This is a genomic window from Micromonospora sp. C97 (genome assembly GCF_018070385.1).
Taxonomy (GTDB): Bacteria; Actinomycetota; Actinomycetes; order Mycobacteriales; family Micromonosporaceae; genus Micromonospora; species Micromonospora parva.
The window spans coordinates 1-113,563 of the sequence record NZ_JAGPXU010000004.1 but is presented as its reverse complement, the minus strand read 5'-3'; the positions used below and the strand labels follow the sequence as shown (position 1 = coordinate 113,563).

The following is a 113,563-nucleotide window of genomic DNA, read 5'->3' as shown; positions in this document are numbered from 1 at the left end:
CAGCACCAGCCCGAACCCCAGCGCTGGCGAGTCGGCGCTGGCCTGGGTGAACCGGCCGGTGACCGGCAGATCCACCGACGCGACAAGGTACTGGCCGGCCCGGTACTCGTACACGCGGTCACCCAGCGCCATGTGTTTGGCGCCTTGAGCGATGAGCGCCAGCACGGTGCCCGACATCGACGTGGTTGGCCCGGTCTGCTGGTCGACCTTCGAGATCAGCACCCCGTCGATGGGGGTGCGCATGTCCGGGTGGGCGTGGCGGGCCAGCAACGTCCGCAGCTCGTCGAGGTACACGGCCCGATTGAAGCACATGACCGATGCTCGTCACAACGAGAGAATCAGGCAAGAACCCAAGAGCATCTTTCTAACGTTTCCGCTGGTGGCGATGGTCTTATTGAAGTGTCAGTTTTCCGAGATCGCAGCAAGAGCTAGACGATTAGGAGTCACTTCGATGACTGTCCACCACGGGTTCCAGGCCACCATGACCGCTCAGCCGGGAAAGGCGGACGAGCTGATCGAACTGTTGCTCGACGCGCCGTCCCTGCCCCACCCCGACTGCGTCGTCTTCCTCGTGGCCCGCTCGGCCACCGACCGTGACGTCGTCCACGTGATCGAGGGCTGGACCAGCGCCGAGGCGCACAGCGCGTTCTTCGCCGGGGAGCAGGCGCAGGCCCTGGTCGCGAAGCTTCAGCCGCTGCTGGCCGGCGACTCGACGTACACCGACGCCGTGCCGGTCGGCGGCAAGGCGACCTTCTGAGCCGGCGACAGCACCCCCCTCACCCGACCCGCACCAGCGAAAGGATCCACGATGAACCTCCCCCGCCCGGGCATCGACCCCGAGTTGCTCGTACCCCTGACTGAGCTGCCGCCCATGCCGCCCCTCGGCCCCGAGGTGATCGAACAGCTTCGCCACTTCCCCCAACCGTCGATCGATATCCACCTGGAAGGCCGCGCGGTCTCCCGGCGCGAGGTCACAGTTTCCGCCGGCGACGGAACGCCGATCCCGCTGTCCATCCTCAGCCCCACCGATCGTGCCGCCGGCGCGCCCTGCGTCTACTGGATCCACGGCGGCGGGATGATGTGGGGCGACCGCTTCTCGAACATCGACATTCCGCTGGAATGGCTCGACCGGTTCGGTGCCGTCGTGGTCTCGGTGGATTACCGGCTGGCCCCGGAAGCAACCGGCACGACCCTGGTCGACGACTGCTACCGCGGTCTGCTCTGGGTGGCCGAGAACGCCGCGGATCTCGGCATCGACCCGGCCCGCATCGTCGTGGCCGGCGCCAGCGCCGGAGGTGGCCTTGCCGCAGGGGTCACACTGATGGCTCGCGACCGCAACACCCCGACCATCGCCGCCCAACTGCTGTCGTGCCCCATGCTCGACCACCGCAACGACACCACCTCCAGTCACCAGTACAGCGGGCTGGACGGCGTGTGGACCCGGGAGATGAACGAGTTCGGGTGGCGCAGCGTCCTCGGCGAGCACCCCGACCAGAACGTCTCCGCGTACGTCTCACCCGCACTGGCGGACGACCTGTCCGGTCTGCCGACCACGTACATCGACGCCGGGACCGCCGAGGTGTTCCGCGACGAGGACGTCGCCTACGCCACCCGGATCTGGGCCGCCGGCGGCCAGGCCGAACTGCACCTGTGGGCTGGCGGCTTCCACGGATTTTCGGCGCTGTTCCCGCATGTTCGCGTCTCCGACGCGGCACGGCGCACCCAGGCCGACTGGCTCGCCCGGGTCCTGGAACCCGGCCCCGATCTCAAGGACTGAGCTGAGCCAACGGCCCGCCCCGGCCGTGGGTTCAGAGCCGCCAGGGCAGCGGCTCGGCGGGCCGGTAGCGGCAGGTGGTGCCAGTGGAGACGGAGTCGCGCAGGTGGCTCGCCAGTGCCGGGTGCCGGTCGTCGAGCTTGCGTAGCGTGTCGCGGATCCTCGCGGTCACCGTCTTGCGGGCCCGTTCGGCCTCGTCCCCCAGGCGGCGGCTCCGGCCGGCGAGGCCCGCCGCGGCACGCAGCTCGTCGAGCAGTGCACCCCGCTCGGCGTCCAGTTTGGACACCTTGAGGTCGTCATCGCGGGCGGCGGCCCGGTCGATCTCCTCGTCGAGGCGGGCCAGGTGCCGCCGGTAGCGGGCCTTCGCCTCGTCGTCGAGGACCGGGTCGGCTCCCATCCGGCGGGCGGCCACCAGTTCCGGCCCGGCCGCCGGGTCGAGCAGCTCGACCGCCGGCACGTCACTGCCCGGGTGGCTCAGCAGCAGGTGCAGGTCGTGCAACCCCTTGGCGTCAGGCAGGTGCACGACCACACCGGCGTACGCGAGTTGCCAGACCGGCCCGTCGCGCCGAAACTCGTACCCCGCGATGGCCGACGCGACCGGCACGGCCTGGCCGGGCGCGGCGGTGTGGTCCGGGCGGCCGGCGTCGGGGGTCGTCGGGGCGGCGAGCCGGTGCAGCACCTGCGTCATGCCGAGAGCGGTCGCCTCCTGGATGGTGGCGGCCCGCAGCAGGGTCACCGTCGCGGTGTCGTCCGGGCGGCCTCGGCTGGCGAGGGCATGCACGAGGCCGGTGCGGGCGAGCAGCGACCAGGGCCGGGAGCCCAACCGGTCGGCGGAGTGGTGGGCGGCGGTGAAGCCGGCGACGGCGTCGTCCCAGCGGCCCTGGGCGGCGTCGATCAGCGCCAGCCAGTAGTCGACCGGGCCGCTGATGTCGCAGCCGAACAGCCCCACCATCCACTCTCCACGATGCGGGGCGAGCGCGGCCCGTGCGACGTCGCAGCGCTGCGGGTCGGCGGACGCGGCGGCGGCCTGCGCGCGTAGCCGGAGCCAGAGCGGTGACACCGGGCGCGGGTACCGGACGGCGGCGGCCTCGATGCCGGCGGTCAGCCGCACCGCCGTCTCGTCGTCGCCCCGCTCCGCCGCGGTGATCGCTCGCAGCAGCTCCCGGTAGGGGTAGTCGGTCGGGGCCAGCCCGTCCAGCAGGGTGTCGGCCTCGGCGAACCGACCCTCAAGCAGCAGCCGGGACCAGCGCAGGTGATGGCCCATGAACCCGAACTCGGCATGGCTCGGGTCAGCGATGTCGGTGATGTCGGCGAACCGCTCGTCGGCCTCGGCGAAGTCGCCTCGGAAGGCCGCGATGATGGCGCTGTCGACGGAGGCCGCTATCCGGTACCGGGTGGGGTCGCCGTGCCGGTCCGCGTTGACGAAGATGGTGAACTCCCCGATGAAGCCGGGATCGCCCAGCTCCAGCAGCGCCACCCAGCGCAGCGCGGTGGCCCACAGCTCGGTCTCCCGGTCTGGTGTCCGGCGGGCCACGTCCCGGATCTCGGCGGTGAGCGCGGCGCGGGCCGCCGCGGTGCCCAAACCCCAGGTGGTGTCGTGGCGGGCCCAGAGGCTGAAGGTGAGCGCCTCGTCGTCCTGCCCTCGACGGGCGATCGTCTCGGTCGCGGTGATCAGGTCGGCGACCAGCGTGCCGACCGACGCGTCGGCGGCCGGTTCGCCGATCAGCCGCCGGTACGCCTCACGCACCAGCTCCGCCGCCTCGACGGAGAAGGCGACCTCGACCTGGCGGGCGCGGTTCACGATGAGGGCGACGCGGGCCAGCAGCACCGGGTCGTCGAGGGTACGAGCCAGCACCCCGGCCTCGGTGAGCAGCGCGATGGCCTCTTCCCGACCGGCGTGGTGGTATTGCGTCTCACCGAACTCGACCAGGATGCGCACTCGTTGCTCCCGGTCGTCGACGACCTCCAGCGCTCGACGGAAGTGCACGGCCGCCTCGTCGCCGGCCAGCCGGACGAACGCGTCCCGCCCGGCGGCGACCAGCAGGGTGGCCACCCGGGCCGGGTCGAGCGCGGGGCCGGCGAGGTAGGCGTGGCGGGCGAGGTCGGCCGGGATCAGCCGTTCGGTGAGCTCCGGCAGGTCATCGACCGCGCGGACGAGCGCGGCGTGTCGGGCCTGCCGGTCGTCGTCGGTCAGCCCGTCGTAGAGGGTTTCGCGGACCAGGTCGTGGGCGAACGCGAAGCGGCCACCACCCCGGGAGACCACCAGCCGGGCGGTCACCGCCCGGTCGAGTAGCCGGTCGACCTGCGCGGCCGGGGCGGCGACGCAGGCCGCGAGGACCTGGCGGTGGAACTCACGACCCAGCACAGCGGCGACGGTCAGCGCTTCGACCACGGCGGCGGGCAGCTGGGCCAGGCGGCGGCGCACCGCCTCCCGTACGCCTGGCGCGATCGCGCCGACCGCGTCGTCGGCGTGCCACAGCCGCGCGGTCTGCTCGACGAAGAACGGGTTGCCGCCGGTACGCCGGTGCACCTCGTCGACCAGGCCGGCCTCGGGCTCGCGTCCGGCGGTCCGGGTCATCAGCGCGGCCACCTCGTCGCGGGTGAAACCGGTGAGGGTGATCGTGGTGGCCTTCGCGACGAGCGGCATCAGCAGCGGGCGCAGCGGATGCTCACCCGACTCGACCTCGGCGTCGCGGTAGGTGCCGATCAGCAGGAGCCGCTCGAACCAGGTGTGCTGGGCGGCGAAGCTCAGCAACCGCAGCGAGGCCGGGTCGGCCCAGTGCAGGTCGTCGAGGACGACGACCACCGGCCGGTGCTGGGAGACGGCGACCAGTGCGGCGGTCACCGCGTCGTACAGCGCGAACGCCTCCTGGTCGACGCTGTCGGTGTCGACGCCGGCCCAGCTGGCGAGCCGCTCGGCCTGCTGCTTGCTGGCGTCGGTCTCACCGAGCAGTGCCGCGAGGGCCGGCTCGGCGTCCGGTCGCGCCACCGCCCAGTCGTCGGCGGATCGGCGCAGGCCGCGCAGCACCTGCACCCACGGCCAGTAGCCGGGGGCGCTGTCGGAATCCCAGCACGCGGCGCCGAGCACCAGCGCGCCGCGGCGCCGGGCCTCCCGGGCTGCCGACGTGACGAGGGTCGTCTTGCCGATGCCCGGCTCGCCGGTCACCAGGACGAGGCCGCCGTGACTGGTGGTGGCGCGGTCCAACTCGGCGCGCAACAGGCCCGCAGGATGATCCCGCCCGATGATGGCGTCGCCGCGCCGCGCGTCCATGGTTTCCAGACGGTACGGCAACCGTCCGACAGCGCGAGCGAGTTAGCCGGCCGATCCCCTCTCCTGATCCCAGGGGAGCGCACGTGTCGATAGGGCGCTGTCGAGCTGATGTCGCCAATGAATCGACCCTACCTGTCACTAAACTTCCCTATCGGCATAGGATAGGGAACGATGACGGAAGACATGTACTCAGTTGAGCAGGTCGCCGACCGGCTGGGGCTGCACGTGCGGACGGTGCGCAGCTACATCCGCTCGGGCCGGCTGCGCGCGGTGCGGATCGGCAAGCAGTACCGGATCGCCGCCGGTGATCTCGACGCGCTCACCGGTCGGGCCCCGACCGCGCCCAGCCTCGCCAGGCAGGCGGAGGTGTCGAGCATCGTCCAGATCGACGGTGCCGACAGGGCCGCCGCCGACCGGCTCGGCACGCTCGTGCTCACCAGCGCCAACACCGCCCACGACCAGGCCAATCCGCTGCGGGTGCAGACCGTCTACGACGCGCAACGCCACCGCATGAAGATCATCATCCTGGGTGACCCGGCCGCCACCGCCGAGTTGCTGCACCTGCTCGACGCTGTACTCAACGCCGACAACGGCCTGCTCGACCGGGAGGTCCACGATGCCTGACGAGATCCAGGAACGCGCCGGAGTGCCGGTGCTGGTCTGCGACCCCGACGGCCCGCCACTGGCCACCGAGCAGGATGCGCTGGACCTGATCGGGGCGGCGTTCCTCGGCGCCCAGGTGGTCGCCGTGCCGGCCAACCGACTCGACGAACGGTTCTTCTCGCTGGGCACCCGCTTCGCCGGCGACGTGATGCAGAAGTTCGTCAACTACCGGCTGCGACTGGCAGTCGTCGGCGACATCTCGGCGCAGCTCGCGGAGAGTTCTGCGTTGCGCGCGCTGGTGCACGAGTCGAACCGGGGTGGGCACATCTGGTTCCTCCCCGACCTCGACGCGTTGGACACCCGCCTACGCGCCGGCAGATAGCCACCTCACTGGTCAGGCACGACCCGCCATCTCCACCGTGTCCGGCTCCACTCCCCCGACCCGAGCCTGCTCGGCCGCCCAGCGGAGATAGGCCAGCCACTCCTCCGACGACCACCCGTTGCGGCGACCGACGCCCGCCTCGGCCGGGAGCTGGCTGGCCACGACACGGTCGAGGATCAGGGGCTGCACCCCGCCCACCCCGCGGCGGTAGCCGACGAAGTAGAGGACCTTCGTGAACAGGCCCGGCCCCAACCAGGGCAGACGAGCGTGGTCGGGGTCACTGAAGCGGCGGTACGCCGTACACAACGCCTCCTGGTCGGGCGCTGGTGTGGAAACCTCCTCCAGCGCGTACGCCAGGCGTTTGCCGCCCGGATCGGCGTCGAGCGACCTGGCGGCGCGCCACGGGCCGTACCCGAGGGGTCCGTAAGCCCAGGCCAGCACGGCGGTCAGTAGTTGCCGTGGGCTCACGGAGCCGGCCCGGTACGTGTCGGCAGTCGCGAAGACGTCCCTCCGCCAGATCTCCCCGCTCACCGGGAGGGTGTCGGGCCACGCGTCCGGTGGCAGCCCCGCCCGCCATCTGTCCATGTTGGGCCGGACCGGAGCCCGCTCCCCCGGTAACACCGCACCTTCGGTCGTCTGCATGGCCGCCTCCTCAGAACCGCGCTCGCGGAACTCCGTGGTTCGGACGCTATTGCCGGGCGCTTCCAGACGCCGCCCGCCGACGGCAAATCGCGGTATCGACTGCATGGACGCCTGCCTTTTGGGCAGCCAGCATCTGACGGGATCGAGAACGTCGCATGGTTGACCCAAGGACTAGCCGCACAGGGACCGGGTACGCGCGGTCCATGGGTAGCCACAAGCAGAACAAACACGACAACGGCGGCGAGTCGGCGCGAGGCCGGCGGCATTCGGGCAGCGGCGCTCCGGGCCGCCAGGGCTCGCCCGTGGAGCACTCGCCCGACCAACGGCACCGCCGTACCGCGACCGGCCCGGCCGGCACCGAACGCGACCTGGGCCGGGCCAAGGTCTCGGGCGACGGGCGGATCCAGCGCCAGGGCGGCTCCTGAGCCGACCACCCAGCCGGTGCAGCCGCTCGCGTGTTCGCAGGGCGCCTGCATCGGCTGGTCGGTCTCTACGGCGTGGCGCGGGCATCATCTTCGAGCCGACCCGTCGCGTAATGGACTGGGCCCGTCGTCGGCGCGCACTGAACTGACGGACGATGGATGGCCATCGATGCGCATGCATACCATTCGGCTATGCCTGCTCGCCGCGTCACCGCCACCATCGCCCTAGCCACGCTGGCGAGCCTGCTCGCCGTCAACGCCGCCCGGGCCGACGGCCCGGCGATCAGCACCCCCGGCGCACCCACGGTGGTGGCCAACGAACCGCATCAGCTCACGCTCAGCTGGACGCCCTCCGCCTGGGTCGAGCCTGGCAACGAGCAGCCGATCAACTACGAGGTGCAGGTGCCGCTCGGGCCGAACACGTACCGCTTCCTCGGCTCCACCACCGACACCACGATCACGCTGACCGACCTCGCGCCCGGCACGACGTACCGGATCGGGATTGCCGCCCGCGCACTCGGCGGCTACTCCGACACCTCGCCCACCACCACAGTGCGCACCGCGGCGGGCCGCGCGACGGTCAGCTACTTCAACCTGGACTGGTCCCCGACGAACAACCAGATCCAGCACCTGCTGAAGGTGACCAACACCGGCACCGGGCCACTCGACCTGAGCACCGTGCAGGTGCGCTACCACCTGCGCTTCGAGGGCGCCAACACCTCGCTGGTGCCGAACTGCGACTGGGCCGCGCTGGGCTGCGACCGGATCCGGCAGACCGTGCAGTTCTTCATCCCGCCAGGCGGGCCGCCCAGCGCGATGACGACCCCAGCGCCGCCGAGTTACCCGGTCCCCGGAACGCCAGTCCCCGGCTGGGTGGAGCTGACCTTCACCGACGGCACGCTCGCGCCCGGCCAGTCGACCGGGCCGATCCAGCTACGGCACCACCGGCACAGCTGGAGCACCATCGACGAACGCGACGACCCGAGCTGGGCCGCCGCCACCGGCCAATGGACCGAGAACGACCGGATCACCCTGGACGTCGACGGCGTCCGCGAGTTCGGCGACACCTACTCCTGACCACTCCCGATAACGCGCCGTGCGACCGCCGTGCCGCCTGGTCCGGGTGGCCTTGTCCTAACGGACGTGATGTCTGTGAGTCATCGTGATGACTCACAGACATCACGCTCTTCGGGGAACTAATCCCCGGCCGTCCTGCGCCCCGGGCCGGGCTCGCCGCCTTCCACGACGTCATAGAACCCGCGCCAGGCGCGTCGGTGCCGAAGCAGCGCTTCAGGGTCTGGCAGGTCCTCCACCCTTTCCGGTAGGCGGATCTGCTGGCCGTGGTAGCTGGAGTAGTGCGCAGTCCCCGCCACCACATGCAAGACGTACGCCTCATCAACCCAGATCAGCCCGCGGTCCAGGAGGTTGTGCAGGTCGGCGCGGAGCAGAAGGCCGTTGTTGACCTGGTTGGTGGCTGGCCCGTCGTACGGGTCAATGTGTGCAGCCTGGAGGGCGGCCTCGACATCACAGCCCGTGATCGCGCAGCGTTTGCCGTACGCCTTCATGAGTCGGCGGCGAAAGTCTGCCTGCCCCTGCCGCGCGGTGACCTCGGCTAGCCTCCTGCGCCGCCCCTCGGCCGCATCCTCCGACTCGACACTCCCGCTGTCGTCCGGGGATTTCGCCAGGTCGTCGGCTTCCTCCGGCCGCACCTTGTTCAACACCTGCTCGGCGAGCAAACCGTTGTGTCCTGGGGCCTGCAGCGTTCGGACTTTCAGCAACGGCTCGGTGAGGTCACGTATGGCAGCGGCGAAGCGGTCGTCACGGAATGCGGCCATCAGGTCGTGGTGCCAGCCATCAACCCGGACCTGGTCCGGCCCCGGATCCGCATAGTCGGAGTAGCCGATGGTCAGATTGGGAAAGGCGTCCGTGAACGCCTGAAACGTCGGCCAGTGCTGACGCAGGACAGACCACCTGACAATGACAAAGCCGGTGATCAGCGAGTGTTCAGCCGGCTCGGCGGCCTCGGCCAGAACAAACGTCTCCATCCGCTTCATGCTGACCGCGGCGAGCCTTCCGGCAACCGTCGTCGGAAGGCAGGACAGCGACCAGTATTCCCGCTCCTTGTCAGCGGCATCGGGCACAGCGACGTGCAGGTACGCGCGGACCGCGTCGAGCACGCCACCGTAGTATCGGCCGGACTTCAGGCGATCGAACTGGCGTTGCTTCGCGGCACCCTCGGGCGAACCCGACTCCTTCGGCACATGCCTGTTGAATCGAGGTCCAAGGGTCGCGACCAGCGCCTCCTTCACTCCCTGCGTATCGTCGGTCCGAAGCCATCGGAGGTCGCAGTGAGCCAACCAGTTGGCGATGTCAGCAGCCGCCGCCGGAGCACCGCGCTGGTCGAGCAACAGACCGACCTGTTCATGCAGGACCGATGAGCCGCGATTGCCGGTCAGGTGCTGACGAAGACGTCGACGTAGATCTCCAGTCGACCCGACGTAAACGACCACGCCGTTCTCGACAACCACGTGCACACCGGGTGTTCGGGGAGCATCATCAGCAGCGTCCATTATGTAGGGCCGGGCAGGGCTGAAGCCGGACAGCGGATCGCTGAGGGTGTCGGGCACGCCCAGACGCTACTGACCTGAATCATTTTTTGCGGTCCCGTGAAGCTGCTGAGGACATCGCGGGTCACCCTGCAACTCCGCGCCGCGCCGCGCCGCGCCGCGCCGCGCCGCGCCCAGGATCCTGCCACCCCAGCCGTGCCGGCTGAAGATCACCGCGCTCTTACGACTGGAAGGTCTTCGACGTGGCCCCACTTGAGTTCAGTGCCTCCGACCAGAGCCGCCTCGCCCCAGGAGACCCGGAGCAGACCCTCGTCGGAGTTGCAAGCGAAGCCGACCAGCAGCACCCTCGGCTCGTCGGTCAACTGCTCTACTGCCGCCCGAAGAGGTGAGCGGTCGCGGGCCTCCTCCGGCGTGAGGGGCATCAGCGGCAGAGTGACCTCCTCATGGCTCGGCTCAGGCCCGAAGAGAATCAACAGGTCCCGGATCAGCCGGTTGAGGTCCCGGCCGGGCCGGGCGTCGCGCATGTCCAGGTCGCTCCGCGTGGCGTACCGCCAGGGGAGCAGAAGGTGGCCCCGGCAGATGGTGACCCGCACCTGCGCACCGGGTGGGTGCACGCCCACCACGTCGGGGAGGTCGTGCAGATACTCGTGCAACACCTCGTACTGCTGCTTCCACCGGACCGGGCCGAACGCATGATCGGTGTCCAACTCCGATGCATCACGGGCGTCCTGAGCAAGCTCGACCGCGCGGCGCAACGCCGCCGGGACTGCGCTGCGCAAGGTGGTTGCCAGTGGCAGTCCGAACCTCTCGATCGACCACCGGGACGGACCGTCAGCATCCTCCACGTCGCTCACCCCCCGCACTGAGACGAACACGCTCAGGCGTGAAGCGTCTCACGTCGGTCGATGGATGAGAAGGCGCAGTGATCAGCAGGCGAAGCCTTTGGGCAGGTGGAGACGGACGGCCGGAATGTCGAGTGCGCGCAGCCGTGGGCCCGCGGCTGCCAGCATCGCGGGTGGGCCGCAGAGGTAGATGTCCTGGCCCGGCTGATGATGGTCGAGGGCGATGGTCAGGGCGTCACCCCGCTCGGCCGGCTCGGCCCAGTGGTCGTCGGACAACGCCGGCACGATGGTCAGCCAGTCGTGGGCGCACTGCAGCCTGTCGAGGGCGATCGCGTCGTACAGGTCGGTGAAGGTGCGCGCGCCGACGACGAGCGTCACCCGCCGACCGTCAGGTACGGCGGCGACCTGCTCGACCAGGGCGCGCAGCGGCGCCAGGCCGGTGCCGCCGGCGACGAGGAGCAGATCGCCCGTGCTCGCCGGGTCGAGGCTCAGCCCGGTGTCGGCGGGTGGGCCGAGCCAGAGCAGCTCGCCGGGGCGTACCTGATGAACCAGGCGGTGGGAGACGGTGCCGGCGGGTACGGCGCGGACGTGCAGCTCGACGGTGCCGTCCGCGCGTGGGGCGTTGGCCGGGGAGAGCCAGCGCCAGCGCCCGGGCAGGCGCGGGGTGCAGACCGGGACCGCCTGACCTGGCTGGAAGGGCAGTCGTCGCCAGGGACGTACCGTCAGGATGGCGATATCGGGCGACGGCCGGTCGTGGTCGATCACCTGGACGTGCCACCAGGCCGGGCCGTCGCCGGCCCGCGCGGCGGCGCGGCGGACGGCGTGCGTGGCGTGGCACAGGGCGCGCCCGGCGGCGATGGCGAGCTGCGGCGTCCACAGCGGGCGCGCGTGGCGGGCAACGGTGGCGACCAGCGCGTCGCCGATGGTGGTGGCGTGCGGGAGCAGGTCGAAGTGATGGTACGCGCGACCGAGCACCCGGAGCAGCGCCGCCCGGTTCGCCGGGTCGTCGCCGCCGACCAGGAGGCGGCCCAGCGCGGTGAAGAACAGCGGCGCGTCGCGGTGTGGGAGCAGCCCGGATCGACGGTCTTCGAGTGTGCACCAGAAGTCGCCGGCAGCTCGCGCGTCGACCGACTCCCAGGCGGCGGCCAGGCTCACCCGTGCCGGGTAGTCGTCGTCGATCACTCTGGGCATGCCGTCTCCAAGACGTTGCTCGTGGCATGGCACCGGGGCGGGCGGGTGGAGTTGCGCCGTTGAGGGCCGGCGCAGCTCCGGGACAAGGCACCCGCCCCGGGCCATACGACAACTGTCGCGGCTGACCAGGTACGACGGCATGTCACGGTGATCATCGACGACATGCGAGATACGTATGCGGTCGACGTCGCGACGATCGAATCGGGCAGACTGCGGGCATGACGGAACGCCCGGTGCTGTATCTGGTCGTCTGCGCCGCAGGCCCGGCGGAACACATCGACGAACTGGTCGATGTCCTGATCGCCGACGGGTGGCAGGTCTGCATGATCGTCAGCCCCACTGCCGCGCGGTGGCTCGACCGTCAGGCGTTACAAGACAAGACCGGCTATCTGGTACGCGTGGAGTGGCGCATGCCGGGCGACCCGGAGCCGCACCCGCCGGCCGATGCGGTGGTGGCCGCGCCCGTCACGTTCAACACGGTGACGAAATGGGCGCTGGGCATCAACGACACGCTGGCGCTCGGAGTCCTCAACGAGTCGCTGGGCGCGGGGTTGCCCATCATCGCCTTTCCGCACACCAAGGCGGAGCTGGCGGCGCATCCGGCCTATTCCGGTCACCTGGAGGTTCTGCGTGCTGCGGGCGTGGTCGTGGCCGACGGAAAGCCGCTGGACTCGATGAACGGCCCGGAGCGGTGGGGCGTTGTCATCGACGCGTTGCGGGCGGCACGCACGTCCTGAACGGTTGCCGCCTATTGGCGGTCCTTTGACGATATGCGTCGCGCGTATACCAGCGCTCCACGCAGCGTGTTCAATGGATAGGCTCGACGAGGCGATACGGACGGAGCCGCCGGTGACCCACGCGAACTGCCCTCGGTGCGGCGGACGACTGGCCCGGGACAACGACAGCGGACGGTGTACGCCGTGCCAGGCCGCCGAACGGGACCGGTTGAGCACGCCACCGGTGTTGCCGGCGAGCTTCTGGGAACACGAGCCGGTGCGGCGGGCCCTCGCGGAGCGGCATCTGGGGCGGGTGATCAGGGCGTACCGCTGCCATCCGTACCACGGGCGGGTCGCGTTGCCGCAGACCGTGGTGGCGGGGTGGTTGGGAATCACGCAGGCGCAGCTCAGTCGGGTGGAGAACGGACCACCGCTCGTGCACCTGGACCGGCTGGTGCACTGGGCGCGGCTCCTTGGGATGCCGGCAAGGAGCCTCTGGTTCCGTCTTCCTGGTCAGGATGGCTGGCCCGATGCAAGCCCCATGGGTGGCGAAGCAATCAGCGCACCGCCCGATGATCAGGTGGTCGAGCGAGGCGACCCAGCAGCCGTGGCAGTTAACGTGGAACAGGCACCAAGCCAAGGGGGTGACGTTACGAACCGCCGACGCTTCAACGTCATGGCCGCACTCACGGGGCTCGCCGCAGGCGGTCACACATACCTGCTTCCCGGGCCTTCTGCTGAGGTGCCGGTAAGCATTGGAATGGAGCAGGTACGGCTCGCCAGTTCCCTGGTTGACGATCTCAGGCGGGTCGATGCGGCCGTCGGGGCCGACCTGCTCTGCGACGTCGCCATGCAAGCGCACACCAGGCTGTCAGCCTGGGCAGCACGGGCGAGCTACAGCCGGGAGGTCGGTGACGCGCTCCAAAGCGCCCTGGCTGATTTATCCATCGAGACTGCCTGGCTCGCCATCGATGCTGATCGCCGGTCTGAGGCACGGCCGTACCTACATGAGGCCATCACTCGTGCGCGAATCGCGGACGACCCACAGGTGGAGGTGCGTGCCCTCACGCACCTGTCGCTGTTGATCCGCGAGAGTCAGCCCGGCGAGTCACTGCACTGCGCCGAAGCAGCCCTACGAATCTCCGCCGGATGGGCCACACCTCGACTCACCACGTTGCTGCACCTGCGACGGGCACCGGCGTACGCGGTTCTCGGGGATGCCAGCGGATTCAGTCGCGAGATGACCAAGGCCCGCCGAGAGTTAGATCGTGGCCCTCACGAGGATGACCAGGGTTTCGTGCACTTCGTGAACACCCAAGAGTTGAACGGGATCGAAGGGCTCTCCTACCTTGCCCTCGGCAGACCCGAACGCGCTGTCCAGTCGTTGCGCGCGATCACTGCCAACCCCTCACCTAGTCATCGACGGAACCAGGTCTACTACACGGTGCGGCTCTCGGAGGCGACGTACCAGCAGGGTGACGTCAATGAGGCAGCACGTATCGCCCTGGACGTCCTGCCTGCTGTGCGCCAGATCAACTCGAAGCGGGTAAGTCAGCATCTCGCGCAGGTGCGCGGGAGCTTGGCGGCGCCACTGCAAGCGACCACGACGACCCGTCAGTTCGTCGACGCCTACGACCAGGCGGTCAGCGCGTGACCGAGGGTCTGCAACTTCGCCATCACAGCGCTGACGAGGCTCAGGAGATGCTCGATCAGCTGGTGGACCTCTACCTGGAGGTCTATGCAGGCTGCGGCGAGTTCTACAGCGAGGAGCGTTACCGGCGTCAACTCGACCTCCACATGCAGAGAGCTGGGTGGGAGTTGGTCGCCGCAAGTGTCGGCGGGGGCTTGGTGGGCTACATCTACGGCTTTCCGCTACCTCCGCAGACACGGTGGTGGGAGGGCATACACGAGCCTGTGCCGCCCGGGTTCATCGACGAAGACGGTACGCGCACCTTCGCACTGAGCGAACTGCTGGTGCACGCCTCCTGGCGACGTCAGGGCATCGCAAGGGCGCTGCATGATGACCTCATTGGCAACCGGGCCGAGCAGCGAGCGACGCTGTTGGCCCGTCCCGGCAACATCGCGGCCCAAGCCGCGTATCACTCCTGGGGCTGGCACAAAATCACCACCTTGCAGCCCAACTGGGAAGAGGCACCAAGCTTCGATGTCTTGGGACGCGCCCTTCAAGGCCATATGGATTGACGGGCTCGAGAGGGCGTTCCAACAGCGCAGGCGAAGCTGGACAGTTCTGCCCCTCCGGCACCGCCCAGCATGCAGACTAGGACCAACACGGCAATACGCCAGGCTATCTACTTGACGTAGAGCATCGGAGGCGGGTGCTGCGTTGCCACGTTCGGCCGGCACCCTTAGCGATTCAAGCTCCGACAGCTACTAGTCGCGGGCACCCGATGGACCTACTTGCTGGGCAGCTGCCTACTGACCTGGCTGGCTCAGAGGCGTAACCGACACGGCCGATAGCTCGTCTGACGGTGGTGGAGGCCGCCCCTGCCGGGCCACTGGCACCGAGCGGCTGGCCCAAACTGTGGGAAGGCACTAATACTGGGGGTACGTCGTCCGTGGAGGAAGAGCGACTAAAGTCGTCAAACCGACCCAGTCAGGGGAGCCGCGCGTGGACAAGAACCCCTACGATCCAGGGCATGCCATCGGATCGACTAGCCCTAGCACTTGACCGTCTCACCCCAGGAGACTGGCAAGTCTTTGAGCAATTTGCCGCAGAATTTCTAGCCGTCGAATATCCGAGCCTGCGCACCACCGCAGCGCCCGCCGGAGATCGCGGCAGAGATGGGCAGCTGTACAACGTGGCCGAGGAGCCCCGAGTAGCCATTCAATATTCGGTGACCTCCGACTGGAGAAGCAAGATTAATCAAACCGTTTCTCGCTTGAGGGAAACGATGCCTAGCGTGCAGGAACTGATATACGCCACAAATCAAGCCATTGGACCATCTGCAGATGACCTCGTCCGCGCGCTGAGGAAGCGCGACGTCTACATAGACATAAGGGATAGGTCATGGTTCGTGGAGCGGGAACTGACGGCCCCTCAGCGTGAGGTTGCATCGCGCGAGTTGACTCAGAGAATGGTCGACCCGCTTCTTGTGGAGCGTCGCATCCGCGAACACTCGCCAGTACTTAGCAACGAAGAGGCACGAATTGCGCTTCTACACCTGACGTTGGACGCACAGGATGAGGCATCGGACAAAGGGCTTACAAAAACCTGCTTTGAATCATTGGTTCTCTCCGCGTTGTATGACACAACACCTGAGACGCGAAGGACCCTTGAGGCAATAACTACCCGCGTAGCTCGGATGCTGCCTGCGGGATTCGAGACTCAAATCGCCCAACGAGTTAAGGGCGCGATTCAGAGACTCAGCGCAAGAAACGGACCAGTGAAGCAGCACGGAAAATCGAACGAATACTTCCTCTCCCAGATACAACGAGAGGCGGTCCAGCAAAAAGCAGCCGAGTACCTTCTATTCCAAGATCGTCTACAAGAAAGGCTCGTTGCTGCAATCAAGACCGCTTTGCCCGGCCTGCAGCTGAACGACGAAGCCCTGCGACAGGTAGGTAAGGACCTTCGAGTCGCCCTCGAAACCGTCCTCCTTAAGCGAGGCGAGGCCTTTGCCGGAGCGGCGAAAACCGGAGAAATCCAGCAAGTTGACGCGGGAGAGGTTCTAGCCACTGTGGCGCGGATCAATCGCGAAAGCGGGCGGCTCCTTACCAACGAACAAGTCGCCACAGCAACAATCGAAGTGCTAGAGCGACCCTACCCGGAAGTGCGCCAGTATCTACACCGCCTTGCGGACGCTTACACGATGTTCGCGTTCTTACGCCAAGCGCCCGACGTTCAAAAGGTTGTCGTTTCAATGTTTTCTGGAGGTGACCTTTGGCTTGACACCTCCATGATCCTGCCATTGTTAGCCGAAACACTGCTCGAGGACCCGCTCGATCGGTATTACACGGCGCTTATTAAGGCTGCCAAGGATGCCGGGCTTCGGCTATACGTCACGGATGGCGTCGTCGAAGAAGTCGAGCGACACATCAACCGTTGTGTGGTATTTTCCAGGTCGGGAACTCGAGAGTGGCGATCGGGAGTTCCTTTCTTATCGACCGTTTATGCGCTCTCGGGGCGCGCACGTAGCGGTTTCGACGATTGGGCCGAACGCTTCAGAGGCAGGGTCAGCCCCCAGGAGGACGTTCGGCAGTACCTCTTCGAAGTTTACGGGGTCGACCGACGAAACCTGCTCGCTGAGGCAGACGCAGCACCTACCGAATTGCGAGCTGCGGTCCAAGAGGTGTGGCACGAAACCCACGAACGACGACGCGTGGCACCTGGTGAGGAAGAGTTGGACCCTGCCACTCGTCATCGCCTAGTTGCACACGACGTGGAGAACTCCGTGGGGATAATTCAACTGCGAAAGCAGACGTCGATAAACCCCCTGGGATATCGCTCGTGGTGGCTCACGCTCGACAAGATCGCACTTTCCCTGCATCGCGAACTGAAACAGCGGCTCGGAAATAGTGCTCCCGCATCGCCAGCAATCTCCCCCGACTTTATGTCACAGTATTTGCGCATAGGTCCGCTGCGAACAGCAGTTGAACGTGAACTTTGGGCAGGCCTACCACTTATTACGGATATTTCCAGGTATGCATTTCTCCCCAAAGAGCTGATAGATCGGGCAGACGAATTGAGAGTCTCCCATGCAGGACTCGACGAGCACGTCATTAGACGTCGAGTGAGGGATGACCTGAATGAGACCAAGCTACGGCGCGGGCCGGCGTCGCTCGGTGGGATCCAAAAAATGGAAGAGGTCATACAAAACAACTTGCGTAACCAAGCACGTGCTGCTGAGCCTAGAGTGCCCCGATGACGGATCTTGAGCGGGGTGTGTACGAGCACCTCATCACCCGCGAGCTGGCCAACCAACTCCAGCACGTCGATCCCGCCCTGATCCAGCACCACAAACTCGACCCCGCCGACGCGCACCACACCCTCGCCCGGCACATCGCCACCCTGGCCGCCCGCGCCCTCCAATCCCTCCCCAACGGCGACGACAAGCTCCACCACCAGGTCGAGATGGCGAACCAGATCGCCGACGCCATCGCCGCCCTGAGCCCGAAGGCAGCGACGGAGCAGGACCAGGTCACCGACGCCAAGCACCTGCTCCACGCCATCGCCGCCCCACCAACCTCACCCGCGGAACCCACCTTCCCGCAGCGCCCGACCACTCCCCTCTCCACCGGCGCGCTGCTGGTCAACGGCCGTCACCAGCCCCGCATCGGCCACGAGGTCAACCACGAGATGGCCTCCGCCGAGCAGGTGGATCTGCTCTGCGCGTTCATCAAGTGGTACGGCCTCCGCGTCGTCGAGCACGCCATCCGCGACCTGATCGCCCGGGGCGGCAAGGTTCGCGTCATCACCACCACCTACCTCGGCGCAACCGATCAGCGAGCACTGGACCGACTCAAAGAGCTCGGCGCTGAGGTCAAGGTGTCCTACGAGACGAGGACTACCCGGCTGCACGCCAAGGCGTGGCTGTTCCGCCGCAGCAACGGCACCACCACCGCGTACGTCGGCTCGTCGAACCTGTCGAAGACCGCGCTGGTGGACGGCGTGGAGTGGAACGTCCGCATCTCGAACATCGAGCAGCCACACGTCATCGACACGTTCACGGCGACGTTCGAGGACTACTGGAACGATCCGGCGTTCGAGGCGTACGACGCGGACAGGGACGCCGAACGCCTGCGGCAGGCACTCACCGGAGAACGCCGCGACGAAGCACCAACCGAGATCTCGAACCTGGACGTGCGCCCGTACCCGTACCAGGCGGAAATCCTTGCCGACCTGGACGCGGAGCGGTTGGTGCATGGACGGTGGCGCAACTTGGTGGTGATGGCGACCGGCACGGGCAAGACCGTGGTCGCTGCCCTCGACTACCGCCGGCTACATAAGGCGGGCCGCGCAGACTCGCTGCTCTTCGTCGCTCACCAGGAACAGATCCTGCGGCAGAGCCTGTCCACGTTCCGGCAGGTCATGGGGGACGGCAGCTTCGGCGAAACTTTGGTCGCGGGCGAGAAGCCGAACGGCTGGAAGCACGTCTTCGCCTCCATCCAGTCGCTGCACCGCCGGGAGGTCGACCCCGAGGCGTACGACATGGTGATCGTCGACGAGTTCCACCACGCCGAGGCCCCGACGTACACGCGACTGTTGCAGCGGCTGCGTCCCCGCGTACTCCTGGGCCTCACCGCGACCCCCGACCGGACCGATGGCGGCGACGTGCGCCGGTGGTTCGACGGCCGCGCGGCTGTTGAGCTGCACCTGTGGGACGCGTTGGAGAGGCAGTTGTTGGCGCCGTTCCAGTATTTCGGCCTGCACGACGACGTGGACCTGTCGCAGGTCACCTGGAAACGTGGCCAGGGCTACGACCTGGCAGAACTCAACGGCCTCTACACCGGCAACCACGCGCGGGCGCGGTCGGTGCTGCGCGCGGTCAGCGACAAGGTGGACGTCGGTCGGATGCGGGCGCTCGGGTTCTGCGTCAGCATCGGGCACGCGGAGTTCATGGCCGACTGGTTCAGGCAGCACGGCGTCGAGGCGGCGGCGGTGACCTCGGGAGTCGACCGCTCGACGCAGAAGGGAATGCTGCGGGACTTCAAGGCCGGCAAGTTGCGGGTGCTCTTCACTGTGGACCTGTTCAACGAGGGCGTCGACCTGCCGATGATCGACACGATCCTGATGCTGCGGCCCACCGAGAGCGCCACGATCTTCCTGCAACAGCTCGGTCGTGGCCTGCGCCTCGACGACGACAAGCCCTGCCTCACGGTGCTCGACTTCATCGGCGGGCAGCACGCCAACTTCCGCTTTGACCTACGGTGGCGTGCCCTGACCGGGGTGAGTCGACGAGCGATCACCGAGGCGGTCCGCGACGACTTCCCGAGCCTGCCCAGCGGCTGCCACGTCGAACTGGACCGGGTGGCCAAGGAAGTCGTGCTGGCCAACCTGAAGAGCGCGCTGCCCACCTCGAAGACCGGCCTGGTGACCGAGCTGCGACAGCTCGGCGACGTCAGCCTGGCGACGTTCCTGCGCGAGACCGGCCTGGAGGTCGAGGACGTGTACCGGTCGGCCAGCATCGGCGGCTGGGCCGGGCTACGGCGGCTCGCCGGCATCGAGACGTCCGCCGCCGGCCCCGATGACCGGGACCTGGGCCGGGCCATCGGGCGGATGCTGCACACCGACGACATCGACCGGCTGGAGCTGCTGACCCGAGTCGCGGCCGGACCGCCCGCGCCAGGTCAGCAGGTGTACGCGGGCAACAGTCGACTGTTGGACATGCTGCACTTCAGCCTCTGGGGGCCGAACGCCCCGCTGTCGACGCGCGATGAGCGGCTGGCACGGCTGTGGAAGGAAACGGCCCGCTGCACGGAGTTGCGGCAGCTCGCCGAGGTGCTGCGGGACCGCATCCACCGGGTGATGCCGACCGTCGCTTCGGGCGCGGTGCCGTTGCGGGTGCACGCCCGGTACAGCCGCAACGAGGCTTGTGCCGCCTTCGGGATGACCAACCCGGGGTCACTGCGTGAGGGGGTGAAGTGGCTGCCCGACGCCCAGGCCGACCTGTTCTTCGTCACCCTGGTCAAGTCGGAGGCGCACTACTCCCCCACCACCATGTACGCCGACCGGGCCATCACCGACACGTTGTTCCAGTGGGAGTCGCAGAGCACCACGTCGGCGGCGTCGGCGACCGGGCAGCGCTACACGTCGGGCGGCTCGACAGTGCACCTCTTCGTCCGGGAAACCCGCATCGCCGACCGTGACCTGGGCGCACCGCCGTACCTCTACGCCGGCACCATGACCTACGACTCGCATACCGGCGACCGACCTATGCGCGTCCTGTGGCACCTCGACCACGCCCTACCCGCTGACGTCTACGCCACCGCCCGGACGATCGCCGCCTAGCCCTGCACAGTCACTGCTATGGGATCAGGCCGCGAGCGTGCTGCTGGCGATAGGTTGAAGACCATGGAGCAGCGGATCAGCCTGATCACCCTGGGCGTCGCGGACGTGGCCCGCGCGAAGGCGTTCTACGAGCAGCTCGGCTGGCGGGGCCAGGAGGTCGAGGAGACCGTCTTCTTCCAGGCCGGCGGCTTGGCCGTCGTCCTGTGGGGCCGCGACAAGTTGGCCGAGGACGCGGGCATCGAAGGGCCGGGCACCGGCGCGATGACCCTCGCCCAGAACGTCCGTTCCCGGGCCGAGGTCGACGAGGTGATCGCCACCGCGACCAAGGCCGGCGCCACGATCACCAAGCCGGCCCGGGAGACCTTCTACGGCGGCTACGCCGGTTATTTCGCCGACCTGGACGGCCACCTGTGGGAGATCGCCTGGAACCCGGGCTTCGCCCTCGCGGAGGACGGCTCCCTGACCGTTCCCGACTTCAGCGCCATGAACTGAGCCGCGCCGACACGGACGCTGATCAGGGTGCCGGAGACGGGCAGAGCAGCGGGTCCAGCAACGGCAGTTGAAGTGGGTCCAGGCAGATCGCCAGCAGCCCCGGATCCGATGAGGGCGTCGCCGTAACAGTCGCGGTCGGCGTCGGCGTGAGCGACGCGACGGGCGGTGTCGGCGGGGCTGACGCGGGTGGGTCGGTGGTGGGGGCCGGGTCAGGTGTGGGCACCGGACTGGCCGGCGGGGCCGGGGCGACGGTCGGCGCAGCGGTCGACGGCAGGGCCACCGCCACGACAGGGGGATCCACTGTAGAGACGGCCGGCGGAGTCGACCGTCGGACAGCCGGACTCCATACGGCGCTCTCTGCTGAGCCAATCCGCGACCGGGGTGCCACGGGCGCGGCGGGGCCGATCGGAACGAGGAGCGCCCCGACCCTCGGAACTTCCATGGTCACGATGTCCGCCGAGGCCACCGGCCCGTGTGAACCCCACGCGCCAGGTCCCAGAGCACCGGGGCCCAGCGCACCCGGGCCGAGGGTCACGAACACCACTGCCGCGACGGCGGCAGCGCCGAGTGCCCGTCGGTCGGGGCGTACCGCGGTCAGGGGTGCGTCCTCCGGTTCCGCCAGGACAACGGGCGCGGGGCGGGCGGCCCGATGCGCGGCCAGCAGCGCGTCGACCTGCGCGATGACGGCGGCGCGATCGTCGGCGGCGGCGAGGGTGAGGTAGAAGCGGAAGTTCACCACGGCGCCCACCGGGACCAGGAGGCCGGACAGTCGACCGCGATCAGGCAGCAGGGTGACCGGGACGTCCGGGTGGTGGGCGGGGCCGATCAGGTCGGCGTACCGCCACTCGCGCCGGTGTTCAGCGCCGCCGAAGGCGACCCGTCGACTGGTCACCACGGCCATGCCCCTGTCGACGGTCCGCAGCCCCGCCGGCAGTGCGTCAGAAGACGGCTCAGCGAAGGAACACCAGCCCGGGGTGGGCAGGCCGGGGACGTGCCGCCCCTCGGCCTCGACGAGCGTGGCGACGGGGAGGACGCGGAAGACGAGTTCGTCGTCGTCGAGGTCCACCGGCAGGCCGGTGCGCGGCTGCGTACACCCGAGGAAGCTGGCGGCTTCGATGCGGAGCCGACCCAGGTGGTCGTCGCGGCGCCGCCAGGCGTCGGTGGCGTCGCGGTACGCGCGCTGCCGCCGCTCGTTCTCGCGCTCGGCCCAGGCGATCCGCCAGGGGGCACAGGCCACAGAGGTCACGGTCACACGCGGTACAACCGCTCACGTACGTGACAGGCAACGCGCACCGGATCGATGCATCCCGTTGCGTCCGAAAGGAGAGAATTTCCGGCAGCGGCGGAGCCGGCCACGCTGGGCTCGGCTCCGCCGCCGCGCATCGCCCCTACAGCGAGGTGAAGAACTGCCTCATCTCAGTGGCCAGCAGGTCCGGCTCCTCCAGCGGCATGAAGTGCCCGCCCCGGCCCGGCTCACTCCAGTGCCGGATGTCGGTACAGGCCCGTTCCGCGATCGAGCGAGGGAAGTTGGCCATCGCGGGTTCGGTGCTCACCGTGAACGCGGCCGGCACGGTGATGTCGGGTCGAGGCGTGTTGTGGCCGAAGTCCGCGTACTGCCGGAACGACGAGCCGATCGTGCCAGTCACCCAGTAGAGCGTGATGATGGTGAGCAGGGTGTCCCGGTCGATGCTGTTCGCCAGGTCCCCGTGGTTGTCGCTCCAGTCGCGGTACTTGTCGACGATCCAGGCGGCCAGCCCAGCGGGTGAGTCGGCGAGCGCCGCCGCGAGAGTGTCCGGGCGGGTGCCCATGATGGCGCTGTAGCCGCCGTCGGTCTCGTCGTACGCGGTTTCGGCGTCCAGGTACGCCTGCTCGGCCGCCGACAGCGGACGGGCGTCGAAGCTGGCCGGGAACGGTGGATGGATCATGTGGATGCCGGCCACCTGCTCCGGATAGAGGGCGCCCAGCCAGCCCGTGACCACTCCCCCGACGTCGCCGCCGAAGGCGCCGTACCGCTCGTAGCCGAGCACGTCGGTCATCAGTTCGTGCAGCGTCCGAGCCAGCAACGCCCGGGTGACCGGCTCGTCTGGGACCTCCGAGAAGCCGAAGCCGGGCAGTGACGGCACCACCACGTCGAAGCCGCCGCCGGCAGGGCTGGTCAGCCGGTCGACCAGGGGCAGCATCTCGACGAAGCTGCTGGGCCAGCCATGGCTGAGGATCAACGGCAACGGCGCGGGCGTACCCGCCGGGCGCGCGGCCCGGACGTGCAGGAAGTGCAGCTTCCGGCCGCCGACGACGGCCAGGTGCTGGGGGTACGCGTTGAGCTCGGCTTCGTGAGCGCGCCAGTCGTACCCGTCGTGCCAGTAGGACACCAGGTCCCGCAGGTAGTCGGGGTCGACGCCGCCCTGCCACGGCTGGTTGCCGCCGCGGTCGGTGAAACGGGTACGGGCCAGTCGGGCCCGTAGGTCATTGAGGACCGCATCGGGCACGTCGATGCGGAAGGAAGAGAAAGACATTGGTCCTCCGACAAGGAGGGCGCTCCCCGACGCGGAAGGTCAGCTGAGGGGGACGGCGGAGAGGAGCGCCCAGGAATGACGATGGGTGGTCACCGGGCTCACCTCCTCTCGTGGCTGACGAAGATCACTCTAGCCGAGTGGGTCGGGGAGTCGGCCCCGGGTCGGAAACCTCGACCGGGTACGCGGCGGGTACGCCTCGCAGTGCTCGGCCCAGTGCTGGGCGGCGGTGGCCAGGGCGTCCGCGGAGACGGTGAGGATCAGCGGGTAGATCGCGCTGGACGGGCGGCGCATCCACGGTGGCAACGACTCGGCGGAGAACTCCACGATCAACTCCAGCCGGCGGCGGCGCAGCACCCGGCTGCGCAGGGCCAGGTTGGGTTCGGTGAACCGGACCATCGCCGGTGGCGCGCTCAACGCGAGGGCGGCGGTGGCCTGCCCGTGCAGCCAACCGCCGAGCGCGCGGGCCTCCTCGACCATCAGGCTGGGGTAGTGGTGTGACCAGGTCTGACCGTCGGCGGTGCGGGCGTCCACCTCGATGAGCAGCCAGTCGTGCCAGCCGGGCGCGGCCCCGTCGGGGTCGTCGGGCGGGTCGATGCCGGGCTGGTAGCCGACGGGGCGTATCCGCACCCGGGCGCCGTCGTCGGACCGGATCTCCACTCGATCATTCTGGCCGAGCGAAGCGGACTTCAGGCCCCGAATCGGTCACTTCGTGATGATCCGCCGCACACCCCGGTGCTCGGCGCAGGCGTGGGACCGACCCCCGGCCAGGCTGATCGAGCCGTCGCGGCACTGCACCAGGTAGCCGCGACCCGCCCAGAACTGCGGTACGCAGTCGAACCAGTCGCACACCTCGGCGGCCGGTTTGCGGATCCGCGTGCCGCCGCAGAAGCCGTACCCCAGGGGGTTTTCCGGTGCCCCGCAGCGCGGGTCGGTGGTCGCGCTGGGCGAGGGGCGCGGTGACTTCTTCTGCTTCGGTGGTGGGGTCTTCAGCGCGAGCGCCGGGTCGACCGGGTGGATCAGCGCCGGTGCCCCGCTGGGGGTGGGCGCCGGGGTGGCGGCGGCGGCGACCTCCGCGCCGCCGGTCGGGTCGGACGGGTCCGACTCGATCAGCGCCGCCGGCACCAGCAGCGCGATGGCCGCCGCCACCGCGATGCTCCTGCGACCACCGGGTACGAACGACGACAGTCGGGCCTGCCCGGGGGTGGCCACCGCCGGCCGGAACGGCTTGAGCTGGGCGTGCTCGGCGATCAGTTCGTCGAGCTGGGCGAGCACCGCGGAGCGCTGTTCGATCGCGTCGGCGAAGGCCAGGGTGAGCTTGAACCGGAAATCCGGCGCGGCGTCGGTGGGCAGCAGCAACCCGGAGGTACGCCGCCGGTCCAGCACCTGGATCAGGGTGACCGGTGCGGTCGGGTCGTGGGCCAGGCCGGTCATCCGGCCGTACGCCCAGTCGCGTCGGCCGCGTCCGCCGAGCAGCACGAGCCGACGACTGGTGATCACGGCCATGCCGGCGTCGGTGACGCGGACGCCGTCGGGGCGGCGTGGACGCAGCGGCCCGGTTCGCGGGTCGACATGCAGGTCCGGCGCGGGCAGCACTGCGGTGTGTCGCACCTCGACCAGTTGCGCTGCGGGCAGTGCCCAGAGCACCACCTCGTCGCCGGCCAACTCCAACGGCAGGCCGGCGCCGGCAGCCGCCGAACCCTGGAAGTCGGCGGCCAGGGCGCGCAGCCGCCGTAACTCGTCGTCGCGTCGCCGCCACGCCGTCTCAGCGCCACGGAACGTGCTGACCCGCCGCACGTTCTGCCGGTGCGCCCACCGGTACCGCCATGTGGAACCCGTCGAATCAGTCTTTGCCACGCCGACTCCTTCGCCGCGCAGGCCACCAATCTGGGTGTCGTCGGGTTCAACAGGTGCGGCACGGCACCCGGACACGTCGAAACGGGCGAAGTATCCGATCGGCGGAGCAATCAGCACGATAGGGGGATACTGATGCCGACGTTCATGTTCTCCGAGGGGGTGACGGTCGTGCCGGCAGTCACGCTGCCCGGGGTCGTGATCGGGGTCGACATCGGCACCACCAGCACCAAGGCCGTCGCGTACGACACCGACGGGCGGCAGCTCGGCAGCCACCTGGCCGGCTATCCGATGAACAACCCGCAACCGGGCTACGCCGAGCAGGACCCTCAACTGATCCTCGATGCGGTGCTCAGATCGATCAGCATCGTCGTGGCCGAGCTGGTGCAGCCGGTGGTCGGGTTGTCGTTCAGCTCCGCGATGCACAGCCTGATCGGGTTGGACCCTGACGGCAACCCCCTCACCCCTTCACTGACCTGGGCCGACTCGCGCTCCACCCGGCAGGCCGAGCGGCTGCGGGCGGCACCGTCGGGGCTGGCCCTGCACCGGCGTACCGGCACGCCGATGCATCCGATGTCGCCGCTGCCCAAGCTGCTCTGGTTCGCCGAGCAGGAGCCGAAAATCTTCCAGCGGGTGGCGCACTGGGTGGGCATCAAGGACTGGGTGCTGCTGCGGCTCTGCGGCACGCTGGTCACCGACCACTCGATCGCCTCGGCCACCGGCCTGCTCGACATCCACACACTGGAGTGGGACGACGAGGCGCTACGCATCGCCGGCATCACCGCGGAACAGCTTCCGCAGCTCGTCGCCACCACCGCCGTGCTGCCCAACCTCACCCCGCAGAGCGCGGCCCAGACCGGCCTGCCGGAGCGCACCCCGGTGGTGGTCGGCGCGGGCGACGGGCCGCTGGCGAACCTGGGCCTGGGCGCTGTGCATCCCGGCATGGTGGCCTGCTCGATCGGCACCAGCGGCGCGATGCGGGTGATGGTCGAGCGGCCCGGCGTGGACCCGCTCGGCGGGGTGTTCTGCTACGCGCTGACCGAGCAGCGTTGGGCGGTCGGCGGCGCGATCAACAACGGCGGCATCGTGCTCAAGTGGGCCGGCGCGGCGCTCGCCCCGGACCTGGGCGAGCACGCCGAGGAGGAGCTGGTTGCGCTGGCGGCCCGCGCGCCGGTCGGCTCGGGCGGGCTCATCATGCTGCCGTACCTGCACAGCGAACGGGCACCACACTGGAGCGCCCTGCCGCGCGGCGCGTACGTGGGGTTGACCCACGCACACCGCCGTGAGCACCTGGTGCGGGCCGCGCTGGAGGGTGTCTGTCAGCAACTCGCGCTGGTGCTCAGCTCGGTGCGCGCTGCCGGTAACGAGGTTCGCGAGGTCCGGGCCGGTGGCGGCTTCGCCCGCAGCGGCCTGTGGCGGCAGATGCTCGCCGACGTGCTCGGCCTGCCGGTGAGCTTCCCGGCCGCGCACGAGGGGTCGAGCTTCGGCGCGGCGCTGCTCGGCATGGAGGCGCTCGGGCTGATCCCCAGCATCGACGTCGCCGCCGACCTGGTGCAGATCGAGGAGACGATCCGCCCCGACCCGGCCGCCGCCGCCACCTACGCGGCGCTGCTGCCGCTCTTCGCCGAGCTGTACGACGCCCTCACGCCCACCTTCGCGTCGATCCGTCGGATGGCACCCGGCCTGCCCACCGGCCCCTTGCCACCCACCTGAGCGGCGGGGTCAGGGTGCCTCGACGCCGGAGATCAGGTAACGCCGCACGTCGGCGTCGAGGATGGCCACTTCCGGCCCGTCGTCCGGCCCGGAGCCACGGAACGCCTCCAACTGCTCCGCAGACTCCCAGCGCTCGTAGACGTGGATCCGGCCGGGCTCCAACGGGTCGGCCGCCAGCAGGAAGTCGAGGCAGCCGGCGGTGGCACGGGCCTGCGCGATGACCTGCGCGCAGCCGGACAGGTAGGCCTCGCGTGCGGCCGGTTCGACCCGCAGACTGCCAGCGATGATCAACATTGGGCCTCCAGGATCCGGTACCGCCGATGACGGTGATACCTGTGAGTCACGTTTATACCGCTGGGGCCTGACACGCACCGGGACCTGCCGCCCGGACGGGTGACACCAGTCCCGCCGGTCTCGACCGCCCCGCCCGCTTCATATCGTGCAAACGTGAGAAAAAGCGACAAGAGGTGCTCATCTTCCCTGCTGGGGAACTCTGCCCGCGTACCAGTGAAGGTGCTGTCGGCGGCGGTCGCGCTCGCGGTGCTCGCGACGACCGGGCCGGCCACCGCCGACGACCCGGGCCGCGGGCCCGCCACGGACCAGGCACAGCCGACCGAGCCGGGGTACGGCGGTGACGGCCGGAGCCACGAACCGGGACTGGACCCGACACCGGAGCGCCCACCGACCAGCGAGGTGTCCTGGCTGTCGTTTCCCGGCGGGGTGTTCGCAGTGGATTCGCTCGGTCACACGGTGCGCTACCGCGCCTGCGACGGGGACACCGGCCGGGTCGCCGACCCGACCATGCGGGTCGCCGCCGGGGTGGCCAGCGGCGCTCTCGTCGTCGGCGGCACTGCCTACCGCTACCGGGTGCCGCTGATCGGGCGCAGCGAGGGCACGTTGGAGGTGATCCCACAGCACCGCCCACCGACGACGCTGACCGGCGTGGTGGTCACCAGCCCCGAGCCGCCCACCGACCCGGTCGCCGGGGCCCGGCTGTTCCCGCTCAGCGGGCAGCTCGCCCGGGTGGTCGCCGACGCGAGCCTCAACCCGGCCGGGGCCACCGTCCGTGACCTGTCCGGCCGCTACGGCGACCAGCAGATCGCCGTCAACGGGTCGCTGCGCCCCAAGGCGGCCAGCGTGATCAAACTCTGGATCCTGGTCGAGCTGCTGCGCCGGGTCGACTGCGGACAGATCTTCCTCGACGACGGGGTGCTGGTCACTCCCGAGGATGTGGTCGGCGGCACCGGTCAACTCCAGTTCGAGACGTTCCCGCAGGTGGTGACGGTGCACCGGCTCGCCCAGTACCTGATCAAGTACAGCGACAACGTGGCCGCGAACGTGCTGATCACCTACCTGGGTGGGTTCGCCCCGGTCAACGCGCTGATCGACTCGATGAACCAGCGGTCCACCATCCTGGCCCGCCGGATGCTCGACAGCGCCGCCGCACAACGCGGCGAGGAGAACTACACCAGCCCGGACGACGTGGTGTCGCTGCTCGGCGCGGTCTGGGACGGCGAGATCCTCACCCCCGCCTCCCGTGACCTGATGATCGGGTTCATGCGGGAACAGACCCTGAACACGAAGATCCCGGCGGCGTTGCCGCCCGGCGTGCCGGTGGCGCACAAGACCGGTGACCTGCCGGACGCCTCACACGACGTCGGCTACTACCTGATCCCCGGCACCGAAACCGCCGTCGCCTTCCTCACCGCCGGGCCGATGGCCACCGGCGACGAGACGGTCCGACGGATGGCCCGCACCGTCTACGACTTCCTGGTCGACCCGGCCGACGGGGCGGTCGAGGAGTGAGCTGGCGTCAGGCGCCGGGGATGTTCGCCGGCGGGTCCTCGCCGACCAGGTCGGCGGCCGGCGGGTCGGCCGACACCGACAGCCCGAAATCCGAGTACGTCAGGTCGAGCTGGGCGACCTCCGACTGCTCGCTCGCCAGCTCGATGCGGTAACGGACCAGCCGCCCCTGCTCGTCGACGGCAGCGGTGAACGGGACCGCCCCGGCCCGGTCACCGAGCACGCCTCCGACCCCCTCGCCCAGCACCGCGCTGCTCTGGCGCAGGTCCAGCGTGCCCGCGTACTCCCGGGTGGCGGTCTGGCGGACGGCGGTCGCCGTGCCGAGCGTGTCGGCCAGCCGGGTGTTGTCCAGGCCCTGCTTGGCGGGGGGTGAACCCGGAGCGCCGACATGCCACCAGGTCTTGCCGTCCCAGACCGGAACGCGCCGGTCCGGGGCGCTGACCCGGACGTAGACGTCCGGCCCGGTGGTGAGCCGTTCGATCTTCACCTCACCGGTGGGCACCTTCAGGGAGGTGGTCTCCAGACCCCGCTTCGCCTTCGGGTCCCACAGCACCACGGTGCCGTCCCCGCTTGTCGTCCCGCCGCTGCTCAACGTCAGCTTGTAGGTCTGCTGGTCGACCTTCCCGGCGGCGGCCCTGAGCACACCGACCCCGTCGGTCGGGTCCGCCGACGCCGCCGGACGACCCGCGTCGGGCTCATCCCCGGTGGCCACCAGTGCCCACACCCCCGCGGCGACCGCCACGACCAGGATGACACCAGCGGCGATCAGCTTCGGTTTCTGCACTGTCATCTCCCCCGGGGTGGTGCGGTCCGGCCAGAGTAGCCGGACCGCACCTGCCGTTGTTCCCGGTCGGCCCGCCGGCCCGCTGTTGGTCCCGGTCGGCCTGCCGGCCCGCTGTTGGTCCCGGTCGGCCCGCCGGCCCGCTGTTGTTCCCGGTCGGCCGGCCGGCCGCTGTCGGTCCCGGTCGGCCTGCCGGCCGATCAAGCCCGGCTGATCGCGTTCGCGTGGATCGCCTCGTGCAGATACGCCGCCAGCCCCTCGGCGATGTTCTCGTAGTGCGCGGTGAACCGCTCGTCGGCCAGGTACATGTCGGCCAGCCCGGTCTGCATCTCGTACGAGCACTCGTAGAACCAACGGCTAATAAGCTGCCGGTGCTCCTCGGCCAACTCCATCGCCTCCGCGCTGTCCGCGGGTGCGCCAGCGGCCATCAACGCGACGATCCGCCGACCCCAGTCCTCGTTCTCCGCCTTGATCCGCAGCCAGTCCTCCTTGCCGTAGCGGGAGGCCCGGCGGTTCGACTCCCGGTACGCGTCGGTGTCACCCCACCGCTGCTCCGCCTCGGCCTCGTGCTCCTCCGGGCTGAAGTCGCCGAAGACCTCGAACCGCTCCTCCGGCGTGAGTTGGATGTTCATCTTGGTCGCCTCCATCGCGAACTCGATCGCCGTGACCATCTCCTGCAACCGTTTGAGCCGTACCGTCAGCAGCTCGTGCTGTCGGCGCAGGTGTGCGGCCGGATCGGCCGCCGGGTCGTCGATGATCGCGGTGATCTCCTCAAGCGGGAAACCCAGTTCCCGGTAGTACAGGACGAGTTGCAGCCGTTGCAGGTCCGCGTCGTCGTAGCGGCGGTAACCGGCCGAGGTCCGCCCGCTGGGCGAGAGCAACCCGATCTCGTCGTAGTGGTGCAGCGTCCGCACCGTCACGCCGGCGACCTTCGCCACCTGACCCACCGTGTACGCCATGGTCCCCCTCCCTTCCGGGAACCAGGCTCCTGCCTGCCGTTACGTGAGAGTCAACTCCGATTCTGGCCCACCATGGCGGGGCCGTCCGGCCGCCCGTACAGATAGCCCTGACCGCGCGGGCAGCCGATCGCGGTGACCGCCTCATGCTGACGTTCGGTCTCCACCCCCTCGGCGACCACCGCCAGGTCGAACGCGCCGGCCAGCCGGGTGACCATCTCCACCGTGGCGTACGCCCGGTCGTCGGTGCCCAGCCGCGCCACGAACGACCTGTCGATCTTCAACTCGGTGGCCGGGATGCGGTGCAGGTAGCTCAGCGACGAGTAGCCGGTGCCGAAGTCGTCGATGGCGATCCTGATGCCCAGCTCCCGCAGCTGGTGCAGCCGCTCCAGCACCGCATCGGTGCCCTCGATCAGCGCCGACTCGGTCAGCTCCAGGGTCAACGCCCGGGGCGCCAGCCCGGCGGCGCTGGTGGCCGCGGTGACAGTGGCGATCAGGTCCGGCCGACGCAGGTGCGCGGCGGCGATGTTCACCGCGACGGTCGCGTCCGGCACCCGCCCCCGCCAGGTGGCGGCGGCCCGGCACGCCTCGTGGATCACCCAGCGGTCGATCGGCAGGATCAGCCCGGTCTCCTCGGCCAGCGGCAGGAACTTCGCCGGCGCCAACATCCCCAGCCGGGGGTGCCGCCAGCGCACCAGCGCCTCGGCGCTGCGTACCGCACCGGTGCTCAGGTCGACGATGGGTTGGAACTCCAGGCGCAGTTGATCCTCGTCGACAGCGCGGCGCAGGTCGGCGATCAGCTCGGCGCGGGAGACGGCCGACTCGCGCAGCGCCGGTGTGCACGTCCGATACGCGGACTTCCCGGCCGCCTTGGCCGCGTACATGGCGATGTCGGCGTCGCGCAGCAGGTCGGTGTGGGAGGCGTGCTGCGGGCCGAACTCGGCGATTCCGATGCTCGCCGACGGGTGCACCCCGACGTCCTCCTCGTCGTCGGACGGCCGCAGCGCGTCGAGCAGCCGCTCGGCGAGCCGTTCGGGTGACACCGGCCGGTCGCCGTCGACAAGCACGGCGAACTCGTCACCGCCGAGCCGGGCGATGGTGCCGTCGCCGTTGACGGCAGTGCGCATCCGGGCCGCGAGCCCGGTCAGCAGGGTGTCACCGGTGGCATGCCCGAACCGGTCGTTGACCTGCTTGAACCCGTCCAGGTCGAGCAGCAGCACGGCCACCGGCCGCCCGTCGCGCAGGGCCAGCCGCAGTCGCCGGTTGAACAACAGCCGGTTGGGCAGCCCGGTGAGCTGGTCGCCGTACGCGAGCCGACGCAACCGGACCACCAGCCGGAGGTTCTCGTTGGCGGCCAACCCCTGCCGGACGGCGAGAGTCGCCAGCAACACCATCATGGTCACGAACACCAGCTGCGGGGTCTGCCCGGTGGGCCGACGGGCCAGCACCACCGCGACGATCGCCCCACCCACCGGCAGGTACGGCAGCGCCACCCGCCACCAGGGCGGCAGTGGCGACTCGGCGGTGTCGTCGGTGCCGTCGCAGTCCGGTGGTGGCGGGTTCCGGGTGGCCAGGCCGATCAGCAGGTAACTCAACGGCCAGCACAGGTCGATCGGGTGACCGGCGGCGTAGTCGGCGCGGGCGACCAGCGACACGTAGACGACGTCGGCGACGACCCGCAGGCTGAGGCTCGCCGCGAGGATGCTCATCGGCCGCCACATCGGCCGGGCCGGCCCGGAGGCCGCGACCAGGATGGTGAGCTGCATCAGGTCGAACATCGGGAAGAGCAGCCCGAGCGTGCGCGCCGGGTCGGCCAGCTCGGCCGCGGCGACCCCGCGGAAGACCAGCACCCAACCGATCGGCACCAGGGCCAGGGCGACGATCACCCCGTCCAGCAGCGTACGGGCCCGACCGACCGCGGTCCGTGGTGCGGACGGCGAGCTGAGCAACGCGGCCGTGCCGGTGAGGATGCCGGCGGTGAAGACCACCCCGACCACCGGCGTGTGCGGCAGGTCGCCGCCGACGAGCCGCTGCACCGTCCAGATCGCCCGGCCGATCGCGGCGAGCGCCATGGTGACGGCGAGCAGGGTCCAGAAGCGACGCAGCGGCGTCGGATGCCGACGGGCCACCCCGACGCACGCGAGTGTCGCCCAGCCGGCGACCAGCATCGCGCCGACATCACTGACCAGCGCGGCGCCGGGCAACGCGGCGACCAGCCAACCCGCCTCCAGCAGGATGACCGCAGCCGCGACGAACGCACCGGCGGGGTTGAGCGCCCCCGCAGCCTGCGTTCCGTCCTGTCGGGACACGGTCGCTCCGGCCCTTTCGTCGTGCGTGCACCCTCGGCAGGACCGGTCCACGGCAAACCCCGAAAGCCTAACCAGCGCTCAGAAACCCCGCCAGAGCCGAACATGCACGCCGTCGCGGACGCCCGGACCTGCGGTCAGCGGCCGCCGGAGCGGTTCCAGGGTGAGCGGGGCAGCGTCGTGCCGGCCGACGGACGGCGTGCGCGGCGGCGTCTGCGCCGACCGGGGGTGCAGGGCGGGCGGGCAACGGTGTGCACCGCCACGTCGACCGGGGGCGTTGGTCGACCGATCAGCCAGCAGAGGAAGCGTTCCATCGTCGGGTCAGCCGACCGGGAGGCGTTCGGCGTCGGACCGGGAGATCTCGTACTCCGCCCCGCAGAACGTGCACTGCTGCGCGTACCGGGTACGGATCGGAATGAGGGGGATGAAGAAGAGGGTGAATTTCGTCGAGCGGCGGGTGATCACCTGTGCGGCCTGGTTGCCGCAGTGGCGGCAGACCTGCTGCACGACACCGGACCGGTCGACCTTGGTACGCAGACCAAAGATGAAGAACATCGCCCGCCAGTACCCACTCGACAGCGAAAAGTCACCACATCCCGCCACCTGATCAGAACAACCACCGCGCCGGTACGCACAAGATCGTGCTCGACCCAGGATGTGGGGGCCTCCGGGGGTGAACGAGGCCACTACATCCCTGATCGAGCACGATCAAGGCGAGACGATCACACGTCAGCTGGTCGGGGCGGGCTCCAGGCCGGGGATCTCCTCGGAGATCCAGATCGGCTGCCAGTTCGGCACCTCGTGGAAGCGGCGCAGCTCGTACAGCCCGGCAACCGACCCGCTCCACGCCCCGTACGGCGGGTTGGCCTCGTCGAAGCCGCTCTGCACGAAGGTCAGCGTGGTCTTGCCACCGGATTCGGCCAGCTCCCAGTTCGTCACGCCGGTCGGTCCCCAGTCCACGGACATCCGCCGGCCGGGCTCCAGGTCGACGACCTTGGCCGCGTAGCCGGTCTCGAAGCCGCCCATGGCGTACCGGCCGCCGACCCAGGGCTCGATGCCGATCGGGTAGCCGAACCAGGCACTGGCCTGCTCGGAGTCGGTCAGCGACTCCCACACCTTGTCGGCGGGGGCGGCGATGACCAGTTCACCCCGCAGGTCGGCGGAGGTGAAGTCGGTGCGGGGCAGCAGTGGCTTGCCCTCCACGTGGGCGGCCAGGTTGGCGATGGCAAGCGCCCAGAACGTCTGGAGCACGCCCCGGATGCTGGAGCCGCTCATCGCCTCGGCGAAGTCGAAGTGGCTCTGGGTCAGCGTCAGCACGGTGCTGTCGGCGCCCTCGGCGGCCAGCTGGAACTCGGTGGTGGTCTCCACCCCGTCGAGCAGCCAACTGAAGCGCAGCGTGTCGTCGTCCACGTGCAGCAACCGCTGGTGCGGGGCGTCGCCCTCGGGCGTGAAGCGGCCCCAGAACTCGTACCGCCGGGGCAGCTCGACCTCGGCGTGCTCGGCCAGCCAGAGACGCAGCTCGGCCGGGTCGGTGAGGGCCTTGCGGACCCGGCCGACGGGCGCGGAGAGGCGAGCCTGAACCTTCATCGGTTCACTCATTGTCGTTTCCTTTCGGGTAGCAGGCGACGGCCAGCTTGAAGGCGTCGCCTTCGCTGCCGCCGTAGCGGGTGAACAGGTCCTGAAGTGCGGTTTGCAGGTCGTGCAGGAACTGCTGGCGCTGCTCGGGGGGCACCCGGATCTCGCCGGAGACCCCGATCGAGGGCAGCTCGGGCGCCGCCCGGTCCAGGCCGGCGATGTCGGCCTGGACCTCCTCCATCAGGTCGAGCAGGTAGCCGAGGCTCAGCTCGTCGCGGGCCCGGCGCAGGCCGATCCGGCCGACGAGCCGTGGGGAGAGCCAGTAGGACCGGGCGGCGGCCTGGTAGATGCCTTCGGTGATGCCACGGACCTTGCGTTCGTTGACCAGCTCGACGAGGCCGGCCGCGACGAGCTGCTTGACGTGGTAGTAGACGCGCTGTGGCGTCTGGTCGAGTCGGGCCGCGACCTCCGTGCAGGTGCGCGGCTCGGCCAGTTGCCGCAGCACCTCGACGCGATGCGGCTTGAGCAGGACTTCGGCCTGCTCGATCTGCTCCAGGTACAGGACGTCTCTCATGGCAAAATCAGTTTGTACGTACAAAACTTCTTTGTCAATCGCTTCGCGAGAAGCCGCGCCGACTTTTTCCGGCGCGGCTTCAGGCGACACTCAGCAGATGGTCAGGGCAACCAGTCCGGTCGCAACGGATAGCCACTCACACCGTTCGGGCCGTTGTGGGTGGCCAGCACCTGGTGCAGCTGGATGCCGTTGCGCTCGAACGCCATCCGCGACCCGGCCATGTACAACCCCCACACCCGGGCGGTGCCCGCGCCCACCTCCGAGACGCAGAAGTCCCAGTGCTCGACCAGGTTGCGGCACCAGGCAGCCAGCGTCAGCGCGTAGTGCTGGCGCAGGTTCTCCTCGTGGTGCACCTCGAACCCGGCGTCGTGCACCTCGCTGATCAACCGACCCGGACCGGCCAGCTCACCGTCCGGGAAGACGTACCGGTCGATGAACGCGCCCGACCGGTGCGGAGCCCGGTTGTCCGCGCGGGTGATGCAGTGGTTGAGCAGCCGCCCGCCCTGCCGCAGCCGGCTGCGCAGCGCCCCGAAGTAGGCCGGATAGTTGCGCACCCCGATGTGCTCGGTCAGCCCGATCGAGGAGATGGCGTCGAACTGCTCGGCCGGTGCGTCCCGGTAGTCCAGGTGCCGCACCTCCGCCAACTCGGTCAACCCCTCCCGCTCGATCGCCGCCTGCGCCCACTGCGCCTGCGCCTTCGACAGGGTCACCCCGAGGGCCTTGACGCCGTACTCACGCGCGGCGTGGCGCACCATGCCACCCCAGCCGCACCCGACATCCAGCAGCCGCATCCCCTTCTTCAGCGCCAGCTTGCCGGCGACCAGGTCGTACTTCGCCGCCTGGGCCTGCTCCAACGTGTCGTCCGGAGACCGGAAAACCGCGCAGGTGTACGTCATCGACGGGCCGAGCACCTTCTCGTAGAAGGCGTTGGAGACGTCGTAGTGGTGCGAGATGGCGGTGCTGTCCCGCACCCGCGAGTGCCGCAGCCCGTTCACCACCCGCTTCCAGCGGGGCTGCGCCTCCTGCGGCGGCGCCGGCGGCGGCATCAGCCGCTCCCAGCCCAGCCCACGGACCAACGCCAGCCCCTCGGCCAGCGCCGGTGGGCGCAACCGCAGCTCGTCCTTGAGCACCCGCAACGCCTCGTACGGGTCACCCGGGTGCACCCCCTGCAACGCCAGGTCACCACTGACGTACGCCCGGGCCATGCCCAGGTCGCCGGGTGCGGTGAGCAGGTACGACAGCCCACGCTCGGAACGGATCGCCAGGGTGATGCCGGCGTCGGACGGGCCGACGGCGCTGCCGTCGTACCCGGTGATCCGCACCGGAAGCGGCCCGGCGGTGACCGCGCGGACGACGTCAGCGACGGTCGGACCCGTGCGCCGGCCCCCCGCCGGCGGGGTGGCGGGGACGCTCGCCGCCCCCTGATCTCGGTCGGTCAGGCTCATGCTCGTGCTACCGCCTTTTCGTACAGTCCCGTCAGCCGGTGGTCCGGGTCGTAGCGGTCTTTCACCGCCCGCCACGTGTCGCCGCCGTACAGGCGATCGAAGGCGTCCCGGTCGTAGTACGCGTCGGAGTAGAGCGACTTGTGCCCGCCCGACTCCGACACCCTGCGTTCGATCGTGCGGTTGACGTCGCCGTCGGCGGCGCCCGGCGCGATCGGCACGCTCCCCCAGAACCCAATGTTGACGTAGTCCTGGCCCGGCTGGAGTGGATACAGCGGCCAGGACCGCGCCGAACCGGGACCCGCCGGCTCCCGCAGCCGCAACGGGCACAGCCACACCGGGTTCATCCCCACCGCGCCGGCGAACCAGCGCAGGAAGTCAGCAGTACGGTCCAGCGGGATCTCCACGTCCTGCACGACCCGCTCCCGGGCCGGTTGCCCGCGCAGCCGGTCGATCCGGGCCGCCACCTGGTGACGGTGCTCCAACCGGACCAGTCGGTGGTAGAAGTCGCTGCGCCGGTAACGCGCCGGCCAGAGCCTGCGCACGACCGGGTGCTGCGCGCCGAACGCCGCGGAACACCAGAACCAGTCGGTGTCCCAGCGCCACAGATAGTCGTACGCGGTGAGCACGTCGCGGGTGCGCTGGCGCAGCGACCGGTAGTAGATCGCCTGACCGGTGTAGTCGCTGGGCGGGTCGGCCGCGTCGGTGAAGGTGCCCAGGATCAGGTACGCCTCACCGGGGCTGAACATCACGCCGTCCATCACGTCGACCGGCTCGCCGGCCCAGGAGCGGGTGGCGGTCACCTCGGCGATCGCGTCGGTGAGCGCCTCCAGCTGGGTGAACCGGATGTTGCGCAACGCCACGTACCGGCCGACCGGTTGCAGCTCGATGCGCAGCCGGGTGGCGTACCCGAGGCTGCCCAGCGAGTTGGGGAACGCGGTGAACAGGTCGGCGTGCTCCCCGTCCGGCCGGGCGGTGACGATCTCGCCGGAGCCGGTGAGGATGTCCATCTCGCGTACCGACTCGTGCGGCAGGCCGTTGCGGAACGAGGTCGACTCGATCCCGAGGCCGGTCACCGCGCCGCCCAGCGTGATGGTGCGCAACTGTGGCACCACCAACGGCATCAGCCCGTGCGGGAGGGTCGCGTCGACCAGGTCCTCGTAGGTGCACATGCCCTGCACATCGGCGGTGCGGGCGGCCCTGTCGACCGACAGCACACCGTTCAGGCCACTCACGTCGAGCCCCGGAGTCCGGGGAGCGGACCGGGGGCGGAACAGGTTGGAGGTGCGTTTGGCCAGCCGGACAGGCTCGCCCGTGGGCACCGCGGCGTACGACCGCCGCAGCGTGTCCACCGCTTGATCATGGTCAATCGGATGATCCACACGCTCAGCGCGCATGTGATCACCTTACGCTCGCCGTTCGGAAACCGTGGGATGTCGGCAGGGGCAGTTTCCCGTCCGGTAGCAGGCGCGACGGCTACCGTGGCGGGCATGCCATCGCCAGCGATCACCGCCCTGGACGCCGCCCAACTGCCGTATCGGCTGGTCAGGCATGGTGCGGTCGGCAGTCTCGCGGAGGCCGCCGCCGTCCGGGGCGTGGCCGTCCCGGACGTGGTCAAAACGATCGTGGTGCGTCGTGGTGAAGCTGATCACCTGTTCGTGCTCACCCCCGGCGACCGGGTCATCTCCTGGCCCAAGCTGCGCGCCCTGCTCGGGGTGCACCGGCTCTCCATGCCGGACGCGGCCGGCGCCCTCGCCGCCACCGGCTACGAACGCGGCACCATCACCCCGTTCGGCGCGAGCACGGCCTGGCCGGTGGTCGCCGACGAGCGACTGCGCGGCCGGGAGATCACCCTGGGCGCCGGCGAGCGTGGCCTGGCCGTCGCGATCGCCGCCGACGTCGCGATCGCCGCCCTCGACGCCACAGTGGCCGACGTCACCGACCCCCAGCCCACCCGCTGAGCACAGCCCCGGTGGGCGGCGCGGAATAGTGTTGGGGCATGCCAAAAGCCATGTGGAAAGACCTGGTCGTCGCCGAGAGCGACGACACCGTGCTGGTGGAGGGCAACCACTACTTCCCTCGCTCCGCCCTGCGTGACGACCTGATCCGCGAGTCCACGACGCACACCGTCTGCCCCTGGAAGGGCACCGCCTCCTACTACTCCCTTGAGCACGAGGGCAGCACCAGCAAGGACGCGGTCTGGTATTACCCGGAGCCCAAACCGGACGCCGAGATGGTGCGTGACCGGGTGGCGTTCTGGAAGGACGTCCGGGTCGTCGACTGACGGCACCGACTGGCCGTGGCCGACGGCGGTGGGTGAGGATGGCCCGTATGCCCGCGCCCGAGGAACGCCCCGACCCCGCCGGCACCGTCTACGGCGGCCGCCGACGGGCCGCGCGTTCCGGCCCGCTCACGGACCCGCTGCTGCGCGTGGCGCTCGGCGTCGGCCTGGTGGGCGTACTCCTCGGGGTGGTCTTCGCGACCGGGCTTCTCGGCGGCGACGACGAACCGGCGGTGCCGGCCCCGGTGGGTGCGACGTCCAGCGCGGCGGAGGCCACCACCGGGGCGGCCGGGCCGAGCCCGACCCCGTCGGTCGAGCCGTCGCCGACGCCCTCGACGGCACCGACCACCGGCCCCCGGGTGCTGCGGGTCGCGTCCGGGCTCTGCCTGGGGCTCGACGGCGACGACAAGGAAGCGGGGGCCGAGCTGGCCGTCTGCACCGGCGGTCCGGAACAGAAGTGGGTCGTCAACCCGGCCGGCGCGGGCGTGGTGACGCTGACCAACGCCGCCCACGGGCAGTGCCTGGACGTCGAGGGCGGCAGTACCGACGACGGCGCGCGGTTGCTCCAGTTCCCCTGCCACGGTGGGGCCAACCAGCAGTGGCGGCTGTCCGCCACCGGAACCGGCCCGGTGCTGCTGGTGGCCGCGCACAGCGGCAGGTGCGCGCAGGCCGACGACGACGGCGACGAGCCCGACGACGAGATCCGCCAGCGCGCCTGCGACGGCCGACCCGCCCAGCAGTGGACGATCGGCTGACCAGCCAACCCGCTCAGCCCCGGTAGCTCCAGGCCCGGGGCGCGGTCGCGGCGAGCAGCACGGCCTCCGGCACCGCTCGGCCCGGTCGTCGACGCAGCAGCAACGACAGCCCGGCGGCGCCGATCGACAAAGCGCCCGCCACGTACCAGGCCATCGCGTAGTCGCCCAGCCGGTCCCGGACCAGCCCCGCGCCGGTGGCGGCGACCGCCGCGCCGAGTTGGTGCGCGGCGAACACCCAGCCGAACACCACCGCCCCGGCCCCGCCGAAGTACTCCCGGCACAGCGCCACGGTCGGCGGCACGGTGGCCACCCAGTCCAGGCCGTAGAAGACGATGAACACCAGCATGCTCGGCTCAGCGCTGCCGGAGAACAGGCTCGGCAGCACCAGCAGGGACAACCCCCGCAGCGCGTAGTACATGCCGAGCAGCAGCCGGCTGTCCACCCGGTCGGTGAGCCAGCCGGAGGCGACAGTGCCGACGATGTCGAAGAGCCCCACCAGGGCGAGCAACCCGGCCGCTGTGGTCTGGGCCATGCCGTGGTCGTGCGCGGCCGGCACGAAGTGCGTACCGACCAGGCCGTTGGTGGTCGCGCCGCAGATCGCGAACCCTCCGGCCAGCAGCCAGAACGGTCGGGTCCGGGCCGCCGTCGCCAGCGCGCCGAGCGCCCGGGTCGCGGCGCCACCGGTGGCCGGTGGTGCCGCGACGACCTCGGTCGCCCCGTAGGCGGGCAGGCCGAGATCCGCCGGGTGCTCGCGCAGAAGCCACACCACCAGGGGTACGACCGCCAGCGCCGCTGCGGCGACGACGAGCGCCGCCGTCCGCCAGCCGTGGTCGCGTACCAGGATGGCGATCAGTGGCAGGAACACCAGTTGCCCGGCCGCCCCGCCGGCGGTCAGCACTCCGGTCACCAGACCCCGTCTGCGGACGAACCAGCGGCCGGTGACGGTGGCCACGAACGCCAACGCCATCGAGCCGGTGCCCAGCCCGACCAGCACACCCCAGCAGAGCAGGAGCTGCCAGCTGGCGGTCATGAAGACCGTCAATCCGCTGCCCGCGGCGACCAGCAGCAGCGCCACCGAGACCACCCGGCGGATGCCGAACCGGTCCATCAGGGCTGCCGCGAACGGCGCGGTGAGCCCGTAGAGCAACAGGTTGACGGAGACGGCCGCGGAGATGGTGGCCAGCGGCCAGCCGAACTCCTCGTGCAGCGGGTGCAGCAGCACCGACGGGGTGGCGCGGAAGCCCGCCGCGCCGACCAGCGCCACGAAGGCGACGGCGGCGACCAGCCAGGCGGGATGCAGACGACGGTTCTTGGTCACGGAGCAAGTCTGGGCCGGGCCGGGCACCGCGACGAGTGGCCGGAAAGCCATCATGCGCAATAATCGGGCCATGACCGCTGGCCCGCATCGAATCGCCGTCCTCGCTCTGCACCAGGTGGTTGGCCTGGACCTCGGCACCCCGTCCCAGGTGTTCAGCACCGCCCGGGCCGCCGACGGGACACCCTTCTACGACGTGCGGGTGTGCACCCCGGGCGGGCAGCCGGTGCGCAGCACCGCCGGCTTCCAGGTGGTCCCCGACCACGGCCTGGAACTGCTCGAGACCGCCGACACGGTGATCGTCCCCGGCATCCACGACGGCACCGTGCTGACGTCGGGCACCACCGCGCCGGAGGTGACCGGGGCGCTGCGCGCGGCGTACGAGCGGGGCGCACGGATCATGTCGATCTGCACCGGGGCGTTCGTGCTCGCCGCCGCCGGGCTCCTCGACGGGCGGCGGGCGACCACCCACTGGGCGTACGCCGAGCGCTTCCGCCACCTGCACGGCCGGGTGGACCTCGACCCGGGCGTGCTCTTCATCGCCGACGACCGGGTGCTCACCTCGGCCGGGGTCGCCGCCGGCATCGACCTCTGCCTGCACGTCATCCGCCTCGACCACGGCAGCGAGGTGGCCAACCGGGCGGCCCGCCGCTGCGTGATGCCACCGTGGCGCGACGGCGGCCAGGCGCAGTACATCGAACAGCCGGTGCCGAAGGCGACCGACTCCAGCACGGCGGGCGCCCGGGAGTGGGCGCGGCAGCGGCTGCACGAGCCGATCGCGCTGCGCGACCTGGCCGAGCAGGCCCGGATGAGCGTGCGCACCTTCACCCGGCGCTTCCGGTCGGAGACCGGTCTGAGCCCGGCCCAGTGGCTGCTGCAACAGCGCACCGACCACGCGCGGCTGCTGCTGGAGACAACCGACCTCACCGTCGACCAGATCGCCCACCGCTCGGGTTTCGGCACCACCGCCGCCCTACGCCAGCAACTGCACCAGCGCATCGGGGTGGCCCCCTCCACCTACCGCCGCACCTTCCACCCCCGCCCCGAGTTGGTCGACACCTGAGTTGGTCGACACCTGAGTCGGTCGGCAGCACCTCCCGGCCCAGCGCGGAACCGATCGTCGCGCTGCCCCAACGCCAGCAGGCACCTTCAGCCGGCCACGCCGCCCGGCGCCGGCACGAGCGCCGGTGAAACGCGCCCGCCCGGGCCGGTAACTCGGGAGAGCGTGATGTCTGTGAGACATCACGATGTCTCACAGACATCACGCTAAGCAGAACGGCCTGCCCCTGCCCGCGCCACACCCGGACGCTGCCGCCCCTGCCCACGCCTCGCCCGGGTACCCGGCGCCCCGGCGCCGGTGACGCGTCTCAGGCGCGGAGGAGTCGGAGTTGGGCCTGGTGTTTGGGGAGGTGGACCCGGGTGTGCAGGTCCAGGGTCCGGGACCAGGGCAGCGGCTCGTCGACGATGAGGTCGAAGCCCTCGCGAAGGTGCGTCTCGACCGGAGTCTCCGCAGCCAGCCCGAGCTGGTCGACCAGCCCGCACAGCCGATCACTGGTGCCGTGCAGCAGCGCCGTCAGTCCACGCAGACCACCCTGCTCGGCGGCGAGCGCGTCGAGCTGCGGACGGTGCATGTCCTCTTCCAACTCGTAGTACGCGAACGGCGACCCGGCCAGCAGCGCCTCGGTGGCCTGGATCATCAGCTCGTCGTTGGCGACCAGATGCGCGACGATCTGCTCGGCGCTGAGCTGTCCCTGCGGAGCCGGACCGAACCCGCCGGCGTCGACCTCCGCGAACACCGCACCGTAGGCCTGTCGCAACCCCCCGCTCTCCATCCCCCCAGTCAACCCGCCCCGGCGGGACTTAGCGGCGGGATTGGCGGGAGCGAAGGTAGTCGCTGACCACGTACTCGCCCAGGTCGTCGGTGTCCGGGGTGAACATGCGTCCCCGGCTACGGCGGGCCACCGCGTCGACGAAACGCCGCAGACCCGGGTCGTCGCCGAGCATGAACAGGTTGAGCGTGGCGCCGTAGCGGCTCAGCCGGTCCACCTCACGGACCGTCGCCTCGATCGTCTCCGGCAGCGGCGGCCAGTGGAACAGCGCCTCCCCGTCGTCCGGGTCCAGGTGGGCGGTCGGCTCGCCGTCGGTGACCACCAGCACGACCGGCTCGGCGTCCGGGTGCCGGCGCAGGTGCCGGCCCGCCAACCGCAGCGCGTGCTGCAGGTTGGTGCCCTGCTCCATGTCCGGCTCCACGGCCGCCAACTCATGCTGGGTGAGCGTCATCGCCTCCCGCCCGAAGCCGACGATCTGCAGGGCGTCCTGCGGAAAGCGCGTCTCCATCAGGTGAGCCAGCGCCAGCGCCGTCTGCTTCATCGGCCCCCAACGACCCTGCGAGATCATCGAGTACGACAGGTCGACGCAGAGCACCACAGCGGCCGAGGCCCGCTTCTCGGTCTCCACCACCTCGAAGTCGTCCACCGCGAGCTGCACCGGGACCGTCGGCCCGGCCCGGCTGACCGCCCGGGTCAACGTCCGGACTACGTCCAACGGCTGCTCATCGCCGTACTCCCAAGGCCTGGACGCGCCGCTGACCTCGCCCGCCGCACCGGCCGAGCGCAGGTCGTGCTGGCCGCGCGGCCCGGCGGTCAGGTCGGCGAAGACCCGCCGCAGCGCGGTTCCGCCCAGCCGGCGCAGCGCCTTCGGGCTCAGCGTGAGCCCTTCCGCGTCCCGGCTCACCCACCCCTGGCGGCGCAGCTCCCGCTCCAGATCGCGCAGCCGCCGAACGTCGTCGGCCGCGTCCCGGCCCAGCGTGCGGGCCACCGCGTCGACGTCCACGTCATCGAGCGTCGCCCCCGGGTGTTCCTGGTCGAGCTGGTCCAGCAGGTCGTCCAGCTCGCCGATCTCACCCAGCGCGCCGGCCGCGTCGGCGTAGTCCAACGGCTGGTCGCCGCGGACCCGCTCGCCCCGCCCCCAGCGCAGATCGGGTCGCAGCGCCCGGAGGTTCGCGTCGAGAGCTGACATCTCCCCCGCGAGGCGATCGCCGAGCGACTGCTGCATCAGCCCGGACAGCTCGGCGCGCTGCCGCTCCGACAGCGAGTTCATCAGCCGCTCACCCGCCGCCGCCCGGCGGGCCAGCACGTCGATCAACTCGTCGACGGTCTCCGGCTGCTCCGGGAAGAAGTCGCCGTGCCGGCGCATGAACTCGGCGAACGCGTCGGTGGTGTCCTCCGCGCGACCGTGCCGGGCGAGCAGGTCGTTCAGGTCGCCCATCATCTCGGCGAGCCGCTGCTGGGCGGCCGGGTCGGCGGAGGCGCGCACCGCCTCGCGCAGCCCGGCGAAGCGCTGGCCGAGCACGTCATCGCGAAGCTGGTCGAGGATCTGCTGGTACGAACGGCGGGCGTCGTCGCTGGCCCACTGGTAGCCGGACAGTTCCTGCACCGCCCGCGCGGTCGAGCGGGGAAGATTGTCCAGCACCGCCTCGGCGAACCGCGCGGCGTCGTCGTCACGACCTCGCAGCTCGTCCCGTTCGGCGGCGAGGGCCTGGTCGAGCAGGGCCTGCGCCCTGGTCACCGCGCCGTCCAGGTCACCCCGGCGCATCGCCTCGCGGCGCAGTCGTCGCGCCCGGGCGGCCAGGTCGTCCAGGCCACCCCGCCCCTGCGGGCCACGGCGCAGCAGGTCGCGCAGCGCCTCCCGCAGGCTGCCACCGGCCAGCACCTCCGCACCGACCGCGTCCACCGCCTCGCGCACGTCGTACGGGGGTGCGAGCGGGTCGGGCCCGCCGTTCCACTGCCCGTAACGGAACCGGTTACCGGCCACCGTCAGCCCCGACCGCCGTAGACGGTGCGCCCCGAGTCGGTGACGTCCTTGCCGAGCCGGCGGGTCAGGTGCAGCCCTTCCAGTACGAACTCGACGGCGGCGGCAGCCTCCTCCGAGGTGGGCGCGTCACCCAGGCCGAGCCGGTCCAGGACCTTCGCCAAACCGGGCACGGTGCCGACCTGGCGCAACAGCTCAGCGGCGCTGACCAACTCGCCGGTCTCGATCTCGGCGCCGTCCTCGACCAGGGCGGTGAACCCGGACAGGTCCAACCCGGCGAGGTGGGCCCGGAACGTGTCGGCGGTCGCGGTACGCAGCAGGTGCGCGAGGACCTCGATCTCCCGGCCCTCCTCACCGCTCTCGAACTCGACCTTGCCGCGCAGCGTGCTGGTCACCGACACCGCGTCACCGACGCGGGCAACGGCGGCCTCGGGACGCCCGTCCGGGGTGCCGGAGGCGGCGAGCAGACCGGCGCGCCGCAGCGCGGCACCGGCGACCGTCTCGGCGGCGGCGATGGCGAACCGGGCGGAGACACCGGAGCGCGGGTCCACCGACGGCGACTCGCGCACGGCGCGGGCGAAGCGGGCCAGCACCTCCAGCACGTGCTCCGGCACCTCGGCGACCAGGTCCGCCTCCTGACGGATCAGGGCCAGCTCCAACTCCAGGTCGACCGGGTAGTGGGTGCGGATCTCCGCGCCGAACCGGTCCTTGAGGGGGGTGATGATCCGGCCCCGGTTGGTGTAGTCCTCCGGGTTGGCGCTGGCCACCAGGAGCAGGTCCAGTGGCAGCCGCAGCTGGTAGCCGCGAACCTGGATGTCCCGCTCCTCCAGCACGTTGAGCAGCGCCACCTGGATGCGCTCGGCCAGGTCGGGCAGCTCGTTGACGGCGAAGATGCCCCGGTTGGTGCGCGGCACCAACCCGAAGTGGATGGTTTCCGGGTCGCCGAGGGTACGACCCTGGGCGATGCGGATCGGGTCGACGTCACCGATCAGGTCGCCGACGCTGGTGTCCGGGGTGGCCAGCTTCTCGCCGTACCGCATCGAACGGTGCAGCCAGCCGATCGGCAGCTCGTCGCCGGCCTCGGCGACCTGGGCGCGGGACGCCGGGGTGAGCGGGTGCATCGGGTGCTCGTTGAGCACCGAGCCGGGCAGCACCGGGGTCCACTCGTCGAGCAAAGCGCCCAGCGAGCGGATCAGCCGGGTCTTGCCCTGGCCGCGCTCGCCGAGCAGCACCATGTCGTGCCCGGCGAGCAACGCCCGCTCGACCTCGGGCAGCACTGTGTCGTCATAGCCGACGATGCCGGGGAAACGGGTCTCGCCGGAGCGCATCCGGGCGAGGAGGTTGTCACGGAGTTCCTGCTTGACGGTGCGGTAGTGGTGACCGGCCGCCCGCAGCGCGCCGAGCGTGCCGGGCAGGTCGGCCGGTGGAACCGGGATTACCGGGGTAGGCGCAGTCACCCGACCCACGCTAGCTCACATTTTCCGCGGCAACGCTCGGCTAGGCAGGGCCGGACGGGGTGACGAAGCCGGACTCGTAGGCGGCGATGACCGCCTGCGTGCGGTCGCGGACGCCCAGCTTGGCCAGCACGTTGCCGACGTGCGTCTTGATCGTCTCCACCCCGACCACCAGGTGCGCGGCGATCTCCGGGTTGGACCGGCCGGTGGTCATCAACCGCAGCACCTCGGCCTCCCGGTCGGTGAGCCGGGCCCCGCGCAACCGGTCGCCGCCGGCCGGCCCGTACGCCCCGACCAGCTGGCGGATCGCGGCCGGGAAGAGCAGCGACTCACCGGCGGCGACCACCCGGACCGCCTCCACCACCTCGGCGGGCCGGGCCCGTTTGAGCAGGAACCCCGAGGCCCCGGCGCGCAGCGCCTCGTAGACGTACTCGTCGTTGGCGAACGTGGTGACCACCAGCACCCGTGGCGGGTCGGCGGAGGTGGCCAGCAGGTGCCGGGTGGCCTGGATGCCGTCGATGCCGGGCATCCGCACGTCCATCAGCACCACGTCGGGCCGGTGCCGGGCGACCAGCGGCGGCACCTCGGCCCCGTCGGCGGCTTCGGCGACCACCCGCAGGTCGGGTTGGGCGTCGATGATGGCCCGCAGCCCGATCCGGATCAGCTCGTCGTCGTCGACGACGAGGACGCCAGTGCTCATCGCGTCTCCTCGTAGGGCAGGCGGGCCCGGATCAGCCACCGGTCGCCGTCCGGGCCCACGGTGAGCCGGCCGCCGAGCAGCAGCACCCGCTCCCGCATGCCGTCCAGACCTCGACCGCCCCGCCCCAGCTGCGCCCGGACGGTGTGGCGCAGCGCGTTGACCAGCTCCAGCTCCAGCGCGTCCGAGTGCAGGTCCAGGCGGACAGTCACCGGCCCGTGGCCGTGCCGCGCGGCGTTCGTCAGTCCCTCCTGGACGATCCGGTAGCCCTCCCGGGAGACCACCGCGGGCACCCGGGTCGGGTCGCCGGCGCGATGCGCGTGCACGGCCAGGCCGGCTGCGCGGGCGTCGGTGACCAACCGGTCCAGGTCGGCGAGGGTACGCTGCGGCGCCACCACGGGCCGGTCGCGTCCGCCCTCCCGGAGCAGGCCGAGCACGTGGTCGAGGTCGTCCATCGCGTTGCGCCCGACGTCCTCGATGGCGGTGAGCGCCCGCCGGACGAACTCCGGGTCGGTGTCGAGGACCTCGCGGGCGGCCCCGGCCTGGAGGGTGGCCACCGTCAGCGCGTGACCGACCGAGTCGTGCAGCTCCCGGGCCAGCCGGTTGCGTTCGGCGAGCCGGCTGGCCTGCGCTTCGAGGGCGGCGATCCGCTCGGCCTGGGCCGGGCCGAGCAGCACCGGCGCCATGGATCCGGCGAGCGCGCCGAGCCCGGCGACGGCGTAGCCGAGGCCGACCAGCAGCAGCACCCCGGTCACTGTCAGCCAGCCGCTGTCCTGCCCGTCCAGCGGCCCGAACCGTTCCCGGCTGGTCAACTCTTCGCCGATGCCGAACTGCTGGGCGATGAACGCCAGCGCCATCGGCAGGGCGCTGAACAGCGCGATCCCCACCAGCGCGCCGACGATGAGGTGGGTGGCGATCCAGAGTGCGCTCCGCAGCCGGGTCTCCCGGTCACCGTGGTGCCCGGGCGCGGGTTCGGGCAGGTCGACGCCGAGCAGCGCCCGGACGGCGGCGATCTCCAACGCCCGGCTGCCGTCCAGCAGCAACGGCACCACGGCGATCAACACCGCGATGACCAGCAGGACGTACACCAGCGGGCGCGGGATCGTCGAATCGGCGAGCAGTTGGGCGAAGGTCACCGCGAGCAGCCCGTACGGCAGTGCCAGCACCCCGCCGAGCAGCAGGAACACGCCGCGTCGCCAGGTGGTGCCGGCGACCAGCGGGGCCAGCGCGGCTCGGATCGTCACCTCGCCATTCTGCGGCCGGGGCCGGTCCCGGCGACTCCCCCGCGTCGGGGAGATGTCAGCGGTGGTCGGCGACGTACTGCTGCGGGTCCTTGTCGCGGAACGGGAGGTTGCGACCGTTCTTGTGCTCGCCGTAGAAGGTCAGCCAGCGTTGGCCCAGCTCGGCGCGGAGTTCGGTGCTGGCGTGCCGGCGGAAGTCGGGCAGCGCCTCGTCCTCCTCCTCGGCCAGGTGCTCGCTGTTCTCCCGGCGGGCCGTGCCGACCGCCTCCCACCACTGATCCGAGCCGACCGGGTGCAGCTTCGCGTCGGCGATGGCGTCGCGGATCTTGTTGTGGTCGCCGATCGCGTCGGCCGTCTCGTCCTCGCCGTCGTCGCCGTGCTTGACCAGGTGCGGGTAGAGGATCGCCTCCTCCGCTTCGGCGTGGATGTCCAGGTGCAGGGCGAGGGCGTCCCAGATGGCGAGCATCTCCTGCTCGTCGCGGGCGTCGTCGAGGCGGGCGAAGCCGCGCCGGAACGCGGCGTGGTCGTCCAGGATCAGTGCGGTGATGTCGTCCACTGTGCTCACTTCTCGGTTGGTTTGGCGAACCGGGCGCGCAGCATCGCCGGCATCGCGGCGAGGCCGGTGATCGGCCGGAAGCGTTTCGCCGCCTCGGCCAGCGCCGTGTACTCGTCGTCGGCAAGGTCGATGTCGGCCGCGGCGGCGTTGCGTTCCATCTGCTCGACGCCGGACGCGCCGGGGATGGCGAGCACGTTCGGGTGGCGCAGCAGGTAGGCCAGCGCGATCTGGCTGGGAGTGGCGTCATGGGCGTCGGCGACCTGACGCACCGTGTCGATCAGCGCCGCGCCGCGTTCCAGGTTTTCCGGGAGGAAGTACGGGTTCGCCCGCCGGACCGCCCCGGTCGGTGGGTTCTTCGCGTCGTACCGGCCGGAGAGGAAGCCCTGTGCCAGCGGGCTGTACGCGATGACCACCCGGCCGGCCTGCCGCGCGTACGGCAGCAGGTCCTGTTCGGGCGCGCGGTCCAGCATGCTGTAGCGGACCTGGTTGGTGAGCACCCGACGGCCGAGCGCCGCTTCGGCGACCTGCCAGCGGCGCAGCCCGTAGTTGCTGACGCCGACCTCGCCGACCAGTCCGACGTCCTGCAGGACGCGCATGCCACGCATGGTGGTGTGGTCGCCGACGACCGGGTTGGGCTGGTGCACCTGGTAGAGGTCGATGCTGGTGACGCCGAGGCGGGCCGCCGAGGCGACCGCCCGCTGCTGCACCACCGCGGCCACCGGCAGCACGGGCAGGATCTTGCTGGCCACCACCACCCTCGGCCGGTCGTCGCCGAGGGCCGCGCCGAGGATGCGCTCGCTGCGCCCGAACCCGTAGATCTCGGCGCTGTCGAAGACCGTCACGCCCAACTCGACGGCCCGCCGGACGATCTGCGCCGCCTGCCGCTCGAAGTCCGGGCCGTACCCCCACTCCCGGGAGCCGAACTGCCAGGTGCCCAACCCGATCTTGGACAACGGTTTGGGGGTGTCGAGCGCAATGAAACGCATGGCGTCGAAACTACCCCGATGTCCCGGTTCACACGCCCGATCCCCGGCACCGTGCTCCGGAGTTAGGCTCATGATCGTGACCTATCTCGCCGCGGAAGACCGCTACGACACCATGACCTACCGACGCAGCGGACGCAGTGGGCTGCGGCTGCCCGCCGTCTCGCTCGGCCTGTGGCACAACTTCGGCCCGGACCGCCCGTTCGAACGGCAGCGCGACATCGTTCGCCGCGCCTTCGACCTCGGCGTCACCCACTTCGACCTAGCCAACAACTACGGCCCGCCGCCCGGCTCGGCGGAGGAGAACTTCGGCCGGATGCTCGCCACGGACCTGAAGTCGTACCGGGACGAGCTGGTCATCTCCAGCAAGGCCGGGTACCTGATGTGGCCCGGCCCGTACGGCGAGTGGGGCTCGCGCAAGAACCTCATCTCGTCGCTGGACCAGTCGCTGGGCCGGATGGGGCTGGACTACGTCGACATCTTCTACTCGCACCGGTTCGACCCGGACACTCCGCTCGAGGAGACGATGGGGGCGCTCGACGCGATCGTCCGCTCCGGCAAGGCGCTCTACGTCGGCATCTCGAACTACAACTCGGAGCAGACCGCGCGGGCCGCCGCGATCCTGGACGAACTGGGTACGCCGCTGCTGATCAACCAGCCGTCGTACTCGATGCTCAACCGCTGGACCGAGTCCGACGGCCTGCTCGACACGCTGGAGCGGGTCGGCGCTGGCTGCATCGCGTACAGTCCGTTGGCGCAGGGCCTGCTGACCGACCGTTACCTGGGTGGCATCCCGGCCGACTCGCGGGTGCGCACCAGCGTCTTCCTCAACGAGAGCGACCTCAGCGAGGAGAAGATGGCCACCATCCGTGCCCTCGGCGCGATCGCCGAGCGGCGCGGCCAGTCCCTCGCGCAGCTCGCGTTGGCCTGGGCGCTGCGTGACCCGCGGATGACCAGCCTGATCATCGGGGCGAGCAGCGTCGAGCAGTTGGAGACGAACATCGCCGCGCTGGACAACCTCGATTTCACCGCCGACGAGTTGGCCGAGATCGAACAGCACCTGGGCTGAGCACCGCCGGGCTTCGGGCGGGTCGGGTCACCAGATCCGACGCCGCCCGGCCCGGTGGTTGCGTACCTCGCACTGGCGTCCCACCGGTGCGGGGGCACCGCGACGCCGCCGGCTCGCGCCGATCAGCAGCAGCAGAACCACCACGACGGCGGCACCGGCCAGCACCGGCCACCGGCCGCCGAGGTCGGTCACCGCCGCCACCGGCACGCCCGGGTCGGCCGCCGCCGCCACCGCCGACCCGGTGGCGGCTGGCGCGCTCGCAGCGGTACGCGGCGCGCTCTTCGGTGCGGCGGCCTTCGGCGGCGAGCCGGTGGCCTTGGCACCCCGGAACACCACGTCCGAGCAGGAATAGTAGGTGTCCGGGGTGTTGGAGTTCTGCCAGATCGTGTAGATCAGGTGTCGGCCGCTGCGACCCGCCGGCAGCCGACCCGCCAACTGGTACGCCCCGGCCCGCACCGGCGGGTCGGTCCGGGTGAGGAACGGGCGCGACTCCAGGTCCGCCCAGGTCAGCTTCTTGCGGGGGTCGTAGTCGGGCTTGGTGACGTAGAGCCGGAAGGTGCCCCGGTGCTCGATGGTGGTCCGGTACCGGAAGGTGAACGTGGCACCGGTGGTCAGTTCGGTGCTCGGCCAGTCGGTGCGGGGCAGGTCCAGTCCCCGGTACGCGGACAGCCCACCACTGCACAGCTCACCGTCCGGGATCCGTTCCCGGTCTCGCCCGTTGATGGCGGCAACGCGTACGTTGTCCCACTCGCGCACGGCCGCGCCGGCTTCGATCGCCGCCCGGCAGGCGCTGGTGGCCGCGTACCGGCCCTCGGGGCCGCAGGCCGCCGCGCGACTGACCGGGTCGGTCGGGGCTCCGTGGGCGGCGGCGGGCGTGGCAGCCAGCGGCACTGTCGCGGCAGCGACCAGCACAGTGGCGAGGAGCCGGCGTACGGGCATGAGGACGACCTCCACCCACTGGTACGGCCGGTGGGCGGCAAAGGTTCGACGCCGACCGGTCGGGAATCCCGCAGGTGGGTGTGGCGTTTCGATACTCGGAACCGCTTGCACCGAGGAGGCAGAGATGAAGGTACGTAGCTCGTTGCGTGCGCTCAAGCAGAAGCCGGGTTCGGTTGTGGTCCGCCGCCGTGGCCGCACGGTCGTGGTGAACCGCGCCAACCCGCAGTGGAAGAGCCGCCAGGGCTGACAGCGCCCCAGCCGGACATACAGTCGACAACCGCCCCTGACCGGATCATTCGGTCAGGGGCGGTCTGCGTGTCCGCACAGATGGCCGGGGCGACCTCCACCGCCCTCGTTACGGGCGGCGATGGCACAGCACGTCGACTAGGGTCCTCCGGGAGGCCGCCCCCCCCCAGGAGGAGGAACCCGTGTTCATCTTGGAGCTGTCCTTCGGCGAAGAACCCGACCGGCTCGCCGCCCGGCCGGCGCACCGGGAGCGTCTCCAGGCCCTGCACCGTGACGGCAAAGTGGTGCTGGCCGGGCCGTTCCCCGACGACTCCGGAGCACTGCTGATCTTCGACGTCCCGGACGCCGCGGCGCTCGCCGCGATCGTCGCCGAGGACCCCTATTACCGCACTCCCGGCGTGACGATCACCAGCCAGCGGGAGTGGTCACCGATCATCCGCTAGGCGTACGAGAGAGCAGACCGCAGAAAAAGATCAGCGGCCTAGCGGATGATCTCCGACTAAGCCGCTGACCTGCGGTCCAACAAGGTGGAGCCGAGGGGACTCGAACCCCTGACCCCCACACTGCCAGTGTGGTGCGCTACCAGCTGCGCCACGGCCCCTTGCTGTTGTCCCGGTCGCCCGGGCACTGGGAAACTATACACAGACCCGCTCGCATGGTCATCTCGCGGGGTCCCCCGCCACAGCCGGGTCAGTTGAGCGCCACGTCCGGCGGGAAGTGCGCGACGGCGGCCATCATCCCGCCCTGCCGGCGCAGCACCATCGGCCACAGGTCGTCGGGCCGGTCGACGAAGGCGTCCCCGGGCAGCCCGTCCAGCACGAACCAGGACCCGTCGGCGATCTCCTGCTCCAACTGGCCGCTGCCCCAGCCGGAGTAGCCGGCGAAGACCCGGATGCCACCGATGCTCTCCCGCAACCGCTCCGGGTCGACCGAGAGGTCGATCGTGCCGACCGCCCCGGACACCTGGTGGAAGCCCTTCAGCCGACGCATCGGGTGGCGCATCCGGGCGAGGCAGATCGCCGAGTCGGGCTGCACCGGGCCACCCTCGAAGAGCACCGCCGGGTGGCGGGCCAGGTCACTCCAGTCACCGAGCACGTCGGCTACCGGCACCTCGGTGGCCCGGTTCAGCACCACGCCGAGCGCGCCGCCCGGCTCGTGGGCGACGAGCAGCACCACCGTACGGTCGAAGTTGGGGTCCTTGAGCGCCGGAGTCGCGACCAGCAGCCGCCCGGTCATCGACTCCATCGCTCGTCCGCCGATCGCCTGGCCCTCTCCCTGCATGCCACACACCCGTCAACCGTGAGCCCGGCCCGGGGGCCGGTCCTCGACCGGATCCGCCCGGCGCATCGGGTTCCGCCGCGCTGTCAACGCCATGCCTGGCACCATAGCTTGCGTGCTGGGCGCTGGCTAAGGTCTGACCGGCGGGTGATCAGACAGTTGAGACGAAGGGCCGATGCACCGGTTGGCAGACCTCCCGGTGATCGACCGTTCCGGAGCACCGACCGCTGAGAAAAGCCCGAAAGGTCCGTCACATCCCGATAGATTCGGCTGATCGGGAGGGCGATCACGGTTGTCCCTGCCCGCGACACGGAGGCGGGTGGCGATGGCAACTGTCCGGGACGCGACGTACGACGTGCTCCGCACCCTCGGCCTGACCACCGTCTTCGGCAACCCGGGCTCCACCGAGGAGCCGTTCCTCCAGGACTTCCCGGCCGACTTCCACTACGTCCACGCGCTGCACGAGGCGACGGCCGTGGCGATGGCCGACGGCTACGCCCAGGCCGCCGGAGTGCCCGCCCACGTCAACCTGCACACCGCCCCCGGCACCGGCAACGGCATGGGCAACCTGGTCACCGCCTGGCACAACAAGACCCCACTCATCGTCACCGCCGGCCAACAGACCCGGGAGATGCTGCTCCTCGAACCCCGGCTGGCCAACCGCCGGCCCACCGAACTCCCGCAGCCGTACGTGAAGTGGGCCTACGAGCCGGCGCGGGCGCAGGACATCCCGGCGGCCATGCTGCGGGCGTACGCGACCGCGGTGCAGCCACCGGCCGGGCCGGTCTTCCTCTCCCTACCGATGGACGACTGGGCCCAGCCAGCCGACCCGCCGCCCGCGCCGCGAACGGTGGCCACCCGGTTCGCACCGGACCCGCAGCGGTTGGCGGAGTTCGTCACGGTGCTGGCCGGCAGCCGCAACCCGGCGCTCGTGTACGGGCCGGGGGTGGACCGCTCGGCGAGTTGGTCGGCCGCTGTGGCGCTGGCGGAACGGCTCGCCGCGCCGGTCTGGTCGGCCCCCGCGACCGAGCGGGCCGTCTTCCCCGAGGACCACCCGCACTTCCGTGGCGTGCTGCCGTACGCGATCGGTCCCCTCGCCGAGGCGCTGCGCGGACACGACACGGTGCTGGTCGTCGGCGCCCCGGTCTTCCGCTACTACCCGTACGTGCCGGGCGGGCACCTGCCCGACGGCGCCCGCCTGCTGCACGTCACCGACGACCCGGACGAGGCCGCCCGAGCCCCGGTCGGTGACAGTCTGCTCAGTGACCCGGGGCTGGCCCTGGACGCGCTGGTCGAACGGGTGCCGCCGAGTGACCGGCCGGCGCCCGCACGACGGGACACACCACCACCGCCCGAGGTCGGCACCCCACTGAGCGCCGACGCCCTGTTCGCCGCGCTGGCCGCGCACTGGCCGACCGACGCCGTGCTGGTGCAGGAGTCACCGTCCAACCTGTCCGCACTGCGCCGTCAGCTGCGGATCACCCGCCCGGCGTCGTACTTCACCATGGCCAGCGGCGGCCTCGGCTACGGGCTGCCGGCGGCAATCGGCGTCGCCCTGGCCGAGCGGGACACCGGGCGCGGTCGCCCGGTGGTGGCGGTGGTCGGCGACGGCTCGTTCCACTACTCGGTGCAGGCGCTGTGGACGGCCGCGCGCCTGGCACTGCCCGTGGTGGTCGTCGTCCCGGTCAACCAGCAGTACGCCATCCTCAAGGCGTTCGCCGAGCTGAAGCACACTCCCGGGGTGCCCGGCCTGGACCTGCCGGGTCTGGACATCGTCGCGATCGCGGCCGGCTACGGCTGCGCCACGGAGGTGGTGGAGACCCCCGATCAGCTCGGCGCGGCGCTCACCGCCGGGCTGGGCGCCGACCGTCCCACGGTTGTGCCGGTGCCGATCAGCACGGACGTGCCCAGCATCCTCTGAACCAGGTCTCGTTCAGCGCGATGCGATCGACAGTGGGGCGCCGGTGGAGACGTCCAGCACCGGCCGGGCGCCCAGCGGCGTCGCGAGGGTGACGGTGACAGGCTCCAGTTTCAGCAGTGCGATGCATTCGCCGGTGGGCCGGGTGACGCGGCCACCGACCACCACGACGTCCGGCCGTTCCCACACCAACGGAGTGATCCCGGTATCGCACGCGCCGACGCCGAGCCGCACTGTCAACCGGGTGTCCTCGACGGCCGCCAGGTCCTGGGCCGCCACCAACCCGTCCGGCAGAGGGCTGGCCGGAGCGGTGGGCTCGGGAACCTTGGTGACAGCGGTGGGCGCGACGGCGAGCCGGGCCACCCGGGCGGTCAGCTCCTCGATGGTGAACAGCCAGGCCGGGACCTGCGCCACACCGCGGCTCGTGCGGACCGGCACGGTGTCGAACGTGACAGCGGTGACGGTGAGCGGGAGACAGGCGGTCTGCGTGCTGCTCGTCACCCACCCGTCCGGCCCTGGTTCGACGGTGGGGCCGCCGGGGGTGGGCCGACCGGGCTGCTTCGGCCGTCCCGGGCAGGGCAGCGGGTCACCCGTGTCGAGCTGCCGGTACGCCTCGGCGGCGCTGATCAACGGCAGCGTCAGCCGTCCGTCCGGGAACCGGATCTCGCCACCGACCCGGGTAGGCGGTATCGCCACCTGCGCGCGGTACCACCCGGCCCGGAAGGCCGCCTCGGTGTCGGGGGTGAAGCCCGGGTCGCCGGTGAGCAGTGTCGGCCCCTCCAATGGCACGTAGGCGGTGCGCCAGTCGGGGCCCGGCCGCCACGCCTCGGCGACCTGAGCGGCCCGCTGGTCGAACGCCTCGGCGTCGCGCGCCGGGCTGGGTGGGGCGTCGGCCGGACCGGTGTCGGTCGCGGCGCAGCCCGCCGTGAGCAGCAATGGGAGTACGAGCAGCACTGCGAGTCGACGCATGTGCGGTTCGACGCGCCCGCCGACCGGCCGGTTCCCTCAGGTCTCGCCGCCCAGGTCCGTCTGGTACGCCTCCCAGAGCAGGTCGGCGCCGCGCCGCCGATGCCGGGCCAATTTCCGCAGCAGGTGCCCGACCCGGTGCCGCAGCTCGTCGGGGTGCGCCTCGGGCCGCTCGGCGATCTGCTGCGCCGCCAGGATCGCGGCGACGATCGCCGCGTGCTCCCGGGTCAGCAGCCGCACGCCGTGGTCCAGTCGCGGCGACTGGGTGAGCAACTCCCGGTAGAGGCCGCTGGGGCCCTCGGTGGCCCGGACGTGCTCGGCGAAACCCTGGCGCACCGGACGCAGTCGAAGAAGAACAGCTTCGCGCCAGCGCGGCGCGGTGCTGGCGACCGCGACGGCCCGGCCGAGGGCGTGCACGTCACCGGCGAGGCCGGCGGGGCGCGGCTCGCCGGGTAGACCGAGGGGAGGTGGATCGGCGGGACGCCCCACCTGATGCGCGACGCGCGGTCGGGCGACGAGTGACGGCTGCTGGATCGGACCGGTGACCATGGCACCTCCCGCGCGGCGCTGCTACCCCATACCGCGATGGTGAGCCTGCCCGACCCGCCCTGTCCAGGGCCCCGGATCGCCTCATCTGCCGCGTTGAACCCACTGACCCCACCAGCCGCAGCAGTACCGCGTCCCCACGAGCCTCCTGGACGTATCAGCCTCAGTCGGTCCAGCGGCGCTCCGCCAGGCGGCGCAGGTGGTCGGCCACCGCACGGGTGTCGTCGTCCCGCCCGTCGCCCCCTCGGCCCGCCGTCATCGCCTCGGCCAGCGCCCGCAGCTCTGTCGGCGGCAGGCTCGGCAGCCCCATGCCGCGCAGTGGGATGGTGACCCCTCGCGTACCGGCCGGGTCGGTGGCGAGAATGGCCCGCATCTGCGGCCCGCCGGCCGGGTCGACGTCGCCCGCCTTGCGGTACGACGTCCCGCCCGCCTCGATCCGGGCGGTGGCGAGGTCGACGGTGCGGGTGCGCAGCGCCCCGCGTACCCGCGCCCGGCTGCCGTCCAGCCAGGCGGCCGTTCGGAGCACCCGTAACACGAGGTAGAGGCCGAGCAGCACGAAGGGCAGACCACACAGGCCGATGAACGGGCTGGGACCGGACTGGTTCGGGTCAGCGGAGTCCCGTAGCCCCGGCGGCAGCAGCCCCGGCGGCAGGTCGCGAGCCTCCTCATAGGAGGCGAACGCGTCACCCGGTCCGGTCAGCCGGCGCAGCAGCCCGTCGGCGACGAGGGGCAGCACCACGAACGCCGCGCCGATGGCGGCGACGAGGACGCCGGCGACCACCGCCACGACCCGCTGGCCGGGTGACGCGCCGACCGACAGGCGCAGCTCTCGGTTGGTCACAGGGGGCAGCGTAAGACCCCGTCGACACAACGAAGCGCCCCGGCCGGTGGCCGGGGCGCTTCGTTCGAGGTGGTGGAGGTGCCGGGAATCGAACCCGGGTCCTTCGCCGGTTTGTCAGGGCTTCTCCGAGCGCAGCTCGCTGTGCCTCTACTCGGCCCCACCGCTCACGCGAGCAAGTTGGTGTGACGGGCCCAGTCGCTGATTAATCTCGCCGCACGGACCCCGCGACCGGGTCCGATTGGCCAGCCTCCTAGCTGATGCCGGCTACTGGGACGAAGGCGTTCCCAGGCCGACAGACTTAGCTACTCGCCTCAGGCGGCGAGAGCGAAGTCAGCGCGATTTTGCTTGGCGCTTATAAGTTTCCGACGACCGATTCTCGAGACGACGTCGGCTTCCTCGGCTCGCTTCCCCTGTCGCTGCGTACGAAGTCGAAACCAGTCACCCCCTCGACAGGCCGCCGATGTGGCGGCACTGACAAGACTAACGCCTGGCGCAACAGCTTTCATCCCGAGCCCCGGGCCGACGCAGCGACCCGGACAAACAGGATGAACTAGTCGTCCATTCCCTTGCCTCGTCGACCCGACACCCGGGCGATCTCCCGGTCCGCGTCGCGCTTGGCGAGGTCCTGACGCTTGTCGTACGACTTCTTACCCTTGGCCAGCGCGATCTCGACCTTGGCCCAGCCGTCCGAGAAGTAGACCTGCAACGGGACGATGGTGAAACCACCCTCGCGGGTCTTGCCGACGAGCTTGTCGATCTCGCCCCGGTTGAGCAACAGTTTGCGGGTACGCCGGGGCTCATGGTTGGTCCAGGTGCCCTGGGTGTACTCCGGAATGTGCATCGCGTGCAGGTACAACTCGCCGTCACGTTCCTGCGCGAACGCGTCGACGAGCGACGCCCGCCCGGCCCGCAGCGACTTGACCTCGGTGCCGGTCAGCGCCATGCCCGCCTCGTACGTGTCGAGGATCGCGTAGTCGTGGCGCGCCTTCTTGTTGGAGGCGACCACCTTGCGCCCCTTTTCCCGTGGCATCGGTGCCACCTCCTCTCCCTCGTCCGCGGCCGGTTCACCCGGCCGGACAACCGATCATGCTACCCGAGTGGAAGGACCCTCCCGCGCCGTTTATTTCCGGCTGCGGGAGGGTCCTCGGAAGACCACGGGACGACCCGTACGGTGCCTAGACCCGCAGGTAGAAGCGCAGGGTGATCCAGGCGGTGGCGGCGCTGACCAGACCACCGACGCCAGCCATCAGCGGGAAGATGAACAGGATGTCGCCCCAGGTGATCGGCGAGAGCAGACCCTGCAACGCGCTCAACGACCCGTCGAAGAGCAGATACTTCGCCGCGACCAGGGCCACCAGACCGAGCAGTGAACCGATCAGGCCGGCCACCACGGCCTCCAGCACGAACGGCGCCTGGATGAACCAGTTGGACGCGCCGACCAGCTTCATGACCGCCACCTCACGCCGCTTGCTGTACGCGGCCACCTGAATGGTGTTCGCGACGAGCAGCAGGGCGGCGATCGCCATCACGATGGCGGCGGCCAGGGCGATGTTCTGGATCGAGGTGAGGATATTGAAGATCTTGTCGAGCAGTCGACTCTGGTCGACGATCTCCTCGACACCCTCAGTGTCCTTGTACTGGTCGTAGACGCTCTTGTACTGCTCCGGGTTGTTCAGTGTGAGCCGGAACGACTCGGGCAGCTGGTCCGGCTTGACCGCGTTCACCAGGTCCGGCGCGTCCTGGTACATCGACTTGAAGCGCTCGTACGCCTGGGCCTTGTCGACGTAGATGACCTCCTTGACCAGGGGGTCGCCGTCGAGCTTAATCTGCAGGTCGGTGCGCTGCTGCTCGGTGACCTCCTGCTCCATGAAGATCGAGACCTGGATGTTCTTGTAGTAGAGGTCCTTCATGTCGTCGACCTGGCGGTACATGAGACCGCTGGCGCCGAGCATGGTCAGCGAGACCGCCATCGTGATGATCATCGCGATGGACATGGTCACGTTGCGCCACAGTCCGACCAGTACCTCGGACAGGACGTATTTCACGCGCATCGGGATTTCCTCCGGGTCTCCGGCATGAGGTGTTCGTCGTCAGGCTGCGCAGGGGTGGAGCGCCGGCTCACCCGTAGACGCCGCGGGCCTGGTCACGCACGATGCGACCGCTCTCAATCTCAACGACGCGGCGGCGCATCTGGTTCACGATGTTGGAGTCGTGGGTGACCATCACGACGGTCGTGCCGGTGCGATTGATCCGGTCCAGCAGACGCATGATCTCGATCGAGGTGTCCGGGTCCAGGTTTCCGGTGGGCTCGTCCGCGAGAAGGATCAGCGGACGGTTCACGAACGCCCGGGCGACGGCGACCCGCTGCTGCTCACCACCGGAGAGCTCGTGCGGGTAGCGGTGCTCCTTGCCACCGAGCCCGACCAGCTCCAGCACCTCCGGCACGACGCGGCGGGCAACCGCCTTCGTCTTGCCGATCACCTCGAGAGCGAACGCCACGTTCTCGTAGGCGGTGCGGTTCGGCAGCAGCCGGAAGTCCTGGAAGACACAGCCGATCGAGCGCCGGAAGTGGGGTCGCTTCCAGGACCGCATCGACGTGACGTCCTTGCCGTTCACGACGACGCGCCCCTTGTTGGGGGCCACCTCGTGCAGCAGCATCTTGATGATCGTGGACTTGCCGGAGCCGGATGGACCGATGAAGAAGACGAACTCGCCCTTCTCGATCGAGACGGACACGTTGTCGAGCGAAGGCCGGGACGCCTTCGGGTACGTCTTCGTCACTTGCTCAAGCTGAATCACGGGTGGTGAGTCTACGCGGTGTAACAACTGAGCCAAGCCCCACGCCCCGCCGATCCGGCACGAGTCGTCGAATCAGGCTCCTACCTGGAGATCGACGACGCGCTCCGCCCGCGCGCCGTTACGCACCGTCGTTAGCGAGCTGTCGCTGCTTACGCCAACGGATGCCCGCCTCGATGAAACCGTCCAACTCGCCGTCGAAGACCGCGCTCGGATTGCCGGTCTCCTGCTCAGTTCGGAGATCCTTCACCATCTGATAGGGGTGCAGGACGTACGAGCGCATCTGGTCACCCCACGAGCCCGCCGCGTTCTCCTTGAGCCCTTCGAGCTTGGCCTGCTCCTCCTGGCGCTTGCGCTCCAGCAGCCGAGCCTGGAGCACCCGCAGCGCGGAGGCCTTGTTCTGCAGCTGGGACTTCTCGTTCTGGCAGGTCACCACGATGCCGGTCGGGATGTGCGTCAGCCGCACCGCCGAGTCGGTGGTGTTGACGCTCTGCCCACCCGGGCCGGAGGAGCGGTAGACGTCGACGCGTACCTCGTTCTCCGGGATGTCGATGTGGTCGGTCTGCTCGGTGACCGGCAGGACCTCGACCCCCGCGAAGCTGGTCTGCCGACGCCCCTGGTTGTCGAACGGGCTGATCCGGACCAGCCGGTGCGTGCCCGACTCGACACTGAGCGTGCCGTACGCGTACGGCACCTTGACCGCGAAGGTGGCCGACTTCAGACCCGCCTCCTCGGCGTACGAGGTCTCGTAGACCTCGGTCGGGTAGCCGTGCCGCTCCGCCCAGCGCAGGTACATCCGCAGCAGCATCTCGGCGAAGTCCGCGGCGTCCACACCACCGGCGCCGGCCCGGATGGCGACGAGTGCCTCCCGGGAGTCGTACTCGCCGGAGAGCAGGGTGCGGACCTCCATCTCCTGGATGGCCTTGGTCAACCCGGTGATCTCCGACTCGACCTCGGTCAACACGCCCGGGTCGGACTCGGCCTCGGCCAGCTCCAGCAGCACCTGGGCGTCGTCGAGCTGGGAGCGCAGGCTGCCCAGCTTGCTGATCTCGCCGTTGACGTACGACAGCTGCGAGGTCACCTGCTGGGCCTTGGCCTGGTCGTCCCACAGGTCGGGGGCGGACGCCTCCTGCTCAAGGCGGGCCTTGTCCTCGTGGAGCCGGTCGAGGTTGAGGACGGCCTCGATGTTTCGCAGGGTCGCGTCGAGTTCCTTGAGCTGTTCGGCGTAATCGGCAGCGGTCACGACAGACAAGCGTACTGCGCGGGCGAGGGGTGAGCTTGCGAGCCCCGCGGAGCAGCGTCAAATCGGGGGTACGCCCCCGGGCTCACGGCAGCCCGTTGCCGGTGCGCGAACCAGCCGATCGTCACCCGACGGGGGCGGACTTCAGCCACGAGAGGGCAGCCCGGTGGTAGGCGACCGCGAACTCCAGCGCGCTGGCGTCGTAGGTCTCGCCGTCCCGTTTGGCGTTCTTCACCTGCTCCCGCACCTGGGCGAGGGCCTCGGTGTGGTATTCGTTGGCCGAGGCGTACAGGCTCTTCAGCTGGCTGGCGGAGTGCAGGTTGCCGAAGGCCATCCGCAGCGCTATCGGGTTGCGGATGGTGTCCCGCCCCGGGTTCTCCGCGAGCCAGCGGGAAAACGTCCGTTTTCCGCTGGCGGTCAGCGCGTACGGCTGGCTCATCCGCGGCCCCGGCTTGCCGAGCCGCACAAAACCCCGCTCAGCCAGCACCGGCAACTCGCGGTACACCTGACTGCGGGTCATCGACCAGTACGGCGCCAGACGGCGCTCAGCGGCGGCCATCAACTGACCGCCTGTCATCGGGCCCTCGTGGAGGAGGCCGAGCAGGGCCGCCGCCGTAGGGTTGACTCCGGAATCCGCCATGCCCACTACGCTGCCACTTTGCGCACGCGGCGTCCAGGATTTGCCGGTTTGCCACCCAACAGGACTTCCTAAGTGCACTGTCGGCGGCAGACTGTCCGTTGAGGACTATCGATGGATTGGCCATTCCGGGCGTCCGCCGGCGGCGCTCACGCACGCCGCCGGCGGGTCGTCGCCGGTCAGCCCATGTGGGGGTACGTGTGGTCGGTCGGCGGCACGAAGGTCTCCTTGATCGTCCGCGGGGAGACCCAGCGAACCAGGTTCAGCCAGGAGCCGGCCTTGTCGTTGGTGCCGCTGGCGCGGGCGCCACCGAAGGGCTGCTGCCCGACCACCGCGCCGGTCGGCTTGTCGTTGATGTAGAAGTTGCCGGCCGCGTAGCGCATGCGCTCGCCGACCGACTCGACGACCCGCCGGTCGGTGGCGAACACCGAGCCGGTCAGCGCGTACGGGGCGATCGACTCGGCCTGCGCCACCACCTCGTCGAACCGGGCGTCGTCGAACACGTGCACGCCCAGGATCGGCCCGAAGTACTCGGTCGTGAAGGTCTCGTGGGCGGCGTCGCCGCACTCGAAGAGCGTCGGGCGCACGAAGTAGCCGACCGAGTCGTCGGCGGTGCCACCGGCCAGCACCCGGCAGCTGTCGTCACCGGCGATCAGTTCCAGCGCGGCGGTGTGCCGGGCGAACGCCTTGTCGTCGATCACGGCGCCGCCGAAGTTGCTGAAGTCGACCACGTCACCGTAGGTCAGCGAGTCGGCGGTGGCGGCCAGGCGGTCCCGCAGCCCACCCTCCCAGATCGAGCGCGGCACGTACGCCCGCGACGCCGCCGAGCACTTCTGGCCCTGGTACTCGTACGCGCCGCGGATCAGCGCGGTGTGCAGAGCGTCCACGTCGGCGCTGGTGTGCGCGACGACGAAGTCCTTACCGCCGGTCTCACCGACCAGGCGCGGGTAGCCCCGGTACCGGGCGATGTTGTCGCCGACGGTCCGCCACAACTGCTGGAAGACCTTCGTCGAGCCGGTGAAGTGGATGCCGGCCAGATCCGGGTCGGCGAGCACCACATCGGAGACCTCCTCGCCCCGGCCGGTGACCATGTTGATCACACCGGGCGGCAGGCCGGCCGCCTCGAACAGCCGCATGGTGAAGTGCGCGGCGAACTGCTGGGTCGGGCCCGGCTTCCAGACCACCGTGTTGCCCAGCAGGGCTGGCGCCGACGGCAGATTGCCGGCGATGGCGGTGAAGTTGAACGGGGTGACCGCGTAGACGAAGCCCTCCAGCGGGCGGTGGTCGAAGCGGTTCCAGACGCCGGGCGAGGACGCCGGCTGCTCCTCCATCAGGCGACGCGCGAAGTGCACGTTGAACCGCAGGAAGTCGATGAACTCGCAGGCCGCGTCGATCTCCGCCTGGATCGCGGTCTTCGACTGGCCGAGCATGGTGGCGGCGTTGAGGGTGTCGCGCCACGGACCGGCGAGCAGCTCGGCGGCGCGCAGGAAGATCGCGGCGCGCTCCTCGAAGGGCAGCGCCCGCCACATCGGCGCGGCATCCTTTGCCGCCTTCACGGCGGCGCGGGCGTCATCGTGGGTGGCGTGCGCTGTCACACCCAACACGTGGGCGTGCTTGTGCGGCTGCACCACGTTGATCGGGTCGCCGCCGGCCATCCGCTGCTCACCGCCGATGGTCATCGGCAGGTCGATGCGCTCGGCGGCGAGCTCGGTCAGCCGCCGCTGGAGCCGGTCCCGGTCGGGGCTGCCCGGCTCGTAGTTGCGAACCGGCTCGTTGCGCGGCTCGGGTACGGAGAACACGGCATCCATCAGGGCTCCTGGCGATCTCGACAGCAGTGGCGAAACCGGACCCGCGGGCGCCGACCGGACGGCCGGACACCGGACGCCACACGAGAGGCCGAGCAGCGGCGGGACCTCCCGTGATTCTTCCACGACGGGCCACGCGACCCACCCCGGCCACCGCCCTGCGCCAAGGACCGCCCCACCCCTCCTCCCCTTACCGACTGGTCTCGATCCATCCCGCTGTCCCGGGGCGACAGGCAGCCCAGCGGGCCCGCGTACCCTGAATGGTCGGTGACCTGCCGCCTCGAAGGGGAGACGATGACCAAGCAGCCCGGCCGCCCCCCGGCCGCCGAGTCGGACGAGCCGGCGGTCAACGCGGGCACTCGGCCGCTGCCCGCCCCCGGCGCCACTGTGCTCGCGCTGCTGGCGCTCGGCTGGCTGGCCGCCATGCTCTGGTCCACCCGGGAGGCCATCACCTCGGCGGCGGCCGGCGTCACCGCGATCAGCCTCTCCGCGTTCGCCCTACCCGGCGTGATCTCGGCCGCGCTGGTGGCCGGGGCCGCCGTCGCGCTGGCCGGTGGCAACCTGCTGGCCCGCCGGTACGGCGACTGGGCCACCCTGCGCTTCGCTGGCGCGATCGGCGGCGGAATGCTGGTCGGGCTCGCCGCCGCGGTGGCCATCAACCTCACCTACTTCGACACGTCCACCACCAACGTGATCGCCGGCACGACCGCGGCAGCGGCGATCATCGGGGGCGCGCTGGCCGCCGCGCGAACCGCCCCGGCGATCGGTGCCGTGGTCACCGCCGCGCTGGGCACCCTGATCTTCGTGGTCGCGTTCAGCCGCGCCCGCGACCCGCTGTTCGACCTCTTTGGCGCCGGCGACAGCCAGGAATCGTTGATCAGCGCGGCCAAGTGGGTGTCCCGCACCGAATCGCTCGTCGCCGGGCTCCTGGCCGGCCTCCTGGCCTTCGGCTACCTGACCTGGGCACGACGTCGAGCCGTCCGCCGCGATCCCGACGCCCCGGGGCTGCGCTGGCCCGCGTACCTGCTCGCCGGCGCCGGGCCGGGGCTCCTCCTGCTGCTCGCCGAGGTGATCATCCGGGTCGGCGGCCGGTCGTTGCTCGACCTCGCCAGCGCGCTCAGTGAGGCGGACGCGGTGGCGCAGACCTCACTCGGCACCTCCCGGGTGGACAACGGCATCTGGGTGCTGTTCGTGGGGGCGCTGACCGCGCTCATCGCGTTCGGCCGCACGCTCAGCCCCGCCCACAGCGACGACGACGAACCAGCCGACAGCCCGGCCCCGGTCCCGGACCAGGCCGACCCCGAGGACGACAAGCCGGGCTACGCCAAGGCGTACGACGCGGACCCGACCGAGACCTCCGACGACGCTCAGGCGGTCGACGCGGACCCGGCAAAGGCGGACCCGGCTCGCTGACCCGGCGTCGGGCCGGTGTCCGGCGGTCCCGGCCGGTGTCCGGCGCCAGGCGGTCCCGGCCGGTGCGCGGTGTTCGACGGTCCCGGCCGGTGTCCGGCGGTCCCGGCCGGCGTTCGACGTCAGGCGGTCCCGGCCGGTGCGCGGTGTTCGACGGTCCCGGCCGGTGTCGGCTCAGGTGGCGGCGCGGAGCAGTTGGTCCAGCTCCGTCACGTCGTACCACTCCAGCTCGTGATCCTCGGCGCCGTCGACGGTGAACTGGGCGTCGGGGTCACCAGCCGCCGCCTCGGCCACCACGTCGGCCGCCGCGCCGATCTCCTCGACCGCGTCCGCGCCGTCCACGTGGATGGCCGCCACCGCGCCCACCGGCACGGCACCGGTCAACGCCACAGTGCTGGAGCCCAACTCACCGTCGCCACGCCCGATCGCCCCCGACGGCAGGTCGACCGAGACGACGACGCGACGGCGGGGCGCGCTCGGGTCGGCCCGCAGCAGGTGCAGGGCGTCCTGCGCAGCCCGGGTGAACGCGACGTACTCCAACTCCTCCTCGTCGCCCTCCGCGTACCACTCGCGAAGCGCCGGGGTCACGGCGTGCGCCTGGTCGGCGGCGAGCCCCTCCTCACGCAGCCGAGCCAGCATCGGTACGGTCGCCGGCACGTACACCCGGACAAGCTCGTCGGTCACCGGTCGTCTCCCCGCGTCGTCCTCCACCGGCGGCCGCCGGCACGGGCGCAGATCATGCCGCACGCCGTGACCGTCATACACCTCGCCTCCGGCCGGAGGAAGCTCCCGCCCGGTGTGTCTCGCGCTGCCGGTCGGCCGCCGAACCGGGCCGGTGCTGGGCGGTCAGCGCTGTCGGTGGCAAACTGAGCCAAACGACATCAACACCGGGAGTGCCTGTGGAGCCGAGGTTCCTGCTGCTCTCCGACGTGGCTGCCGAGCTCAACGTGTCGGATTCGCAGGTCTACCACATGGTGCGCAGCGGCGAACTGCCGGCGATCAAGATCGGCGGGCGCGGCCAGTGGCGCGTCGAGCGGACCCGCCTGGAAGAGTACATAACGCGCAAATACGATGAAACCGCAGACTGGGTGCAGAGCAACCCGCTCATCGACAGGGACCCCGAGTAGCGGCCCAGCCCATCCGGTCGGCCCGCCGGCCCGCCTGGCTGCCCGCCCACGTCCCGACCAGCCCGCCTGCCGCTCGCGCCGCGCTGGCCGAGCCGCCTGCCTGCCGCTCACGCCACGGCGGTGCCTGCGCGCCGCCCACGTCACGACCAGCCCGCCAGCCGCTGGCGCCCCGCTGACCGAGTCACCTGCCTGCCGCTCACGCCACGGCCGTGCCTGCCTGCCGCCCACGTCACGACCAGCCCGCCAGCCGCTCGCACCACGCTGGCCGAGTCACCTGCCTGCTGCTCGCGTCACGACCAGCCCGCCAGCCGCTCGCGCCGCGCCGGCCGAGTCACCTGCAGCCCACGTCACGATCGACCCCTCAGCCAGCCCTTCGCCTGACGGCCGTGGGCGGTCCGGGCGTCCGACCTGGCTTGATCCACTCGGGTTTACGGAAGTCGGGGCATCGAGGCCGCCGCGGTACCGCGGTATCAAGAAACGCGAGTGGATCAAGGGCCTTTGTTGGTCGTGGGTACCGGGAAGCCATTGACCGAGACAGTTGTCTCACTCAGAATCGAGCTTGTCGGAGGCAAACGAAGGCAAACGCAAGATCAAAGGGGGCCATGATGAGCGGAGCACGACCCGGTCCTTCCCGACCACCCGTGCGACTGCGCCCCGTCCCGCCCTTCGACCCGCCGTACGTCGACGAGACCGACGGGGCGTACTGGCCAGCACCGACCGACGGTCAGCTCGCCCTCGACCTGTTCGCCTCCACCAGACCCCTCCCCCTCCGGCCGCCGGAACGCCGAACACCGCTGCGCCCGGTGCCCAACCGACCCGCCACCCATCCCGTCGCGTCGTTACCGCCGACGGCCGCTCCGGAGACCACCCGAGCCGCGCACCGCTTCGTCGGCACCTGCGTGGAGGTGGTCAACGGCTACCGTTCGCCGAACCAGGTGCGAGCGCTGCTCGACCCGGCCCGAGCAGCCGACCTGCTGACCGAACTCGCCCGCGCGTCCGGCCGCGCCGGGACAACCCGCCGTCGGGCCGGCCGACCACTGGTTCGGCTGCTACGCCTGCGAGTTTGCGAGCCCAGGGAGACCGCTGTGGAGGCGGCAGCCGTCCTCACCGGCGCCAGCGGCCGAAGTTGGGCGTTGGCAGTACGCCTGGAGCACCGTCGTGGCCGCTGGCTCTGCACCGCCCTACACGTGCTCTGACCACACTCCCGGCCCCAATCGGTCACCTGGCCGCGCCCAGGACGGCTCCAACCCGAGCCCTGCCGGGCTAGGACGAGCCGACCAAGCCAGGCAGGGCCGGGGCCAAGCCAGGCAGGGCCGGGGCCAAGCCAGGCAGGGCCGGGGCCAAGCCAGGCAGGGCCGGGGCCAAGCCAGGCAGGGCCGGCCCGGCAGGACTAGGCCGGGCCGGGCCGAACAGGGCCGGGCCAGGGCTGGACCAGGGCCAGGGCCGGACGGGGCCAGGGCAGGGTTAAGCCAGGGCAGGACCGAGCCAGGGCAGGACCGAGCCAGGCCAGGGCCAGACCGGGTGATCCACTCCGGTTTCAGGAAATCGGGTTGTCCGGCTGTGGGTGATGGCCCGATTTTCATGAAGGCGAGGTGATCACGGTGTGCGGGTGCGTGTCACCCGAGGAGGGCCGCCCAGGCAGGTGGTTGTAGGGCCGGCGGGGCTGGCAGACACCGACGGGCCCCGGCCTGGTCGGCCGGGACCCGTCGGTCAGGGACTGTCGCTGCGGACGCTGTCGGTCAGTTGCCGCCGTTGGGGGCGCCGTGGCAGCGCTTGTACTTGCGGCCCGAGCCACACGGGCACGGCGCGTTGCGGGACGGGCCGTTGCTCGCCTCGGCCTGGTTGGGTGCCGTCCGACGGGCGGCAGCCGACGGAACAGCCGGGCCACGCAGCCCGGATGCCGGCCGCTGCGGAGCGGACGGCGCGCTCTGCCCCGGTGCCGCCGGGGCACCCGGAGCCGGTCGGCCAACGCCGAGCGCCGGAGCCTGCTGCTCGGCCTGCTCCACGGCGACCGCACCGGGGCTGGCCTCGCCGTCGATGGTGGGCGCGGAGTATTGCAGGCCCTGCCGCCGCGGTGCCTGGTTGAGGCCCTTGGCCCGGATCTCGACGGGCTTGTCGAGCAGCGTGACCTCGTCGGCTCCCGCCTCCGGCTCGGGTTCGGTGACCTGGACCTCGATGTTGTAGAGGAAACCGACGGTCTCCTCCTTGATGCCCTCCATCATCGTGGCGAACATGTCGAAGCCCTCGCGCTGGTATTCCACCACCGGGTCGCGCTGGGCGTACGCGCGGAGGTTGATGCCCTCCTGGAGGTAGTCCATCTCGTAGAGGTGCTCGCGCCACTTGCGGTCGATGACCTGGAGCAGCACCATCCGCTCGAGTTGGCGGACGCCCTCGGTGCCGAGCTGCTCCTCCCGCCGGTCGTACGCGGCGTTGGCGTCCTCCTTGAGGCGGGCGACCAGGAAGTCGGCGTCCATGCCGGCCCGAGAGCCGCCGGTTTCCTCCTCCAACTCCTCGATCGTCACGCTGACCGGGTAGAGCTGCTTGAGGCTGGACCAGAGCTGCTCAAGATCCCAGTCTTCGCCGTAGCCCTCGGAGGTGGCACCCCGCACGTACGCCTCGACGGTGTCGTCGATCATGTTGCGGACCTGGTCGGAGAGGTCTTCACCGTTGAGCACCCGGAGCCGCTCGGCGTAGACGACCTGGCGCTGCTTGTTGAGCACCTCGTCGTACTTGAGGACGTTCTTGCGGATCTCGGCGTTCTGGCCCTCGATCTGGGCCTGGGCGCTCTTGATCTGCCGGGTGACCATCTTCGACTCGATGGGCACGTCCTCCGGGATGTTGAAGCGCTCCATCACCGCCTCGACGGCCCCGGCCCGGAAGCGCCGCATCAGCTCGTCCTGCAGCGACAGGTAGAAACGGGACTCGCCCGGGTCGCCCTGCCGGCCGGCGCGACCGCGCAGCTGGTTGTCGATCCGCCGGGACTCGTGCCGTTCGGTGCCCAGCACGTAGAGGCCACCGGCGGCGGCGACCTCCTCCGCCTCGGCGTCGCAGGCCTGCTTCCACTTGGGAAGGACCTCCTCCATCGCCTTGGCGTACTCTTCCTCGTTCTCCAGCGGGTCGAGGCCGCGCTGGCGCAGCTCGTTCGCGGCGAGGAACTCGGCGTTGCCGCCGAGCAGGATGTCGGTGCCGCGACCGGCCATGTTGGTTGCCACGGTGACAGCGCCCTTACGCCCTGCCTGGGCGACGATCTCGGCCTCCCGCGCGTGGAACTTGGCGTTCAGCACGTTGTGCGGGATGCCCCGGCGGCGCAGGAGCTGCGAGAGGATCTCGGAGTTTTCCACCGAGACGGTGCCGACGAGCACCGGCTGGCCCATCTGGTGCCGCTCGGCGATGTCCTCGATGACGGCGTTGAACTTGGCCTTTTCCGTCTTGTAGATGACGTCCGGCCGGTCTTCGCGAACCATCGGGCGGTGGGTCGGGATCGTCACGACGCCGACCTTGTAGACCTTGTTGAACTCGCTCGCCTCGGTCTGGGCCGTACCGGTCATTCCGGACAGCTTCTCGTAGAGGCGGAAGTAGTTCTGGAGGGTGATGGTGGCCAGGGTCTGGTTCTCCTGCTTGATCTCCACCCCCTCCTTGGCCTCGATCGCCTGGTGCATGCCCTCGTTGTAGCGACGGCCGTGCAGGATGCGACCGGTGAACTCGTCGACGATCAGGACCTCACCGTCGCTGACGATGTAGTCCTTGTCGCGCTTGTAGAGCTCCTTGGCCTTGATGGCGTTGTTGAGGTAGCCGACCAGCGGGGTGTTCACCGACTCGTACAGGTTGTCGATGCCGAGCCGGTCCTCGACCTTGGCGACGCCCCGCTCGGTCACCGCGATGGTGCGCTTGGAGTGGTCGACCTCGTAGTCGCCCTCGCCGTCGGTGCCGGGCTGGAGCCGGGCCACTACGCCGGCGAACTCGCCGTACCAGCGGGCGGAGTGCTCGGCCGGGCCGGAGATGATCAGCGGGGTGCGGGCCTCGTCGATCAGGATCGAGTCGACCTCGTCGACCACCGCGAAGTTGTGCCCGCGCTGTACCAGCTCGTCCTTCGACCACGCCATGTTGTCGCGCAGGTAGTCGAAGCCGAACTCGTTGTTGGTGCCGTAGGTGATGTCGCACTCGTAGGCGGCCTTGTGCTCGCTGGCCGGCCGGTTGGGCAGCACCACGCCGACGGTCAGCCCGAGGAACTCGTGCACCCGGCCCATCCACGCCGCGTCCCGCTGGGCGAGGTAGTCGTTGACCGTGATGACGTGGACGCCCTTGCCGGAGAGCGCGTTGAGGTAGACGGCCATGACCGAGGTCAGCGTCTTACCCTCACCGGTCTTCATCTCGGCGATGTTGCCGAAGTGCAGCGCCGCGCCGCCCATCACCTGGACGTCGTACGGGCGCTGGCCCAGCACCCTGGCGGCCGCCTCGCGGGCCACCGCGAACGCCTCCGGCAGCAGATCATCGAGGGTCTCACCCTCCTCGAGCCGCTCTCGGAACTGCTCGGTCATGCCGGCCAGTTCCTCATCGGTGAGGTTGATGTAGTCGTCCTCGATCGAGCTGACGGCATTGGCGATCGCCTTGAGGCGGCGCACCATGCGGCCCTCGCCCGCGTTAAGGACCTTTTCCAGAATCGACACGGATCAACGCTCCCCTAGACAGTCTCGAACCATCGTAGGCGCTCCATCGGCGCGATGGTCACTGGTGGCGGTGCTCGACCCCGCGGAACCCGACATAACTCGCGTCCTGCGCTCGCCCCAAACGTTATCCGGTTACGCCGTCGGCGAACGCTGCGGCAGGATGCACGAGTGGAGCCCGTGGAGATCATCGAGGACGGCGTGCTGCTGCGACCCTGGCGGGAGGCGGATGCCGAGGCCGTCCACCGAGCCTGCCAGGACCCCGACATTCAGCGCTGGACCACCGTACCGCGCCCATACCGGCCGGAACACGCGCACGGATTTGTCACCGAGATGAGCCGGAAGTCCTGGGCCGAGGGCACCGGGGCACCGTTCGCGGTGTGCGACCCGAGCACCGGGGAGCTGCTGGGTTCCTGCGGGCTGATCTCGATCGACAAGGACGGCACCGGTGAGGTCGGCTACTGGACGGCACCCTGGGCGCGTGGTCGGGGCGTGATGGTCCGGGCCACCCGGGCGGTGGCCCGCTGGTCCTTCGACACCGTCGGCCTGCGTCGGCTCATCTGGCAGGCCGAGGTGGGCAACCACGCCTCCCGGCTGGTGGCCCTCCGAGCCGGTTTCCGGGTCGACGGCCGGTTGCGGATGGCCAACCCGGCGCTGGAGGGCGTGGCGGACGGCTGGATCGGTTCGCTGCTGCCTGGCGAGGTGCCCGCCGCCGGGTCGCCCGGGCCGGCCCAGCCGGGCACCCTCGCCGCCCGCCGGGCCGCCGTCTTCGGCCGCCCGCAGCCCGTTCTGTTCGCCACCACCGGGGCGGGCGAGCTGCGGCTGCGGCCCATGGAGGAGCGGGACCTGGACGCCGTGGTGCGGACCTGCCGGGACCCGGAGTCGATCCGCTGGACCACGGTGCCGGACCCGTACGACCACGCCGACGCGCTGTGGTACCAGGAGCACTGCCAGGCGCTGTGGGCCCGGGGCGACGCCGCCTGCTTCGTGATCTCCGACCCGGACGACAGCTACGCGGGCACCATCGACCTGCGGCTCTCCCCGACCGACCCGCTGCTGGCCGACGTGGGGTTCATGACCGCGCCCGACGCCCGTGGTCGCGGCTACATGACGGCCGCGCTGCTCGCGCTGAGTGCCTGGGGTTTCACCGCGCTGGGTCTGGCCCGGATCGAGTGGAAGGCGAACGTCGGCAACGACGCCTCCCGTCGGGTGGCGGAGAAGGCCGGCTTCTCGTTCGAGGGGACCGCCCGGGGTGCCGTACCGCACCGGGGCGAACGGGCCGACGTCTGGGTCGCCGCGCTGCTCGCCGAGGATCTGGCGTGACCGAGCAGGAGGTCATCGAGGCGTACGGGGTGCGGCTGCGGCCGTTTCACACCGGGGACACCGCCGACGTGGTCGACGGCTGCGCCGACCCCGTCAGCCAGCGGTTCGTGTCGAACCTGCCAGCCCCGTACACCGATGTCGACGCCCGCTGGTGGATCGAGGTGGGCGCTCCGGCGGCCTGGACCGGCGGCGGCGCCGCGTACGCCATCGCCGACCCGGCCACCGACCGGCTGCTCGGCGCGGTGGGGTTGAACAACCCGGTGTCCGCCCGGGGTCAGGTCGAGATCGGCTACTGGGTGCGGCCGGCGGCGCGCGGACGCGGGGTCGCCACCGCCGCGACCCGCGCGCTGAGCGACCACGCGTTCGCCGCCGGCACCGCCCGCCTGGAGCTGCTCACCGAGCCGGAGAACGCGTCGAGTCAGCGGGTCGCGCTGGCCGCCGGCTACCGCTACGAGGGCTCGCGCCGGTCGGCCGGATCCGGCCGGAACGGGGACCGCCACGACCTGCTGGCCTGGGTACGCCTCGCCGACGACCCGCCTGGCCCGACCGCCCGCCTGCTGCCCGACCTGCCCGGCGGGCTGCTCACCGACGGTGTCGTGACAGTGCGCCGGCTCGCGCCGGACGACGCGGAGCTGATGCACCGGCTGCACAGCCGACCGGAGGTCGTCGCCAACCAGGCCCCGCCGGTGCCGCCGACGCCCGAGGCGACGCAACGGCGCTGCCTGCTGGCGGAGAGCGCCTGGCTCACCGGTGTCATCGCCCGACTGATGATCGTCGACGTGGCCAGCGGCGCGCCGGCGGGCAGTTGCGGGATGTCGATCACGGACGCGGCCAGCGGTGAGGGCTCGGTCGGCTACGCGCTGCTACCCGAGTGGCGGGGCCGGGGGTACGCGACCCGTGCGGTCCGGCTGCTCGCCGCGTGGGCGTTCGGTTCGGCGGGTGTCACCCGGCTGGTCGCGGGCACAGTGCCGGGAAACGTTGCCTCGCACCGGGTGCTGGAGCGGGTCGGCTTCCAGCGGGAGGGGCTCCAGCGTGGCCGGCTGCCCGGCCTGGACGGCACCCGCCTGGACGATCTGACGTTCGCGCTGCTCCCCACCGACCTGCGCTGAGAACGGCGGCAGGGAGTTGTGGCGGGACGTCCCGCCACAACTCCCCGGTCGAACAAGAGGGGTGGGTCAGGTGGCGAGGGAGATGATCCCGTAGTCGTAGGCGTGCCGCCGGTAGACGACGCTGGGACGGCCGGACTCCTTGTCCTGGAAAAGGTAGAAGTCGTGGCCGACCAGTTCCATCTCGAACAGCGCGTCGTCGATGGTCATCGGCTCCGCCGGGTGCACCTTCTCCCGGGCGATGTGCCACGGCTGCTGGTCGTCGTACTCCTCCTCGACCCGCTCCGCGACGGCCGTGCCGGCGCGGGCGCCGTCGCTCGGCGCGGTGGAGACCAGGTCGGCGACCGGCAGGCCCGCGGTGGCCTCGGCGACGGAGATCGGCGCGTGCCGGCCCCGGTGTACGCGGCGGCGGTCGGCTGCGCGGCGTAGCCGGGTGTCGAGCTTCGCGATGGCGGCATCGAGCGCGCTGTAGAAGTCGTTCGTGCAGGCCTCGGCCCGAATCACCGGACCCCGGGAAACGCAGGTGATCTCCACCCGCTGGCAGTGGTCGGCTTGGCGCGGATTGCGCTCGTGAAACAGCTCGACATCGACGCGAATAAGTTTGTGGTCGTAGCGTTCGATCTTCGCGAGTTTCTCGGCTACGTGTACCCGGTAATGATCGGGAACTTCGACGTTACGGCCCTTGACCACGATGTCCACGTGACCTCCCTTGTTCGGACGGTCTTCGATCCGGTTACCCGGCCGCGCGCCGTGGGGAGACCCGCTGGCGTCGACCGGTTGTACGGCTACGCCTCCTCTCACCGCCGAGGGCGGTTGGAACGACCTCCTACCCCCGACAGCGAAACGCTAACTCCTGTTTGCCCGGCAGTCACCCCATGTTGCCGAGACGGCCCAGAATTTTTCGCAGCTCATACACCAACGGGTGAAACGGAAACACGATGGGTTACGACTGGTGTCTTTTCTCGGTCGCCGCGAGCACCGCGGCGACTGTTGGCGCCCATCCCGTCGCGCTCAGCACTCCGCTCGCGGCGGCGAGGGTCACCCCGGTGGTGACGATGTCGTCGAGCAGCACCACGACCGGTGCCGGGCCCGCGGCACCACCCGGCAACGGTCCGGCCGAGCGAGGCTGGAAGGCCGCCTCAGCCGCCGCCGCCCGCCCGGCGCTGTCCAGGGTGACCGAGTCGGGCCGGGGCATCGCCCGCAGCGGACGGTGCACCCGCGCCGCCCAACCGCCCCGGTTGAGCCGGGCCGCGCAGTGCCGGGCCAACCGGTCGAGGTGGTCTCCGTAACGGGACCGGGCCGCCGCCGCGGTGTCCGGGACCGGAACCAACGCCAACGGACGAGGCTCGCCGACGGCCGCCGCGACGACCTCGGCGAGCAGCGCGCCGAGTGGGCGGGCCAGGCCGTGTCGGCCGTGTTCCTTGTACGCCAGCAGAGCCTCGCGCAGCGGACCCGCGTACGAGCCGAGTGCGACGCAGGACGGCAGACCCGGCGGGGCGGGGGTGGGGCGCACCGCCCGTGGCCGCAACTGGCTCAGCGCGGTGACGCAGGCGGGGCAGACCCCGTGCCGCAGGCCGGGGCGGCGCTCGCGACAACCGGCGCAGTCGGCGGGTAGCACCAGGTCGGCGAGGTCCGCCCAGAGCCCGCCCACCGGGTCAGTAGAGGAAGAACGGGGCCGACGGGTTGCTCTGCCGCACGCCGGCCGGCACCTGGGCGATGCCGCGTACCCGGCTGGGCTCGATGCGTTCGAACGGGCTACTGCGGTAGGCCACCCCGTTCACCTCGTACATGTAGGCACCGCTGGGCGCCCGCACGCCGCGGTTGCTCGGGTACGCGGTCAGGTGGTTGACCTTGGCACCGAGGTCGGTCCGCAACGGCGTCTCCAGGGCGCCGTCGACGCTGATCTCGTAGAGCGCCGGCTGGCCGACGGACCCGGCCACCACCAGTTGGTCCTCCCTGCCCCAGTCGACCGCCGTCGGGTTGGTCAGCGAGGTGACCAGCTCTCGGGCCGGGCCGATGGAGACCCCGCCGCCGTCGAGGTTGACAGCGGCGACGTAGAGGCGGCCGCCGGCGATCAGCGCCACCCGCTGGCCGTCCAACGCGGCGGCCACCGCAGTGACCTCGCCGGAGGGCAGGTTGAGCGGCATCTGATACATCCGCGCCGTCTCGTCGAACCGGTAGAGCTGCCCGTCGGCCACGACCAGGCCGCGGCCGGGTCGGGAGTCGACCATCCGCAGCCAGACCGGCCGGCTGATCGAGGAGTACTCGGTGCTGCTGCGGCTGAGCACGGAGACCGGCTCGACGCCCGTGCCCACGGCGAGCCGGTAGCGGTTCTTGCTGCCGGTGACCACCATCGCGGCGAGGATCCGCCGGTCCTTGGCGAACCCGAGGCTGGCCGAGACGACGTTGCGGTTGACCTCGGGCGCCAGCGGCACGGTGCCGCTGGGCTCGCCTTCGAAGTCGAGCGGGTGGATCGCACCGTCGTACACCCCAAAGCGCAGCGGGCTGGCGGCGTGCGGGTAGAGCGCATGGGAGTTTCGGCGCTCGCCCAGGATCACCACCGGTTGCGCGTTGTTGCGGATCTTCAGCTCCAGTTGGCCCGGCAGGTCACCCAACGACCAGGCGATCTGGGTGATCAACTGGTCGATGCCGTTCTGGTCGTCGCTGGGCATGTCCAGGTTGACCTCCCACCGACCGTTCCCACCGGTGGCGTTGTTGATCAGCTCGGTGCGGTCCGGCAGCCCGACGACTCCCGGGCGCAGCCAGTCGGAGGGACCGCCGACCAGCCACTTCACCACCTCGTTGACCCGCCGCTCGACCGGCACCGCCTGCGGTCGGTAGCGCTGGTCAGGCACCAGACGGGTGCGGTCGGAGCTCCAGAAGTAGATCGTCTCGTCCTGGTAATACTGTCGGAGCGCGGTGTCGCTGAGCAGCAGCACGTTGGGCGGGTCGATGATGTACAGGCCGGCGCGGTCATCGTCGACGCCGCCGTCGAACGACGCGCTGCGCAGGCCGAACTCGTACTCCGTCTCGGTCGCCACCGGCGGAGCCAGGGTGCCGTTGGCCCGCAGCACACCGATCTGCTGCACCGTGATCTTCACGGTCGTGGTCAAGTCCCTGTTGGGGGTGTAGACCGCCTCGCGCAGCCGCACCACGTTCAGCGCGACCTCGCTGCCCTTCTTGTCCTGTAGGCGGATCTTGTCCTCCGGGGCGACGAACGCCTTGACCCGCTCGTACGCCCGATCCGGCTCGCCTGCGGCGGCGGACAGGAAGTTGCGGACGAACACCTCTTGGAGGGTGCCGCTGGCGGTCCGCGTCGGTGGCTCACTGCCCCGGCTGATCACACCGGCCTCGGTCGCGGCACCGCCCTTGCCGTCCACCCGCACGTCGGAGGCCGCCGGAATGCCGCAGCCGGCGCCCAGCAGCACCATCACGCCGAAGGTCCCGAGCAGGGTCGGCCGTCTCACGAGTGCACCTCCGTCCGCTGCCCGTCGCCGGCCGGAGCCGGACCGATCGCCAGTGCCCCGCCGGTGCCGGGACCGATGGCAAGTTGGCCGCCGTCACGGGAGCCACCATCGCGAGGGTTGCCGTCGCGGGGGCCGCCGAACGGCAGCGTCGCGTCGGCCGGCACCAGCCGCAGCGGCGAGGTGGTCAGCCGGTCGCCGGCACGGGCCGGCAGGGTGAGCCGGAACTGCGCGCCCTGCCCGGGAGCGCCCCACGCCTCCAGCCAGCCGCCGTGCAGCCGAGCGTCCTCCAGGCTGATCGACAGGCCGAGGCCGGTGCCCCCGGTCTGCCGGGCCCGGGACGGGTCCGCCCGCCAGAACCGGTTGAACACCAACTTCTCCTCGCCCACCTTCAGCCCCACACCGTGGTCCCGGACGGTGATCGCCACGGCGGTCTCGTCGATGCCGAGGGTGATCAGCACCGGCCGGGCCTCACCGTGCTCGACAGCGTTACCGACCAGGTTGCGCAGCACCCGCTCGACCCGGCGCGGGTCAACCTCGGCGATCACCGGCGTGCCCGGCAGGTCGAGTTCGATCGGTACGCCCACCCGCTCGGCCAGCCCGGCCAGCCGGTCGACCACCCGGTGCACCACCGGCACCAGGTCGGTCGGCTCGGAATCCAGCATGGCGAAGCCCGCGTCGAACCGACTGATCTCCAAGAGGTCGGTGAGCAGTTCCTCGAATCGGTCCAGCTCGGCCTGGAGCAGTTCGGCGCTGCGGGCGACCGCCGGGTCGAACTCGTCGCGCTCGGCGAAGATCAGGTCAGCGGCCATCCGGACCGTGGTCAGCGGGGTCCGCAGCTCGTGGGAGACGTCGGAGGTGAAGCGGCGCTGCAACCGGGACATCTCTTCCAGGCGCAGGATCTGCCGTTGCAGGTTGGTGGCCATCTGGTTGAACGACGCGGCGAGCAGGGCGAGGTCGTCCTCGCCGTTGACCACCATCCGCTGGTCGAGCAGGCCCGCGGAGAGCCGCTGGGCGGTGCGGGCGGCGACCCGGACCGGGTTGACCACCAGCCGGGTGACCAGCGCCGCGAGCAGGCCGAGCAGGATCACCAGGGCGACGCCGGTGGCCACCACCGTGGCTCGGGCGTCGGCGGCGGTGACGTCCTGCCGGCCCAGCGGGACCAGATAGTAGAGCTCGATCTGGCCGAAGCGAGTCGGCACCGGTGAGCCGTAGACCAGGTATTTGGTGGTCTCGTCGGTGAGTCGCCCGGTGCGGATCTGGCTGGCCACCTTGCCGTCGGCGATCGCGGCGCGCAGCTCGGGGCTGATCAGCGGCTGGACGTTCGCCGACGGGGAGGTGCGGGTCTGGATGTCGTTGGGGTAGTCGTCGGCGGTGATCGCCACCACCACCCCGCTGGTCTGCTGGGGGTCGCCGCCGGCCAGGTAGTTGACGGTGCCGTCGATGGTCTCCTGAAGCTGCGCCTCCTGCGGCTGCCCGTAGAAGGAGACCTGCTTGGCCGCGTAGCTGGCACCGCTGGTCACCCGCTGCCGCACGTCGCTGCGCGCGCTGTCGAGCAGGATGGTGGTGATCTTGTCAGCGATGAGGAACGCGAAGCCGCCGACCAGCAGGCTGGACGCGACGAGCGTGATGGTCACCACCCGGACCTGGAGCGAGCGGCGCCAGGTCTGGTGCGCCCGACCCAGCACGCCCGCGACCCGGACACTCACCGCACGCCAGAGCTCCCCGGCGGCGCTGGGCCGGCGGGGCGCCGTACTCGGGGAGGGTGGCGGCGGCGAGGTTGACACAGTGCGACCAGGCTATCCGGTCCCCGCCTTGTAGCCCACGCCCCGCACGGTGAGGATGATTTCCGGCCGCTCCGGGTCCGGCTCGATCTTGGCCCGCAGCCGCTGGACGTGCACGTTGACCAGACGGGTGTCGGCCGCGTGCCGGTAGCCCCAGACCTGCTCGAGCAGCACCTCACGGGTGAAGACCTGACGAGGCTTGCGGGCGAGTGCGACAAGCAGGTCGAACTCCAGCGGAGTCAGCTTCACCTCCTCGTCGTTGCGGCTCACGGTGTGCGCCGGCACGTCGATGGTGATCTGGTTGTCGGGCGGCCCGATGGTGAGCATCTCGGGGGCCACGTCCTCGCCTCGGCGCAGACGGGCCCGCATCCGGGCCACCAACTCCTTGGGCTTGAACGGCTTGACCACGTAGTCGTCGGCACCGGACTCCAGGCCGAGCACGACGTCCACGGTGTCGCTCTTGGCGGTCAGCATGACGATGGGCACGCCGGACTCCGCGCGGATCGACCGGGCGACGTCTATACCGCTCATGCCGGGAAGCATCAGGTCAAGCAGCACGATATCGGGACGACTGTCGCGAAAAGCGGCCAACGCCCGCTCGCCGTCGGCCACGAACGAGGGTAGGAAACCCTCACTACGCAGCACAATTCCGAGCATCTCGGCGAGCGCGGGGTCATCGTCGACCACCAGTACGCGGGCTCTCATGGGATTAATATTGCATCCTCATTCAGTTCGGTGGGACCGGCGTCTGCCGGTACGCGCTTCGCGCCGCCGGCAAATCGGGTGACCGCGGTCCGCGGCGGCGGCGCCACGTGCTGCGGTGCCCAGCGCACGGATGGCCGTGGTCAGGCTGCCACCATGATCCCCCGTCGGCGCCGCCCGGCGCCACCGCAGGCTCGGTCGACCCGACTGTCGCCATCCGGACGACGGTCAGCCGAACAGCCCACGCCCCCAGTAATCCCCGCCGTCGCGCACCCCGGGCGGACAGGCGAACACACCGCTGGAGACGTGTCGCAGGTATTCGTTCATCACGTCGTGCCGCGCCAACTGAGTCTGGATCGGCACGAACTGGCGGCGTGGATCGCGCTGGTAGGCGATGAAGAAGAGGCCCGCATCGAGCCGGCCGAGGCCGTCCGAGCCGTCGACGAAGTTGTAACCCCGGCGGAGCAGCTGGGCACCGCTGTTCCGGCTCGGGTGGGCCAACGCGACATGGGCGTGCTCGGCGATGACCGTCTTCCCGTCCGCGCCGCGCGCGGCGAAGTCGGGCTCATCGAACTCGTCGCTCCGACCGAGTGGCGCGCCGCTGCCCTTGGCCCGGCCGACGATCTCCTCCTGCTCAGCGAGGGAGGTCCGGTCCCAGGTCTCCACCAGCATCCGAATCTTGCGGGTGACCAGGTACGAGCCGCCGGCCATCCAGTCCGGCCCGTCGCCCGGCTGCACCCACAACTGATCACGCAGCAGGTCGGTGTCCTCGGCCTTGAGGTTGGCCGTGCCGTCCTTGAACCCGAAGAGGTTGCGCGCGGTGGCCTGGTCCCGGGAGGTCGACGAGGTACGGCCGAAGCCGAGCTGCGACCAGCGGACGCTCACCACGCCCATGCCGAGCCGGGCCAGGTTGCGGATCGCGTGCACCGCCACCTGCGGGTCGTTGGCACAGGCCTGGACGCACAGGTCGCCGCCGGAGAGCTGCGGCTGCAACGCGTCGCCGGGGAACTTCGGCAGCTCGGCAAGGGCGGCGGGCCGACGGTCGGCGAGGCCGAAGCGGTCCCGCCCGTCAGCGTCGCGGAACAACGTCGGCCCGAAGCCGATGGTGAGGGTGAGCTGCGAGGGAGGCAGGCCAAGCGCTTCACCGGTGTCGTCCGGTGGGGCCTGCGGCATTCCGCCGACAGCACCCAGCACTCCGGCGTCGCGCCCCGCAGTCATCCGCGCGGCGGCGGCCGACCACTCCTCAAGCAGTTCGACCAGCCGGGCCCGATCCTTGGTGATCACGTCGAAGGCCACGAAGTGCAGTCGGTCCTGCGCCGGGGTGACGATGCCGGCCTGGTGCTCACCGTGGAACGGCACCGCCCCGGCCGGGTGGTCGGTCGCCGAGGCCGGGCCACCGGAGCCGTTCAGCAGTGCCCCCGCGCCGGCCGCCACCCCGGCGACCCCGGCCACCCCGGCGCCGGCCAGGGTGATCGCCCGGCGCCGGGTCAACCCGCTTCCGCTCATCGACTCGACTCTTTCTGCGTTGTGGTCACTTCGCGACGGCCGCGGCGACCTTGCTGATCGGCTCGGCGAGCGCGTTGATCCCGTCGGAGAGCTCCTTGAGCTCGGCCTTGCTCAACGCGGTGTGCAGCTTCCACCCGTCGCCGTCGCGGTGCTTGCCGAGCAGCGCTTCGACGTTGGCGAACTCGGTGTCCAGCTGCGTGACCAGCTCGGGCGAGCGCTGCTGCAGCGCGGGGCGCAGGGCGGACACGGCCGCCTTGGAACCTTCGAGGTTGGCGGCGAAGTCCCAGAGGTCGGTGTGCGAGTAGCGGTCCTCCTCGCCAGTGATCTTGCCACTGGCGACCTCGTCGAGCAGTTCCTTGGCACCGTTGGCGAGCTGGAGCGGGGAGAGCTTCTCGGCGTTCGCCTTGGCCACGATCTCCTTGACGTCGACCAGCAGGCGGTCGGCGATCGGGCCGTCCTTGCTGATGTCACCGGACTGCCAGAGGTCCTTCTCGATCCGGTGGAAGCCGGTGAACTCCATTCCCTCCTCGATGACTTCCTCGCGGCCGTCGATCTTGGGGTCGAGGTCACCGAAGATCTCGGCAACCGGCTCGATCCGCTCCCAGTAGGTGCGGGCGACCGGGTAGAGCGCCTTGGACTTCGCGACGTCGCCGGCCTTGACCGCGCCAACGAACTCCTCGGTCTTGGCCAACAGCGCAGTGGTCTGGCTCTTGACGTAGCGCTGGTAGTTGGCGGTGGCATCACCCAGCGCGGCGTCGGCGGTGAGCGGCTGCGCCGACCCGCTGACCTTGAGCGCGCCCCGGATGCCCTTGCCGCTCATCCCCGGCTTGCAGGCGGTCTGGTACGTGCCGGCCGGCAACTCCACGTGCAGCTCGCGGCTCAGCCCGGGGGCGATGTTCTCCACCTCGCCCATCACGCGGTCGCCGTCGGCGTACACGTAGAACTCGGTCACCTTCGCGCCCGAGTTGGTGATCTTGAAGGTGGCCGTGCCGGCACCCAGGTCGGTGGTGCCGACCTCACAGGCGGTGTCGCTGGCCTTGACCACGATCGGGCCGGCGGCCCCGGCCTGGTCACCCTTGCCCGAGTCGGAGCAGGCGGTCAGACCGGCCGTTGCCAGCACACCGGCGGCGGCCAGCGCGAAGAACTGGGTGGTACGCATCTGGGCTGTCTCTCCTCGTGGGTCAGGCGCGCTGCGGCGTGGACGCCGCCTCGGCCTCGGCGCCGGTGTCCGCCCCGCGCTCGGTGACGGTGGTGGTGGTCACGGTGGGTGCCGGCTTACGCCGGGCCGGTCGCAGGAAGAGCAGGAGCACCGGTACGGCGTACCCGACCCAGGCGATCGTCTCCAGCACGGTGGGCGCGGGAGTCACGTTGAACATGCCGGCGAGCAGTGCCGCGTACCAGGTGCTCGGGTCGAGCACGCCGGTGATGTCGAAGGCCAGGTTGCTCAGGCCGGGAAGGACGCCGGCCTCCTGGAAGTCGTGCACGCCGTACTTGAGGATGCCGGCGGCGACCAGGATCAGCAGCGCGCCGGTCCAGGTGAAGAACTTGCTGAGGTTGATTCGCAGGGCGCTGGCGTAGAGCAGCACGCCGATGACCACGGCGGTGACGATGCCGCCGATCAACGCGAGCAGCGGCCCGCTGTCGCCGGCCGCACCCTGGGCCGCCGAGTAGAAGATCAGCGCGGTCTCCAGGCCTTCGCGGATCACGGCAAGGAAAGCCATTCCGGCGACGGCGAGGGACCCGACGGCCAACGCCTCGGTGAGTTTGCCCCGCAGCTCGCCGGCGATGGTCCGGGCGGCCCGGCGCATCCAGAAGATCATCCAGGTCACGAAGACCACGGCGGCGACGGAGGTGACCGCTTCGAACAACTCACGATCGTCGGAGCGGGACAACAGCGAGGTCGACGTGTATTCGATCAACCAGCCGAAGAGCACCGAGAGCGCCACGGCCAGGCCGACACCCGCCCAGACCTGCGGCAGTCGGTCCCGGCGCTGCGACTTCACCAGGAAGGCGACCAGGATGCTGACCACCAGGGTGGCTTCCAGCCCTTCCCGCAGGCCGATCAGATAGGTGGCGAACATCCAGGCTCCGAGTAGTTAGGCACGCCTTTGCTTACTTAGGGCAGGCATACCTTCCTCCTGCTCAGGGCCCCCGTCAAGTCGTTCATGACAAGCTCACTGAGCCGCGCCGAGGACGACGCGCCCGGCAGCCGGCCGGTGGCCGGTCGGCTGTGGAAGGATCCCCGCCGTGAGGGGATTCCTGCCGTGGTTGGCGGTGCTGGCCGTGGTGCTGGTGCTCAGCGCGCTACGCCTGCGCGCGCTCGCCACCATCGTGTCGGTCGGCTGGCTGGTCTGGTGCGTCTGGACGTGGTTCCGGCCCACCCGGCGCGGCCCCCGTTCAGGCTGACCGCCGAAGCCGGCGGCGGAAAGGCTGACCCGCCGAGAGCCGACGGCAGAGACGCTGACCCGCCGAGACCGGCGGCGGAGACGCCGAACCGGGCCGGCTGCGAACAGCCGACCCGGTCCGAACGTGTCGATCAGTAGCGGTAGTGGTCCGGCTTGAACGGACCCTCCTGGGAGACGCCGAGGTAGTCGGCCTGCTCCTTGGTCAGCGTGCTCAGCTTGGCGCCGAGCGCGCCGAGGTGCAGCCGGGCCACCTTCTCGTCCAGGTGCTTGGGCAGCACGTAGACGCCGATCGGGTACTCCTCGGTCTTGGTGAAGAGCTCGATCTGGGCGATCGTCTGGTTGGCGAACGAGTTCGACATGACGAAGCTCGGGTGCCCGGTCGCGTTGCCCAGGTTCAGCAGGCGACCCTCGGAGAGCACGATGATGGCGTGCCCGTCGGCGAAGCGCCACAGGTCGACCTGCGGCTTGATGTTGATCCGCTCGACGTCGGAACGCTTGGCCAGCCCGGCCATGTCGATCTCGTTGTCGAAGTGGCCGATGTTGCCGACGATGGCCTGGTGCTTCATACGGGCCATGTGCTCGTTGGTGATGACGTCGAAGCAGCCGGTGGCGGTGATGAAGATGTCGGCCTGCTCGACCACGTCGTCCAGCGTGGCGACCTGGTAGCCGTCCATCGCCGCCTGCAACGCGCAGATCGGGTCCACCTCGGTCACCACGACCCGGGCGCCCTGGCCGCGCAGCGACTCGGCGCAGCCCTTGCCCACGTCGCCGTAGCCCATGACGACCGCCATCTTGCCGCCGATCAGCACGTCGGTGGCCCGGTTGAGGCCGTCGATGAGCGAGTGCCGGCAGCCGTACTTGTTGTCGAACTTGCTCTTGGTCACCGAGTCGTTGACGTTGATGGCCGGGAAGAGCAGGGTGCCCGCCCGGTGCATCTCGTAGAGCCGGTGCACGCCGGTGGTGGTCTCCTCGGTCACGCCCTTGATGCCGGTGGAGATCCGGGTCCAGCGCTGGTTGTCCTCGCCGAGCGAGCGGTGCAGCAGCTCGAGGATGACCGCGTACTCCTCGGAGTCGGCGGACTCGACCGGCGGGACCGCCCCGGCCCGCTCGAACTCGGCGCCCTTGTGCACCAGCAGGGTGGCGTCGCCGCCGTCGTCGAGGATCATGTTGGGGCCCTGCCCGTCCGGCCAGTCGAGCACCTGCTCGGTGCACCACCAGTATTCCGGCAGAGTCTCGCCCTTCCAGGCGTACACCGGGACCCCGGCGGGCGCCTCGGGGGTGCCGTTCGGGCCGACGACGATCGCCGCGGCGGCGTGGTCCTGGGTGGAGAAGATGTTGCAGGACGCCCAGCGCACCTGCGCGCCGAGCGCGACCAGCGTCTCGATCAGCACGGCGGTCTGGATGGTCATGTGCAGCGAGCCGGTGATCCGCGCGCCGGCGAGCGGCTGCGCGTCGGCGAATTCCCGACGGATCGCCATCAGGCCGGGCATCTCGTGCTCGGCGAGTTGGATCTCTTTACGCCCGAACTCGGCGAGCGACAGATCCGCCACCTTGAAGTCGCCGTCCGCGAGCGTGCTCGGCCGGGCCTCGGACGGCGTGCCGCTGGCGGACGCCGGGAGGGTGCTGGTCATGAAAGCTCCTGTCGAACGATGTCTGCGCCGACCCTCCACCTTACGCGCGTTGGCGACGGGCCTCAGGCACGGTCCGCGGACAGCGCACGGGGCGGTCGGTGATGGACGGACCTTCCCGCCATCTCCCGCCCGCCCCGTGCATCCCCCCGGTTTGGTTTCCCCCGCACGTTCTCGGACCGTCGTCGCGATAACGCTGCGTACTCATAGAGTCACACTCAGCCAGGATGACGTCAAGCTATTCCGGGAAAGTCGGACTTGTGTCGTCGCCGGCGAGCGCGTCAGCGCAGCCCGGACGTCGCCACGTACGCCATACCGGCACCGTCGATCCGCAACGGCGCATCGGACGCCGTACCGATCGCGGCCTCACCGGAGACCAGCGTCAACGCGCCGGCCCCGTCGTCCACGGTGATCGAGCCGCCAGCACAGAGCACCACCCGGGGGCCGGGCAGCGGCAGCGACACCGAGGGCACCGCCGCGTCGACCCGCACCCGGTGCAGCGCGAAATCGTCCACCGGGACCGGCCACCAGTCCACGCCCGGACCGACCGTCTCCGGGGCCCGCACCGGATCGTCGAGCACCTCGAAACGCAACACCCGCAACAGCTCGTCGACGTCCACCCGCTTCGGCGTCAGGCCGCCGCGCAACACGTTGTCGCTGGCCGCCATGATCTCCACTCCGCAGCCGCTCAGGTAGGCGTGCAGGTTGCCGGCGGGCATCCAGATCCCCTCCCCCGCCACCAGCCGCACGTGGTGCAGCAGCAACGCGACCAGCGCGCCCGGATCCCCCGGGTACGCCGTGGCCAGCCGGCGGACCAGCTCCGCGTCCGGGCCGTCGGCCGGAGCCGCCACCACGGCGGCCAGCAGCTCGTGACGCTGGGCGACCGGCCAGCCGAGCAGCGTCCGCACCGCCGTCCGCAGCCCCGCCGGCCCGGCCCGCAACGCGGCGACCACCGGCGCCAACGCCGGTACGCCGAACGCGGCGAGCGCCTCGGCCGACTCCGCCGGATCCCGGAACCCGCACAGCGCCTCGAACGGGGTGAGCGCGACCAGCAACTCCGGCTTGTGGTGCGGGTCGACGTAGTTGCGCTGCCCCTCGGGACGCCCTGCCTCCGCCGCGAAGCCGGCCCGCGCCTGCTCGGCGTCCGGGTGGGCCTGCAGGCTCAGCGGGGCGTCGGCCGCGAGCACCTTGAGCAGGAACGGCAGCCGACTGCCGAACCGCTCGGACACCCGCTGACCGAGCCACTGACCTGGCTCGTCCCGCACCAGATCACAGAGGCTCACCCGCAGACCGGCGCGATCCACGCGGGCCGGGGCGCCCGGGTGCGCCCCCAACCACAGCTCCGCCTCCGGGCCCGCACTCGGCACCGAGCGCCCCTGGAGGAGAGCGATGGCCGAGCGCGAACCCCAGGCGTAGTCCCGGATCGGCCCGTACAGTGGCTCCACCCGTCAGCCCCCGGGCCGCCCGGCCGCCTCGCCCGACGCGTCCTGTGGCTGCGGCACGGCGGTGTCGGCGGCGGCACCGGTCCCGGCCTTGGCGGCAGCGACGCTGTAGACGTCCGGCTCCAGATAGATCACCCGGGCGATCGGCACCGCGGCCCGGATCCGCGCCTCGACGGCGTTGATGCCGCGTGCCAGGTCGTGGGCGCTCTCCCACTCCGGCACGGCGATCTTCGCGGCCACCATCAGCTCTTCCGGGCCCAGGTAGAGCGTCTTCATGTGGATGATCCGCTCCACCTCGGGGCCGTCGGTGACGGCCCGCTCGATGGCGGCCACGTCGGACGCCTCGGCGCCCTCACCGAGCAGCAGGCTCTTCGTCTCGATGGCGAGCACGACCGCGATCACGACCAGCAGGATGCCGATCATCGCGGTGCCGGCGGCATCCCACTCGCCGTTACCGGTGATCAGTGTCATGGTGACGCCGAACAGGGCGAACACCAGGCCGATCAGCGCGCCGAAGTCCTCCAGCAGCACCACCGGAAGCTCCGGCGCCTTGGCGCGACGGATGAAACGCACCCAGGACTGGTTGCCCCGGATCTGGTTGGACTCCTTGATGGCGGTCCGGAACGAGAACGACTCCATGATGATCGCGGCCACCAGCACGGCCACCGGCAACCACTGCCAGGACTCGATGCCGCCCTTGTGATGCCACTTGTGGTACGCCTCGTAGAGCGCGAACAGGCCACCGATGCTGAACAGCACGATGGACACGATGAACGCGTAGATGTAGCGCTCCCGGCCGTACCCGAACGGGTGTTCCGGGGTGGCCGCCCGCTTCGCCCGCTTGCCGCCGAGCAGCAGGAGGCCCTGGTTGCCAGAGTCGGCGACCGAGTGGACCGCCTCGGCCAGCATCGACGACGAGCCGGAGAGCAGGAACGCAATGAACTTGGTGACGGCGATGCCGACGTTGGCCAGCAGGGCGGCGACGATCGCCTTCGTCCCACCGTTGGCGCTCATGCCACCGCTCCGCTTCGCGACACGAAGCCGACCGGTCCGCGCATGGCGTGCCGCCCCCTACGTTCGTTCACTGGTTCGACAGCTCCTTCATCTCGGTGATGGCCGGAACGGCCATCGGGTCCAGCCCGTGGGCCAGCGCAAGGTAGATCGAGGCGAAATCCGGGACGGCGATCAGTGACGCCAGCCGCTCCAGGGCGGAACCGCCCTCGGCGGTCACCACGTCGCAGCGCACGCCACGACGCTCCGCGAGGGTCTGCACCGCGTCCGCGCGGCGCTCCTCCACGGCGAGCGGCTCGTCGGTGTCGTCCTCGGCGTTGAGCCCGCCGTCACGCAGCAGCACCAGCCGCAGCCGGGTGCCCTCTCCGTCGTCCTCGGCCGGGTCGGCGAAGATGTCCCGCTCCCCCTCGGCCAGGCCGCCGAAGACGCCGTCGAGGAGCCCGACGCGACCCCGCCCGGCCTCACCCAGCGCCCCGGTGACCACCGGGTAGCGGGCGTTGGCCGACAGGGTGTCACCGAACCGGCGGGCCGCCACCGTGGCCAGCGGGGACGAACCCCACACGATCGGGATCGAGCCGGCCAGACCCAGCGCCAGTGACTTCGCCGGGTTGACGAAGGACTCGGCGGCGGACCGGCAGCGGTCCGCGTCCGCGTCGAGCCGGGCCGCCGTCTCCGCCAGGTCCGCCTCGTTGACCTTCACGAGCCCGAGGGAACGGGCGGCGAGCAGGACCGGCACGGTGAGCGCCCAGAGGCTGGCCCGGGCCGGGGCACGCCGGGGCACCGGGATGAACGGCGCCCGGGCCTGCTCGGCGATCGACTGCAACCGCGAGTCCGGGGCACCCACGGCGACGAGTCGGGCGCCACGGCGGTGGGCCGCCTCGGCGGCGCCGAGCGCCTCCGGGCTCCGTCCGGACGCGCTCACCGCGATCACCACGTCGGCAGCGCCCACCCAGCCGGGTACGCCAGCGGAGCGGTGCCCGATGATCGGGACCGGGCAGCGGGGCCCGGCGACAGTGGCCAGCACATCCCCGGTACGCCCCGCCGTGCCGATGCCGGCGATCACGACGGCTCGGGGCCGCCCGTCGTCGGCGAGCACGGCAAGGTTCGCCTCGGCCGCCAGCGCGGCGCTCTCCCGAACCTGCGCGCCGGCCGACGCCGTGTGCCGGAGCATGCCGCCCGGGTCGGCCTCGGCCAACGCCTGCGCGTTGTCGAGCAGGGCCTCGTCGGCGTCGCGGCGTCCGCTGACCCCGGCCGTACCGTCGATCATGAGGGCTGCCCGGGGCCGCCGCGCGCCTCGTCGAGCAGCAGCACCGGCACGTCGTCGCGGACCTCGAAGATCCGACCGCACTCCGTGCAGGTCAACGTCTGCGCCTCGGCGTCATAGCTGAGCGGGGCGTGGTGCGTGTCCGGACAGGCAAGGATCTCGAGCAACTGCGGATCCAGGGCCATGGCACGGCTCCTTCCACGTGTGCGGCTTCACCGACGGCGGTGCCGACCGGCGCAGGCGATCTTATCGGCGAACGCGGTCGAGCACGTCGTCCCGGAGCGAGACCATCCGATCCCGGGTCGGCGCCTCGACGTTGAGCCGCAGCAGCGGCTCCGTGTTGGAGGCGCGCAGGTTGAACCAGGCGCCGTCGGGGAAACGCAGGGTGAGCCCGTCCATCTCGTCGGCAACCGCGTCGGGGTACGCGGCGCGCACCTCGGCCACGGCAGCCGCCTGGTCGGACACCGTCGAGTTGATCTCACCGGAGGCGACGTAGCGCTCGTACTCACCGGCCAACACGGACAGCGGCAACGACTGCTCGCCCAGCGCCGCCAACGTGTGCATCGCCGCCAGCATCCCGGTGTCGGCGAACCAGAAGTCCCGGAAGTAGTAGTGCGCGGAGTGCTCGCCGCCGAACACGGCGTTGGTGCGGGCCATCTCCGCCTTGATGAAGGAGTGCCCGACCCGGGCGACGACCGGCTTCCCGCCGTGCTCGCGGATGATCTCCGCGACCGCGCTGGAGGTGATCAGACCGTGGATCACCGTGGAACCGGGATGCTTGGCCAGCTCCCGGGCGGCGACGAGTGCGGTGATCGCCGACGGTGAGACCGGCTCGCCGCGCTCGTCGATCACGAAACACCGGTCGGCGTCACCGTCGAAGGCCAGGCCGACGTCGGCCCCGTGCTCGACCACCGCACGCTGCAGGTCGACCAGGTTCGCCGGGTCCAGTGGGTTGGCCTCGTGATTGGGGAAGGTGCCGTCCAGCTCGAAGTAGAGCGGCACGATCTCCAGCGGCAGCGGCGACAGGGCCGCGTCACCCAGCACTGTCGGAACGGTGAAGCCACCCATGCCGTTGCCGGCGTCGACGACCACCTTCAACGGGCGGATGCCCGAGAGGTCGACCAGCTTGCGCAGGTAACCGGCGTAGTCGGGAAGCAGGTCGCGCCGCTCGGCGGGCCGGGTGGGCGCACCGGCGGGACGGGCGTCACCCGAGTCCAGCATGGCCTGGGCCCGGTCCCGGATCTCGGCCAGACCGCTCTCCTGGCCGATCGGGCGGGCACCGGAGCGGCACATCTTGATGCCGTTGTACTGCGCGGGGTTGTGGCTGGCCGTGAACATCGCGCCGGGCAGGTCGAGCGAGCCGGACGCGTAGTAGAGCAGGTCGGTGGAGGCGAGACCGATCTCGATCACCGAACGCCCCTCGGCGCGTACGCCGGTGGCGAAGGCGGCGGCCAGGCCGGGTGAGGTGCCCCGCATGTCGTACCCGACGACTACTGCGTCGCCCGGCTCGTCGATGGAGTTGAGTAGTTGGGTGAACGCGGCTCCCAGTGCCTCGGCGACCCGCTCGTCCCACTGGTCCGGCACCGTCCCGCGGACGTCGTACGCCTTCACGATCTGGGACAGATCAGACACGTGTTCCACTCCTTGGCCGCAGGTTAGACACCGATCCTGAGCCTAACGGAGGGGGCGGGTCGTACTCCGCTCAGCCGGGGAGCCGGGGTATGAACACGGTGTGACCCCCGCCGTCGGTGGGCGGGTCACCGGGCAACGGCCGACCGTCGGGCCGGCCCGGCATCGGCTGCGTCGCCTCCGGGGGCGCGGCAGGGGTCTCCGGCCGGGCACCGTAGACGCCGCCGGTAGCGGGACGCGGTGCGGGCACCGCACCCCAACCGGCGGCCGGCGGCTGCTGGCCGTACACCTGACCGGGGCGACCGGGCGCGGCCGGCAACCCACCCCCGGCGCGGTAGGTGGTGCCGCCGGGGTTGCCCGGCAGGATGCCCGGCCCGTCGTCGGACGGCTTGCGGTCCTGCCGCGAGCGACGGATCAGCAGCACGATGAGCAGTAGTCCGACTGCCACCAACACAATGCCGATGAACATCACTGGTGAACCTCCTCCGGACGATTCGGCGGCGGTCGCCCTGGTGTTCGGCGCGCTGGACAACACCGCCGGGTTCACCGCCTCGTCGACGGTCGCGACCTCGGACGGGCTCGGGGTGGGCGTCGGCTTCGTCGACCGCGACGGAGTCGGCGACGGGGTGACCCGCGCGCCGGTCAGCCGCGCCGCGTCGGTGGCGTGACCCAACGTCTGGCCGGCCGCGCTGATGCCCGCACCAGTGACCACGAGCCGGCCGCCCGGCGTACCCGCAGCGAACGCCACCCGGTAGCGCACCGTGATGCCCTTGCCCTTGCACAGCGTCGGCTTCGCTGGTGACGTCTGCGCGGTCGACACGTTGCCGCCGCCTCCGCTGACGGCCACCGGGAACCAGCGCCCGCCCGCGTTGACCTGGACCTTCACCTGGTTCGGCTGAAGACCCTCCATGGTGAAGCCCAGCGCGGTACGCAGCAGGACGCACCCGTCGGTGCGCTTGCGCACCGCGACGTTCACCCCCTGTGCGGAACCACCAGCGGCGAAACTGCTGGCCGCGCCCACCCGGACCGAGTCCTCGTCGGCCAGCGCCGGCGACGCACCGAGCAGCACCAGGCCGCCTGCCAGACCGCAGACCGTCGCCAGCCGTGCCGCGCGTCGACGCACTGTCATGATCACCTCGCCGTCCTCCCCGGGTGGGGTCCGCAGGTCAGGCTACTACCGGCCGGCCCAACCCATCGGTCATAGAGCGGCCCGGATGTGTGCGGCGTTACGGTTTAGCACCCGCCCGCCGACCCCGCTGACCAGCCGATCAGCCCGACGGTCCGGGCGTCAGCCGGCCCGTTCCGGCCCGGTGGTCTGCCTCCGCGTCAGCCGGCCCGCTCCGCCCCGACGGGCCGGGCTGCTCCCGGCGTCAGCGGGCCCGCTCCGTCTCGGCGAGGGCGTCGCGGCACAGTCGGTCGGCGGTGCGGGTGGTCTCCGGCAGGCGGTAGCGCGGGGTCAACGCCAGCACCTGCGCTGTCGCGTTCTCCAGGCTCATCCGATGCCCGACGCTGACGAAGACCGGCTTCACCCCGTCCCGGGTCCGCAGCACCCGACCGACGACGTCACCACCGTCCCGCAACGACGACCACGAACCCCGCTCGGCGGATGGCGGATCCCACGTCCCGACCAGCGGTGTCTTGCCCACCCCGATCGCGGGCAACCCGGTGACCACCCCGAGGTGGCACGCGAGCCCGAACCGGCGCGGATGGGCCAGCCCGTGCCCGTCGCAGACCAGCAGGTTCGGAATGGTGGTCAGGCGATCGAGCGCACCGAGCAACGCGGGCACCTCACGGAACGCGAACAACCCCGGAACGTAGTCGAACGCGGGTCGCCCCACGCCGACAGCGGAGTCCACCACCGCCAGGGTCCGGGCGTCCAGGACCGTCACGGCCGCCGCCAGCAGGTCACCACCCTCGGCGTACGCGACGTCCAGGCCGGCCACCGTCGCGGGCGCGCTCGGCCCCGGCCCGACCAGGTCCACCAGCGGCCGCAACTCCTCCTGTACGGCCACCGCCTCGGCAACACTGCCCGGCGCCACTTCCCCCACGCCCACCGTGCGAGCTGCGCGCGGCATGCCCGCTGCCTGCGGCATGCCCGCTGCGCGCGCGGCCCGCCATGATCCACTCGACATCACGAAAGTCGGGCTATCCCCCGGACCCGGATGCCCCGACTTCAAGAAACCGGAGTCGATCACCCTCGACCCGACGCATCGCCGCCACCTCCGGCAGCCCTGCCGTGCGGGCCGCCCCGGGCACTGTCACCGTCGGCCCGACCCCTGATCAAACCCAGGCCGAGCGCGACAACGATGCCGGTGGCGACACCGAAGGCGACGCCACCCTTCGCCCCGAACACCGGAATGCCGATAGCCAGACCGACCAGGATGCCGACCGGCCAGGCCCAGACAGTCGACCTGATGCCCTTCGTGCCAGATTTCGCCATGCGTCGATCTTATTCGGCGCCGCCAGGGCCCTACCGATAGCCGTTCACGACAGGGCGACCCTCGTCGGCACTCCTCGAACACGACGAACGTCCGCGGCCGGATTCCGCGAGTGAGCGCCTGCTCCTGCGGCGTCTCGTGACGCGCTTTCTCGTGCCAACCCCAGAGTCGATAGACAGCCGCCATATCCTGGCACCGCCGTCGTGATTCTCTACGATCTTCAGCGTCGATTGATAGCAGAGGGAGTCGGAGGCGGGCACCAGACCTCGGCCCAGCGTGGATTCACCACCTCAGCGATCACCGTGGCCGCCCTGGAACATGGCGCGGATCGAGCCTTCGTCAGGCAACTTCTCGCCCCCGGTAACTGCTTCGACCACCGCCTCAGCGTCAGCGCGGCTCACGTTGTTGTAACGGTCCGCATTCCGATAGTCATCGAGGAAACGGACCACAAGGCCAGGATCGTAGGCCCACGCTCGGGCCCGATGATCCCAGAGGACCGCCTGCCCTACACCCACATCCATGACGAAGAGGCCCGCCGGCTCGCTCTGCTCATCGGTACGGTAGATCACGTAGTAGCTCAACAATCTCCTGCTCCAACTCTTCAGCGACCTGCGGCGCTATGGGGAAGTCACGCGACCCTAAACCCAGCCCTTGCACCACCTGCTCGAGACTTGCCCCCTGGCGAGCCAACCAGGCGCGGTATTCGCGCCAGACGTCGATGTTCTGGCTGACCCACTTGGCGAAGGTGGCATCCTTGGCCGGAAAACGGAGATCGAGTCCGTCCGGCAACTCATCCGGCAGGCCGCGTGCCCGGTTCGCACCGAGCATCCGCAGAAGCGCGTCGACTCGTCGTTCGGGGCTGTTCGACGGACGCCGCAGAATTTCGTACTCATCATGGGTAGCCAGCCACGCTTCCCGCGACACCGGAGTGTGCAGTTGCAACTCGATCAGCATCCCGTCCGGCGATCGGAGCGTGCAGTTCAATCCGTAGAAACGGTTTCCCTGCCGCCAGAAGTTCTTGCAGGCTGAAGTTGGCACCGAGAAGCCGGCCTCGGTCAGGCCGGCAAGGACCAGTTCGACGGCGTTGCTGTAGTCCATGCCAGACGGCAGTTCGAGGCAGAACCTCAGGACGTCATTGACGCTTGCCGCGAAGTCCGTTACGTCGATCGTGGCAACGCGGGCCTCGTCGAGGTACTTCCGAGCCAGCGATTCCAGCCCTTTGACGCGAAACTCGCGCTCTCGTAGGCGGACTGGGTCGCTCAGGTCGAGCGCGCCGGTCACGTACTGCCCGATCTGAGCCAAAGCATTCTCGACCCGGTCCGCAGCGCTCAAAGCCCGCTCCCGGAGTTCCGTCAGCACAGCCAGTTCAGGGCTAGTGAGCTGGGCAAGGTTTGGCGTTGGTCGATCAGCGCCACGTGGCTCTGCCCTGTCGAAATCTGCACCAGACGAGCCAGGGCCGTCGAGGAGCAGGTACATCCGGTTGATGTACGGGTCACCGTGCCCGCCGTCGTCGTACGTCGGTGGGTGATCCGGCAGGTCGGGCCGTTCGCTGAACCGGCCCCGGGGCAGGCCGCCGAGCGGCATCGGTCGGCCGTCCCCGCTCAGCACCAGCGCGTCGATGCCGACCACGTCCGGGTAGAGCGGCCGGTCCCGGACCGCGCCGTTCTGCGGGTCCACGTAGAGAATCGTGCCGTTCTGGTTGAGCGCCACCCAGGCGTGCGAACCACCGTGTGCCCACTCGGTGACCAGGAACGAGTAGCTGCCGTGGCCGCCCAGCAGCAGTTGGTCGTGCAGGTTGCGGTAGCCCCGGTCGACGGCCTGCCGCGCCTGCGCTGCGTCCGTTGGTTGGCCGGACGTCGGGGCGACGAGTTGTTGGAAGCGCCCGCCGGTCACGTCTTCGACCCGGCCGGGGCCGCCTGCCTCGCCACGGATGGGACGCCTGATGTCGCCGTCGAGGTAGCCGTCGAAGGTGCGCGGTGCCGAGACGCGGGGTCGCCCGTGCACCCAGGTCTCGAAGAGCGACAGGGTGCAGTCCAGGCAGTTGATGCCCCGGGTGGCGTCGGCGGCGGGACCGCCGTCGTTGAGGAGCCGGAACCAGCCGCCCTGCCGGGGGTCGGCGGTGCGGATGACGGTGCCGTCCGGCTCGCGGGGCATCTGCCGTTCCACGTCGACCTGGTGCAGGGCGAGCGGTGGACGCAGCCCTCCGGGCTGCCCGTACGGGCGGGAGTCGTCGATCGGCGGCGGATCGTCGTCGCCGGTGAGCCTGGACGGGCCGGCGGTCTCCACCGCGCCGAGCGCGAGCGCGCCCACGTCCCGGTTGGCGTACTCGAAGGTGGCGCTGATGTCCACCACCGACGGGGCGGCGCTGCCGGCCAGCACCGCGTCGGCCAGGTCACGCCATTCGGAGTACGCGCGGGCCTCCTCGTTCGCGGCGCGCTGCCAGCCGTCGGCCCAGAGCCGGTTGCCGGCCTGGTGCAGTTGTCGGGCGTAGGTGGCGTACTCGACGGTGCGACGATCGTGCTCCACGGCGCGCGTACGCAGGCGGGCGGCTTCGGTCTGCCGGCGGTTGGTCTCGAACTCGATGCGCAGTGACTCGTAGTGCTCCTGGTAGCGCCGCCGCTCGGCGGCTTCCGCAGCGGCGGCCCACTGCGCCGCGTACGAGTCGTCGGGGTCGGGATCCTGCACCGACGGGGCACCGAACGCGGCCACGTCGACGGGGACCGACGCCCTTCCCCGGGCCGGGTGCTCGGGTGCGCGCACCGGTGCCGGTGTCTCCCGCGTCGGTGCACGCGGCGGCACGACGGATCGACCCACCACCGCCGGGGTGGGGGCGACCGGCGGCGACGTGTTGGTGGTGCTCGGGACGCCGTAGGTGACCGGCGTCGCGAGGCCGGGAGTGAGCGTCGGCGCGGAAGGGCCGGTCGTCGGAGACCAGGCGGTCGGCCCTGAGGGAGTGACGTGCGGCGAGTTGCCGGGGTGCGGCGGGGATCCACCGGTGGCAGCCGGGCCACTGTTCGATTCGACAGGGACGGCAACCGGCGCGGCCGAGAGCGTGGGGTCGGCCGTGGCCGGGTGCGGTAGGCCCACTCTCTCCTCGACCGGCGCGACAGTGGACGGCGCCGCCTCGGTCGACAGTGCCGACGAGTCCATCTCGGACACCACACCGACCGGGACCGGTGCCGACGTCTGGCCGTCGGGCGTGACGGGTGACGCCGACGACTGCTCGGCGCCAGGGGACGTCGGCGCAGCCGGCTGGTCCGGCGACGACACGTCGACGGTCTCCGTGGCCTGCACGGGTACGACCCCAGCCGTATTCAGACCACCCGAAGCCACACCATCGGCAGCCGCCGAGGACGCGGCCCCCACCGCAGACGGCACCCCCGCCGTCGCAGATGCGGCCCCCACCGCCGACGGGACCTCCGCGGCCTCAGTAGCCCCCACCGCCGACGGGACCTCCGCCGCCGCAGACGCAGCCCCCACTGAGGACGCCCCCGCAGAGGCCACATCCTCCGCATCGGGCAGCGCCGACGGGAGGGATGGACCAGCGAGCGACGCTCCCGCCAGGGCATTCGCCTGGGCGTCGAGCCGGGCGCGTAGCGCGTGGTCGGTCTGGCCGGTCGCCGAACCGGTGGCCCCGGACGCGGCGGCGCGCGCCACGTCCTCCATCGAGGTCAGGCCCTGACCGGTGGCCAGGCTCGCCGCCCCCTCGGCGAGCACCTCGCCGGTCATCTCCCGCCCCAGGTGCTCCCCGACTCGCGCCGCCCGCCCGGTCGCGTGCCGGCCCAGGCCGGCCAGCGGGGCCACCGCCCCGCCGGCGAGCCCACCGACCGCCGAGGCGCCGAGATCGGTCAGGTCCAGGCCGTGGGCCCGGCCGGTGGAGTTCTGGTACGCCTGGGTGGCCAGGGTGACCCCGGCCTCCTCGGTGGCCTCCTCCAGCCCTTCGCGGGCGGCCCGCTTGGCGAACCCGCGTGCGCCCCCTCGGGCGACCTCCTTGGCGGCCCGTTCGCCGGCCTCCTTGAGCCCGTGTTTGAGGGATTTGCTGGCCAGTTGGCCCATCAGCCGCTTGAAGATCTGGTGAACCAGGAGCCGGGTGGCGGTGATCGCCGCGCCGGCGGCCGGGGTTGCGGCGCCGGCGGTCAGCACCGCCGCCACCGCCACGGTGAGCAGCTCGATGACCAGGATGCCCAGCTCGATCCAGACTTCCAGCTTGGCGCCCTCGATGTCGCACCCGCACTCCTCGACCAGTCGGCCCAGGTCGGCCGTGACGGCGAGCAGTACGGGCAGCGGCGCGTCGGTGTCCTCGGCGAGCCTGCGCCAGGCCGCCTCGAACGCCGCGCCGACGGCTCCGACACCGCCGTATCCACTGTGCACCTCGGCGGCGGCCGTGGCGGCGTCGGCGTGCGGCCCGGCGAGCACGGAGGCGACCGCGTACCACTGGTCGGCGACGTCCCACACGGCCCGCTCGTTGCCCTCCGGCCACTGCACGCCGACCACCCAGTCGAGGGCCTCGTAGATCCAGCCGGGCACGTCCCACGGAGCGTGGTCCAGTGGGTGCGGGATGGGGCTCGGCAGCACGCTCATCTCAGATCGCCGGTTGTCAGCGCCGGTCGGCGGCCCGACCGAGGCGGGTGGCGTTGGCGTCGTCGGTCTGCACGCTCGCGTCGACGGACTGGACCACATCGCCGCCCAGCTCGGTGAGCCGGTGCCCGACGCCCGCCCAGGCGCGCAGCACGGTCTGTTCGAACCCGCGGTAGTTGCGCTCGAAGGCGTTGCCGATGTCGTCGCGCCCCCACGGCCGGGCACCGCTGGCGGCCTCGATGGCGCCCCCTTCCGCCGCACGACGGGCCGTCACCGCCTCGCCGGCGAGCGCCAGGTCGGCACCGCCCCGGCGGGCCCGGGACGGATCGAGCCAGAGCTGCCCGTCGGTCATGCCGTCGCCTCACCCTTGCGGAGCACGGCGTCGGCCCGACCGAGCAGCGCGGCGTAGTCGCCGGTCCTGAGGAAGTCGATGGCCCCGGAGCCGGCCGGCATGCTCTCGGCGACGAGGTCGCTGGTGGCGTCGGCGGCGGCGGTCGCGGCGGCCCGGATCGTTTCGGTGATTTTTCGGCCGAGCACCAGGGCGTCCCGGTCCCGGTAGATGGCGGTGGTCAGCTCGACCTCGATCAACTGGCCCTGCGCGCCGACGGTCGCCGTCACCTGCCCGTCGGCCGACCGCCGGGTCACCCGCAGCGCTTCGAGCCGCGCCTGAAGGGTGTCCAAACCGGACCTGAGCTGCTGGTACTGCCCATAGATGTCGTCGAATCGGGCCCGTAGCTCGCGATTGACGTCCCGGTCCGCCTGTGCGTCCACCGCCGCCCCTCCCGTCACCGTCGGTAGAGCGAAACGATACCGGCCGCCATCGATCCGTGTAGTCCGGTAGTTTCAATGCGTGATCGACCGTCAACAGGCCGAGCAGCTCGCGGCCACCTGGGCCCGCCGCGACTCGCAGCGGCTCGGCCACGAGTGCAGCGCGATGGTCGACGAGTTCGACCTGGGTTACGTCATCACGTCCGTCGTGCCCGGCGAGGTGCGCACGGTGCCGGGCGACCTGCCGACGACGGTCATCGACAAGCAGACCGGCACTGTCACCACCTGGCCCCGGGTGCCGAGCACCGTGGTGGCGGAGATGTACCGGCGTAGCCAGCCCGACGGGCCGACAGCCCCTCGCACCGTCGACCCGTCGACGGTGCTGCTGCGGGAGATAAGCCGGGGCGTCACCCCGAACACCGCCGCGCACCTGACCATCGACGGACGGATCTGGACGGCCCAGGGCACGAGGGCCGAGGTGCCACTCAACCACCACTCGCTGGTCCGCGACTATCTGGCCCAGCTGCCTCCCGGCGAGCTGGTGCGCGGCGGGGAGGCTCACGCCGAGCTGATCGTGGTCTCCGACGTCCTGCACGAGTACGACCATCGCCGCGCCGCCGAGGGCATCGCTCCGATGGGGAGGGCCGAGGCGGCGGCGCTCCTGGGGAACGCCCGCTTCGAGGTCTTCCGGATCCGTGAGCCGGGTGATCCCGCTGGTGGGCCGGCCGAGCGGCCCTGCGACTCGTGCGTCGCCTTCCTGGTCCGGGCGAACGTCCTGCCGGAGGCGGCGCGCGCCTTCACCGAGACCTGGACCGCGCCGGAGGCCCCGGATCCCGACCCTGGGCGCTTTCCCCCGGCGGTCGCCAACGCGCTGGTCGCGGCCGGGTGGCGACCACACATCGGTGACCAGATCATGGCCGCTGCCGCCGTACGGGACGTCACGTCGGTGCCGGGGCGAGACCATCGGCACGAGGTCTTTCCCGCCGCCGTGGAGGCGCTCACCGCGTTCCCCAGCCTGGTCGGGGCGCGGCGCGGCCGGGGCGAGCAGGTGTGGATCTCGCGTTTCGACATCCGTCCGCACGCCATCGCGCACACCGCCGACACCCTCGCGGACTTCGGCGCGGTGCTCGGCGTGCGCCTCTTCCCGATCGGCACCGAGCAGCAGGACAGCATCCTGGCGGTGGACGAGCGCGGCCGGGTGTTCGCGCTCGACCAGGCCGGCGAGTGGTTCCTCGGCGATACCGTCGACGCCGCGCTGACCACCCTGCTGCTCGGCCGCGCCCCCGCCCGAGTGAGCGACGACGGCACCTGGCAGGCCGACTAGCTCGGCGCGGGGCCGCCTCCTAGAGCGCGAGGCCGGTCAGCACCATCACCCGGGGCTCGGTGTAGTCGTCCATCGCGCTGCGCAGCCCTTCCCGGCCGACGCCGCTGCCCTTCACCCCGCCGTACGGCATCTGGTCGGCGCGGTACGACGGCACGTCGCCGACGATCACCCCGCCCACCTCCAGCGCGCGGGCGGCGGCGAAGGCCACGTCCAGCCGCCGCGTGAAGACGCCGGCCTGCAAGCCGTACGCCGAGTCGTTGACCGCGGCGAACGCGGCCTGGTCGTCGGTGACCGGGGCGACCACCAGCACCGGCCCGAACACCTCCTCGGCCACGACCCTGGCGTCCGCCGGGACGCCGGTGAGGACGGTCGGGGGGTAGGTGGCACCTGCGCGCAGGCCGCCCACCTCGACGGTGCCGCCGGCGGCGACGGCCTCGGCGACCCACGTCTCGACCCGGCGGGCCGCGTCCTCGGACACCATCGGCCCGACGTCGGTCAGCTCGGAGGCGGGGTCGCCGGTGCGCAGCCCGCGCACGGCGGCCACCAGCCGGGGCAGGAAGTCGGCGTAGCGGGCGTGGTGCACGTACACCCGCTGCACGGCGATGCACGACTGGCCGGCCTGGTAGTTGGCGAACGTCGCGATGCGCTGCGCGGCGTAGTCCAGGTCCTCGTCGGAGGTCCAGTCCGCACACAGCACCGCTGCGGCGTTGCCGCCCAACTCCAGCGTCACGTGTTTCTGCGGCGCGGCGCGGCGGATGGCCGCGCCGACCGGACCGGAACCGGTGAACGACACGACCGGCAGCCGGGGTTCGGTGACCAGTTCGGCGGCCCGGTCGTTGGGCAGCGGCAGCACCGAGAACATCCCCGCCGGCAGGTCGGTCTCGGCCAGCAGCTCGCCGAGCAGCAGCGCGGTCAGGGGCGTCGCGGGCGCGGGCTTGACGATGATCGGCGCGCCGACGGCGATGGCCGGCGCCACCTTGTGGGCGACGAGGTTGAGCGGGAAGTTGAACGGCGTGATGCCCAGCACGGGGCCTCTCGGCACCCGCCGGACCAGCGCGATCCGCCCGCCGGCAGCCGGGTCGGTGTCGAGTCGTTGCAGCTCCCCGGAGAAGCGTCGGGCCTCCTCGGCTGCCCACCGGAAGGTCGACACGGCCCGACCGACCTCGGCGCGGGCCCACTTGAGCGGCTTGCCGTTCTCCGCGGTGATCAGCGCGGCGATCTCGGCGGCGCGTTCGGTGAGCCGCCGGGACACGTGGTCGAGGGCCGCCGCGCGGGCGTACGCGGGCAGGGCCGCGGCGTGCGCGGCCACCCCGACCGCGGCGGCGACGGCGGCGGCGACCTGGTCGGGCGTGGCGAATGTGGTACGCCCCACCGGGCGGCCGTCGTACGGGTGGTGGACGGTCAGCTCACCCTCGCCGGCGGCGGGTCGGGAGGCGACGAAGAAGGGTGCGGGCTCCACGCCGAGCAGCGTAGCCGAGCGATCAGCCGACGGAAACAGTCGCGATAACCCTTGTCTGCCGCGAATTCGGTAGCGAAGATGGCAGAGAGATTGCGATAACCGCCGCAGAACCGCGCCCCCGGCCCCCTCGGAGTGAACCCTCATGAGTGACCAGCAGCAGCTGCGCAACTTCGTCAACGGCTCCTACGTCGACCCGGCCGACGGCGGCTACGCCGATCTGGTCGACCCCTGCACGGGTGAGGTGTTCGCCCAGGCCCCGGTCTCCGGGGCTGCCGACGTGGACGCGGCGATGAACGCCGCCGCCACCGCCTTCGAGAGCTGGCGGGAGGTCACCCCCGCCGAACGGCAGCGGGCGCTGCTCAAGCTCGCCGACGCCGTGGAGGCGCGCGCCGCCGAACTTGTCGACGCCGAGGTGCGCAACACCGGCAAGCCCCGGCAGCTCACCGCCGATGAGGAGCTTCCCCCGGCGGTGGACCAGTTCCGGTTCTTCGCCGGTGCCGCCCGGATGCTGGAGGGTCGCTCGGCCGGGGAGTACCTGGCCGGGCACACCTCGTACGTGCGGCGGGAGCCGATCGGCGTCTGCGCGCAGGTCACGCCGTGGAACTACCCGCTGATGATGGCGGTCTGGAAGATCGCCCCGGCGCTCGCCGCCGGCAACACCGTGGTGCTCAAGCCGTCGGACACCACCCCGGTGTCGACGCTGCTGCTCGCCGAGATCGCCGCCGAGTTCTTCCCGCCGGGGGTGTTCAACGTGGTCTGCGGCGACCGGGACACCGGTCGTACCCTCGTGTCGCACCCGACCCCGCAGCTGGTGTCGATCACCGGCTCGACCCGCGCGGGCATGGAGGTCGCCGCCGCGGCGGCCCCCGACCTGAAGCGGACCCACCTGGAGCTGGGCGGCAAGGCCCCGGTGGTCGTCTTCGACGACGCGGACGTGGCGGCGGCGGCCGAGGCCATCGCGTTGGGTGGCTACTTCAACGCCGGGCAGGACTGCACGGCGGCCACCCGCGTGCTGGCCGGGCCGGGCGTCCACGACGACTTCGTGGCGGCGCTCACCGAGCAGGCCCGCGCCACGAAGACCGGCGGGCCGGACGACGCCGACGTGCTCTACGGCCCGCTGAACAACGCCAACCAGCTCGCCCGGGTCAGCGGTTTCGTGGACCGGCTGCCGGACCACGCGGCGATCCAGACCGGTGGGTCCCGCCACGGCGAGCGCGGCTACTTCTACGCGCCGACCGTGGTCTCCGGGCTGCGGCAGGCCGACGAGATCATCCAGGACGAGGTGTTCGGTCCGGTCATCACCGTGCAGCGCTTCACCGACGAGGACGAGGCGGTGCGCTGGGCCAACGGCGTCGACTACGGCCTGTCCGCCTCGGTCTGGACCAAGGACCACGGCCGGGCCATGCGGATGACCCGACGGCTCGACTTCGGCTGCGTCTGGGTGAACACGCACATCCCGTTCGTCTCGGAGATGCCGCACGGTGGCTTCAAGCACTCCGGGCACGGCAAGGACCTGTCGGTCTACAGCCTGGAGGACTACACCCGGATCAAGCACGTCATGCACAACATCGAGGGCTGAACCCATGCCGAGTTCGGAGGAGTTGCACAAGCGGCGCGGCGGCGCCGTCGCCCGGGGCGTCGGCAGCGTCATCGCGTCCTACGTGGACAGTGCTGCCGGCGGGACGATCACCGACGTCGACGGCCGGGAGTGGATCGACTTCGCCGCCGGCATCGCCGTCACCAGCGTCGGCAACTCCGCCCCGAAGGTGGTCGAGGCGGTCCGCGCGCAGGTCGAGCGGTTCACCCACACCTGCTTCATGGTCGCGCCGTACGAGTCATACGTGGCGGTGTGCGAGCACCTCAACGCGCTGACGCCGGGCGGGTTCGAGAAGCGTTCGGCGTTGTTCAACTCCGGCGCGGAGGCGGTGGAGAACGCGGTGAAGGTCGCCCGGCACGCCACCGGTCGACCGGCGGTGGTGGTGTTCGACCACGCGTACCACGGCCGGACCAACCTGACGATGGCGTTGACCGCGAAGAACATGCCGTACAAGCACCGGTTCGGGCCGTTCGCCGGGGAGATCTACCGGGTGCCGATGTCGTACCCGCTGCGCGACGGTGGGCTCTCCGGAGCGGAGGCCGCAGCTCGGTCGATCGAGATGATCGAGAAGCAGGTCGGCGCGGAGAACGTCGCCGCGCTACTCATCGAGCCGATCCAGGGTGAGGGTGGTTTCGTCGTACCCGCGCCGGGTTTCCTGCCCGCGCTGCGTGCCTGGGCGACGGCGGCCGGGGTGGTCTTCGTCGCCGACGAGATCCAGACCGGCTTCTGCCGGACCGGCGACTGGTTCGCCTGCCAGCACGAGGGCGTCGAACCCGACCTGGTGACACTCGCCAAGGGCATCGCCGGTGGCCTGCCGCTGGCCGCGGTGACCGGTCGGGCCGAGCTGATGGACGCGGTGCACGTGGGCGGGCTCGGCGGCACGTACGGCGGCAACCCGCTCGCCTGCGCCGCCGCGCTCGCCACCATCGAGACCATGCACGAGCTGGACCTGGTCGGGGCGGCCAGACGGATCGAATCGCTGCTGGTCCCCCGGCTACGGGCCATCGCCGAACGGGATCCACGGGTCGCCGAGGTACGCGGCCGGGGCGCGATGCTCGCCATGGAGCTGGTGCTGCCGGGCACGCTCACCCCCGACCCGGTCGCCACCGCGGCGATCTCGGCGGCCTGTCACGCCGCGGGCCTGCTCACCCTGACCTGCGGCACGTACGGAAACGTGCTGCGCCTCCTACCCCCGCTGGTGATCTCCGACGCCCAGCTCAACCGGGGCGCGGACCTGCTCGACGCCGCCTTCCGCTGAGCGGCTGAGCGGCGGAGGGGCCCGGTGCACGGGCCCCTCCGCCGACGTCAGCGCAGCACCTCGACGGTGTTGCGGCGCACCAGGTTCTTGCCCGGCTCGCGGATCTGATCCATCGCCGCCGCGTTGAGCAGCACGCAACTGCCCGACGGGCCGGTCACCGTCACCGTGGCGGCGCGGTTGTTGTCCAGGTTGGTCACCCGCAGCCGGGTACCCACCGGGAACCGGTCGCTGGTCGCCGCCGGCGCCCCCGCCTCCTCGAAGAAGGTGATCGCCCCGGTGCACGCCGACCGGGGCGCCGGTCCGGGCGCGCCGGGCGACGCCGCGCCGGGGCGGACCGTGCCGGGGGCCGGAGCGCCGGCCGGCGGCGCGGCGCCGTCGACGCGTTCCACCACGTTGCGGCGGATCACGTTCTTCCCCGGTTCCCGGACCAGCTCCATGGCCGCCGCGTTGAGCAGCACGCAACTGCCCGACGGGCCGGTCACCGTCACCGTGGCCGCCCGGTTGTTGTCCAGGTTCGTCACCCGCAGCCGGGTACCCACCGGGAACCGGTCGCTGGTCGCCGCCGGCGCCCCGCCCTCCGCCGAGAAGGTGACCGAGCCGGAGCAGACCGACGACCGGGCCGGGGCCGTGTCGGCGAACCCGAAGCTGGTCCCCACCGCCACACCCGCCGCGGCGAGCACCGCCACGCTCGCCGCCAGCACGTGCCTGCGCTGCACCCTCATCGCCGTCACTCCCGTCCTCGGTGGTGTCTTCACCCACCTGGTACGGGCCGCAGCGCCCTACCGTTCAGCCGGCACCGGTATCGATCGCGCGGCGGCCAGGTCAACCGGCCCGTACCGGGTACACGGCGCGCCGGTGATCAGCGCCCAGTAACGGTCGCCGTACGACCAGTGCCACCACTCCGTCGGGTAGTTCACCATCCCCGCGCCGCCCAGCGCGTCCACCATGATCTGCCGGTGCCGACGGGCGGCGCCGACGATCGCCGGGGCGTCGGTGAAGCAGGCGTCGGCGCTGTCCTCCGGGGTGGCGTCGATGGCAGTGCCCAGATCCACCTCCACCCCGTCGTCGGTGCAGAGCGTCAGGTCCACCGCGCCGCCGGTGCTGTGCGGGGCCACCTCGACCGGTGAGACGAACTTCGTCGTCTCCCGGTGCAGCCGCTCGGGTGACCAGTCCGGGTGTCGTCGGCGCAGCTCGTCCCGGTAGCCGGTGAAGATGGCCAGCTGCGCCCGGTACGGCCGGTAGCCCTCGACCACCAGCAGGCGCAGCCCACCGGGCAGGGCGCGCTGCGCGGCGAGCAGGCGGTCCACCACACCGGCGCGCAGCCGGGCGTACGCCCCGGCGGGGTCGGCCGCCCGGCCGTCGAGCCGCAGCTCCGGCACCTCCCGCAGGTCCACGAACTCGTCGCCGTCGTCGGCGCTGGGCACTGCCGCCACCCGGGGATCGGAGAGCAGGATCATCCGAGGCTCCCCACAGTGCTCGCGGGCCGTTCCGCGTACCGGACCCGGGCCAACTCGACGAGACGGTCCACCACCTCCCGGTAGCTGACCCCGACGGCGGCCCACACCTTCGGGTACATCGAGTGCGCGGTGAAGCCGGGCATCGTGTTCAGCTCGTTGACGTACAGCTCGCCGGTCGTCTCGACGTAGAAGAAGTCGACCCGGGCCAGGCCCCACCCGCCGATCGCGGCGAACGCGCGCAGCGACAGCTCACGGACCCGCGCGGTCACCTCGTCCGGCAGCACGGCGGGGACGATCATCGGGTCGTCGTCGCCGAAGTACTTCTGCTGGTAGTCGAACCAGCCGCCGCTGACCCGCACCTCGCCGACCGCCGACGCCTCGGGGCGCCAGCCACCGAGCACCGCGCACTCCAACTCCCGGCCGGCGACACCCTGCTCGACCATGACGAGCTGGTCGTGGCGGAGCGCCTCCCGCACGGCGGCGGCCAGGTCGTCGCCCTCGCCGACCCGGGAGATGCCGATCGACGAGCCCATGCTGGCCGGCTTGACGAAGAGCGGCCGGCTCAGCCCGGTCACCAGCTTCTCCGGGTCGTCGACCGTCCGGTAGGTGTGCGCGTCGAACGCCACGTACGGGGTGACGGGGATGCCCTCGGCGCGCAGCGCCCGCTTCATCGCCACCTTGTTCATGCCCACCGCCGAGGCGAGGATGCCGCAGCCCACGTACGGCACGTTCAGCGACTCCAGCAGCCCCTGCACCACACCGTCCTCCCCGTACGGGCCGTGCAGCACCGGGAAGAGCACGTCCAGCTCGGCGTGCACAGCGCCGGGGGCGTTACCGGCGGTCACCTGCACCACGCCCGGACGCGGACCGGCCCGCAACTCGACGGCCGGCCCGCTCACCACCAACTGGTCGTCGATGGCCCGCTCACCGGCCGGCCGGTCGCGCAACTCGGCCAGCAGCGCGTCGGGCATCAGCCGAAAACCGCCGCCGCGGGTGACACCGATGGCGACAGTGCGGTAGCCGCCACCGGCAAGCGCCCGGGCCACCCCGAGCGCGGACGCACACGACACCTCGTGCTCCGCCGACGGCCCACCGAACAGGATGCCGATCCGAACTGGCGCGCTCACGCCGCCGCCCCTTCCCGGGTCAGGTCGGCGGACCGGGGTGCCATCAACCGGGCCACCAACGCCGCCTCCACGTTCCCGCCGGTCAGCACCACACCGACCGTCCGCTGCCGGTCCGTCACCGGCGCAAGGCGGAGGGCGCCGGCCAGGGCCGCCGCGCCGGACGGCTCGGCGAGCACCTTGAGGTCGGTCAGGATCAGCCGGAACGCCGCCGCGATCTCGTCGTCGTCGACCCGGACGACGCCGCGCAGCCTGTCCCGCGCGATGGCGAACGGCAGCTCACCCACGCAGGACGGCCGCAGCCCGTCCGCGATGGTGGGCGCCGGTGCGACCGGCACGCGAACACCGGCCGCCAGGCTGCGGGCGAGCGAGTCGCAGCCCACCGGCTCCACGCCGTACACCTCGATGCCGGTGCCGGCGGCGGCCAGGCACCCGCCGGCCACCCCGCCACCACCGCCGACCGGTACGACGAGCGCGTCCAACGGTGTCCCCGCGCGCTCGGCGTCCTCGATCAGTTCCAGGCTCGCCGTGCCCTGCCCGGCGATCACGTCCGGGTGGTCGTACGCGTCGACGACGGGGTGACCGCAGTCGTCGCTGAGCCCGTTGGCCACCGCCACCCGCTCCTCGACGGCGGTGCCGGCGAACACCACCCGCGCCCCCGCCGCGCGGGCCCGCTCGACCTTCGTCGGTGCCGCGTCGACCGGCAGCACCACTGTCGCCGCGAGGCCGTGCTGTCGGGCCGCCAACGCCACCGCCACCGCGTGGTTGCCGGTGCTCTGCGCGATCACCCCGGTGTGCCCGGCCGCGGCGAGGCGACCGACAGCGCGCAGTGCGCCGCGCATCTTGTACGAGCCGCCGTGCTGAAGGTTCTCCGCCTTGAGCAGGACCCGGGCCCCGGCGAGTTCGTCGATCACCGGGGACCGCAGCACTGGTGTGCGGACCACGCGGCCGGCCAGCCAGCGGCTGGCCTCCTCGACATCGGCCCGGGTCTGGCCAACGGTGCGTGACATCGTCTCTCCTTTTTCGGGCACACCACGGGCGGGATCCAGCGGTACGTGGACCCCGGGACGGTGGGTGGAAGTGTCAGGTCACTGCGGGTAGCTGAACGTCGACCCGCAGGCCGCCGTGTTCGGCGGGCCGGGCCGCGATGATGCCGTCGTGCGCCTGGGTGATCGAGCGGGCGATGGCCAGGCCCAGACCGGCCCCGCCGCCCTGCGAGGTCCGGTCCCGGGCGAGCCGGCGGAACGGTTCGAACAGACCCGCCACCGCCTCGGCCGGCACGGGTTGACCGGTGTTGACCACCGACAGTGCGGGCACGCCACTCACCACGACGGTCAGCGAGCCGCCCGGCCGGTTGTACTTGATGCCGTTCTCCACCAGGTTGGTGACCAGGCGCTCCAGCAGCACCCGCTCGCCGACGACGACCCGGGGCACGAGGTGGGTGCCGATGGTGACCCCGGCCTCCCGGGCGCGGTCGAGGTATCCGGCGAGCACCGCCTCGACGATCGTGTCGAGCCGCTGCGGGATCCGCGAGCGCAGGCCCTGGTCACTCTCGCTGAGCGCGAGCAGACCCTCGATGAGGCGTTCGTTGCGCTCGTTGGTCTCCAGCAGCTGGCTGGTCAACAACTCCAACTGCTCGCCGGTGAGCGTCCTGGCCATGCCGACCTCGATGAGCGTCCGCTGCACCGCGAGGGGCGTCCGCAGCTCGTGCGAGGCGTTCGCCGCGAACCGCCGCTGCCCCTCGTACCCGGCGGAGACACGTTCCATCATCTCGTCGATCGCCCGGGCCAGCCGGGCCAGCTCGTCGCGGCCCCGGGGCCGGATCCGGTGACCGAGGTTCTGCGGGCCGAGGTGACCGATCGGCCCGGCCAGGTCAGCGACCGGGCGCAGGCACCACGCCGCGCCGAACCAGAGCCCCACCAGGGCGGCCACTGTCACCAGCAGCACGGCCCCCAGGGGCAGCATGTACGCCCCCGGTCGCACGTCGGCGCAGACGGTGCTCAGTCCCGGCACCGGCAGGTCACAGAACTGCTGCCCCCAGATCCAGGTCACCCCCGCCAGCCACTTGCCCATCGCCGGCAGCACCGGCCCGGCCAGCAGCGCCAGCAGGCCCACCAGCAGCACCCGACGTCGGGGCGTCCAGCTCACGCCGGTCCGCCGATGCGGTATCCGGCCTTCGGAACGGTGTGGATGATCGCCGGGTCGCCGAGCTTCTTGCGCAGGGTCATCACGGTGACCCGTACGGCATTGGTGAACGGGTCGGCGAACTCGTCCCAGGCCTGCTCCAGCAACTCCTCGGCGCTGACCACCTGACCGTCCGCGCGCAGCAGCACGTGCAGCACCGCGAACTCCTTCGGGCTCAGCGCGAGCGGGCGGCCGTCACGGGTGGCCACGTGCCGGCCCACGTCCAGCGCCAGACCGTCCTGGGAGAGCACCGGTGGCAACGCCGGAGTGGACCGCCGCCCGAGGGCCTGCACCCGGGCCACCAGCTCGGCGAAAGCGAACGGCTTGGTCAGGTAGTCGTCCGCGCCGAGGCCGAGCCCTTCCACCCGGTCGCGGATGCCAGCCGCCGCGGTGAGCAGCAGGACCCGGGTGCCGACCTGGGAGTCGGCGATGCTGCGGCACACCTCGTCACCGGTGTGCCCCGGCATGTCCCGGTCGAGCACCGCGACGTCGTACCGGTTCACCCCGACCCGCTCCAACGCACCGTCACCGTCGTAGCAGACGTCGACGGCCATCGAGAGGCGACGCAGCCCTTCGGCCACCGTGTCCGCCAACAACCGTTCGTCGTCCGCCACCAGCACCCGCACGTTTGTCCGCTCCCCCATTTCGGCTTGCCCGGCATACCGTCGCAGGCCCGGGTTAAGGGTTCTGTAAGCACCCGCCGCAGCCATCCTCCACGCGCGTGTCCAGCGGGCAAACCATCGCCAGTCAGCGGATGTCGGCTTCGTTCCTGGCTCACGTCGTCTGCGTGGTCCGTCCCCGACAACCACGGCGGTTGGCGCTAGCGGGTGAGCTGCGTCACGATGGGGGCCGAGGAGGTCGCCCGATGGCTGACCCGTGGCTCGCCCTGGAGTTCGGCGTCGATCCGGCGGAGCGGATCGCGCAGGTCGGCGCCGCCCACGAGGCGTTCCTGACCGCTGGCTCGGCCCCGCACCGGGTACGGGACGTGGTCCGTCGTTCCTGGGAACGCTCGGCCCGGCTCGACCCCGAGGCCACCCCGCCGATCGACCTGGCCGACGACGTTCTGGCCGCGTACCGGGCGGCCCACCCGCTGGCCCGGGTCCTGCCGCTGTTCCGCGACCTGCTCGGCGGCATCGCCCAGGACGGCGCGCACCTGATGGCGGTCTGCGACGCGCACGGGCGGCTGCTCTGGGTCGAGGGGCACCCGGGTGTGCTGCGGCACGCCGAGCGGATGAACTTCGTGCCCGGTGCCCGTTGGGACGAGACACACGCCGGCACCAACGCGCCGGGCACCGCGCTGGCCGTCGACCACAGCGTGCAGATCTTCGCCACCGAGCACTTCAGTCGCCCGGTCCAGCGGTGGACCTGCGCCGCCGCACCGATCCACGATCCCGCCACCGGGCGGCTGCTCGGCGCGATCGACATCACCGGCGGGGACCACCTGGCCAATCCGCAGAGCCTGGCGCTGGTGCGGGCCACCGCCCGGGCCGCCGAGGCGCAGCTCGCCGCCGACCGACCGCCGGAACCCGGCGTGGCCACCGTTACCGCGCTCGGCCGCGACGAGGCGGAGCTGCGGCTCGACAGTCGACGCGTCCGGCTCGGCCGACGGCACAGCGAACTGCTGGTGCTGCTGCTCCAGCACCCCGAGGGACGCACCGGTGAACAACTCGGCCTCGACCTGTACGGCGACGACCGGCTGCACCCAGTAACCCTTCGTGCCGAGCTGTCCCGGTTGCGGCGAGTGCTCGGCCCCGAGTTGCTCGACTCCCGCCCGTACCGGCTACGCGGCACCGTCCGCGCCGACTTCACCACCGTCGCCGACCGGCTGGACCAGGGCGATCCCGCGGGGGCGCTCGACGCGTACCCCGGGCCGTTGCTGCCCGGCTCGGACGCGCCGGGAGTGACGCGACTGCGCCGGCTGATCGACGGTCACCTCCGCGCCGCCGTGCTGGCCACCGCGGACCCGGCGCTGCTCGCCGCCTGGACCGCGACGCCGGCCGGCGCCGACGACCTCGCCGCCTGGCAGGCTCTGGCGCGGGCGCTGCCGGTGGGCGCGCCGCGTCGGCCCCTCGCCCTCGCGCGCATCGATCAGCTCGCCGGGGAGTACGACCTCCAGCGCGCAACGTGGCTGCAACGTTCCTGAAACTAGCGTCGCCGTCGGCACACCCGCACAACGACGGCGGAGGTAACCATGACGCGCTACGACGCGCCCACCCACTGGCAGTCCCGTTACGACCACTTCATCGGCGGCGAGTACGTCAAGCCGCACGGCGGCGCCTACTTCGAGAACCCGACCCCGGTCACCGGGCAGACCTTCACCGAGGTCGCCCGCGGCACCGCACCCGACGTGGAGAAGGCCCTCGACGCGGCACACGGCGCCGCCGACGCCTGGGGCCGGACCCCGGTGGCCGAACGGGCGCTGATCCTCAACCGGATCGCCGACCGGATGCAGGACAACCTGGAGTCCCTGGCCATCGCCGAGAGCTGGGAGAACGGCAAGCCGGTCCGGGAAACCCTCGCCGCCGACATTCCGCTCGCCATCGACCACTTCCGCTACTTCGCCGGGGCGATCCGGGCCCAGGAGGGCTCACTCGGCGAACTCGACGACGACACCGTGGCGTACCACTTCCACGAACCGCTCGGCGTGGTCGGGCAGATCATCCCGTGGAACTTCCCGATCCTCATGGCGACCTGGAAGCTCGCGCCCGCGCTGGCCGCCGGCAACGCCGTGGTGCTCAAGCCGGCCGAGCAGACACCAGCGTCCATCCACTACTGGCTGTCCCTGGTGGCGGACCTGCTGCCACCGGGAGTGCTGAACATCGTCAACGGTTTCGGCGTGGAGGCCGGCAAACCGCTCGCGTCCTCCGCCCGGGTCGCGAAGGTGGCCTTCACCGGCGAGACCACCACCGGGCGGCTGATCATGCAGTACGCCAGTGAGAACATCAAACCGGTCACGCTGGAGTTGGGCGGCAAGAGCCCCAACATCTTCTTCGACGACGTCAGCGCCCACTCCGACGACTTCCTCGACAAGGCGCTGGAAGGCTTCACCATGTTCGCCCTCAACCAGGGCGAGGTCTGCACCTGCCCGTCGCGGGCGCTGATCCAGCAGGGCCACTACAGCGACTTCCTCGCCGCGGCGGTCTCCCGCACCGAGCAGATCGTGCAGGGGCACCCGCTGGACACCGACACGATGATCGGCGCGCAGGCCTCCAACGACCAGCTCGAAAAGATCCTGTCCTACCTGGACATCGGCCGGCAGGAAGGCGCCCGTGTACTGACCGGAGGATCGCGTGCCGACTTGGGCGGCGACTTGTCGGGCGGATACTACGTTGAGCCAACCATCTTCGAGGGCGACAACTCGATGCGGATCTTCCAGGAGGAGATCTTCGGGCCGGTGGTCTCGGTGACCTCCTTCGCCGACCTCGACGACGCCGTGAAGATCGCCAACGACACCCTGTACGGGCTGGGCGCGGGCGTCTGGAGCCGGGACATGAACACCGCGTACCGGGCCGGGCGGGCCATCCAGGCCGGACGGGTGTGGACCAACTGCTACCACGCGTACCCGGCGCACGCCGCGTTCGGCGGGTACAAGCAGTCCGGCATCGGCCGGGAGAACCACAAGATGATGCTGGAGCACTACCAGCAGACGAAGAACCTGCTGGTCAGCTACTCCACCAAGAAGCTCGGTTTCTTCTGATGCCGGTCGTCTCCGTCACCCCCGCCGCGGCGGAGTTGATCCGGTCGCTGCGGGGGCGGCACGGCCCGCTGATGTTCCACCAGTCCGGCGGCTGCTGCGACGGCAGCGCCCCGATGTGCTTCCCGGCGGGCGAGTTCCGCACCGGCGCCTCCGACGTGCTGCTCGCCTCGCTCTCGGTCGACGGGGTGGCTGAGCCGGTCGAGTTCTGGATGTCGACGTCACAGTGGGAGTTGTGGAAACACACCACGCTGACCGTCGACGTGGTGCCGGGCAGAGGCAGCGGCTTCTCCCTGGAAGCCCCCGACGGCGTCCGCTTCCTCATCCGCTCCCACCTGGCCCCGTAAGGCCCCACCCACCCCCACCCCACCCCCACCCCTCGCCGATCTTGCATTTTGTGTTGCCGAAATGTCCTCGATGGCCAATATGTCGGGACAGGAAGTGCAAGATCGGCGAGCGGGGGGTGGGGTGGGGGCCGGCGTTAGGAGAGGGCGGTTTGGATTGTGGCTTTTATGTGTTGGGGGCGGCGGTAGATGTCACGGTCGGTGAAATAGCGCATCCGCCAACCCGCCGCGTCCAGCCAGTTGATCCGCTCCCTGTCGTACCTGAGTCGGTCACGGCCCAGGTGCGACAGCCCGTCGTACTCGATGCCGATTCGGCGTTCGCGGTAACCCAGATCGAGCCGGTACAGAGGAATGCCATAGCCGTCGGCCACCCATATCTGCGGCTCCGGCGGAGGCAGCCCTCCATCGATCAGGATCAGCCGCAACTGGCTTTCCTGGCGGCACTCCGACCTGCCGTCCGCCAGCGGTATGAGTTGGCGGGCTTGTCGAACACCACGCAGCGCATTGTGGGCTGCCACCTCGGCCAGCAGTTCATCCTGGGTGACCAAGCCCGACCGGAGCGCGGCATCGAGCACCGGGAGTGCGTCGAGCCGCCGAACGGCGCGAGCCAGGTCGACTGCGCAGCGAGCCGCCGGCACACAGGGCAGACCATCGACGAAGACCGGTTGAGCGGGTAGGACCGTTCGGTGAACGACCACTCCGGGCAGTCGGGGCTTCGGCATATCGGCGGGCAGCTGTATGTGGATCAGATCATCACGCAGCACCCCGAAGCCGTGTCGGCGGGCGGCACTCTGTCTCGCCAACATCGCCCCATCGGGCAGCCGGAGCATCAGTGCGCGCAGTTCGTCATCGTCGCTGCAGGGCTGGTCGGCATAGACCCCTCTGCGCACGCGATGGAGTTCCTCCCGGTCGAGCCGACTGCGGATCCGCCCAACGGTGAGTTGTCGCATCAGTGCGTCGGTACGCCACAACTGAGTAACCATGGGAGCAGGCTGACCAACCCCGGACCCCACTGAGATCCCGCAACGACCGCCTGTGGACAACCCTCCCCCCTGTGGAAAACCCCCACCCCCTAGCCCCACCGTGCTAGCGCGCCCCACCCCCACCCACACCCC

Annotated in this window: 103 protein-coding genes, 1 tRNA gene and 1 other RNA gene (1 of these 105 cut by a window edge); 34 read left to right on the top strand and 71 right to left on the bottom strand. The window is 70.9% G+C overall.

Annotated elements, in window-relative coordinates; all coding sequences use genetic code 11:
* Positions 1-312, bottom strand: partial view of an AraC family transcriptional regulator gene (locus KBX26_RS08585; protein WP_210865113.1) — the beginning only. The gene continues 612 nt to the left of window position 1, outside the view; only the first 312 of its 924 coding nucleotides appear in the window; the start codon lies at positions 310-312; its stop codon lies beyond the left edge, outside the window.
* A gap of 139 nt (positions 313-451) precedes the next feature.
* Between KBX26_RS08585 and KBX26_RS08580 the strand changes: the two genes are divergently transcribed.
* Positions 452-757 carry a putative quinol monooxygenase gene (locus tag KBX26_RS08580; protein WP_210862083.1) on the top strand — a complete coding sequence of 102 codons (306 nt, stop codon included), beginning with the start codon at positions 452-454 and terminating at the stop codon, positions 755-757.
* A gap of 51 nt (positions 758-808) precedes the next feature.
* Positions 809-1,777: an alpha/beta hydrolase gene (locus KBX26_RS08575; RefSeq protein WP_210865112.1), complete on the top strand. Its 969-nt coding sequence runs from the start codon at positions 809-811 to the stop codon at positions 1,775-1,777.
* A 31-nt stretch (positions 1,778-1,808) separates the two neighbouring features.
* On the opposite strand, the gene KBX26_RS08570 is transcribed toward KBX26_RS08575, so the two are convergent.
* Positions 1,809-5,045 carry an AAA family ATPase gene (locus KBX26_RS08570; protein ID WP_210865111.1) on the bottom strand — a complete coding sequence of 1,079 codons (3,237 nt, stop codon included), beginning with the start codon at positions 5,043-5,045 and terminating at the stop codon, positions 1,809-1,811.
* A 171-nt stretch (positions 5,046-5,216) separates the two neighbouring features.
* Here KBX26_RS08570 and KBX26_RS08565 point away from each other — a divergent pair, with 171 nt between their 5' ends.
* On the top strand, positions 5,217-5,669 hold the full coding sequence (locus KBX26_RS08565; RefSeq protein WP_210865110.1) for a helix-turn-helix domain-containing protein: 453 nt from the start codon (positions 5,217-5,219) through the stop codon (positions 5,667-5,669).
* Positions 5,662-6,030 carry a DUF4180 domain-containing protein gene (locus KBX26_RS08560; RefSeq protein WP_030331392.1) on the top strand — a complete coding sequence of 123 codons (369 nt, stop codon included), beginning with the start codon at positions 5,662-5,664 and terminating at the stop codon, positions 6,028-6,030. The genes KBX26_RS08565 and KBX26_RS08560 overlap by 8 nt, the downstream gene beginning before the upstream one ends.
* 12 nt (positions 6,031-6,042) lie before the next feature.
* Here KBX26_RS08560 and KBX26_RS08555 read toward each other — a convergent pair whose 3' ends face one another.
* On the bottom strand, positions 6,043-6,672 hold the full coding sequence (locus tag KBX26_RS08555) for a hypothetical protein (RefSeq protein ID WP_210865109.1): 630 nt from the start codon (positions 6,670-6,672) through the stop codon (positions 6,043-6,045).
* 203 nt (positions 6,673-6,875) lie between these two features.
* Here KBX26_RS08555 and KBX26_RS08550 point away from each other — a divergent pair, with 203 nt between their 5' ends.
* Together KBX26_RS08550 and KBX26_RS08545 are read left to right on the top strand one after the other, a co-directional pair.
* Entirely contained in the window at positions 6,876-7,097 is a 222-nt protein-coding gene (locus tag KBX26_RS08550; RefSeq protein WP_210865108.1) for a hypothetical protein, read from the top strand.
* A 189-nt stretch (positions 7,098-7,286) separates the two neighbouring features.
* Positions 7,287-8,171: a fibronectin type III domain-containing protein gene (locus KBX26_RS08545; RefSeq protein WP_247680365.1), complete on the top strand. Its 885-nt coding sequence runs from the start codon at positions 7,287-7,289 to the stop codon at positions 8,169-8,171.
* Positions 8,172-8,290: 119 nt separating this feature from the next.
* Here KBX26_RS08545 and KBX26_RS32935 read toward each other — a convergent pair whose 3' ends face one another.
* The 3 genes from KBX26_RS32935 to KBX26_RS08530 form a co-directional block, all read right to left on the bottom strand.
* The gene (locus KBX26_RS32935) at positions 8,291-9,721 is read right to left on the bottom strand and encodes an HNH endonuclease (RefSeq protein ID WP_210865106.1); all 1,431 of its coding nucleotides are present in this window, start codon (positions 9,719-9,721) and stop codon (positions 8,291-8,293) included.
* A gap of 149 nt (positions 9,722-9,870) precedes the next feature.
* Positions 9,871-10,368, bottom strand: a complete 498-nt coding sequence (locus tag KBX26_RS08535; protein WP_210865105.1) for a hypothetical protein — start codon at positions 10,366-10,368, stop codon at positions 9,871-9,873.
* Between the two features lie 219 nt (positions 10,369-10,587).
* A complete protein-coding gene (locus KBX26_RS08530) occupies positions 10,588-11,694 on the bottom strand; it encodes an FAD-binding oxidoreductase (protein WP_247680364.1) in 1,107 nt (368 codons plus the stop codon).
* 233 nt (positions 11,695-11,927) lie between these two features.
* Between KBX26_RS08530 and KBX26_RS08525 the strand changes: the two genes are divergently transcribed.
* The 6 genes from KBX26_RS08525 to KBX26_RS08500 all read left to right on the top strand — a co-directional run bounded on the left by KBX26_RS08525 (position 11,928) and on the right by KBX26_RS08500 (position 20,871).
* Positions 11,928-12,431 (top strand): flavoprotein, encoded by a 504-nt coding sequence (locus tag KBX26_RS08525; RefSeq protein ID WP_307857771.1) that lies wholly within the window; start codon positions 11,928-11,930, stop codon positions 12,429-12,431.
* A 208-nt stretch (positions 12,432-12,639) separates the two neighbouring features.
* The gene (locus KBX26_RS32190; protein WP_247680363.1) at positions 12,640-14,064 is read left to right on the top strand and encodes a hypothetical protein; all 1,425 of its coding nucleotides are present in this window, start codon (positions 12,640-12,642) and stop codon (positions 14,062-14,064) included.
* Positions 14,061-14,612, top strand: coding sequence for a GNAT family N-acetyltransferase (locus KBX26_RS08515; RefSeq protein ID WP_307857769.1), 552 nt, complete (start codon positions 14,061-14,063; stop codon positions 14,610-14,612). Before KBX26_RS32190 ends, KBX26_RS08515 begins: the two co-directional genes overlap by 4 nt.
* A gap of 455 nt (positions 14,613-15,067) precedes the next feature.
* Positions 15,068-17,296, top strand: coding sequence for a hypothetical protein (locus KBX26_RS08510; protein WP_210865103.1), 2,229 nt, complete (start codon positions 15,068-15,070; stop codon positions 17,294-17,296).
* Positions 17,293-20,379 (top strand): DUF3427 domain-containing protein, encoded by a 3,087-nt coding sequence (locus KBX26_RS08505; RefSeq protein ID WP_210865102.1) that lies wholly within the window; start codon positions 17,293-17,295, stop codon positions 20,377-20,379. Before KBX26_RS08510 ends, KBX26_RS08505 begins: the two co-directional genes overlap by 4 nt.
* Positions 20,380-20,442: 63 nt before the next feature.
* The gene (locus KBX26_RS08500; RefSeq protein ID WP_030331420.1) at positions 20,443-20,871 is read left to right on the top strand and encodes a VOC family protein; all 429 of its coding nucleotides are present in this window, start codon (positions 20,443-20,445) and stop codon (positions 20,869-20,871) included.
* 22 nt (positions 20,872-20,893) lie between these two features.
* Here KBX26_RS08500 and KBX26_RS08495 read toward each other — a convergent pair whose 3' ends face one another.
* The 4 genes from KBX26_RS08495 to KBX26_RS08480 form a co-directional block, all read right to left on the bottom strand.
* On the bottom strand, positions 20,894-22,108 hold the full coding sequence (locus KBX26_RS08495; protein WP_156057506.1) for a hypothetical protein: 1,215 nt from the start codon (positions 22,106-22,108) through the stop codon (positions 20,894-20,896).
* Positions 22,109-22,259: 151 nt separating this feature from the next.
* Positions 22,260-23,384: an epoxide hydrolase family protein gene (locus tag KBX26_RS08490; protein WP_030331424.1), complete on the bottom strand. Its 1,125-nt coding sequence runs from the start codon at positions 23,382-23,384 to the stop codon at positions 22,260-22,262.
* A 129-nt stretch (positions 23,385-23,513) separates the two neighbouring features.
* Positions 23,514-24,041: a hypothetical protein gene (locus KBX26_RS08485; RefSeq protein WP_210865101.1), complete on the bottom strand. Its 528-nt coding sequence runs from the start codon at positions 24,039-24,041 to the stop codon at positions 23,514-23,516.
* A 45-nt stretch (positions 24,042-24,086) separates the two neighbouring features.
* Complete coding sequence (locus tag KBX26_RS08480; protein WP_210865100.1) at positions 24,087-25,238, bottom strand: hypothetical protein; 1,152 nt, start codon at positions 25,236-25,238, stop codon at positions 24,087-24,089.
* A gap of 132 nt (positions 25,239-25,370) precedes the next feature.
* Here KBX26_RS08480 and KBX26_RS08475 point away from each other — a divergent pair, with 132 nt between their 5' ends.
* Positions 25,371-26,948, top strand: a complete 1,578-nt coding sequence (locus tag KBX26_RS08475; RefSeq protein WP_247680362.1) for a gluconokinase — start codon at positions 25,371-25,373, stop codon at positions 26,946-26,948.
* A gap of 9 nt (positions 26,949-26,957) precedes the next feature.
* Here KBX26_RS08475 and KBX26_RS08470 read toward each other — a convergent pair whose 3' ends face one another.
* The gene (locus tag KBX26_RS08470) at positions 26,958-27,242 is read right to left on the bottom strand and encodes a putative quinol monooxygenase (protein ID WP_030331430.1); all 285 of its coding nucleotides are present in this window, start codon (positions 27,240-27,242) and stop codon (positions 26,958-26,960) included.
* A gap of 213 nt (positions 27,243-27,455) precedes the next feature.
* Between KBX26_RS08470 and KBX26_RS08465 the strand changes: the two genes are divergently transcribed.
* On the top strand, positions 27,456-28,754 hold the full coding sequence (locus tag KBX26_RS08465) for a serine hydrolase (protein WP_210865099.1): 1,299 nt from the start codon (positions 27,456-27,458) through the stop codon (positions 28,752-28,754).
* A 7-nt stretch (positions 28,755-28,761) separates the two neighbouring features.
* Here the strand turns inward: KBX26_RS08465 and KBX26_RS08460 are convergent, their stop codons facing one another.
* The 8 genes from KBX26_RS08460 to KBX26_RS08425 all read right to left on the bottom strand — a co-directional run bounded on the left by KBX26_RS08460 (position 28,762) and on the right by KBX26_RS08425 (position 37,782).
* The gene (locus KBX26_RS08460) at positions 28,762-29,535 is read right to left on the bottom strand and encodes a hypothetical protein (protein WP_210865098.1); all 774 of its coding nucleotides are present in this window, start codon (positions 29,533-29,535) and stop codon (positions 28,762-28,764) included.
* 197 nt (positions 29,536-29,732) lie between these two features.
* The gene (locus KBX26_RS08455; protein WP_210865097.1) at positions 29,733-30,491 is read right to left on the bottom strand and encodes a MerR family transcriptional regulator; all 759 of its coding nucleotides are present in this window, start codon (positions 30,489-30,491) and stop codon (positions 29,733-29,735) included.
* A 50-nt stretch (positions 30,492-30,541) separates the two neighbouring features.
* Positions 30,542-32,797, bottom strand: coding sequence for a bifunctional diguanylate cyclase/phosphodiesterase (locus KBX26_RS08450; RefSeq protein ID WP_210865096.1), 2,256 nt, complete (start codon positions 32,795-32,797; stop codon positions 30,542-30,544).
* A 318-nt stretch (positions 32,798-33,115) separates the two neighbouring features.
* A complete protein-coding gene (locus KBX26_RS08445) occupies positions 33,116-33,349 on the bottom strand; it encodes a zinc-ribbon domain-containing protein (protein WP_030331435.1) in 234 nt (77 codons plus the stop codon).
* A gap of 174 nt (positions 33,350-33,523) precedes the next feature.
* Positions 33,524-34,393 (bottom strand): SRPBCC family protein, encoded by an 870-nt coding sequence (locus KBX26_RS08440; RefSeq protein ID WP_210865095.1) that lies wholly within the window; start codon positions 34,391-34,393, stop codon positions 33,524-33,526.
* Positions 34,386-34,943 (bottom strand): transcriptional regulator, encoded by a 558-nt coding sequence (locus KBX26_RS08435; RefSeq protein WP_030331438.1) that lies wholly within the window; start codon positions 34,941-34,943, stop codon positions 34,386-34,388. The genes KBX26_RS08440 and KBX26_RS08435 overlap by 8 nt, the downstream gene beginning before the upstream one ends.
* A 101-nt stretch (positions 34,944-35,044) precedes the next feature.
* Positions 35,045-36,388 (bottom strand): class I SAM-dependent methyltransferase, encoded by a 1,344-nt coding sequence (locus tag KBX26_RS08430; RefSeq protein ID WP_030331439.1) that lies wholly within the window; start codon positions 36,386-36,388, stop codon positions 35,045-35,047.
* Positions 36,385-37,782, bottom strand: coding sequence for an FAD-binding oxidoreductase (locus tag KBX26_RS08425; RefSeq protein ID WP_210865094.1), 1,398 nt, complete (start codon positions 37,780-37,782; stop codon positions 36,385-36,387). The genes KBX26_RS08430 and KBX26_RS08425 overlap by 4 nt, the downstream gene beginning before the upstream one ends.
* Positions 37,783-37,875: 93 nt before the next feature.
* On the opposite strand from KBX26_RS08425, the gene KBX26_RS08420 reads away from it, so the two are divergent.
* Genes KBX26_RS08420 through KBX26_RS08410 form a run of 3 tightly spaced genes read left to right on the top strand, consistent with a single transcriptional unit; the run spans position 37,876 to position 39,421 of the window.
* Positions 37,876-38,346 (top strand): aminoacyl-tRNA deacylase, encoded by a 471-nt coding sequence (locus KBX26_RS08420; protein ID WP_210857713.1) that lies wholly within the window; start codon positions 37,876-37,878, stop codon positions 38,344-38,346.
* Between the two features lie 38 nt (positions 38,347-38,384).
* Positions 38,385-38,669 (top strand): DUF427 domain-containing protein, encoded by a 285-nt coding sequence (locus KBX26_RS08415; protein ID WP_030331445.1) that lies wholly within the window; start codon positions 38,385-38,387, stop codon positions 38,667-38,669.
* Between the two features lie 47 nt (positions 38,670-38,716).
* A complete protein-coding gene (locus KBX26_RS08410; RefSeq protein WP_210857712.1) occupies positions 38,717-39,421 on the top strand; it encodes an RICIN domain-containing protein in 705 nt (234 codons plus the stop codon).
* Between the two features lie 13 nt (positions 39,422-39,434).
* On the opposite strand, the gene KBX26_RS08405 is transcribed toward KBX26_RS08410, so the two are convergent.
* Entirely contained in the window at positions 39,435-40,790 is a 1,356-nt protein-coding gene (locus KBX26_RS08405) for an MFS transporter (protein WP_247680385.1), read from the bottom strand.
* Between the two features lies 1 nt (position 40,791).
* Between KBX26_RS08405 and KBX26_RS08400 the strand changes: the two genes are divergently transcribed.
* A complete protein-coding gene (locus KBX26_RS08400; RefSeq protein WP_210865092.1) occupies positions 40,792-41,799 on the top strand; it encodes a GlxA family transcriptional regulator in 1,008 nt (335 codons plus the stop codon).
* A 304-nt stretch (positions 41,800-42,103) separates the two neighbouring features.
* Here KBX26_RS08400 and KBX26_RS08395 read toward each other — a convergent pair whose 3' ends face one another.
* From KBX26_RS08395 to KBX26_RS08365, 7 genes are read right to left on the bottom strand one after another with little or no spacing between them, the layout of a single operon-like run.
* Positions 42,104-42,568, bottom strand: a complete 465-nt coding sequence (locus KBX26_RS08395; protein WP_030331453.1) for a hypothetical protein — start codon at positions 42,566-42,568, stop codon at positions 42,104-42,106.
* A gap of 28 nt (positions 42,569-42,596) precedes the next feature.
* Positions 42,597-44,549 (bottom strand): VWA domain-containing protein, encoded by a 1,953-nt coding sequence (locus KBX26_RS08390; RefSeq protein WP_030331455.1) that lies wholly within the window; start codon positions 44,547-44,549, stop codon positions 42,597-42,599.
* A gap of 2 nt (positions 44,550-44,551) precedes the next feature.
* Positions 44,552-46,012 (bottom strand): sigma 54-interacting transcriptional regulator, encoded by a 1,461-nt coding sequence (locus tag KBX26_RS08385; protein ID WP_210865091.1) that lies wholly within the window; start codon positions 46,010-46,012, stop codon positions 44,552-44,554.
* A 31-nt stretch (positions 46,013-46,043) separates the two neighbouring features.
* Positions 46,044-46,700: a response regulator transcription factor gene (locus KBX26_RS08380; RefSeq protein WP_210865090.1), complete on the bottom strand. Its 657-nt coding sequence runs from the start codon at positions 46,698-46,700 to the stop codon at positions 46,044-46,046.
* A complete protein-coding gene (locus KBX26_RS08375; protein WP_210865089.1) occupies positions 46,697-47,941 on the bottom strand; it encodes a sensor histidine kinase in 1,245 nt (414 codons plus the stop codon). Before KBX26_RS08375 ends, KBX26_RS08380 begins: the two co-directional genes overlap by 4 nt.
* Positions 47,942-47,996: 55 nt before the next feature.
* Positions 47,997-48,503 carry a hemerythrin domain-containing protein gene (locus tag KBX26_RS08370; protein ID WP_091393913.1) on the bottom strand — a complete coding sequence of 169 codons (507 nt, stop codon included), beginning with the start codon at positions 48,501-48,503 and terminating at the stop codon, positions 47,997-47,999.
* On the bottom strand, positions 48,500-49,480 hold the full coding sequence (locus tag KBX26_RS08365) for an aldo/keto reductase (protein WP_210865088.1): 981 nt from the start codon (positions 49,478-49,480) through the stop codon (positions 48,500-48,502). Before KBX26_RS08365 ends, KBX26_RS08370 begins: the two co-directional genes overlap by 4 nt.
* A gap of 70 nt (positions 49,481-49,550) precedes the next feature.
* Here KBX26_RS08365 and mgrA point away from each other — a divergent pair, with 70 nt between their 5' ends.
* A complete protein-coding gene (mgrA, locus tag KBX26_RS08360) occupies positions 49,551-50,546 on the top strand; it encodes an L-glyceraldehyde 3-phosphate reductase (RefSeq protein ID WP_030331467.1) in 996 nt (331 codons plus the stop codon).
* Between the two features lie 27 nt (positions 50,547-50,573).
* On the opposite strand, the gene KBX26_RS08355 is transcribed toward mgrA, so the two are convergent.
* Positions 50,574-51,485, bottom strand: coding sequence for a lytic polysaccharide monooxygenase (locus KBX26_RS08355; protein WP_210865087.1), 912 nt, complete (start codon positions 51,483-51,485; stop codon positions 50,574-50,576).
* Between the two features lie 124 nt (positions 51,486-51,609).
* On the opposite strand from KBX26_RS08355, the gene KBX26_RS08350 reads away from it, so the two are divergent.
* Positions 51,610-51,732 carry a 50S ribosomal protein L36 gene (locus KBX26_RS08350; RefSeq protein WP_030331473.1) on the top strand — a complete coding sequence of 41 codons (123 nt, stop codon included), beginning with the start codon at positions 51,610-51,612 and terminating at the stop codon, positions 51,730-51,732.
* Between the two features lie 181 nt (positions 51,733-51,913).
* Positions 51,914-52,174: a YciI family protein gene (locus KBX26_RS08345; protein ID WP_210865086.1), complete on the top strand. Its 261-nt coding sequence runs from the start codon at positions 51,914-51,916 to the stop codon at positions 52,172-52,174.
* Between the two features lie 85 nt (positions 52,175-52,259).
* On the opposite strand, the gene KBX26_RS08340 is transcribed toward KBX26_RS08345, so the two are convergent.
* Together KBX26_RS08340 and KBX26_RS08335 are read right to left on the bottom strand one after the other, a co-directional pair.
* Positions 52,260-52,332 (bottom strand) — tRNA-Ala (locus KBX26_RS08340).
* Positions 52,333-52,421: 89 nt separating this feature from the next.
* Positions 52,422-53,012, bottom strand: coding sequence for a YqgE/AlgH family protein (locus tag KBX26_RS08335; RefSeq protein WP_030331478.1), 591 nt, complete (start codon positions 53,010-53,012; stop codon positions 52,422-52,424).
* Positions 53,013-53,334: 322 nt separating this feature from the next.
* Between KBX26_RS08335 and mdlC the strand changes: the two genes are divergently transcribed.
* Complete coding sequence (mdlC, locus tag KBX26_RS08330) at positions 53,335-54,930, top strand: benzoylformate decarboxylase (protein WP_030331480.1); 1,596 nt, start codon at positions 53,335-53,337, stop codon at positions 54,928-54,930.
* A gap of 12 nt (positions 54,931-54,942) precedes the next feature.
* On the opposite strand, the gene KBX26_RS08325 is transcribed toward mdlC, so the two are convergent.
* The 10 genes from KBX26_RS08325 to pruA all read right to left on the bottom strand — a co-directional run bounded on the left by KBX26_RS08325 (position 54,943) and on the right by pruA (position 63,761).
* Complete coding sequence (locus KBX26_RS08325; RefSeq protein ID WP_210865085.1) at positions 54,943-55,896, bottom strand: hypothetical protein; 954 nt, start codon at positions 55,894-55,896, stop codon at positions 54,943-54,945.
* Positions 55,897-55,932: 36 nt separating this feature from the next.
* Entirely contained in the window at positions 55,933-56,442 is a 510-nt protein-coding gene (locus KBX26_RS08320; protein ID WP_081883810.1) for a hypothetical protein, read from the bottom strand.
* A gap of 160 nt (positions 56,443-56,602) precedes the next feature.
* Positions 56,603-57,280, bottom strand: coding sequence for a hypothetical protein (locus tag KBX26_RS08315; RefSeq protein WP_210865084.1), 678 nt, complete (start codon positions 57,278-57,280; stop codon positions 56,603-56,605).
* A gap of 70 nt (positions 57,281-57,350) precedes the next feature.
* Positions 57,351-57,726, bottom strand: a transfer-messenger RNA (tmRNA) gene (gene ssrA, locus KBX26_RS08310).
* Between the two features lie 104 nt (positions 57,727-57,830).
* The gene (gene smpB / locus KBX26_RS08305) at positions 57,831-58,310 is read right to left on the bottom strand and encodes an SsrA-binding protein SmpB (protein WP_030331487.1); all 480 of its coding nucleotides are present in this window, start codon (positions 58,308-58,310) and stop codon (positions 57,831-57,833) included.
* A gap of 145 nt (positions 58,311-58,455) precedes the next feature.
* On the bottom strand, positions 58,456-59,331 hold the full coding sequence (gene ftsX / locus KBX26_RS08300; protein ID WP_210865083.1) for a permease-like cell division protein FtsX: 876 nt from the start codon (positions 59,329-59,331) through the stop codon (positions 58,456-58,458).
* A 67-nt stretch (positions 59,332-59,398) separates the two neighbouring features.
* Entirely contained in the window at positions 59,399-60,079 is a 681-nt protein-coding gene (ftsE, locus tag KBX26_RS08295; protein WP_030331491.1) for a cell division ATP-binding protein FtsE, read from the bottom strand.
* A gap of 118 nt (positions 60,080-60,197) precedes the next feature.
* Complete coding sequence (gene prfB / locus KBX26_RS08290) at positions 60,198-61,319, bottom strand: peptide chain release factor 2 (protein ID WP_030331493.1); 1,122 nt, start codon at positions 61,317-61,319, stop codon at positions 60,198-60,200.
* Positions 61,320-61,440: 121 nt separating this feature from the next.
* Entirely contained in the window at positions 61,441-61,956 is a 516-nt protein-coding gene (locus KBX26_RS08285; protein ID WP_030331495.1) for a PadR family transcriptional regulator, read from the bottom strand.
* 176 nt (positions 61,957-62,132) lie between these two features.
* A complete protein-coding gene (gene pruA, locus KBX26_RS08280; RefSeq protein ID WP_030331497.1) occupies positions 62,133-63,761 on the bottom strand; it encodes an L-glutamate gamma-semialdehyde dehydrogenase in 1,629 nt (542 codons plus the stop codon).
* 291 nt (positions 63,762-64,052) lie between these two features.
* On the opposite strand from pruA, the gene KBX26_RS08275 reads away from it, so the two are divergent.
* Entirely contained in the window at positions 64,053-65,171 is a 1,119-nt protein-coding gene (locus KBX26_RS08275; RefSeq protein ID WP_247680360.1) for a hypothetical protein, read from the top strand.
* A gap of 171 nt (positions 65,172-65,342) precedes the next feature.
* Here the strand turns inward: KBX26_RS08275 and KBX26_RS08270 are convergent, their stop codons facing one another.
* Positions 65,343-65,852 carry a hypothetical protein gene (locus tag KBX26_RS08270; RefSeq protein WP_030331501.1) on the bottom strand — a complete coding sequence of 170 codons (510 nt, stop codon included), beginning with the start codon at positions 65,850-65,852 and terminating at the stop codon, positions 65,343-65,345.
* 215 nt (positions 65,853-66,067) lie between these two features.
* Between KBX26_RS08270 and KBX26_RS08265 the strand changes: the two genes are divergently transcribed.
* Both KBX26_RS08265 and KBX26_RS08260 read left to right on the top strand, forming a co-directional pair.
* Positions 66,068-66,295 (top strand): helix-turn-helix domain-containing protein, encoded by a 228-nt coding sequence (locus KBX26_RS08265; protein WP_030331503.1) that lies wholly within the window; start codon positions 66,068-66,070, stop codon positions 66,293-66,295.
* 602 nt (positions 66,296-66,897) lie between these two features.
* Positions 66,898-67,491, top strand: coding sequence for an Rv3235 family protein (locus KBX26_RS08260; protein WP_210865082.1), 594 nt, complete (start codon positions 66,898-66,900; stop codon positions 67,489-67,491).
* Positions 67,492-68,034: 543 nt separating this feature from the next.
* On the opposite strand, the gene secA is transcribed toward KBX26_RS08260, so the two are convergent.
* Entirely contained in the window at positions 68,035-70,962 is a 2,928-nt protein-coding gene (gene secA / locus KBX26_RS08255) for a preprotein translocase subunit SecA (protein WP_030331506.1), read from the bottom strand.
* Between the two features lie 168 nt (positions 70,963-71,130).
* Between secA and KBX26_RS08250 the strand changes: the two genes are divergently transcribed.
* Together KBX26_RS08250 and KBX26_RS08245 are read left to right on the top strand one after the other, a co-directional pair.
* Positions 71,131-72,282, top strand: coding sequence for a GNAT family N-acetyltransferase (locus KBX26_RS08250; RefSeq protein WP_210865081.1), 1,152 nt, complete (start codon positions 71,131-71,133; stop codon positions 72,280-72,282).
* On the top strand, positions 72,279-73,391 hold the full coding sequence (locus KBX26_RS08245; protein WP_030331510.1) for a GNAT family N-acetyltransferase: 1,113 nt from the start codon (positions 72,279-72,281) through the stop codon (positions 73,389-73,391). Before KBX26_RS08250 ends, KBX26_RS08245 begins: the two co-directional genes overlap by 4 nt.
* 66 nt (positions 73,392-73,457) lie before the next feature.
* On the opposite strand, the gene hpf is transcribed toward KBX26_RS08245, so the two are convergent.
* The 8 genes from hpf to efeU all read right to left on the bottom strand — a co-directional run bounded on the left by hpf (position 73,458) and on the right by efeU (position 82,925).
* Positions 73,458-74,087, bottom strand: coding sequence for a ribosome hibernation-promoting factor, HPF/YfiA family (hpf, locus tag KBX26_RS08240; RefSeq protein WP_030331512.1), 630 nt, complete (start codon positions 74,085-74,087; stop codon positions 73,458-73,460).
* A gap of 244 nt (positions 74,088-74,331) precedes the next feature.
* The gene (locus KBX26_RS08235) at positions 74,332-75,039 is read right to left on the bottom strand and encodes a ComF family protein (RefSeq protein WP_210865080.1); all 708 of its coding nucleotides are present in this window, start codon (positions 75,037-75,039) and stop codon (positions 74,332-74,334) included.
* Positions 75,040-75,043: 4 nt separating this feature from the next.
* A complete protein-coding gene (locus KBX26_RS08230; RefSeq protein WP_210865213.1) occupies positions 75,044-76,819 on the bottom strand; it encodes an LpqB family beta-propeller domain-containing protein in 1,776 nt (591 codons plus the stop codon).
* Positions 76,820-76,851: 32 nt separating this feature from the next.
* Positions 76,852-78,639 carry an MtrAB system histidine kinase MtrB gene (gene mtrB / locus KBX26_RS08225; protein WP_051708407.1) on the bottom strand — a complete coding sequence of 596 codons (1,788 nt, stop codon included), beginning with the start codon at positions 78,637-78,639 and terminating at the stop codon, positions 76,852-76,854.
* Between the two features lie 12 nt (positions 78,640-78,651).
* On the bottom strand, positions 78,652-79,341 hold the full coding sequence (gene mtrA, locus KBX26_RS08220) for an MtrAB system response regulator MtrA (protein ID WP_030331519.1): 690 nt from the start codon (positions 79,339-79,341) through the stop codon (positions 78,652-78,654).
* Between the two features lie 225 nt (positions 79,342-79,566).
* Positions 79,567-80,844 carry an iron uptake transporter deferrochelatase/peroxidase subunit gene (gene efeB / locus KBX26_RS08215; RefSeq protein WP_030331521.1) on the bottom strand — a complete coding sequence of 426 codons (1,278 nt, stop codon included), beginning with the start codon at positions 80,842-80,844 and terminating at the stop codon, positions 79,567-79,569.
* Between the two features lie 25 nt (positions 80,845-80,869).
* A complete protein-coding gene (gene efeO / locus KBX26_RS08210; protein WP_030331523.1) occupies positions 80,870-82,003 on the bottom strand; it encodes an iron uptake system protein EfeO in 1,134 nt (377 codons plus the stop codon).
* A 22-nt stretch (positions 82,004-82,025) separates the two neighbouring features.
* Positions 82,026-82,925, bottom strand: coding sequence for an iron uptake transporter permease EfeU (efeU, locus tag KBX26_RS08205; RefSeq protein ID WP_030331525.1), 900 nt, complete (start codon positions 82,923-82,925; stop codon positions 82,026-82,028).
* Between the two features lie 166 nt (positions 82,926-83,091).
* Between efeU and KBX26_RS08200 the strand changes: the two genes are divergently transcribed.
* Positions 83,092-83,250 (top strand): hypothetical protein, encoded by a 159-nt coding sequence (locus KBX26_RS08200; protein WP_167337298.1) that lies wholly within the window; start codon positions 83,092-83,094, stop codon positions 83,248-83,250.
* Positions 83,251-83,380: 130 nt separating this feature from the next.
* Here the strand turns inward: KBX26_RS08200 and ahcY are convergent, their stop codons facing one another.
* From ahcY to KBX26_RS08135, 13 genes are all read right to left on the bottom strand, one after another.
* Positions 83,381-84,880, bottom strand: coding sequence for an adenosylhomocysteinase (gene ahcY / locus KBX26_RS08195; RefSeq protein WP_210865079.1), 1,500 nt, complete (start codon positions 84,878-84,880; stop codon positions 83,381-83,383).
* Positions 84,881-85,158: 278 nt separating this feature from the next.
* The gene (gene manA / locus KBX26_RS08190) at positions 85,159-86,322 is read right to left on the bottom strand and encodes a mannose-6-phosphate isomerase, class I (protein ID WP_210865078.1); all 1,164 of its coding nucleotides are present in this window, start codon (positions 86,320-86,322) and stop codon (positions 85,159-85,161) included.
* A gap of 3 nt (positions 86,323-86,325) precedes the next feature.
* Entirely contained in the window at positions 86,326-87,333 is a 1,008-nt protein-coding gene (locus KBX26_RS08185; protein ID WP_030331530.1) for a cation diffusion facilitator family transporter, read from the bottom strand.
* A gap of 67 nt (positions 87,334-87,400) precedes the next feature.
* Positions 87,401-88,597, bottom strand: a complete 1,197-nt coding sequence (locus KBX26_RS08180) for an SIS domain-containing protein (protein WP_030331537.1) — start codon at positions 88,595-88,597, stop codon at positions 87,401-87,403.
* Positions 88,594-88,779 carry a Trm112 family protein gene (locus KBX26_RS08175; RefSeq protein ID WP_030331539.1) on the bottom strand — a complete coding sequence of 62 codons (186 nt, stop codon included), beginning with the start codon at positions 88,777-88,779 and terminating at the stop codon, positions 88,594-88,596. Before KBX26_RS08175 ends, KBX26_RS08180 begins: the two co-directional genes overlap by 4 nt.
* 61 nt (positions 88,780-88,840) lie before the next feature.
* A complete protein-coding gene (locus KBX26_RS08170; protein WP_210865077.1) occupies positions 88,841-90,226 on the bottom strand; it encodes a phosphomannomutase/phosphoglucomutase in 1,386 nt (461 codons plus the stop codon).
* 70 nt (positions 90,227-90,296) lie between these two features.
* Positions 90,297-91,352 carry a hypothetical protein gene (locus KBX26_RS08165; protein ID WP_245233618.1) on the bottom strand — a complete coding sequence of 352 codons (1,056 nt, stop codon included), beginning with the start codon at positions 91,350-91,352 and terminating at the stop codon, positions 90,297-90,299.
* A gap of 241 nt (positions 91,353-91,593) precedes the next feature.
* Complete coding sequence (locus tag KBX26_RS08160) at positions 91,594-92,298, bottom strand: endonuclease V (protein WP_210865076.1); 705 nt, start codon at positions 92,296-92,298, stop codon at positions 91,594-91,596.
* A 116-nt stretch (positions 92,299-92,414) separates the two neighbouring features.
* Positions 92,415-92,663, bottom strand: coding sequence for a hypothetical protein (locus KBX26_RS08155; RefSeq protein WP_156057518.1), 249 nt, complete (start codon positions 92,661-92,663; stop codon positions 92,415-92,417).
* Positions 92,664-92,951: 288 nt separating this feature from the next.
* Positions 92,952-93,242 (bottom strand): hypothetical protein, encoded by a 291-nt coding sequence (locus KBX26_RS08150; RefSeq protein ID WP_210865075.1) that lies wholly within the window; start codon positions 93,240-93,242, stop codon positions 92,952-92,954.
* Positions 93,211-97,242, bottom strand: a complete 4,032-nt coding sequence (locus KBX26_RS32690; RefSeq protein WP_210865074.1) for a toxin glutamine deamidase domain-containing protein — start codon at positions 97,240-97,242, stop codon at positions 93,211-93,213. The genes KBX26_RS08150 and KBX26_RS32690 overlap by 32 nt, the downstream gene beginning before the upstream one ends.
* Before the next feature lie 16 nt (positions 97,243-97,258).
* The gene (locus KBX26_RS08140) at positions 97,259-97,591 is read right to left on the bottom strand and encodes a hypothetical protein (protein ID WP_210865073.1); all 333 of its coding nucleotides are present in this window, start codon (positions 97,589-97,591) and stop codon (positions 97,259-97,261) included.
* Complete coding sequence (locus tag KBX26_RS08135) at positions 97,588-98,010, bottom strand: YbaB/EbfC family nucleoid-associated protein (RefSeq protein ID WP_030331550.1); 423 nt, start codon at positions 98,008-98,010, stop codon at positions 97,588-97,590. The genes KBX26_RS08140 and KBX26_RS08135 overlap by 4 nt, the downstream gene beginning before the upstream one ends.
* Before the next feature lie 79 nt (positions 98,011-98,089).
* Between KBX26_RS08135 and KBX26_RS08130 the strand changes: the two genes are divergently transcribed.
* Positions 98,090-99,331: an SUKH-3 domain-containing protein gene (locus KBX26_RS08130; RefSeq protein ID WP_210865072.1), complete on the top strand. Its 1,242-nt coding sequence runs from the start codon at positions 98,090-98,092 to the stop codon at positions 99,329-99,331.
* 19 nt (positions 99,332-99,350) lie between these two features.
* On the opposite strand, the gene KBX26_RS08125 is transcribed toward KBX26_RS08130, so the two are convergent.
* Positions 99,351-100,790 carry an aldehyde dehydrogenase family protein gene (locus KBX26_RS08125; RefSeq protein ID WP_210865071.1) on the bottom strand — a complete coding sequence of 480 codons (1,440 nt, stop codon included), beginning with the start codon at positions 100,788-100,790 and terminating at the stop codon, positions 99,351-99,353.
* A gap of 142 nt (positions 100,791-100,932) precedes the next feature.
* Here KBX26_RS08125 and KBX26_RS08120 point away from each other — a divergent pair, with 142 nt between their 5' ends.
* Together KBX26_RS08120 and gabT are read left to right on the top strand one after the other, a co-directional pair.
* A complete protein-coding gene (locus tag KBX26_RS08120; protein WP_210865070.1) occupies positions 100,933-102,369 on the top strand; it encodes a gamma-aminobutyraldehyde dehydrogenase in 1,437 nt (478 codons plus the stop codon).
* 4 nt (positions 102,370-102,373) lie between these two features.
* On the top strand, positions 102,374-103,645 hold the full coding sequence (gene gabT, locus KBX26_RS08115) for a 4-aminobutyrate--2-oxoglutarate transaminase (protein WP_210865069.1): 1,272 nt from the start codon (positions 102,374-102,376) through the stop codon (positions 103,643-103,645).
* 47 nt (positions 103,646-103,692) lie between these two features.
* Here the strand turns inward: gabT and KBX26_RS08110 are convergent, their stop codons facing one another.
* The 6 genes from KBX26_RS08110 to KBX26_RS08085 form a co-directional block, all read right to left on the bottom strand.
* Positions 103,693-104,367 (bottom strand): hypothetical protein, encoded by a 675-nt coding sequence (locus tag KBX26_RS08110; protein ID WP_210865068.1) that lies wholly within the window; start codon positions 104,365-104,367, stop codon positions 103,693-103,695.
* Positions 104,368-104,424: 57 nt separating this feature from the next.
* The gene (locus tag KBX26_RS08105) at positions 104,425-105,102 is read right to left on the bottom strand and encodes a M15 family metallopeptidase (RefSeq protein WP_210865067.1); all 678 of its coding nucleotides are present in this window, start codon (positions 105,100-105,102) and stop codon (positions 104,425-104,427) included.
* Positions 105,099-106,229 carry a D-alanine--D-alanine ligase family protein gene (locus KBX26_RS08100; RefSeq protein WP_210865066.1) on the bottom strand — a complete coding sequence of 377 codons (1,131 nt, stop codon included), beginning with the start codon at positions 106,227-106,229 and terminating at the stop codon, positions 105,099-105,101. Before KBX26_RS08100 ends, KBX26_RS08105 begins: the two co-directional genes overlap by 4 nt.
* Positions 106,226-107,236, bottom strand: a complete 1,011-nt coding sequence (locus KBX26_RS08095) for a threonine/serine dehydratase (protein ID WP_247680359.1) — start codon at positions 107,234-107,236, stop codon at positions 106,226-106,228. Before KBX26_RS08095 ends, KBX26_RS08100 begins: the two co-directional genes overlap by 4 nt.
* A 73-nt stretch (positions 107,237-107,309) precedes the next feature.
* Positions 107,310-108,374 (bottom strand): HAMP domain-containing sensor histidine kinase, encoded by a 1,065-nt coding sequence (locus tag KBX26_RS08090; protein WP_307857768.1) that lies wholly within the window; start codon positions 108,372-108,374, stop codon positions 107,310-107,312.
* Positions 108,371-109,036, bottom strand: a complete 666-nt coding sequence (locus KBX26_RS08085) for a response regulator transcription factor (RefSeq protein ID WP_030331573.1) — start codon at positions 109,034-109,036, stop codon at positions 108,371-108,373. The genes KBX26_RS08090 and KBX26_RS08085 overlap by 4 nt, the downstream gene beginning before the upstream one ends.
* Before the next feature lie 239 nt (positions 109,037-109,275).
* On the opposite strand from KBX26_RS08085, the gene KBX26_RS08080 reads away from it, so the two are divergent.
* Genes KBX26_RS08080 through KBX26_RS08070 form a run of 3 tightly spaced genes read left to right on the top strand, consistent with a single transcriptional unit; the run spans position 109,276 to position 112,451 of the window.
* Positions 109,276-110,553: a GAF domain-containing protein gene (locus tag KBX26_RS08080; RefSeq protein ID WP_030331574.1), complete on the top strand. Its 1,278-nt coding sequence runs from the start codon at positions 109,276-109,278 to the stop codon at positions 110,551-110,553.
* 48 nt (positions 110,554-110,601) lie between these two features.
* Entirely contained in the window at positions 110,602-112,107 is a 1,506-nt protein-coding gene (gene adh / locus KBX26_RS08075) for an aldehyde dehydrogenase (protein WP_030331577.1), read from the top strand.
* Positions 112,107-112,451, top strand: a complete 345-nt coding sequence (locus tag KBX26_RS08070; RefSeq protein WP_030331578.1) for a DUF779 domain-containing protein — start codon at positions 112,107-112,109, stop codon at positions 112,449-112,451. The genes adh and KBX26_RS08070 overlap by 1 nt, the downstream gene beginning before the upstream one ends.
* 134 nt (positions 112,452-112,585) lie before the next feature.
* On the opposite strand, the gene KBX26_RS08065 is transcribed toward KBX26_RS08070, so the two are convergent.
* The gene (locus KBX26_RS08065; RefSeq protein ID WP_210865065.1) at positions 112,586-113,431 is read right to left on the bottom strand and encodes a DUF559 domain-containing protein; all 846 of its coding nucleotides are present in this window, start codon (positions 113,429-113,431) and stop codon (positions 112,586-112,588) included.
* Positions 113,432-113,563 lie beyond the last annotated feature (132 nt).

Excerpts from the sequence above, each read along its gene's own strand:
- KBX26_RS08505 (WP_210865102.1), top strand. The coding sequence starts at position 17,293 with ATGACGGATCTTGAGCGGGGTGTGTACGAGCACCTCATCACCCGCGAG.
- KBX26_RS08320 (WP_081883810.1), bottom strand. The coding sequence starts at position 56,442 with ATGGTCACCGGTCCGATCCAGCAGCCGTCACTCGTCGCCCGACCGCGC.
- KBX26_RS08080 (WP_030331574.1), top strand. The coding sequence starts at position 109,276 with ATGGCTGACCCGTGGCTCGCCCTGGAGTTCGGCGTCGATCCGGCGGAG.
- KBX26_RS08455 (WP_210865097.1), bottom strand. The coding sequence starts at position 30,491 with ATGGCGTACACGGTGGGTCAGGTGGCGAAGGTCGCCGGCGTGACGGTG.
- KBX26_RS08350 (WP_030331473.1), top strand. The coding sequence starts at position 51,610 with ATGAAGGTACGTAGCTCGTTGCGTGCGCTCAAGCAGAAGCCGGGTTCG.
- mtrA (WP_030331519.1), bottom strand. The coding sequence starts at position 79,341 with ATGAGAGCCCGCGTACTGGTGGTCGACGATGACCCCGCGCTCGCCGAG.
- mgrA (WP_030331467.1), top strand. The coding sequence starts at position 49,551 with ATGATCGTGACCTATCTCGCCGCGGAAGACCGCTACGACACCATGACC.
- KBX26_RS08180 (WP_030331537.1), bottom strand. The coding sequence starts at position 88,597 with ATGATCGACGGTACGGCCGGGGTCAGCGGACGCCGCGACGCCGACGAG.
- KBX26_RS08095 (WP_247680359.1), bottom strand. The coding sequence starts at position 107,236 with ATGTCACGCACCGTTGGCCAGACCCGGGCCGATGTCGAGGAGGCCAGC.
- KBX26_RS08105 (WP_210865067.1), bottom strand. The coding sequence starts at position 105,102 with ATGATCCTGCTCTCCGATCCCCGGGTGGCGGCAGTGCCCAGCGCCGAC.
- KBX26_RS08580 (WP_210862083.1), top strand. The coding sequence starts at position 452 with ATGACTGTCCACCACGGGTTCCAGGCCACCATGACCGCTCAGCCGGGA.
- adh (WP_030331577.1), top strand. The coding sequence starts at position 110,602 with ATGACGCGCTACGACGCGCCCACCCACTGGCAGTCCCGTTACGACCAC.
- KBX26_RS08285 (WP_030331495.1), bottom strand. The coding sequence starts at position 61,956 with ATGGCGGATTCCGGAGTCAACCCTACGGCGGCGGCCCTGCTCGGCCTC.
- KBX26_RS08530 (WP_247680364.1), bottom strand. The coding sequence starts at position 11,694 with ATGCCCAGAGTGATCGACGACGACTACCCGGCACGGGTGAGCCTGGCC.
- KBX26_RS08470 (WP_030331430.1), bottom strand. The coding sequence starts at position 27,242 with ATGTTGATCATCGCTGGCAGTCTGCGGGTCGAACCGGCCGCACGCGAG.
- KBX26_RS08230 (WP_210865213.1), bottom strand. The coding sequence starts at position 76,819 with ATGGTGCTGCTGGGCGCCGGCTGCGGCATTCCGGCGGCCTCCGACGTG.
- KBX26_RS08415 (WP_030331445.1), top strand. The coding sequence starts at position 38,385 with ATGCCAAAAGCCATGTGGAAAGACCTGGTCGTCGCCGAGAGCGACGAC.
- KBX26_RS08405 (WP_247680385.1), bottom strand. The coding sequence starts at position 40,790 with ATGGCTTTCCGGCCACTCGTCGCGGTGCCCGGCCCGGCCCAGACTTGC.
- KBX26_RS08425 (WP_210865094.1), bottom strand. The coding sequence starts at position 37,782 with ATGCGCGCTGAGCGTGTGGATCATCCGATTGACCATGATCAAGCGGTG.
- KBX26_RS08365 (WP_210865088.1), bottom strand. The coding sequence starts at position 49,480 with ATGCGTTTCATTGCGCTCGACACCCCCAAACCGTTGTCCAAGATCGGG.
- efeU (WP_030331525.1), bottom strand. The coding sequence starts at position 82,925 with ATGTTCGCCACCTATCTGATCGGCCTGCGGGAAGGGCTGGAAGCCACC.
- KBX26_RS08355 (WP_210865087.1), bottom strand. The coding sequence starts at position 51,485 with ATGCCCGTACGCCGGCTCCTCGCCACTGTGCTGGTCGCTGCCGCGACA.
- efeB (WP_030331521.1), bottom strand. The coding sequence starts at position 80,844 with ATGAGCGGAAGCGGGTTGACCCGGCGCCGGGCGATCACCCTGGCCGGC.
- KBX26_RS08545 (WP_247680365.1), top strand. The coding sequence starts at position 7,287 with ATGCCTGCTCGCCGCGTCACCGCCACCATCGCCCTAGCCACGCTGGCG.
- pruA (WP_030331497.1), bottom strand. The coding sequence starts at position 63,761 with ATGGATGCCGTGTTCTCCGTACCCGAGCCGCGCAACGAGCCGGTTCGC.
- KBX26_RS08325 (WP_210865085.1), bottom strand. The coding sequence starts at position 55,896 with ATGCGTCGACTCGCAGTGCTGCTCGTACTCCCATTGCTGCTCACGGCG.
- KBX26_RS08160 (WP_210865076.1), bottom strand. The coding sequence starts at position 92,298 with ATGCCGCGCGCAGCTCGCACGGTGGGCGTGGGGGAAGTGGCGCCGGGC.
- KBX26_RS08155 (WP_156057518.1), bottom strand. The coding sequence starts at position 92,663 with ATGGCGAAATCTGGCACGAAGGGCATCAGGTCGACTGTCTGGGCCTGG.
- KBX26_RS08510 (WP_210865103.1), top strand. The coding sequence starts at position 15,068 with ATGCCATCGGATCGACTAGCCCTAGCACTTGACCGTCTCACCCCAGGA.
- KBX26_RS08140 (WP_210865073.1), bottom strand. The coding sequence starts at position 97,591 with ATGACCGACGGGCAGCTCTGGCTCGATCCGTCCCGGGCCCGCCGGGGC.
- KBX26_RS08400 (WP_210865092.1), top strand. The coding sequence starts at position 40,792 with ATGCGCAATAATCGGGCCATGACCGCTGGCCCGCATCGAATCGCCGTC.
- efeO (WP_030331523.1), bottom strand. The coding sequence starts at position 82,003 with ATGCGTACCACCCAGTTCTTCGCGCTGGCCGCCGCCGGTGTGCTGGCA.
- KBX26_RS08275 (WP_247680360.1), top strand. The coding sequence starts at position 64,053 with ATGACCAAGCAGCCCGGCCGCCCCCCGGCCGCCGAGTCGGACGAGCCG.
- KBX26_RS08570 (WP_210865111.1), bottom strand. The coding sequence starts at position 5,045 with ATGGACGCGCGGCGCGGCGACGCCATCATCGGGCGGGATCATCCTGCG.
- KBX26_RS08475 (WP_247680362.1), top strand. The coding sequence starts at position 25,371 with ATGCCGACGTTCATGTTCTCCGAGGGGGTGACGGTCGTGCCGGCAGTC.
- smpB (WP_030331487.1), bottom strand. The coding sequence starts at position 58,310 with ATGCCACGGGAAAAGGGGCGCAAGGTGGTCGCCTCCAACAAGAAGGCG.
- KBX26_RS08395 (WP_030331453.1), bottom strand. The coding sequence starts at position 42,568 with ATGGAGAGCGGGGGGTTGCGACAGGCCTACGGTGCGGTGTTCGCGGAG.
- KBX26_RS08565 (WP_210865110.1), top strand. The coding sequence starts at position 5,217 with ATGACGGAAGACATGTACTCAGTTGAGCAGGTCGCCGACCGGCTGGGG.
- KBX26_RS08410 (WP_210857712.1), top strand. The coding sequence starts at position 38,717 with ATGCCCGCGCCCGAGGAACGCCCCGACCCCGCCGGCACCGTCTACGGC.
- KBX26_RS08335 (WP_030331478.1), bottom strand. The coding sequence starts at position 53,012 with ATGCAGGGAGAGGGCCAGGCGATCGGCGGACGAGCGATGGAGTCGATG.
- gabT (WP_210865069.1), top strand. The coding sequence starts at position 102,374 with ATGCCGAGTTCGGAGGAGTTGCACAAGCGGCGCGGCGGCGCCGTCGCC.
- KBX26_RS08260 (WP_210865082.1), top strand. The coding sequence starts at position 66,898 with ATGATGAGCGGAGCACGACCCGGTCCTTCCCGACCACCCGTGCGACTG.
- KBX26_RS08435 (WP_030331438.1), bottom strand. The coding sequence starts at position 34,943 with ATGAGAGACGTCCTGTACCTGGAGCAGATCGAGCAGGCCGAAGTCCTG.
- KBX26_RS08550 (WP_210865108.1), top strand. The coding sequence starts at position 6,876 with ATGGGTAGCCACAAGCAGAACAAACACGACAACGGCGGCGAGTCGGCG.
- KBX26_RS08440 (WP_210865095.1), bottom strand. The coding sequence starts at position 34,393 with ATGAGTGAACCGATGAAGGTTCAGGCTCGCCTCTCCGCGCCCGTCGGC.
- KBX26_RS08555 (WP_210865109.1), bottom strand. The coding sequence starts at position 6,672 with ATGCAGACGACCGAAGGTGCGGTGTTACCGGGGGAGCGGGCTCCGGTC.
- KBX26_RS08165 (WP_245233618.1), bottom strand. The coding sequence starts at position 91,352 with ATGACAGTGCGTCGACGCGCGGCACGGCTGGCGACGGTCTGCGGTCTG.
- KBX26_RS08445 (WP_030331435.1), bottom strand. The coding sequence starts at position 33,349 with ATGTTCTTCATCTTTGGTCTGCGTACCAAGGTCGACCGGTCCGGTGTC.
- KBX26_RS32690 (WP_210865074.1), bottom strand. The coding sequence starts at position 97,242 with ATGAGCGTGCTGCCGAGCCCCATCCCGCACCCACTGGACCACGCTCCG.
- KBX26_RS08175 (WP_030331539.1), bottom strand. The coding sequence starts at position 88,779 with ATGGCCCTGGATCCGCAGTTGCTCGAGATCCTTGCCTGTCCGGACACG.
- KBX26_RS08065 (WP_210865065.1), bottom strand. The coding sequence starts at position 113,431 with ATGGTTACTCAGTTGTGGCGTACCGACGCACTGATGCGACAACTCACC.
- KBX26_RS08120 (WP_210865070.1), top strand. The coding sequence starts at position 100,933 with ATGAGTGACCAGCAGCAGCTGCGCAACTTCGTCAACGGCTCCTACGTC.
- KBX26_RS08430 (WP_030331439.1), bottom strand. The coding sequence starts at position 36,388 with ATGAGCCTGACCGACCGAGATCAGGGGGCGGCGAGCGTCCCCGCCACC.
- KBX26_RS08560 (WP_030331392.1), top strand. The coding sequence starts at position 5,662 with ATGCCTGACGAGATCCAGGAACGCGCCGGAGTGCCGGTGCTGGTCTGC.
- ftsX (WP_210865083.1), bottom strand. The coding sequence starts at position 59,331 with ATGCGCGTGAAATACGTCCTGTCCGAGGTACTGGTCGGACTGTGGCGC.
- KBX26_RS08070 (WP_030331578.1), top strand. The coding sequence starts at position 112,107 with ATGCCGGTCGTCTCCGTCACCCCCGCCGCGGCGGAGTTGATCCGGTCG.
- KBX26_RS08110 (WP_210865068.1), bottom strand. The coding sequence starts at position 104,367 with ATGAGGGTGCAGCGCAGGCACGTGCTGGCGGCGAGCGTGGCGGTGCTC.
- KBX26_RS08500 (WP_030331420.1), top strand. The coding sequence starts at position 20,443 with ATGGAGCAGCGGATCAGCCTGATCACCCTGGGCGTCGCGGACGTGGCC.
- KBX26_RS08380 (WP_210865090.1), bottom strand. The coding sequence starts at position 46,700 with ATGAGCACTGGCGTCCTCGTCGTCGACGACGACGAGCTGATCCGGATC.
- mdlC (WP_030331480.1), top strand. The coding sequence starts at position 53,335 with ATGGCAACTGTCCGGGACGCGACGTACGACGTGCTCCGCACCCTCGGC.
- KBX26_RS08185 (WP_030331530.1), bottom strand. The coding sequence starts at position 87,333 with ATGAGCGCCAACGGTGGGACGAAGGCGATCGTCGCCGCCCTGCTGGCC.
- ahcY (WP_210865079.1), bottom strand. The coding sequence starts at position 84,880 with ATGACCAGCACCCTCCCGGCGTCCGCCAGCGGCACGCCGTCCGAGGCC.
- KBX26_RS08575 (WP_210865112.1), top strand. The coding sequence starts at position 809 with ATGAACCTCCCCCGCCCGGGCATCGACCCCGAGTTGCTCGTACCCCTG.
- KBX26_RS08490 (WP_030331424.1), bottom strand. The coding sequence starts at position 23,384 with ATGTCTTTCTCTTCCTTCCGCATCGACGTGCCCGATGCGGTCCTCAAT.
- KBX26_RS08420 (WP_210857713.1), top strand. The coding sequence starts at position 37,876 with ATGCCATCGCCAGCGATCACCGCCCTGGACGCCGCCCAACTGCCGTAT.